This is a genomic window from Streptomyces bicolor (assembly GCF_000719285.1).
Classification (GTDB): domain Bacteria; phylum Actinomycetota; class Actinomycetes; order Streptomycetales; family Streptomycetaceae; genus Streptomyces; species Streptomyces bicolor.
Genome location: NZ_JOFS01000036.1, coordinates 1 through 88,864 on the forward strand (window position 1 = coordinate 1; position 88,864 = coordinate 88,864).

Annotated in this window: 81 protein-coding genes; 34 read left to right on the top strand and 47 right to left on the bottom strand. The window is 72.2% G+C overall.

Annotated elements, in window-relative coordinates; translation table 11 throughout:
- Positions 1-896: MFS transporter (locus IF78_RS0135385; RefSeq protein ID WP_483316151.1), on the bottom strand; the 896-nt coding region annotated here is incomplete at its 3' end.
- A gap of 81 nt (positions 897-977) precedes the next feature.
- Here IF78_RS0135385 and treY point away from each other — a divergent pair.
- The 3 genes from treY (at position 978) to IF78_RS0135400 (ending at position 4,994) form a co-directional block, all read left to right on the top strand.
- Positions 978-3,350: a malto-oligosyltrehalose synthase gene (gene treY / locus IF78_RS0135390; RefSeq protein ID WP_031486872.1), complete on the top strand. Its 2,373-nt coding sequence runs from the start codon at positions 978-980 to the stop codon at positions 3,348-3,350.
- Between the two features lie 46 nt (positions 3,351-3,396).
- Entirely contained in the window at positions 3,397-3,561 is a 165-nt protein-coding gene (locus IF78_RS48655) for a hypothetical protein (protein ID WP_158751582.1), read from the top strand.
- Between the two features lie 182 nt (positions 3,562-3,743).
- Entirely contained in the window at positions 3,744-4,994 is a 1,251-nt protein-coding gene (locus IF78_RS0135400) for a M14 family zinc carboxypeptidase (protein ID WP_031486873.1), read from the top strand.
- A gap of 155 nt (positions 4,995-5,149) precedes the next feature.
- Here IF78_RS0135400 and IF78_RS0135405 read toward each other — a convergent pair whose 3' ends face one another.
- The 3 genes from IF78_RS0135405 to IF78_RS0135415 form a co-directional block, all read right to left on the bottom strand.
- A complete protein-coding gene (locus tag IF78_RS0135405; protein ID WP_031486874.1) occupies positions 5,150-5,668 on the bottom strand; it encodes an SSI family serine proteinase inhibitor in 519 nt (172 codons plus the stop codon).
- Positions 5,665-7,035: a M14 family zinc carboxypeptidase gene (locus IF78_RS0135410; protein WP_031486875.1), complete on the bottom strand. Its 1,371-nt coding sequence runs from the start codon at positions 7,033-7,035 to the stop codon at positions 5,665-5,667. Before IF78_RS0135410 ends, IF78_RS0135405 begins: the two co-directional genes overlap by 4 nt.
- Positions 7,036-7,172: 137 nt before the next feature.
- The gene (locus IF78_RS0135415) at positions 7,173-7,724 is read right to left on the bottom strand and encodes an FHA domain-containing protein (protein ID WP_031486876.1); all 552 of its coding nucleotides are present in this window, start codon (positions 7,722-7,724) and stop codon (positions 7,173-7,175) included.
- 186 nt (positions 7,725-7,910) lie between these two features.
- On the opposite strand from IF78_RS0135415, the gene treZ reads away from it, so the two are divergent.
- A complete protein-coding gene (treZ, locus tag IF78_RS0135420; protein ID WP_031486877.1) occupies positions 7,911-9,656 on the top strand; it encodes a malto-oligosyltrehalose trehalohydrolase in 1,746 nt (581 codons plus the stop codon).
- Between the two features lie 55 nt (positions 9,657-9,711).
- Here treZ and IF78_RS0135425 read toward each other — a convergent pair whose 3' ends face one another.
- From IF78_RS0135425 to IF78_RS0135445, 5 genes are all read right to left on the bottom strand, one after another.
- Positions 9,712-10,662, bottom strand: a complete 951-nt coding sequence (locus IF78_RS0135425; RefSeq protein WP_031486878.1) for an aminoglycoside phosphotransferase family protein — start codon at positions 10,660-10,662, stop codon at positions 9,712-9,714.
- Positions 10,663-10,723: 61 nt separating this feature from the next.
- A complete protein-coding gene (locus tag IF78_RS0135430) occupies positions 10,724-11,851 on the bottom strand; it encodes an aminopeptidase P family protein (protein WP_031486879.1) in 1,128 nt (375 codons plus the stop codon).
- A 120-nt stretch (positions 11,852-11,971) separates the two neighbouring features.
- The gene (locus IF78_RS0135435) at positions 11,972-12,592 is read right to left on the bottom strand and encodes a LysE family translocator (protein WP_031486880.1); all 621 of its coding nucleotides are present in this window, start codon (positions 12,590-12,592) and stop codon (positions 11,972-11,974) included.
- A gap of 71 nt (positions 12,593-12,663) precedes the next feature.
- A complete protein-coding gene (locus tag IF78_RS0135440) occupies positions 12,664-13,263 on the bottom strand; it encodes a PDZ domain-containing protein (RefSeq protein WP_078662703.1) in 600 nt (199 codons plus the stop codon).
- A gap of 161 nt (positions 13,264-13,424) precedes the next feature.
- On the bottom strand, positions 13,425-14,291 hold the full coding sequence (locus tag IF78_RS0135445; protein ID WP_037642007.1) for a LysR family transcriptional regulator: 867 nt from the start codon (positions 14,289-14,291) through the stop codon (positions 13,425-13,427).
- A 94-nt stretch (positions 14,292-14,385) separates the two neighbouring features.
- Between IF78_RS0135445 and IF78_RS0135450 the strand changes: the two genes are divergently transcribed.
- A complete protein-coding gene (locus IF78_RS0135450; protein WP_031486883.1) occupies positions 14,386-15,120 on the top strand; it encodes a CTP synthase C-terminal region-related (seleno)protein in 735 nt (244 codons plus the stop codon).
- Positions 15,121-15,157: 37 nt separating this feature from the next.
- Here the strand turns inward: IF78_RS0135450 and IF78_RS50705 are convergent, their stop codons facing one another.
- Positions 15,158-15,601, bottom strand: a complete 444-nt coding sequence (locus tag IF78_RS50705; protein ID WP_324617298.1) for a multicopper oxidase domain-containing protein — start codon at positions 15,599-15,601, stop codon at positions 15,158-15,160.
- Here IF78_RS50705 and IF78_RS0135460 point away from each other — a divergent pair.
- Positions 15,600-17,126 carry a hypothetical protein gene (locus IF78_RS0135460; RefSeq protein ID WP_031486885.1) on the top strand — a complete coding sequence of 509 codons (1,527 nt, stop codon included), beginning with the start codon at positions 15,600-15,602 and terminating at the stop codon, positions 17,124-17,126. The two genes, IF78_RS50705 and IF78_RS0135460, sit on opposite strands and share 2 nt — an antisense overlap.
- Here the strand turns inward: IF78_RS0135460 and cyc2 are convergent.
- Positions 17,119-19,278, bottom strand: a complete 2,160-nt coding sequence (gene cyc2 / locus IF78_RS0135465) for a germacradienol/geosmin synthase Cyc2 (protein WP_031486886.1) — start codon at positions 19,276-19,278, stop codon at positions 17,119-17,121. The two genes, IF78_RS0135460 and cyc2, sit on opposite strands and share 8 nt — an antisense overlap.
- 178 nt (positions 19,279-19,456) lie before the next feature.
- Here cyc2 and IF78_RS0135470 point away from each other — a divergent pair, with 178 nt between their 5' ends.
- A complete protein-coding gene (locus IF78_RS0135470) occupies positions 19,457-20,740 on the top strand; it encodes an endonuclease/exonuclease/phosphatase family protein (RefSeq protein WP_199921452.1) in 1,284 nt (427 codons plus the stop codon).
- Positions 20,741-20,800: 60 nt separating this feature from the next.
- On the opposite strand, the gene IF78_RS0135475 is transcribed toward IF78_RS0135470, so the two are convergent.
- From IF78_RS0135475 to IF78_RS0135490, 4 genes are all read right to left on the bottom strand, one after another.
- On the bottom strand, positions 20,801-21,550 hold the full coding sequence (locus IF78_RS0135475) for an ABC transporter ATP-binding protein (protein ID WP_031486888.1): 750 nt from the start codon (positions 21,548-21,550) through the stop codon (positions 20,801-20,803).
- A 66-nt stretch (positions 21,551-21,616) separates the two neighbouring features.
- Positions 21,617-22,450 (bottom strand): ABC transporter permease, encoded by an 834-nt coding sequence (locus tag IF78_RS0135480; RefSeq protein WP_107050079.1) that lies wholly within the window; start codon positions 22,448-22,450, stop codon positions 21,617-21,619.
- Positions 22,451-22,770: 320 nt separating this feature from the next.
- Positions 22,771-23,550: an ABC transporter permease gene (locus tag IF78_RS0135485; RefSeq protein WP_031486890.1), complete on the bottom strand. Its 780-nt coding sequence runs from the start codon at positions 23,548-23,550 to the stop codon at positions 22,771-22,773.
- Positions 23,551-23,557: 7 nt separating this feature from the next.
- A complete protein-coding gene (locus IF78_RS0135490) occupies positions 23,558-24,472 on the bottom strand; it encodes an ABC transporter substrate-binding protein (RefSeq protein ID WP_031486891.1) in 915 nt (304 codons plus the stop codon).
- Between the two features lie 191 nt (positions 24,473-24,663).
- Here IF78_RS0135490 and IF78_RS0135495 point away from each other — a divergent pair, with 191 nt between their 5' ends.
- Positions 24,664-25,935, top strand: a complete 1,272-nt coding sequence (locus IF78_RS0135495) for a cytochrome P450 (protein ID WP_031486892.1) — start codon at positions 24,664-24,666, stop codon at positions 25,933-25,935.
- Between the two features lie 14 nt (positions 25,936-25,949).
- On the opposite strand, the gene IF78_RS0135500 is transcribed toward IF78_RS0135495, so the two are convergent.
- The 3 genes from IF78_RS0135500 to IF78_RS0135510 form a co-directional block, all read right to left on the bottom strand.
- Complete coding sequence (locus tag IF78_RS0135500) at positions 25,950-27,140, bottom strand: damage-control phosphatase ARMT1 family protein (RefSeq protein WP_031486893.1); 1,191 nt, start codon at positions 27,138-27,140, stop codon at positions 25,950-25,952.
- Positions 27,141-27,162: 22 nt separating this feature from the next.
- The gene (locus IF78_RS0135505) at positions 27,163-27,810 is read right to left on the bottom strand and encodes a ScbR family autoregulator-binding transcription factor (protein WP_031486894.1); all 648 of its coding nucleotides are present in this window, start codon (positions 27,808-27,810) and stop codon (positions 27,163-27,165) included.
- A gap of 76 nt (positions 27,811-27,886) precedes the next feature.
- Positions 27,887-28,831 (bottom strand): ScbA/BarX family gamma-butyrolactone biosynthesis protein, encoded by a 945-nt coding sequence (locus tag IF78_RS0135510; protein ID WP_031486895.1) that lies wholly within the window; start codon positions 28,829-28,831, stop codon positions 27,887-27,889.
- Positions 28,832-29,101: 270 nt separating this feature from the next.
- Between IF78_RS0135510 and IF78_RS0135515 the strand changes: the two genes are divergently transcribed.
- Complete coding sequence (locus IF78_RS0135515; RefSeq protein ID WP_031486896.1) at positions 29,102-29,779, top strand: ScbR family autoregulator-binding transcription factor; 678 nt, start codon at positions 29,102-29,104, stop codon at positions 29,777-29,779.
- 147 nt (positions 29,780-29,926) lie between these two features.
- Here the strand turns inward: IF78_RS0135515 and IF78_RS0135520 are convergent, their stop codons facing one another.
- Positions 29,927-31,732 (bottom strand): S8 family peptidase, encoded by a 1,806-nt coding sequence (locus IF78_RS0135520; RefSeq protein WP_031486897.1) that lies wholly within the window; start codon positions 31,730-31,732, stop codon positions 29,927-29,929.
- 406 nt (positions 31,733-32,138) lie between these two features.
- Between IF78_RS0135520 and IF78_RS0135525 the strand changes: the two genes are divergently transcribed.
- Complete coding sequence (locus tag IF78_RS0135525) at positions 32,139-33,065, top strand: lytic polysaccharide monooxygenase (RefSeq protein WP_031486898.1); 927 nt, start codon at positions 32,139-32,141, stop codon at positions 33,063-33,065.
- An 18-nt stretch (positions 33,066-33,083) separates the two neighbouring features.
- Here the strand turns inward: IF78_RS0135525 and IF78_RS0135530 are convergent, their stop codons facing one another.
- A complete protein-coding gene (locus IF78_RS0135530) occupies positions 33,084-33,737 on the bottom strand; it encodes a hypothetical protein (protein WP_031486899.1) in 654 nt (217 codons plus the stop codon).
- A gap of 614 nt (positions 33,738-34,351) precedes the next feature.
- On the opposite strand from IF78_RS0135530, the gene IF78_RS0135535 reads away from it, so the two are divergent.
- The 9 genes from IF78_RS0135535 (at position 34,352) to IF78_RS0135575 (ending at position 43,707) form a co-directional block, all read left to right on the top strand.
- The gene (locus tag IF78_RS0135535) at positions 34,352-35,011 is read left to right on the top strand and encodes a DUF6230 family protein (protein ID WP_031486900.1); all 660 of its coding nucleotides are present in this window, start codon (positions 34,352-34,354) and stop codon (positions 35,009-35,011) included.
- The gene (locus tag IF78_RS0135540) at positions 35,011-35,421 is read left to right on the top strand and encodes a DUF6114 domain-containing protein (protein ID WP_107050080.1); all 411 of its coding nucleotides are present in this window, start codon (positions 35,011-35,013) and stop codon (positions 35,419-35,421) included. The genes IF78_RS0135535 and IF78_RS0135540 overlap by 1 nt, the downstream gene beginning before the upstream one ends.
- A 383-nt stretch (positions 35,422-35,804) precedes the next feature.
- Complete coding sequence (locus IF78_RS0135545; protein ID WP_031486902.1) at positions 35,805-36,608, top strand: SAM-dependent methyltransferase; 804 nt, start codon at positions 35,805-35,807, stop codon at positions 36,606-36,608.
- Between the two features lie 243 nt (positions 36,609-36,851).
- On the top strand, positions 36,852-37,850 hold the full coding sequence (locus IF78_RS0135550) for a substrate-binding domain-containing protein (protein ID WP_031486903.1): 999 nt from the start codon (positions 36,852-36,854) through the stop codon (positions 37,848-37,850).
- Between the two features lie 222 nt (positions 37,851-38,072).
- Positions 38,073-40,799, top strand: a complete 2,727-nt coding sequence (locus IF78_RS0135555) for a sensor histidine kinase (RefSeq protein WP_031498617.1) — start codon at positions 38,073-38,075, stop codon at positions 40,797-40,799.
- Between the two features lie 11 nt (positions 40,800-40,810).
- Positions 40,811-41,230, top strand: coding sequence for a roadblock/LC7 domain-containing protein (locus IF78_RS0135560; protein ID WP_031498619.1), 420 nt, complete (start codon positions 40,811-40,813; stop codon positions 41,228-41,230).
- Positions 41,211-41,591 carry a DUF742 domain-containing protein gene (locus tag IF78_RS0135565; RefSeq protein ID WP_199921453.1) on the top strand — a complete coding sequence of 127 codons (381 nt, stop codon included), beginning with the start codon at positions 41,211-41,213 and terminating at the stop codon, positions 41,589-41,591. The genes IF78_RS0135560 and IF78_RS0135565 overlap by 20 nt, the downstream gene beginning before the upstream one ends.
- On the top strand, positions 41,578-42,162 hold the full coding sequence (locus tag IF78_RS0135570) for a GTP-binding protein (RefSeq protein WP_031486906.1): 585 nt from the start codon (positions 41,578-41,580) through the stop codon (positions 42,160-42,162). Before IF78_RS0135565 ends, IF78_RS0135570 begins: the two co-directional genes overlap by 14 nt.
- A gap of 165 nt (positions 42,163-42,327) precedes the next feature.
- Complete coding sequence (locus IF78_RS0135575; RefSeq protein WP_031486907.1) at positions 42,328-43,707, top strand: glycoside hydrolase family 43 protein; 1,380 nt, start codon at positions 42,328-42,330, stop codon at positions 43,705-43,707.
- Between the two features lie 55 nt (positions 43,708-43,762).
- On the opposite strand, the gene IF78_RS0135580 is transcribed toward IF78_RS0135575, so the two are convergent.
- A complete protein-coding gene (locus IF78_RS0135580) occupies positions 43,763-44,716 on the bottom strand; it encodes an ABC transporter substrate-binding protein (RefSeq protein ID WP_031486908.1) in 954 nt (317 codons plus the stop codon).
- A 305-nt stretch (positions 44,717-45,021) separates the two neighbouring features.
- Here IF78_RS0135580 and IF78_RS0135585 point away from each other — a divergent pair, with 305 nt between their 5' ends.
- The 4 genes from IF78_RS0135585 to IF78_RS0135600 are packed head-to-tail and all read left to right on the top strand — an operon-like array spanning position 45,022 to position 49,429.
- A complete protein-coding gene (locus tag IF78_RS0135585) occupies positions 45,022-47,910 on the top strand; it encodes a sensor histidine kinase (protein ID WP_031486909.1) in 2,889 nt (962 codons plus the stop codon).
- Complete coding sequence (locus IF78_RS0135590; protein WP_031486910.1) at positions 47,907-48,383, top strand: roadblock/LC7 domain-containing protein; 477 nt, start codon at positions 47,907-47,909, stop codon at positions 48,381-48,383. Before IF78_RS0135585 ends, IF78_RS0135590 begins: the two co-directional genes overlap by 4 nt.
- Before the next feature lie 34 nt (positions 48,384-48,417).
- Positions 48,418-48,843: a DUF742 domain-containing protein gene (locus IF78_RS0135595; protein ID WP_031486911.1), complete on the top strand. Its 426-nt coding sequence runs from the start codon at positions 48,418-48,420 to the stop codon at positions 48,841-48,843.
- Positions 48,830-49,429, top strand: coding sequence for a GTP-binding protein (locus tag IF78_RS0135600; RefSeq protein ID WP_031486912.1), 600 nt, complete (start codon positions 48,830-48,832; stop codon positions 49,427-49,429). The genes IF78_RS0135595 and IF78_RS0135600 overlap by 14 nt, the downstream gene beginning before the upstream one ends.
- A gap of 27 nt (positions 49,430-49,456) precedes the next feature.
- Here IF78_RS0135600 and IF78_RS0135605 read toward each other — a convergent pair whose 3' ends face one another.
- The 6 genes from IF78_RS0135605 to IF78_RS0135630 all read right to left on the bottom strand — a co-directional run bounded on the left by IF78_RS0135605 (position 49,457) and on the right by IF78_RS0135630 (position 54,371).
- Positions 49,457-50,125 carry an ABC transporter permease gene (locus IF78_RS0135605; RefSeq protein WP_031486913.1) on the bottom strand — a complete coding sequence of 223 codons (669 nt, stop codon included), beginning with the start codon at positions 50,123-50,125 and terminating at the stop codon, positions 49,457-49,459.
- Positions 50,122-50,808: an ABC transporter permease gene (locus IF78_RS0135610; RefSeq protein WP_031486914.1), complete on the bottom strand. Its 687-nt coding sequence runs from the start codon at positions 50,806-50,808 to the stop codon at positions 50,122-50,124. Before IF78_RS0135610 ends, IF78_RS0135605 begins: the two co-directional genes overlap by 4 nt.
- Positions 50,805-51,950: an ABC transporter ATP-binding protein gene (locus tag IF78_RS0135615; RefSeq protein WP_078662704.1), complete on the bottom strand. Its 1,146-nt coding sequence runs from the start codon at positions 51,948-51,950 to the stop codon at positions 50,805-50,807. The genes IF78_RS0135610 and IF78_RS0135615 overlap by 4 nt, the downstream gene beginning before the upstream one ends.
- 182 nt (positions 51,951-52,132) lie before the next feature.
- Positions 52,133-53,029, bottom strand: a complete 897-nt coding sequence (locus IF78_RS0135620) for a class I SAM-dependent methyltransferase (RefSeq protein WP_324617299.1) — start codon at positions 53,027-53,029, stop codon at positions 52,133-52,135.
- Positions 53,026-53,637: a TIGR04282 family arsenosugar biosynthesis glycosyltransferase gene (locus IF78_RS0135625; protein WP_031486917.1), complete on the bottom strand. Its 612-nt coding sequence runs from the start codon at positions 53,635-53,637 to the stop codon at positions 53,026-53,028. Before IF78_RS0135625 ends, IF78_RS0135620 begins: the two co-directional genes overlap by 4 nt.
- On the bottom strand, positions 53,634-54,371 hold the full coding sequence (locus IF78_RS0135630; RefSeq protein ID WP_078662705.1) for a glycosyltransferase family 2 protein: 738 nt from the start codon (positions 54,369-54,371) through the stop codon (positions 53,634-53,636). Before IF78_RS0135630 ends, IF78_RS0135625 begins: the two co-directional genes overlap by 4 nt.
- A gap of 103 nt (positions 54,372-54,474) precedes the next feature.
- Between IF78_RS0135630 and IF78_RS0135635 the strand changes: the two genes are divergently transcribed.
- Both IF78_RS0135635 and IF78_RS0135640 read left to right on the top strand, forming a co-directional pair.
- Positions 54,475-55,209 (top strand): response regulator transcription factor, encoded by a 735-nt coding sequence (locus IF78_RS0135635; RefSeq protein ID WP_031486919.1) that lies wholly within the window; start codon positions 54,475-54,477, stop codon positions 55,207-55,209.
- Between the two features lie 2 nt (positions 55,210-55,211).
- Positions 55,212-56,324 (top strand): sensor histidine kinase, encoded by a 1,113-nt coding sequence (locus IF78_RS0135640; RefSeq protein ID WP_031486920.1) that lies wholly within the window; start codon positions 55,212-55,214, stop codon positions 56,322-56,324.
- 29 nt (positions 56,325-56,353) lie between these two features.
- Here IF78_RS0135640 and IF78_RS0135645 read toward each other — a convergent pair whose 3' ends face one another.
- Genes IF78_RS0135645 through IF78_RS0135655 form a run of 3 tightly spaced genes read right to left on the bottom strand, consistent with a single transcriptional unit; the run spans position 56,354 to position 59,558 of the window.
- Positions 56,354-57,364 carry an NAD-dependent epimerase/dehydratase family protein gene (locus IF78_RS0135645; protein ID WP_031486921.1) on the bottom strand — a complete coding sequence of 337 codons (1,011 nt, stop codon included), beginning with the start codon at positions 57,362-57,364 and terminating at the stop codon, positions 56,354-56,356.
- 53 nt (positions 57,365-57,417) lie between these two features.
- Positions 57,418-58,872, bottom strand: coding sequence for a sensor histidine kinase (locus IF78_RS0135650; protein ID WP_031486922.1), 1,455 nt, complete (start codon positions 58,870-58,872; stop codon positions 57,418-57,420).
- Positions 58,869-59,558 (bottom strand): response regulator transcription factor, encoded by a 690-nt coding sequence (locus IF78_RS0135655; protein ID WP_031486923.1) that lies wholly within the window; start codon positions 59,556-59,558, stop codon positions 58,869-58,871. The genes IF78_RS0135650 and IF78_RS0135655 overlap by 4 nt, the downstream gene beginning before the upstream one ends.
- 151 nt (positions 59,559-59,709) lie before the next feature.
- On the opposite strand from IF78_RS0135655, the gene IF78_RS0135660 reads away from it, so the two are divergent.
- From IF78_RS0135660 to IF78_RS0135670, 3 genes are read left to right on the top strand one after another with little or no spacing between them, the layout of a single operon-like run.
- Positions 59,710-61,047, top strand: a complete 1,338-nt coding sequence (locus IF78_RS0135660) for a ferredoxin reductase family protein (protein WP_199921454.1) — start codon at positions 59,710-59,712, stop codon at positions 61,045-61,047.
- A 19-nt stretch (positions 61,048-61,066) separates the two neighbouring features.
- Positions 61,067-61,786, top strand: coding sequence for an FMN-binding protein (locus tag IF78_RS0135665; protein WP_031486925.1), 720 nt, complete (start codon positions 61,067-61,069; stop codon positions 61,784-61,786).
- Positions 61,787-61,791: 5 nt separating this feature from the next.
- Positions 61,792-62,532, top strand: a complete 741-nt coding sequence (locus IF78_RS0135670; RefSeq protein WP_031486926.1) for an FAD:protein FMN transferase — start codon at positions 61,792-61,794, stop codon at positions 62,530-62,532.
- A gap of 7 nt (positions 62,533-62,539) precedes the next feature.
- On the opposite strand, the gene IF78_RS0135675 is transcribed toward IF78_RS0135670, so the two are convergent.
- From IF78_RS0135675 to IF78_RS0135685, 3 genes are all read right to left on the bottom strand, one after another.
- Positions 62,540-63,430, bottom strand: coding sequence for a hypothetical protein (locus tag IF78_RS0135675; RefSeq protein ID WP_158751584.1), 891 nt, complete (start codon positions 63,428-63,430; stop codon positions 62,540-62,542).
- Positions 63,427-63,804 (bottom strand): hypothetical protein, encoded by a 378-nt coding sequence (locus IF78_RS0135680; protein WP_234439940.1) that lies wholly within the window; start codon positions 63,802-63,804, stop codon positions 63,427-63,429. The genes IF78_RS0135675 and IF78_RS0135680 overlap by 4 nt, the downstream gene beginning before the upstream one ends.
- A 212-nt stretch (positions 63,805-64,016) precedes the next feature.
- A complete protein-coding gene (locus IF78_RS0135685; protein ID WP_031486929.1) occupies positions 64,017-65,576 on the bottom strand; it encodes an SMI1/KNR4 family protein in 1,560 nt (519 codons plus the stop codon).
- A gap of 269 nt (positions 65,577-65,845) precedes the next feature.
- Here IF78_RS0135685 and IF78_RS0135690 point away from each other — a divergent pair, with 269 nt between their 5' ends.
- Positions 65,846-66,043 (top strand): hypothetical protein, encoded by a 198-nt coding sequence (locus IF78_RS0135690; protein WP_031486930.1) that lies wholly within the window; start codon positions 65,846-65,848, stop codon positions 66,041-66,043.
- A 27-nt stretch (positions 66,044-66,070) separates the two neighbouring features.
- Here the strand turns inward: IF78_RS0135690 and IF78_RS49245 are convergent, their stop codons facing one another.
- Together IF78_RS49245 and IF78_RS0135700 are read right to left on the bottom strand one after the other, a co-directional pair.
- Positions 66,071-66,529, bottom strand: a complete 459-nt coding sequence (locus tag IF78_RS49245; protein ID WP_037642002.1) for a hypothetical protein — start codon at positions 66,527-66,529, stop codon at positions 66,071-66,073.
- The gene (locus tag IF78_RS0135700; protein WP_031486932.1) at positions 66,529-67,758 is read right to left on the bottom strand and encodes a molybdopterin-dependent oxidoreductase; all 1,230 of its coding nucleotides are present in this window, start codon (positions 67,756-67,758) and stop codon (positions 66,529-66,531) included. Before IF78_RS0135700 ends, IF78_RS49245 begins: the two co-directional genes overlap by 1 nt.
- A gap of 114 nt (positions 67,759-67,872) precedes the next feature.
- Here IF78_RS0135700 and IF78_RS0135705 point away from each other — a divergent pair, with 114 nt between their 5' ends.
- Both IF78_RS0135705 and IF78_RS0135710 read left to right on the top strand, forming a co-directional pair.
- A complete protein-coding gene (locus IF78_RS0135705) occupies positions 67,873-69,237 on the top strand; it encodes a hypothetical protein (RefSeq protein WP_107050082.1) in 1,365 nt (454 codons plus the stop codon).
- A gap of 63 nt (positions 69,238-69,300) precedes the next feature.
- Positions 69,301-70,008: a DUF2470 domain-containing protein gene (locus IF78_RS0135710; protein ID WP_031486934.1), complete on the top strand. Its 708-nt coding sequence runs from the start codon at positions 69,301-69,303 to the stop codon at positions 70,006-70,008.
- Positions 70,009-70,104: 96 nt separating this feature from the next.
- Here IF78_RS0135710 and IF78_RS0135715 read toward each other — a convergent pair whose 3' ends face one another.
- From IF78_RS0135715 to IF78_RS0135760, 10 genes are read right to left on the bottom strand one after another with little or no spacing between them, the layout of a single operon-like run.
- Entirely contained in the window at positions 70,105-71,655 is a 1,551-nt protein-coding gene (locus IF78_RS0135715; RefSeq protein ID WP_031486935.1) for an ABC transporter ATP-binding protein, read from the bottom strand.
- A 44-nt stretch (positions 71,656-71,699) separates the two neighbouring features.
- Entirely contained in the window at positions 71,700-72,509 is an 810-nt protein-coding gene (locus tag IF78_RS0135720) for an ABC transporter permease (protein ID WP_031486936.1), read from the bottom strand.
- Positions 72,506-73,459 (bottom strand): ABC transporter permease, encoded by a 954-nt coding sequence (locus IF78_RS0135725; RefSeq protein WP_031486937.1) that lies wholly within the window; start codon positions 73,457-73,459, stop codon positions 72,506-72,508. The genes IF78_RS0135720 and IF78_RS0135725 overlap by 4 nt, the downstream gene beginning before the upstream one ends.
- Entirely contained in the window at positions 73,456-75,021 is a 1,566-nt protein-coding gene (locus IF78_RS0135730; RefSeq protein WP_031486938.1) for an ABC transporter substrate-binding protein, read from the bottom strand. Before IF78_RS0135730 ends, IF78_RS0135725 begins: the two co-directional genes overlap by 4 nt.
- A gap of 15 nt (positions 75,022-75,036) precedes the next feature.
- A complete protein-coding gene (locus IF78_RS0135735) occupies positions 75,037-75,819 on the bottom strand; it encodes a class I SAM-dependent DNA methyltransferase (protein WP_031486939.1) in 783 nt (260 codons plus the stop codon).
- The gene (locus IF78_RS0135740) at positions 75,816-77,027 is read right to left on the bottom strand and encodes an MFS transporter (protein WP_031486940.1); all 1,212 of its coding nucleotides are present in this window, start codon (positions 77,025-77,027) and stop codon (positions 75,816-75,818) included. Before IF78_RS0135740 ends, IF78_RS0135735 begins: the two co-directional genes overlap by 4 nt.
- Positions 77,011-78,048: a dipeptide epimerase gene (locus IF78_RS0135745; protein WP_031486941.1), complete on the bottom strand. Its 1,038-nt coding sequence runs from the start codon at positions 78,046-78,048 to the stop codon at positions 77,011-77,013. The genes IF78_RS0135740 and IF78_RS0135745 overlap by 17 nt, the downstream gene beginning before the upstream one ends.
- Entirely contained in the window at positions 78,045-79,124 is a 1,080-nt protein-coding gene (locus IF78_RS0135750; protein WP_031486942.1) for a PLP-dependent cysteine synthase family protein, read from the bottom strand. Before IF78_RS0135750 ends, IF78_RS0135745 begins: the two co-directional genes overlap by 4 nt.
- Positions 79,121-79,972 (bottom strand): hypothetical protein, encoded by an 852-nt coding sequence (locus IF78_RS0135755; protein WP_031486943.1) that lies wholly within the window; start codon positions 79,970-79,972, stop codon positions 79,121-79,123. Before IF78_RS0135755 ends, IF78_RS0135750 begins: the two co-directional genes overlap by 4 nt.
- A complete protein-coding gene (locus tag IF78_RS0135760) occupies positions 79,969-81,225 on the bottom strand; it encodes an ATP-grasp domain-containing protein (protein WP_031486944.1) in 1,257 nt (418 codons plus the stop codon). Before IF78_RS0135760 ends, IF78_RS0135755 begins: the two co-directional genes overlap by 4 nt.
- A 147-nt stretch (positions 81,226-81,372) precedes the next feature.
- On the opposite strand from IF78_RS0135760, the gene IF78_RS0135765 reads away from it, so the two are divergent.
- Positions 81,373-82,863 carry an alpha/beta hydrolase gene (locus IF78_RS0135765; RefSeq protein WP_031486945.1) on the top strand — a complete coding sequence of 497 codons (1,491 nt, stop codon included), beginning with the start codon at positions 81,373-81,375 and terminating at the stop codon, positions 82,861-82,863.
- Positions 82,864-83,051: 188 nt separating this feature from the next.
- Here IF78_RS0135765 and IF78_RS0135770 read toward each other — a convergent pair whose 3' ends face one another.
- Positions 83,052-85,937: a SpoIIE family protein phosphatase gene (locus IF78_RS0135770; RefSeq protein WP_031487015.1), complete on the bottom strand. Its 2,886-nt coding sequence runs from the start codon at positions 85,935-85,937 to the stop codon at positions 83,052-83,054.
- A 169-nt stretch (positions 85,938-86,106) separates the two neighbouring features.
- Between IF78_RS0135770 and IF78_RS0135775 the strand changes: the two genes are divergently transcribed.
- Together IF78_RS0135775 and IF78_RS0135780 are read left to right on the top strand one after the other, a co-directional pair.
- Complete coding sequence (locus IF78_RS0135775; protein ID WP_031487016.1) at positions 86,107-87,147, top strand: alpha/beta hydrolase family protein; 1,041 nt, start codon at positions 86,107-86,109, stop codon at positions 87,145-87,147.
- Positions 87,148-87,268: 121 nt separating this feature from the next.
- The gene (locus IF78_RS0135780) at positions 87,269-88,012 is read left to right on the top strand and encodes a DUF4142 domain-containing protein (protein WP_031487017.1); all 744 of its coding nucleotides are present in this window, start codon (positions 87,269-87,271) and stop codon (positions 88,010-88,012) included.
- Between the two features lie 81 nt (positions 88,013-88,093).
- Here IF78_RS0135780 and IF78_RS0135785 read toward each other — a convergent pair whose 3' ends face one another.
- Positions 88,094-88,675 (bottom strand): Rv1733c family protein, encoded by a 582-nt coding sequence (locus IF78_RS0135785; RefSeq protein WP_031487018.1) that lies wholly within the window; start codon positions 88,673-88,675, stop codon positions 88,094-88,096.
- Positions 88,676-88,864 lie beyond the last annotated feature (189 nt).

Below are 88,864 nucleotides of genomic sequence, written 5' to 3' on the forward strand. Positions count from 1 at the left end.
ACGGTGCTGGTGCGTCGCGTCGGGGGCGTCGGGACGGCACCGTGTCGTCGCGTCGGGGACGTCGGGACGGCACCGGCTCGTCGTCCCGTCGGCGTAGCGGCGAGGCCGTTTCGTCGTCTCGCGTCCGTCCGCACGGACCAGAACCGTCGTTCCGCCGACGTGCCGGCGCCCCCGGGCCGTGTCGCCACCGCCGTCCGATGCAGCCCGAAGCCACTGCCGCACAGGGCGACCAGCAGCGCGGCACCCTCCAGGGCGTATCCCGGATGCGCCGTCACCGCCGCCAGGCCGACCAGGGCCGGCCCCAGGACGAAGGAGATCTCGTCCAGGGTGCTCTCGAAGGAGAGCGCGGCGCTCACAGTGCTCTCCGGAGCACGGGCACGGCGGGCGAGAGCGACGAGCCGTGCGCGGGCCATGGGCCCGATCTGGGGCACCGTCGCTCCGGCCGCCGTCCCCAGCACGGCGAGCGCCGCCGTCGGGAGCCGCATGAGCGCCCCGGCGACCAGTGCGGCGATCGCGACGGCGTTGGCGAGGGAGAAGGCGAGCACGACCGTGCGCTGGCCGTGCCGGTCGGCCAGTCGGCCCACCAGCGGGCCGCAGGCCACCTGCCCGACGGCGAGCGCGCCGCCGGTCAGTCCCGCGGCCGCCAGGGAACCGCTCGTCCGCGCGACCAGGAGCACGCTGCCGAACTGGACGGTGGCGGTCGGCAGGCGCGCCAGGAAGGACATGACCGGCAGCGACGGGCCGGTCAGGCCGATCACCTGACGGTAGGTCTCCAGAGTGCCGCGCCGCCCGACCCTCCCGATCTTGCTCGCCTTGCCCGTCCGGCCCGCCTTCCCTGTCCTGCCCGTCTCCCCGGTCTGCTTACCGGTCTGTTCCGTCTTCCCCGTCGTTCGCATCGCTCGAAGCTAGGCACGCGCGCGGGCCCACGTGGAGGGGACGATGACACGAAGCGCGGCAGGGCGGGTACGTAGCTTTCCATGACACCTGAGCGACCTGACCCGACGGTGCCGACCGCCACCTACCGGCTGCAGTTGCAGCCCGCGTTCCCGTTCGGGGCCGCCGCGGCGGCCGTGCCGTATCTGGCGTCTCTCGGCGTCTCGCATCTGCACCTGTCCCCCGTCCTGGAGGCGGTGCCGGGGTCGGGGCACGGCTATGACGTCGTGGACCACGCGCGCGTGCGCGAGGAATTGGGCGGCGAGGAGGGGCTGCGCGCGCTGGCACGCACCGCGCGCGAGCACGGCCTGGGCCTGGTCGTGGACATCGTGCCGAACCACATGGCCATGGCCCCGCGCCACAACCGCGCCCTGTGGGGGGTGCTGCGCGAGGGCCCCAAGTCGCCGTACGCGCGGTGGTTCGACATCGACTGGGAGGCGCAGGGCGGCCAGGTTCTGCTGCCGGTCCTCGGGGGCCCGCTGGGCGAGGAGCTGGGCCGCCTGGAGGTCGACGGCGACGTCCTGCGCTACTACGACCACGTGTTCCCGCTGCGCGAGGGCACCGAGGAGCTGCCGCTGCCGCAGCTCCTGGACGCGCAGTGGTACCGGCCGGTGTGGTGGCGGCTGGCCCGTACGGAGCTCAACTACCGGCGGTTCTTCAGCATCTCGGAGCTGATCGGGGTGCGGGTGGAGGACCCGGAGGTGTTCGAGGCCACACACGCCAAGATCCTCCAGCTGCTCCACGAGGGCGTGATCGACGGCCTGCGCGTCGACCATCCCGACGGCCTGGCCGACCCCGACGGCTATCTCCAGCGCCTGCATGAGGCGACCCGCGGACGCTGGACGGTCGTGGAGAAGATCCTGTCGGACGGGGAGCACCTGCCGGCGTCCTGGCCCGTCGCGGGCACCACCGGCTACGACGCTCTGCGGCACGTGGACGGTCTCTTCACCGACCCGGCGGGCTTCGGGGAACTCCTGGGCCAGTACCGGAGGTTCGCGGCCCCGCAGACGGACCGCGGCGGCGACTGGGAGGCGACCGTGCGGCGGGCGGCGTACAAGGTGCTCACGCACGAGCTGGCCACGGAGATCGACCGGCTGACGCGGGTGGCGAACCGCGTGTGCGCGACGTCCACGCAGCCCGCGCTGCGCGACCGCGCGCCCTGGGCGCTGCGCACCGCGCTGCAGGAACTCCTCGTCCGGATGGAGGTCTACCGACCGTACGCCTCCGGTGACGCGGCCCGTGTCGTCACCGAGGAGGCCGCCGCGGAGGCGCGGCTCGCCTTCGTCGTGCCCGAGGAGGCCGGTGCGGTCGATGTCGTGCGCGAGCTGGTGCTCGGGCGGGCCGGTGACGGGCCGGAGCACGTGGAGTTCCGGACGCGGTTCGCGCAGACGGCGTCGGCGCTGCGGGCCAAGTCCGTGGAGGACACGGCGTTCTACCGCTATGTGCCGCTGCTGTCGGCGACCGAGGTGGGCGGGAATCCGGGGAACCCGGCGGTATCGCCCGACGAGTTCCACGCGTACTGCGCGCGCGTGCAGCGCGACTGGCCCCTGACCGGGACGGTGGCGTCGACGCACGACACCAAGCGCAGTGCGGACGTACGGGCCGCGCTGGCCGTGCTCACGGAGTGCCCGGAGCGCTGGGCGGACGTCCTGACGGAGGTGACGCGCGACGGTGAGGGCGTGCCGGACGCGCAACTGGCGTGGGCCGCCTGGCAGACGGTGTTCGGGCTGGGCGAGCCGGCCGTGGACCGTGTTCAGGAGGCCCTGCTGAAGCATGTGCGCGAGGCCGGGCTGTTCACGAGCTGGACCGAGCAGGAGCCGCCGTACGAGGAGGCGGTGGCGGCGTTCGTCGCGGCGGGGCCGTGCGGGGCGCCGGGCGAGCGCGTGGCCGCCTTCCGGAGCAGCCTGGACCCGCACATCCGGGCGAACGTGCTGGGCATGGCCCTGACCCAGCTGACCATGCCGGGCGTCCCGGACGTCTACCAGGGCACCGAGGGTGAGTACCGGGCGCTGGTGGACCCGGACAACCGGCGGGCCGTGCGGTTCCCGCACGAGGACCCGGGCGACAAGGGCGCGGTCACCGCGGCAGCGCTGGGGTTGCGCAGGCGCCGCCCCGGTGTGTTCGGCGACTCGGCGTCGTACGCGCCCCTGACCGCCGAGGGCCCGGCGGCCGCCCACTGTGCGGCCTTCGTGCGCTCCGGCGAGGTGGTCACCGCCGTGACCCGGCTGTCGCTGCGACTGGCCCGGGCGGGCGGCTGGCACGACACGCTGCTGCCGCTGCCGCCGGGCCGATGGGCCGATGTGTTCGCCCCGGAGCGGGAGTTCACCGGGCACGCGCGCGTGGAGGAGCTGTTCGAGCGGCTGCCGGTGGCGTTGCTGGAGCGGGTCGGTCCGGAGGAGCGGACGGAGGGGCCGTAGTGCCGGTTCTCCCGGCGCGTACGACGTCACCACGCGCCGGAGCGTCATGCCGACGACCGGCTCGTACCCGCGCGCGCTCCCGGTGCTCGTGCCCGACGGCCGGCGCGTGGTGACGGGCGGCGACGCAGGCCGGCTGTCCGGTTCCGGCGACCCTCCTGGCGGTCGGCGGGCAGTGATCGGCGGGGCGTACGCCTCGTACCGTCACTCCTGAGGCGCGGAGGCCGTCGGCGTGGAGCGGCCGGACGGGCCTCGCACTGCCGCTGTCGCCGACCGCCCCTGGCTGCCGGCGGCAAATGCAACTGGGCGCCCCCTGGAGCCTCCCCGTGAACTCCTTGACACATCAACGAGACCGTGGGGTACTGCGGATTGCGAAGCAGGGCGGACGTGACGGGGGTGAGTCTCCTGCCGGAGCTGCGCTACCCCACCCTTGCCGAACTCGTGCTGTCCGCCCGGGCGCTGGCCGCTCACCGACCCGACCTGTGCTCCCTGAGACAGGTGGGGACCTCCCGGGGCGGCAGACCCCTCCACCTGCTGTCCATCGGCCACGCCCGCCGCGCCGTCCTGGTGGTCGCGGGCGCACACGCCAACGAGCCGACAGGGAGCTCCACGCTCCTCGCGGTCGCCGAACGTGTCCTGCACGAGCGGGACCTACGGGCCGACATCTCCTGGCACTTCCTGCTGTGCGCGGACCCCGACGGGGCGACCCTGCACGTCACCCCGGCGCCCCGCAACCTGTTCGAGTACCACCTCGGCTTCTTCAGGCCCGCGGCCGCTGAGCAGCCGGAGTGGGCACCGGCCGCGCTGCCCCCCGGCCGGCTGCCGCCGGAGACCCGCGCGCTGACCCGGGTCATCGACGAACTGCGCCCCTACCTCCAGGTGACGCTGCACGGAACGGATCTGGGCGGCAGCTGGGTGCAGTTGACGAAGGACGTCCCCGGGCTCGCCGAGCCGTTCGCGAAGTCCGCGGCCGAGCTGCACATCCCGGTGGAGACCGGTGCCTCCGACGCGGCGGGCTGGCCGGCGGCCGGGCCCGGGGTGCATGTGATGCCGGCGCCGGGCGCGGGCGCGGCGTATCCGAGCATGCCGGACGACGCGCGCAACAGCACCTGGTATCACGTGCACCGGTACGGCGGACTGACCGCGGTCGTCGAGGTGCCGATGTGGGCGAGCGACCTGGTGGACGACCCGGCCCCGCATCCGGACCCGGCCGGGGCGATGCGGCGACTGGGATCCCGGCTGCTGCGGGACTCGCTGGAGGTGGAGCGGGTGCTGACCGAGGCGCTGCCCCGCCTGGACGGCGTCGACGGGCCCCTGTTGCGGGCCTCGAAGTGGGCGCTGGAACTCGTGCCGGGGCTGGCCGCCGACTGGACGCACACGCCGCCCGCCGACGACACCAGGGCTTACGTCGGGAGCGTGGACGCTTTCGGGCGCCGGCTTCCGCTGCGGGCGGCGGCCATGCTGCTGCGGGTCCTGCAGGAGACCGACGACCGCGCGGCACCGCGCCTCGAACACCTCGTGGCGACCTGGAGCGATGCCTTCGCCGAACGCTTCCGAGCCCGCTGGGTGCCCTTGGAGCACCAGGTCGAGCACCAGTCCCGCACGGTCGTCGCGGCGGCGCTGCACGCACGCGACCGGGCGATGTGAGACGGACCGGGCGGCGTAGGACGGACCTGCTGACGTGAGACGGACCTCGCGGCCCGCCAGGACGCCCGCGGCCCGCCAGGACGGCGCCACGCGCGCGTGCGGCTGGCCAGCGGCATACGGCGGCCCGAGCGGGCGTCTCGTCTTGAGAAACCGTGTCAGCCGTCCAGTGTGAACAGCGAGCCCGTCCGCGCGGTCAGCGCGCAGGAGTTGGAGAAGGTCTCCCGGTACTCGACGGACCGTCCGCCCCATGTCCCGCGCGCGTGGGCGGTGACCGGCGCGTAGATCATCGGGCAGAAGGTGTTCGTGGGCTGGAGTCGCTGGAGCCGGCTGACGTCGCCGTCCACCTTCTCGAGTTCCGCGCAGGCCTCGACCGCGCGTCCGTGGCCCTGGGGCGGGTCGCAGGAGAGGAGGATGCCGCGGCTGTGCCCGCCCTCGCCGCGCGTGCCGGATGGTCCGCCGTCACCACGCGTGTCGCCGCGCCCGCCGTCGCCGGGGGTGATCGTGAGGAAGAGCCAGCGGGTCGGCCCCGGCTCCAGGAGGGGGTCGTGCGCCGCCGCGGGCGCCGGGATCGCGCCGAGGACGAGGAGGGTGGTGGCGGCCGACAGGCCGACCCGTACGGCCTTCGCCGCGCGGGAGTCTCCGGTGAGGTAGCGCCTCGTGAGGGATTGCGTCATTCCCGATGCATCGGCACGGCGGCCCCGGCATTCCAGCCCGACTCACCCGAACGGGAGCACGCGGGCGCGTACCTGCCGGCGAGTTCGAACGTGGCGAGCACGACCCGCGCCTGGTACTCCACCTGGCGCGCGACCGGTATCCAGCGCGCCCCGCAGCCGTCGCGGTAGTCGTCGCACCACTCGTCCAGGAGGCGGACCAGTTCCGGCAGCACTCCGGCCGGGTCGCGTCCGGCGGCCGTCACGAGCTGGTGCAGCAGACCGGCCGTCCGCAGGGCGAGGCGCCGCCCGGCGATGCGCAGGGCGGCCAGATGGGCGGTGCTGAGCGGCGGGAGGGGGCGGGCGCCGCCGACGTCGGGGAGGTCGGGGTCCCAGGTGTCGGCGAGCCCGGGGCAGACCAGTAAATAGTCGTCCACCGGGGCGAGCAGCCGGGCAGTCTCCGGTCCGGCGGGAAGGTGCGGACGCAGGCGCTCCAGCAACCGCTCCAGGACACGCGCGTCGTGGCGCAGGGTGTGGCTCACCATGCGCAGGACCGTTTCCTCATCGGCGGGCGGAGTGCTGTCCTCCACCGCGGCCACACCCCACATGGGGGCCTCGACGACCGCCGTGACCGTGCCGTACCGGTGCGGATGAAACCACGTCGACTCGACGGCCGCCTCGGTGATCGCGGCGGCCAGATCGCCCCGGCGAGGCCTGGGGATCCGATAGACGGCGGGTCCCAGTTCCGGCCAGTACAGGGTGTCGTAGGGGCCGAGCTCACGCGGTATGCCGAGGCGGGCCGCGGAGTGCGCGACGCGCTGGGCGAGGCCGGGCAGGTCGTGGGTCAGCTCGACGAAGCCGCCGCCGACGTCCACGCCGTGCAGGGAGCACTGCAGGAAGGGCCGCAGTTCGTCCTGGAGGTCGAGCAGGGCGCGGGTCTCCGGCAGTGTGGCGGCGTCGGCGCCGTCGGGCAGCCATTCGGGCTGTTCCAGGAAGCCGGGCCGGAAGAAGTGCCGGAAGTAGCCTTCGAGGGCGTACGGGCCGTGCAGCCAGCCCTCGTTGCGGCGCAGGCCGTCCGGGTCCAGGCACAGCAGCAGGTTCCAGGTGGCGTCTGCGCCCTCGTGCAGGCGAGGGTCGGCGAGTATCCGTTCCGCCAGCCGCAGTACCGTCGCGCCGCCCACCGGTTCGTTGGCGTGCGGGCCGGCCACGACGAGAGCCTGGCGGGTGCCGTGGCCGACGGACAGCAGCCACAGCGGGTTGCCCGCGCGGGACGTCCCCGCGCGGCGCAGTCGGGCGTCGCGGGGACGGCGGGCGACGAGTGCGGCCGCCCGTGCGGCCAGCTCGTCGACGCTCGGGTAGCGGAGGAGTGGCGGCAGGGCACACCTCCACAATGTGGTGCCGTCGGTTCACCTGGTGTGCATGGTGTACGCACAGTCAGTCACGAGTTGACGAGTACGTCAACACCGCAGAGCGCAAAGCGACTTGAGCCAAGCGTCCCGTGAGGCCAGGGCCAGAACCGAGGTTCGCCTCAGTACGCGGCGAGCCGGAACGACATCCGCCCGAAGCCGACCTGGTCGCCCTCACGGACCACGACGGCGCCGATGACGCGTCGGCCGTTGACCGTGGTGCCGTTGGTGGAGCCGAGGTCGCGCAGGACCCATATGCCGCCCTGGTGGCTCAGTTCGGCGTGCACCCGGGAGACGGTCTCGTGGGTCAGCCGCAGCCCGTTGGCGGGGTCGCGGCCTATGCGCAGCGGATGGCCGGACGCGGGGTGGGGCAGCAGCAGCTTGGGCAGCCGCTCGGCCTGCCATGCCCTGCGCAGCCGTACGGTGAAGCCGGAGATCGCCTCGACGGTGCCGAACACCAGACGGGACACACGGCTCTCGACGGGGAGGTCGGCGGTGAGCACCGCGAGCTCGTCCGCGCGGCGGGCGGCGAGGGCGAGTTCCATGCGCCGCACGAACGTGTCGTGCGACAGCCGGCCCATGGCGACGCCGTCACGGAGCACCTGCAGCGCCTTGTCGCGCTCCGCGTCGGAGAGCCGCGCGGGGTACGTGTTGAACTCGAAGGACGACGTCACGGTGCTGATTGTCGGTCAGTGAACCCCCGGTGTCCAGAAAACGCGGAAACGGCGGCCACGCGCGCGTGCCCACCGGGGCCGGTCACGACACCCCGCCGCAAAAGGGAAGATTCAAAAGCGGATTGATCTCGTTTGAAGCACCATGGACGGGCTACATCACGGTGAGCAGACGAAGGGGAACCGTCCGTGCAGTTCGAGGTGTGGGCACCGCAGGCCGACCGAGTGACGCTCCATTGTGACGGCGCCACGCGCGCGTTGAAGCGCGATCCCGATCGCGCGGGATGGTGGTGGGGGGAGGCGGAGGCGCGGGACGGGACGCGGTACGGCTTCGCGCTCGACGACGGCCCCGTGCTGCCCGACCCCCGCTCCCGGCGGCAGCCGGACGGCCCGGACGGGCTGAGCGCGGTCGTCGACCACGAGCGGTACGCGTGGCGCGGCGAATGGGCCGGGCGCCCGCTGCCGGGCGCGGTGCTGTACGAGCTGCACGTGGGCACGTACACGCGCGAGGGCACGCTGGACGCGGCCGCCGGGCGGCTTGAGCATCTCGCCGAACTGGGGGTCACCCACGTCCAGTTGATGCCCCTGAATCCCTTCCCCGGGCGGCACGGCTGGGGCTACGAGGGGGTCTCGCTGTGGGCCGTGCACGAGCCGTACGGCGGCCCTGAGGCGCTGAAACGCTTCGTCGACCGGGCGCACGAACTGGGCCTGGGCGTGGTCCTCGACGTCGTGCACAACCACTTCGGCCCGTCCGGCAACTACCTGCCCGCCTTCGGGCCTTATCTCACGGACACGCACCACACCCCCTGGGGTTCCGCCGTCAATCTGGACGCGCCCGGGTCGGACGAGGTACGCGCGTATCTCGTGGAGAGCTCGCTGGCCTGGCTGCGGGACTACCGGATCGACGGGCTGCGCCTGGACGCGGTGCACGCGCTGGTGGACACGCGCGCGTGCCACTTCCTGGAGGAGCTGTCGACGGCCGTCGACGCCCTCTCCGCCGACCTGGGCCGGCCGCTGTACCTGATCGCGGAGTCCGACCTGAACGACCCTCGGCTCATCACCGCGCGCGAGGCGGGCGGTCTCGGTCTGCACGCCCAGTGGAACGACGACTTCCACCACACCCTGCACACCGCGCTGACCGGCGAGTCCCAGGGCTACTACGCCGACTTCGCCCGCGCCGGCATGGCGGGCCTCGCCAAGACCCTCACCGGCGGCTACTTCCACGACGGCACGTACTCGAGCTTCCGGGGCCGGCGCCACGGGCGCCCCCTGGACCGCACGCGTGTGGCGGCGCACCGCCTCCTCGGCTACGTCCAGACCCACGACCAGGTCGGCAACCGCGCCCAGGGCGACCGGCTCGCGGCCTCCCTCTCCCCCGGTCTGCTGGCCTGCGCGGCCACGCTGACGCTGACCGCGCCGTTCACGCCGATGCTGTTCATGGGCGAGGAGTGGGCGGCGGGCACCCCCTGGCAGTTCTTCACCGACCACACCGACCCGGAGCTCGCCGACGCCGTACGGCGGGGCAGGCGGCGGGAGTTCGCGGCGCACGGCTGGGCGGAGGAGGACGTGCCCGACCCGCAGGACCCGGCGACCCGCGACCGCTCCTGCCTCGACTGGTCCGAGCCGGAGAGTGAACCCCACGCGCGCGTGCTGGCCTGGTACCGCCGTCTCATCGCCCTGCGCCACGAGCAGCCCGACCTGACGGATCCCGACCTCGCCGACACCAAGGTGGCCTACGACGAGCAGGGGCGATGGCTCGCCTTCCGCCGCGGCGACGTACGCGTGGCCGTCAACCTCGCCAAGGAACCGGCGGCGATCCCGCTGGGGCCGCGCCAGGCCGACGTACTGGCCGCGTGGGAGCCCGTGGAGGCGCCCGGCGCGGACGGGGTGCTGCAGGTTCCCGGGGAGTCGGGCGTGGTGCTGCTGCAGAGGTGACGAGGGCTGTCGGACGCGGTGAGGGACGGGGACTGCCAGGCGGGGTTCGGGGCTGTCAGAGCTCCTCGGCCCCGTCCTCCTCGTCCTCCCTGAGCTCCGTCACCCGCTCCAGCAGAATCGCCTCCCACGCGTGGCGAAGCCGAACCCTCAGCAAGGGCAGTGGCGTCTCGCCCTTGCCGTCGAGGCGTTCCGCGAGGTGGACGACCGAGTCGCAGCGGGCGAGCCAGAGGCCGCGCAGGCAGGGGCGGGCGCCGTAGCCGGCGAGGGTGGCGGCGCGGACGGCGGCCGGGGAGCCGACGGCGAGGGCGAGGCCGGCGATGTCCTCGGCGGGGTCGCCGACGACGGTGTCGGCCCAGCCGAGGACTCCGCGCACCCGCCCGTCGGAGCTGACGACGAGGTGGTCGCCGGTGAGGGCATGGTGGACGAGGACCGAGGTGCCGGGCTGGGCCGCGAGTTGCACGGCGGCGGGCTGGGTGAGCTGGCGCAGGCGGGCGGCGTCGAACTCGTCGGCGGCGGCGAGGCGCCCGGCGGCGCGTTCGGCGGACCGGCGCAGGGCCTCCAGGGAGCGCGGGGCTGCGCGCGGCACGCCGAGCGTCTCGGCCTGCCGCACCGGGACCTCGCGCAGGCCCGTGAGCAGGCCGGCCAGGTCCGCCTCGCCGACCGCCGACACATCGTGCTGCGCACCCGACCCGCCGGGCACCTTGGTGTCGAGGGTGTAGGTCAGCCCGGGCGCCCACTCGCCGTACGCGACGCTCGTCGGGAGCGCGACCGGGACGTGCGGGCGGACGAGGTCGCGCAGGCGCAGTTCGCGGCGCTGGCGGACGGCGGCCTCACGGCCGGGGGCCAGGCGCAGCACATGGCGCGTGCCGACCCACCAGGTGGCGGGTTCGGCGCCCGCTGAGGCGGGCCGGACGTCGGGGCCGGCCGAGTCGGCCACGCTGTCCTTGAGCAGGGAACGGACCAGTCGGCGGACGGTGTCCGCGGTGGGTGTCGGTGCCTGGGTCATGGTCGCGCCGTTGTCGCTCGGGGGTCTACGGGGGCTCCTTGCTCCGGGATCGGTCGCCGGGTCAGTCCACTATGACCATCTCGCGGGTGGTGTCGTTGAGGCGCCGGCCGCCGTCCTCGGTGACCGTCACGATGTCCTCGATGCGCACTCCGAAGCGGCCCGGCAGGTAGACGCCGGGCTCCACGGAGAAGCACATGCCGGGCACCAGGGGCTGCTCCTCGCCCTCGATCATGTACGGCGGCTCGTGCGTGGTGACGCCGATGCCGTGCCCGGTGCGGTGGATGAAGTGCTCGCCGTACCCGGCGTCCTCGATGACCGCGCGGGCGGCCCGGTCGACGTCCTGGCAGGCGGCTCCGGGCCGTACCGCGCCGAAGCCCGCCTCCTGGGCCTCGCGCACCAGGTCGTGGACCCGGCGCTCCTCCTCGGTGGGTTCGCCGACGTGGACGGTGCGGGAGGTGTCGGAGCCGTAGCCGTCCTTCAGACCGCCGAAGTCGAGGACGACCATGTCGCCGCGTTCGATCACCCGGTCGCCGGCCTCGTGGTGCGGGTTGGCGCCGTTGGGGCCGGAGGCGACGATGACGAAGTCGACCTGGGCGTGGCCGAAGCGCCGCAGCAGGTGGGCGAGGTCGGCGGCGACCTCGGACTCGCGTCGGCCGCCGAAGGGAACCTTCCGGATCTCCTCGAACGTTGCGTCTGCGGCCGCTCCCGCGGCCGCCAACAGCTCCAGCTCTGCCGCGTCCTTGACGGCCCGCAGCATCGGCAGGGCGTCGGTGAGGGAGGCGTACGAGGTGCCGGGGAGTGTCCTCTGGAGCGCCAGCAGGTGCATCGCCCAGGCGTTGTCGCTGATGCCGAACCGGCCGCCCGTGTCCAGGAGGGCGGCGGTGGCGGCGTAGGGGTCCTGGCCGTCGGTCCAGTCGCGCAGGGTCAGGCCGGGCGCGCCGACCGCCTTCGCGGCGTCGGGGGCCTCCAGGGCGGGGACGACGAGGACGGGGTCCCGGCCGGGGGTGAGGACCAGCAGGGTGAGCCGCTCGGTCTCGGCGGGGGGCGTGTAGCCGGTGAGCCAGGCCAGGTCGGGGCCTGGTGCCACCAGGAGCCCGGCCAGCCCGGCGTCCGCGGCGGTCCGCGCGGCACGTGCCATACGGGCTTTGTAGTCGTCGGCGGTGAAGGGCGCGGGTGCGGTGCCGGTCATCCGGGCCTCCCTGGGCGCGTGAAAGGACTACGGGCAGCATCCTGCCCGTACGGAGGGGGCGGCGCGAGCCGGTCGGCGGGGCTTTCGGACGACTCGCCGGGAGGCGGACCGGGCATGGCGTCAGCCGTCCAGTGCCATACGGGCGCCGAGGAGCAGCAGCACGCCGCCGGAGACCTGTTCCAGGCGCCGGCGCATGCCCGCGCGGGACAGCACGGCCTTCATCCGGCCGACGAACCACACGTACAGGCCGTAGTAGCCGACCTCGTAGACGGCCCACAGCGCGGCGAGGCCGACCATGGTCGGCAGGTGCGGGGCGCCCTCCGGCACGAACTGCGGCAGGAAGGACATGGCGAAGACGGCCGCCTTGGGGTTGGCGAGATTGAGCAGCAGCCCGCCGCGGTAGGAGGCCCAGCCGCTCTTCGGGGCGCCCTGCCACGCGATGTCTTCCGCCCCCTTGGCCCGGCGCGCCGCGCGCAGCGCCTGGACGCCGAAGCCGACGAGCACCACCGCGCCGACGATCCGCATCACGTCGTACGCCACCTCGGAGGCCGTCAGCAGCGCGGTCAGGCCGAACGCGGCGACGACGCCCCAGACGAAGACGCCGGTCTCGTTGCCGAGGACGGTCAGGAACCCGGAGCGCCTGCTCTGCAGGGACTGCTTGATGATGAGCACGGTGCTGGGCCCGGGCGAGGCGGCGACGAGGGTACAGGCCCCCAGGAAGGCGATGAGGGTGGTCGGCATGGGGTCATCGTGGCCCTGTCGGCGGGACGTGGCGAGTGGTTTTCGCGTACCCGCCCAGGTGTGCGGGGCGGTCAGGTGACGACGCCCGGGACCACCGTCAGCTGCTGGTAGCCGCCGCTGCGGTGGCGCACTGTCAGGACGGCCTGGTGGCCCGGGCGGGCCCCGGCCACGGCTCTCGCCAGGTCGGCGGCCGAGTCGACACGGGTCTTGTCGAACGCGAGGACGACGTCGCCCCGGACCAGGCCCGCCGCATATCCGGGGCCGGGCACGTGGACGCCGACGATCAGGGCACCCGGCTTCTCGGCGTCCACGGCCTCCACGCCGAGGGTCGCGACGGCGGCGGGAGTCGGCGAGGGCGCCGGCGCCTGGGACCCGGTGGCCGAGGGACCGGGTCGTGGGGAGGTGGCCGGGCTTCCGGGGGCGCTCGGCCCCGCCTGGTGCCGCAGCTCGGCGAGTCGGCTCATGGCGATCACCGTGGCCCCCATCGTGCCGAGCCCGACCCCGGACAGGACCAGGACCAGCCCGGCCAGCAGTGCGAGCAGCAGGGTCGTGAGCCGTCGGCCGCGTCGAGGGGGCGCGGCGTGCGGGCGCCGCGCGCCGGGGCCCGCACCGGCGCCGTCGCCGGGCCCCTGACCAGGCATGGGCTTGGGTCGCAACGCAGTCTGTTCCATCGGATCGCCTCCGCCTGGTGACTACCCTGCGCACCGGCGCACAACGAGCCACGATCGAGTGAGACTGACCAGTGGTCAACAGCGGGAAGCCATAGGCGTCACGACGGAAACGGGACGTCAGGGAGGGTGGCGGGAAGGGTGCGGAGGGCCGGGCCCGTGTCTCACGTCCGTTCGGTCAGCGCCTCCGCGACCGCAGCCGCGGCTCCCCCGAGCGGCCCCGCGTACACCAGTTCCGTCCGGTGCACGACACGTGGCTCCGTGACGGGTACGGCGACCGTGCCGGGCACGCCGGTGGCCGCCGGGCGTGGCAGCAGGGTCAGGCCGTGACCTGCCGCGGCCAGGGCGGTGAGGGCGCGGACGTCGGTGCCCTCGATGCGCAGGGCGGGTCGGAAGCCGTGGCCTCCGTTGGCGGCCCGGAGGTGGGCGAGCGGCAGGCCCGCGTCGGGGGCGTCCAGCCAGCGGGCGTCGGTCAGGTCGCCGAGGCGCACCCCGGGGCGCCGGGCGAGCGGGTGGGTGTCGGGCAGGAGGACGCAGACCGGTTCCTCCGCCACGCCGTACGTGGTCAGCGGTGCCACGTCCGGCAGTCGCAGCGGGTCGCTGGGGGCGGCCAGGCCGTCCACCAGGCCGAGGTCGGCCGTACCGGTGGCGACGGCCGCCGGGATCTCGTCGCGGGGCAGGACGCGCAGGGTCACCCCGGAGGCCGGGAGCGCGGCGAGGATGCGTGGTCCGAGCGCGGTCGACGAGGCAGCGAGGATCAGCCCGTGAGCGGGTGCGGCCGCCATCCGTACGACATCCGCTCGGGCAGCCTCCAGGCGGAGCAACAGGGGGCCCGCGTGCTCCAGGAGCCGTTCGCCGGCCGCCGTGGGCGCGACGGGGCGGCGGCTGAGCAGCGGGGCGCCGAGGTCCTGTTCGAGCGCGGCGATGTGCTGGGACACCGCCGACTGGGTGTAGCCCAGCTCGCGAGCGGCCTCGGAGAACGAGGCGAGGCGGGCGACGGTGACGTAGGTGCGCAGCAGATGCGGGTCCATGGGCGACAGCATCCCGCACCTCATCAGCTCTGCTTATCGAGTGTGCAGAAATCATCGTTGGACGTGAACTCGGGGCCGCGCCGAGGATGAGCCCATGACGAACACCGCCGCCCGGACGGCCAGGCTCGCCCTGGTCGGGGACCGCTCCCCCAACGTCGCCTCGCACACGCGTGTGCCCCTCGTGCTGGACGCCCTCGCCCAACGCGACCGGCTCGTCCTCGACGCCTACTGGATCCCGTCGCAGGACGCGGCGGCCGACGGCGCAGTGCGCGGCTTCGACGCCGTGTGGGTGCTGCCGGGCAGCCCGTACCGCAGCGAGGCGGGTGTGCTGGCCGCGATCCGCACCGCGCGCGAGGAGGGCATCCCGTACCTCGGCACGTGCGGCGGCTTCCAGCACGCGCTCCTCGAGTACGCCCGCGACGTGTGCGGGCTGACCCGCGTCGCCCACGCCGAGAACGACCCCGACGCCGACGACTTCCTCATCGAACCCCTGGCCTGCTCGCTGGTCGGCCATGAGGCGGTGGTGCGGATCGAGCCCGGCTCGCTCGCCCAGTCGGTGATCGGCTCGGAGCGGACCGTCGAACGGTACTTCTGCGCCTACGGCCCGTCCCGACACCTCGACACCCTCCGCGCGCACGGACTGCGCTTCTCCGGGCACGACGAGGACGGCCACGTCCGGATCGCCGAACTGCCCGGCCACCCCTTCTTCCTGGCCTCGCTCTTCCAGCCGGAGCTGTCCGGCGACGGCTCGCGCCCGCATCCGATGGTCCGGGCGCTGGCGCGAGCCGCGGTCGAGCACGCGGCAGGGAAGGCCACCACGCGCGCGTGACGTGCGGTCCGCACGGGACGCGTCACGCGCGCGTACGTCAGCCCGTGTGGCCCTCCCCGTGGCCGCCGTGCCCGCCACCGTGGTCGAACTTCAGCGCCTCCGCGGGCATGACGACGAAGGGCCGCATCATGCCCATGTCCTCGTGCTCGAGGAGGTGGCAGTGGCACATGAACCGGCCGTAGGCGCCGTCGAACTTCCCCATCAGGCGCAGCATCTGGTCGCCGGGTACCTGCAGCTCGCCGTTGTCGAGCGGCCTCTTCTCCCTGTCGGGCTCCGTGTCGCTGTCCGTGAACCTCTCGATGATGTCGGTCAAGGTCGAACACCCCCGTGTGTTCTCGTTGTCTGTTCCCCTCACCCCAGAAGACTCGCCGCGCACCGCCGAAGTTCCGGGAACATCCCGTTCCGTACGAAAAGTTTCGGAGACGGATCCGGAGGCCGGAGGAAGTCCGTTGTCAGTGCTGACTGTTACGTTCTGTGACATGACCGATCACGCGCTGCGTCTGCTCCGACAGCAACCCCGCCTGGCCGAGCTGGCGGCCTTTCCCTTCAACTTCGACCTGGGCCGAGCGGCTCACGGCCATGTCGAGGAGGTCCGACTGGCTTCGGGCGGCCCACTGGAGACAGTGGCGGGTGACGACACGGGCGGTACGTATTTCGTGTGCGCGGACGGCTCGATGCTGTACGCCGACTCGGAGGGCGGCGCCGGGATCATCGGGTCCAGTGTCGACGAGGCGCTGGAGATCATGATCGGGCTGCCGGGCTGGCACGACTACACGCGCCTTTCGCCGGACGCCGGCGAGGAGCGGATCCTCGCGTGCGTCGCGGAGACCGAGGAGGAGATGCGCGAGTACCACGGCATCGACGAGGAGCGGGCGGAACTGCGCGCCGCGCTGGGCTTCCCGGACCGTACCGCGGTCGAGCTGGTGGGGATGCTGCATGCCGCACTGCTGCGTACCGAGCCGGACTTCGTGCTGCTCAACGCCGACGAGGGGTGCGCCTACGAGCTGATCGGCCCGCCCGACCCTCCGCTGTGGGAGCCGGTGCTCGCGGCGGGGCGAGCGGACCTCGGCCTGCTGCGGGCGGGCGACCGCGCGGCATGGGACGCGGTGGCAGACGATCCCGTACGACGTCGACTCGCCCTGCGAGCCGCGCAGTTCAGCCGCGCCGAGGGTGATCTGGAGCTGTTGCGGCATCTGCTGCGGCACGAGGCGAAGTCCTCGATGACGGACGAACTGCGGCTCGCCGCCGTGCTGGTGGGGCTGCGCGGAGACACCGGGGACCTGCCGCTGCTGCACGAGGTGCGGGAGACGACCTACGACACCTGGTGCGGGCTCGGCGGCATGCCCGAACCCGGGGCGAGCTCGGACGCGTTGCGGGAGTGGGCGAAGGAGCTCGACGGGTCGCAGTTCGGTACGGATCCCGCGGACGAACCGGTGGGCAGATGGACCGACCTGGCCCGCGACCAGGGGATGACCGAGCTCGCCCGGGTCGCGCTGATCCGCAGTCTCGACGAGATCGTCATGGATCAGAGCAGACTCCGTCGGCCCGACGCGCCGCAGAGGTTGACCACTGCCCCGCTGCGTGCGCTGGCGCACGACTTCGAAGGGCTCGGCGACCGCATACAGGCACTGCGCGCCCAGCGCCTGTACGCCGCGTTGCGGGAGGGGGCATGGGACCGGGTGGTGGCCCGCCTCGACCAGGCCCGCCTGGAGCGTGCGGTCGGCCAACTGCCGGAGGCGGTACGGACCTTGGCATCCCTGCGCGAAACCCTCGCGGCCTCCGAGGACGACTCCCTGCGTAACTGGCGGTGCGGGAGCCTCGGGCGCTTCATGGCCAAAGAGCACTACAGGCTGACCCGCGCCCTGGCCGACGCGGGTCAACCGGAGGAGGCCCGCACACTCCTCACGGCCGCCGACGCGATACTCGGCGAGCTCCCGGAGAACGCCGCGAAGACCGTACGGGAACTCGCCGAGGGGGCAGTGGCGCGGGTGCGGGAGGTCAGCTGAGGACGGGCACCGCCGGCGGGCGGTCCGGCAGGAAGCCGTGGGCGCGGCGGGCCAGGTATTCGGCCTTGTAGCGGTCGACGGTCCGGTGCCAGTGCAGGATGCCCGCCAACCAGTTCTGGAGGTCGGTGACGTAGTTTCCCATGATCTCCCGAGCCTCGCCCGAGAGCCCGAAGTCCTCGTAGACGACGGGCAGTTCGTGGGCGGCCACATGCTCGAACTGCTGCATGCGCTGGGTCATCAGGTCGTGGACGACCTCCAGTGCGGTGGGGTAGTCGATGCCGAAGAAGTTCTGCACGACGAGGATCGCGTTGTGGATCTCGCCCTCGTACTCGATCTCCTTCTGGTACGAGAAGACGTCGTTGATCAGGCAGGCGTAGTCGATGGCGGCGTTCTCCAGCGAGCGGACGGGTCCGCTGCGGTACACCTCCGGTGGGACGGCGGGGCCGTGGCCCATCCGGCACAGGCTCAGGGTGAGGTCGGAGCCGAAGGTGGCGCGGCGCATCTCCAGGTAGTCGACGGGGTCGGGGATGCGGTTCTGGAGCTGGTTGGACAGTTCCCACACCCAGCTCTCGGTCATGACGTCCACCGAGTCCTTCAGGGTGCGCCGCTCGTCAGGTGTCATCTCCGCGGTCGTACGCGCCCAGAGGTCGATCAGGCCGCGTTCCATGCCGTTGACGGGGAGGAGCACCGGTTCGCCGTCGAGGGGCATGCAGTCCGAGAGACGTCGGGTGGTGAGCCGCGCGGCGGCCAGGTCGCGGCGCTGGCCGAAGACCAGGGGGTAGTAGTCGTCGCCGTAGGTGCCCCAGGCGAGCCACTGGGCGCTGAGTTCGAGGGCTTGCGGTGTGGCGTCCGGGTCGAGGCCCGCCGAGCACAGCATGAGGTCGTAGGCGGCTAGCTTGTCCTCGTCCCAGACGCCCTCCTGGAGCATGCCCATCCGGTGCATCCATTCCGTCAGACGGGGTCGCGCCTCGTTCAGATGCGGGCTGAGCTCCACCTGGAAGGGCATGTGGAAGTCGGGCAGCCGCGACGGGCCGACCTTCTGGAACGGCACGTGTGTGTAGGCGCGCAGGCGCTCGGCACCGGCCGCCGCGAGCAGTGCGCCGACGTCGGCCGCGGAGGTGCCGGGACCGGTCAGGCCCCGCCAGGCCGCGGTGGGCTGGGCTCGCGCGTTCATGTACCGGCTGGAGCGCATGTGCCACTCATGGCCACCGGACTGCCAGTCCTGCAGCCCCTGGGTGTACGCCGCGACCGCGGCGACCTCCTGCGGTGTGAGGCCGTTCTCCAGCGCCACAGCGGGGACTTCGGTGAGGGCGGTGTGCTCGAACTGGTGGAGCCGGGAGGTGAGAACGTCGTTGACGGTGTCGGCGGCCTCCTGGGTGGTGCAGCTGAAGAACCTCTCCAACACCAGGACACCGTTGCTGAGTTCGCCCTCGTCCTCGACCTCGCGCTGGTAGGAGAACAGGTCGTTGCGCAGGTGCACGGCGTCGGAGAACGTCTCCATCAGGACCCTGAGCGGCCGGGACTCCGCGACGGACGCGGGCACTTCTGCCGTCGCGTACTCCACCAGCCCCGACGACCAGGGAGCGCCGCCCACCTTGCGGCGCATCTCGATGTACTCGACGGGGTTGGCGACGCGGCCCTCGTTGATGTTGGACAGCTCCCACAGGGACTCGTTGAGGAGGTGCTCGGTGGCGAGCGCGAAACGGCGACGCCAGTCGACGGACATCGCGGGCACCGTACGTGTCCACAGGTCGGCGAGCCCCGCCTCGACCGGGTTCTGCGGCTCGGGCATCGGGGTCGACGGGTCCATCGGCATGAACAGCGGGAGCCGGTCCAGATAGGCCTTGCCGCCGACGCGGTCCTGGGTGCGCTTGAAGGTCTCCAGGAAGTGGTCGTCGAAGAAGAAGACCCACACGTACCAGTCGGTGATGAGGGAGAGGGCGTCGGCGTCGCACTCGGGGTGGGTGTAGGCGCAGAGCAGGCCGTAGTCGTGCGCGTCCAGGTCGGCCTGCTCCCAGATCCCGGACCCCTCCAGCATGCCCATTTCGCGCGCCCACTCGGTCGAATGGGCGCGCGCCTCGTCGACGTGGGGGTTCAGCCGCGCGGGATACGGCATGTAGAAGTGCGGGAGTTCGAAGGGCTGCTGCGTCATGGCCCGGCCCTACCCCTGGGCCCCAACCGGCATCCGCCGCGCGGGACATGATCACACCATCGCGTGAATCACGGGTGAATCCGGGAGTTCTCGGCGGGCCTTGCGGCGTTCATCTCTACGCGCGCAGACTTTTCGAGCTTCATGTGTCCCCCTGTGTCCCTCCCGCACCGGAGTCGCGATGAACCACACCGGATCCCCCGCCCACCACACCGGATCCCCCGCCCACCACACCCGATCCCTCTCCCGCCGCACCGCGCTGGCCTCCCTCGCGGGGGCGGCGCTGGCCACGACCGCGGCGTTCCCGGCCTCGGCGACCGAGCGGCACGGCCGCCGGTCCGTCCGGTTCGCCACCTTCAACGCCTCCCTGAACCGCTCCACCCAGGGCGGCCTGGTCACCGACCTGTCCACGCCGGACAACGCCCAGGCACGCAACGCCGCCGAGACCATCCAGCGGGTCGACCCGGACGTCCTGCTGATCAACGAGTTCGACTACGACGAGCAGGGCAGAGCGGTCCGCCTGTTCCTGCGCAACTACCTGTCCGTCGGCCACAACGGGGCGAAGCCGGTCCGCTACCGGTACCACTTCACCGCCCCGGTGAACACGGGCGTCGCCACCGGCCTGGACCTCGACGGCAAGAACGGCGCGGTCACGACGCCCGGTTCGGACGCGTACGGGCAGGACGCCTACGGCTATGGCTGGTTCCCGGGGCAGTACGGCATGGTCGTCCTGTCGAAGTACCCGATCGACCGGCACGCGGTGCGCACCTTCCAGCGCTTCCTGTGGAAGGACATGCCCGGCCACATCATGCCCCCCGGGTACTACAGCGACGAGGCCACGGCGATCCTGCGGCTGTCGTCGAAGAGCCACTGGGATGTGCCGGTGCGCATCGGGGACTCCACCGTGCACTTCCTGGTCTCGCACCCGACGCCGCCCACCTTCGACGGCACCGAGGACCGCAACGGACGGCGCAATCACGACGAGATCCGGCTCTGGGCCGACTACATCGGCGGGCGCCGGCGCAGCTCCTACCTCTACGACGACAAGGGCGTGTGCGGCGGGCTGCGGCCCGGGGCGCGGTTCGTGATCGCCGGCGACAACAACGCCGATCCCTACGACGGCGACAGCTACGACCACGCCATACGCCAGCTGCTCGACCACCCCGCGGTGAACCTCCCGGCCACCCCTCCGTCCAGCGCGGGCGGCGTGGAGGCCGCGAGGCTCCAGGGCGGCGCCAACGCCTCGCACACCGGCAACCCGGCGTACGACACCTCCGACTTCGGCGACACCGCTCCCGGGAACCTGCGCGTCGACTACGTCCTGCCGTCCAAGGGCCTGATACCGGGCGCGAACGGCGTCTTCTGGCCGACGTCCGACGACCCGCTCTACCGCCTGGTGGGGGACGGGAAGACGGTGCCGACGTCCGATCACCGGCTGGTGTGGCAGGACGTGCGCGTGGGCTGAGCGGTGGGGCAGCGGCGCCCCCGCCAAAAGACGACCAGTGCTATCTGGTGCGTACCGCTGCTATCTGTTGCGTACCGCCCGCCCCACCTCCGACCTCAACGCGACGAACTCCGCCAGGCCCCGGGTCGTGATCTGGTCCCGGGTGCCGGGGAGTTCGACCGGGAGGTCCAGGACGACCTTGGAGCCTGGCCCCGGGGAGAGGACGACGACCCGGTCGCCCAGGTACACGCTCTCGTCGATGTCGTGGGTGACGAAGACGATCGTCGCGCCGTCCGTGCGGTGGACCTCTAGGAGCAGGTCCTCCAGGTCCTCGCGGGTCTGGGCGTCGAGGGAGCCGAAGGGTTCGTCCATGAGGAGGAGGGAGGGCCGGCACACCAGGGCGCGGGCGATCGCCACACGTTGCTGCATACCGCCCGAGAGCTGCCAGGGGTGGCGGCGGGCGGTGTCGGTGAGACCGACGCGGGCCAGGATGCGGTCGGCCTCGGCCCGGCGCTCCGCTCTCGGCAGGCCCCTGCGGCGCAGCGGCAGCGCCACGTTCTCGCGGACCGTGAGCCAGGGGTAGAGGGAGCGGGCGTAGTCCTGGAAGACCACGGCGAGGTTGTCGGGGACGCCACGTACGGGGGTGCCGTCCAGCGTGATCGTGCCGTCGTACGCCGGCAGCAGGCCCGCGACGGTGCGCAGCAGCGTGGACTTGCCGCAGCCGGACGGGCCCACGACGCACAGGAGTTGGCCGTCCGGCACGGTGAGGGTGAGGTCGTGCAGTACCTGATGGTCGCCGTAGTGCTGGCCGACCGTGTCTAGGCGGAGCATGGCTGTCCCTGGGCGGAGGTGGTGGGGGCATGACGGAGATGGCGGAGATGGTGGGGGGCGTACGGGTCATACGGTCGTGGTCCTCCCTCGGCCGACGAGCCGTTTCTCGACGGTCAGCAGACCGGTGTTGAGGAGGTAGCCGAGGGCGCCGAGGAGGACCAGTGCCGCCCAGACGGTGAGCAGGTCGGAGCGGGACTGGGCGTCGGTGAGCGTGAAGCCTATGCCGTTCGCGGTGCCGGGCAGCAGCTCCGAGAACACCATGAGGATGAGGGAGAGCGAGAGGCTGAGGCGGAGGCCGGCGAAGATGCGGGGCAGTGCGGAGGGCAGGATGAGGAAGCGGAGCCGTTCGGCCGGGGTGAGGTGGAGGACGGCGGCGACCTCGAGGCGGAGCGGGTCGGTGTCGCGGGCGCCTTCCGCGGTGTTGATCAGCACCGGCCAGACGGCGCTGAAGACGATCGACGCGATCTGCATCGGCGTACCGAAGTCGAAGATCACGACGAAGAGGGGGACCAGGGCGGGCGGCGGTACGGCACGGGCGAACTGCAGAACAGGGTTGCAGAGGGCGTACGCACGCCGTGAGCGGCCGACCGCGACGCCAAGTGCGATCCCGGCGACGGCGGCGAGCGCGAACCCGGCGGCCATCCGGCCGAGGCTGGGCAGCACGTCGGCGACGGCGGCCTCGGTGAGGAAGACATGCCGGACCGGGCCCGAGAACCACAGGTCGCGCACATGCCGTGCGATCTCGGCGGGCGGCGGGAAGTAGACGCTCCCGTGCGCCCGGGCGGCCAACTGCCAGACGGCCACGGCAAGCGCGAGGACGGTCCAGCGCAGGAGGGCGTGGCGTACGGAGGCGGAGGCGAGGGGGCGGCGTAGAAGCGACGGGACGAAGGAGGGGCGCACGGCTTCCGACGTTCGGCCGGGAGAACCGGAGGGCTCGGAGGACCCGGAGCGCTCGGAAAGACCAACGTGTTCGGCCGGTCCAGCGGATCCGGCCAGTCCGTCAGAGCCGGCGGATCCGGATGCGGCGCCGCGGGGCCGCTTCATTCAGGACTCCTCACCGCGCGCCGCGGGGAGCTGAGGATGGGAGCGGTACGCCTCGGTGCGGAACCTGGCAGTGCACCGAACGAAACGCACTTTCGCCACCCCGTCCACCCCGCACCGAACGCCACGCGCCCACGCCCCACGGCCCACCCTCCACCGAACACCACGAGCCCACCCCGTCACCCCACACCCCGCCGCCCCGGCGTCCAGGGAAACAACCGCCGCTCCCCCCACACCAGCACCCCGTTGATGACCAGCCCCAGAACACCCGCCCAGACAACCCCGGCCAGCACATCCCGTGTCCCGTCCGTCGCCAGCCCCGCCTGGGCGATGAAGATGCCGAGTCCCTCGCCGAAGCCGGAGAGGATTTCCGTGGCGACGGCCAGGATGAGGGCGACGGCGGCCGAGATGCGGATGCCGGCGGCGATGAAGGGGGCCGTGCCCGGCAGTTCGACGCGGAGGAGGACGGAGAGGCGGCCGAAGCCGAAGGCGCGGAGGGTGTCCTTGGCGAGGGGGTCGGTCTCGCCGAGGCCGTAGACGGTGTTGAAGAGGATCGGCCAGATGGACGCGTACGTCACCAGCGCGACCTTGGTCTCGGTCCCCGACCCGAGGAGCAGGGAGACCAGCGGGATCAGCGCGACGGACGGCAGCGGCCGCAGGAACTCCACGATCGCCCGCACCGCGGCGTCGACGACCGGCACGCTCCCGAGCACCAGGCCGACCGGGACGGCGATGGCGCACGCCAGGGCGAGACCGAGCGCCCAGGCGCGCAAGGTCACGGCGATGCCGTCCAGGAACACGGCGTCGCCCGCCAACTCCACGGCACGGGCGAGGACTTCGGACGCGGGCGGCAGATAGCTGCGCCGCACCACCCCCGCACGCGAGACGGCCTCGCAGGCACCGAACGCCAGCAGGGCGCCGAAGGCGCCGAGCAGCAAGCGCTCCTGACGGTCCTTCACGTCAACGTCACTTGACCATCAGCGTCGCCGGATCGACCGGCTTCTTCAGCATCCCCTGCTTCTCCATGAGATCGGCCAGCCGCTTGAGCTGCGCGGCGTCCATCGTGGGCGGGAAGACGGGCAGATCGATCGACTCGGCCTGCTTCTCGGTCACCTTGGTGTACGTGGGCAGGGTGTCGCGCACGACGGACGGGTCCTCCTCGGCGATCCGCACGGCCGCCTTGATGGCCCGCTGGAACGCGGCCAGCGTATTGGTGTTCCCGTCGACGTACTCGCCGGTGCTGATGTATCCGCTGAGGGGAATGGCCTCCACGGGCGCGGACGAGCCGTCGACGAGGACCCTGGCGTTCAACTCGTCCTGGATGGAGCTGTCGTAGGGCTCGACCGCGTGCACGGCGTCAACCTGCCCCTTGTCCAGGGCGGCGCCCATCTGCGGGAAGGGAATCGCCCGGTAGACGGGACGGCCGACGCCCTGTTTCGCGAGGATCTCGTCGAAGGTGAGCGACTGGACGTTGTTGAGGGTGTTGACGGCGAGCTTCTTGCCCTCCAGGTCGGCGACGGTCTTGATGTCCGAGTCGTCGGGGACGAGGACCTCCATCATGCGCGGCGCGGCCCTGATCGCCTCGGCGACGATCCGGATGTCGAGGGTGCCCTTCTCATAGGCCTGCAGATAGGTCACGTAGTTCGCGCTCGCGACCATGTCGATCTGCCCCTTGGCCAGGGCCGGCAGCGCCTGGAGGCTCTGCTGGACCTGCTGGATGCGGACGTCGAGGCCCTCCTTCTCGAACAGGCCACGGTCCCGGGCGATGTAGAGGGCGGCGCAGTCGATCAGCGGGAGGGCGGCCACGGTGACGGTCTCCCGCCCCTCGGCCCCGGACGAGGAGTCCCCGCCGTCGCCGCAGGCCGTGACGGCCACCAGCATGAAAGTGGCCGCGGCAGCCGCCGCTGTCCGCGTTCCCGAGCGCAATTGACGTAACGGCATGTCGACATGACTACCAAGAATTTGACATGATCACCACACGGGGCAGGTGAATGGTGAACAGCGACAGCCGGCACACCAAGCCGGACTGCGGCCATCTGTCGGTCTTCACCGATATACGCCACCTTGGTCACATGACCTCCTTTGTCCACCACGCGCCCCCCGTCCCGGACGTCTTCGACCCCCGCCAGTACGCCACCGGCGTCCCGTACGACGCCTATCGCGTCCTGCGCGACCACCACCCCGTGGCCCGGCAGGACGAGCCGGAGGTGCTGGGCTGGCCCGCCGGGCCGGGGTTCTGGGCGGTGACCCGGCACGCGGACGTGGTGCGGGTGCTCAAGGACTCGGCGACGTACTCCTCGTACATCGGCGCGACCCAGATCCGCGACCCGGAGCCGGAGGACCTCCCGTTCATCCGCCGCATGATGCTCAACCAGGATCCGCCGGGCCACGGGCGCCTGAGACGGCTGGTCAGCCGGGCCTTCACCCCCGGACGCATCGACCGGTTCACCAAGGTCGCCGAGCACCGCGCCCGGACGCTCCTCGCCCGCGCCCTGGACGAGGCCCGCGCCTCGGACGGCACCGTCGACCTGGTCACCGCCGTCACCGACGACTACGCCCTGCTCAACCTCGCCGACCTGCTCGGCGTGCCGGAGGCCGACCGCAGACTGCTGCTGCACTGGACGCAGCGCGTGATCGGTTACCAGGATCCGGACGAGGCCGGTCCACAGGTACGGGACTCGGCGGGCAAGCCGGTCAACCCCCGGTCGCCCGCGATGCTGCGGGACATGTTCGGGTATGCCCAGCAACTGGCGGCGCACAAGCGGCGGTATCCCGACGACGACGTCATGACCACGCTCGCCCACGATGCCGAACTCTCCCGGGCCGAACTGGAGATGTTCTTCTTCCTGCTCACCGTCGCGGGCAACGACACCGTCCGCAGCGCGGCGCCCGGCGGCCTGCTCACCCTCGCCGAGCACCCGGAGGCATATGAGCGCCTGGGCCGCGACGGACAGGTCCAACTCCCCGCAGCGGTCGACGAGTTGCTCCGCTGGCACCCACCCGTCCTCACCTTCCGCCGCACCGCCGCGCAGGACACCGAGCTGGCCGGCCGTCGCATCCGAGCGGGCGAGAAGGTGGTCGTCTTCCACGCCTCCGCGAACCGCGACGAACGCGTCTTCGCCGACGCGGACCGGCTGGACCTGTCCCGCACCCCGAACCCGCACGTCTCCTTCGGCGACGGCCCTCATGTCTGCCTGGGCGCGCACTTCGCGAGACTTCAGCTGCGGGTGCTCTACCGGGAGACGCTGCGGGCACTGCCCCTGCTACGGACGGCTGGACCCTCGAAGCGGTTGGTGTCGAACTTCATCAACGGACTCAAGTCGCTGCCCGCGCAGATCACTTGAGTTCGGACGGTTCTTCACGGCCGCACCTGGATCAGCGCATGCTTCCCACCGATCCGCCACTTGTGAGGACCCTCCGCCTCGCCCAGTGCCGCCTCGGTGCGGGCGTCCAGCCCGGTGATCACGTCGGACTTCAATGTGCGCAGGGCCGCGACCGGCCCGGGGAAATGCGCGGTGACCTCGGCGAACGGCGTGGTCGGCGGCCAGCGTCGGTCGCCGACCAGGCGGCGGTAGTTGAGGTCGCCCTTGACGATCGTGAGGGTGGCCGCGGCCAGCTCCTCGCGGAGGTCGGCGGGCATCTCCGCGTACGGCAGCGGGGCGCCGGAGAAGGGGTGCGCGCGGACGGTGAGGCGGCCTTCGGTCATCGCCGACCAGAGCGTGTGTCCGTACGTCGCGGCCGCGCCCGGAGCCGTCGTCAACCGGCGCAGGGCGTCGAGTACGTCGGCGTGCGTGGCGTCGGAGACGTAGTAGGGGTACGGCTTGACGTGGAGGACGGCTCGCGCGACGCGCCCCTGGGTGAGGAGGTGGGCGATGAGGAGCAGGTCGGGGACGAGTTCGCGGCCCGCGTTGTCGGCGATCAGGCAGACAGTGGCCGAGCCCGTGAGCGGGAGCAGAGACCACAGGGTCTCGCTGTCGTCGGCCACCAGGGGCGGGGTGTCCGAGGAGGCCTCCTCGTGCCCGGCCGACAGCCGGAAGCCGAGGTCGGCACGGTTGCCCCACAGGGAGCCGTGCAGCAGCGCCCGGTCCCGCTCGTCGGCGGGCAGGTCCGCGAGGGTGTCGAGGGCGGCCAGTTCCTCGTCCGTCTCCGGGGCGTCGAGTTCGGCCAGCTTGGAGGGGCGGAAGGGGTCGATGCCCTGCCAGGGGCCGGGAGCGAAGTAGCCGACGGCTTCGAGGAGTTGACGGTAGAAGTAGCTCTCCGACCACAGCCACGGCACGTCGAACCAGGACCGGCCCGTGTACGCCTCGGCGCCCCACGCCGTCCAGCGGTCCCGGTCGTGCGCGTCGGCGGGGAGCGGTTCGATCACGCCCTTGGTGCAGTTCGCGAGGAGCGCGTCCAGCGCGCGGTGCCGCTCGGGGCCGTACGGGAAGGACTCCCGTACCTGCCGGATGATCGCGGGATGCCGTTCGGCGAGCACGCTGTGCGGGAACGAGCCGGGTTCGTCGCCGAGGAGCACGGGCACGCGCGGGGTGTCGGACCTGTCGGGCATGCGGCTCACCGTATCGCGGGCGTCATACGGCTCTGATCTCCCGCTCCAGCTGTGTCGCGAGGGCGAGATAGCGGGCGCGGCGGGGTACCGGTACGAGGCCCCGGATCATCAGGTGCCACATCTCGGCCACCCTGCGGGGCTGACGTGCGACGGGTTCGAGGGAGCGGGCGACGACGCGGGTGCCGACGAAGAAGCAGACGAGGGAGTGGGCCGCGGCCTCGACGTCCACGTCCGGGTGGATGTCGGCCTCCTTGGCGGCGCCGTGGAGTTTGCGGGTGGCGATGTCCAGCAGTTCCTGGAACGGGTGCCGCAGGGGCGGCCGTATCACCGCTCCGCCGGTGGCCAGGCGCAGGCCGGCTCGGGGTATCGGGCCCTCGACGGCCAGGCGCGTGATGCCGAACGTCGTGCGCATCAGCGCCTCCAGGCAGGAGAGGCCCCGGGCGTCCATCTCGCTCGCCACCTGGCGGGAGGCCTTGGACTGGAGCTCCATGATGGCCTGGGCGAGATCCTCCTTCGCCGCGAAGTGGAAGTACAGGGCGCCCTTGGTCACTTGGGCGTGCTCGACGATGTCGCTGAGGCTGGTCGATTCATAGCCGTGGCGGTCGAACAGTTCGGCGGCGGCTGTGAGGATCGTGGTGCGGGTCTGTTCGGCGCGTAACTGCCTCACCATCGGCTGGACTCTCCTGGGCTGAAAAAGAACGGGTGATGCCGTTTGTTTCTTACTCTCCGTACAAGATAGCTCACCCCTACTCGGTTGCCACCGCACACTCGAAGACCGTCGACTCCCCCTGCTGCCCCACGACTTGCACGTCGGTGCCGCGGAAGGGGCCCGCGCCCTCCCTGTCGACCGCCTTTACCCAGGTGGGCAGGTCGAGTTCGGCGTACTGGTGGAAGACGATGTGGAACGAGACGGGGGTTCGGCGGCCGTCGCGACTGCGGGCCCGTACGGCCTGGCGGACGGCCTCCAGCAGCAGCATGCCGGGCACATGATCGAGGGGATGGTCGAAGAAAACAGCATGCGCGGTATCGACTCGCAGCCGCCAGCGGTCGGCATGGCCGGTCGGGGCGAGGACGACGTCCGCGGGCAGGGCGCGGCCCACCGCCGCGGGCGGCAGACCGGGCGGCACGGGAAGTGGGGACACGGTGGCCGCGGTACGGCCGCCGCGAAGCCGGCGGTAGACGGCGTCGCTGGTCCAGGTGGCGGCTATGCGCGCGGTCGCGACCCGCTCGCTGCCTATCCGTACGTCCGCCTCGTAGCGGAAGCCGGCCGGGCGGCCGCCGCGGCGGTCGACGTCGGAGACGGTGATGTGGATCGTGGGTTCGGCCGGTACGGTGCCGACGGCCAGATGCTCGGGGCGGGTGGTGATCCGCATCTCCTTGAGCACGAACTTGTGGTCCAGAGGGACCTGGTAGGCGGTGTGCGCGAGGAGTGTGCCGGCCTGGCGGACGGTTTCCGCGACGAGCAGGGGCTCGTACGCCGTCCGGTCCGGCGACACGTGTAACTGGTGAGCGCGCGGCCACTGGGCGAAGACGGTGAAGCGGTCCGTGTCCGTGCTGGTCCCACCGGTGAGCAGCGTTTCGGCCACCGAGGCTCGATGAACGAGCTGGCGGGGTACGGTGGCGGTCAGGCCTTCCGGCACCGCCAAGGTCTCGGCGAGCGGGTGCGTGGCGAGTTGCCGCGGATGAGGCATGTCCCCTCCTTGGGTCCCCCGTGTGCGTTGACAGACGGCGAGGTTCCCGTGCCGCGAGCGTTAGAGTACGAGGCGACCGGTTTGTTTTCAATGCGGCCTCGGGTCACCCGGCCGCGCCCGAATCCGCTCCGGCGCACGCCGGGCGCGCAGGTCAACTCGGTACAGCGAGTTGAGAGCTCGGGGGCGCGGAGGCCCGAGGGGCTGAGCACGGCCGGGATCTCGGCACCGGCTCGCGCCCCCGAGGCGACGGAGAAAGACGGAGGGGCGGAAATGGCGAGGCAGGAGCGCGCCATCAGGACGCGGAGAGTGATCCTGGAGGCCGCCGGCGCGGTCTTCGACGAGCATGGGTACACCGCGACCACCATCTCGATGGTCCTGGAACGGGCCGATGTCACCAAGGGCGCCCTGTATTTCCACTTCCCGTCCAAGGAATCCCTGGCCCAGGCCGTGCTGGACGAGCAGGTGTCGCTCGGCGCGGTGCCGCCGCAGGCTTGCAAGCTGCAGGAACTGGTCGACATGACCTTCGTGTTCGGGCAGCGGCTGCTCAGCAACTCGCTGCTCAAGGGCAGCGTGCGGCTGGCGGTGGACCAGAGCGCGCCGCGCGGCGTCGACCACGCGGGGCCGTTCCGGCAGTGGGTGGAGCATCTGGTGGTGGTGCTGGAACAGGCCCGTGACCAGGGCGAGTTGCTGCCCACGGTGCAGCCCAGGCAGACCGTGGAGCTGCTGGTCGGGGCGTTCGCGGGCATCCAGCTGATGTCCCGTGCGCTGACCGACCGGGGCGATCTGGCGGAGCGGATCTCGGTGCTGTGGGGCCACCTCCTGCCGAGCATCGCGCTGCCCGGCCTGCTGACCGGCATCGACCGGCGGCCCGACCGGGGGGTCCGCGTGCTGGCCGCTCTCGACACGGCGGACGTCGAGCAGGTCGCCATGGATGTGTCCGCACGCTGAGTACACGACACCGACCGGAGTGATGGTTTCCGTCACTCCGGTCGGTGTCCGCAACGATGTACGGCGGGCCCGCCGATGCCCCATCCGCATCGGCCGGCCCGCCCGCTTGTGATACGCGCCCGTTCAGGGCCCGTGCTCAGTGTTCGCTCAGAAGGTCAGCTTCCAGCTGTTGATCCTGCCCGTGTCCTGGGCCGCCGTGTCCTGGACGCGCAGCTTCCAGGTGCCGTTGGCGGCCTCGCTGGAGGCGTTCACCGTGTAGGTGGTGCTGACGTTGTCCGCGGAGTCCGAGGAGCTGGCGGACTTCAGGCGGTACGTCGAACCGTCCGGGGCCACCAGGTCGATGACCAGGTCACCGCGGTAGGTGTGGGTGATGTCCACGCCGACCTGGAGGGCCGAGGGGGCGTTGCCGCTGCGGCCGCTGACGGCGATGGAGGACTCGACGGCGGAGCCGTTGTCCGGGATGGAGACCGCGCCGGAGCTGGTGAAGGTGGTGCCCCCCGTGGAGCCGCCGGAGCTGCCGCTCACCGCCTGCACCGTCTTGGCCGCGTCCGCCAGGCCCGCACCGCAGCCACCCGAGCAAGTGCCGGGGAGAGCACGCGAGTTGGTCTTGATCGCGGACTCGATCTGGGCCGGGGTCAGCGCCGGGGCGGCCGACTTCATCAGCGCGGCCAGGCCCGCGACGTGCGGGGCGGCCATGCTGGTGCCCTGGTAGTAGTCGTAGTTCTCGGAGGACGGGCCCTGCGTGCCGGAGTTCAGCGTGGACAGGATGCCGCTGGACGTCACCGAGTTGGTCTCGCCACCCGGGGCCGCGATGTCGACGACCGAGCCGAAGTTGGAGTAGTAGGAGCGGTTCCCCTGGCGGTCGGTGGCGGCCACGCTGATGACGTTGTTGCAGCTGGCCGGCGAGTAGTTGGCGGCGTTGGCGTTGCTGTTGCCCGCCGCGACGACGACCGTGGTGCCGCGGTTCACGGCGGCGTTGATGGCGCTCTGGGTCGCGGTGGAGCACGCACCGCCGCCGCCCAGGCTCATGTTGATGACCTTGGCGACGTTGGTGTTCGCCGGGACACCGGAGACCGTGCCGCCGGACGCCCAGGTGATCGCGTCGATGATGTCGGAGTCGTAGCCGCCGCACTTGCCGAGCACCCGCAGCGGGGAGACCTTCGCGCCGTACGCGATGCCGGCGACGCCCTTGCTGTTGTTGGTGACGGCGGCGATGGTGCCCGCGACGTGGGTGCCGTGCCAGGAGGAGGTGGAGCCCGGGTCGCCCGCCTGGCACTCGTTGGCCGCGGTCCAGTCACCCGGGTCGGCCGGGCTGCTGTCACGGCCGTTGCCGTCGCCCGCCACCGCGGTGTCGGAGATGAAGTCGTAGCCCGCGACGATGTTGGCACCGAGGTCGGAGTGGGAGACGTAACCGGTGTCGATGACAGCGACGGTCACCCCGCTGCCGGTGGCGACGTCCCAGGCACCCGGCACGTTCATGCCCGCGGTGGTCTCGAAGAGGTCCCACTGCTTGGCGTACTCGGTGTCGTTGGGGGTGGCCAGCGGCTTGTTCAGCCGGTCCGGTACGATGTAGGCGACCTGCGGGTCCTCCCGGTACTCGGCGACCACGTCGGCGACGTCCGCCTTGGTGAGGTTCTCGCCCAGGTCGACGAGGGCGGCGCCGGAGCCGAGGCGGCGCTGGAAGTCGAGGTCCTCGCCGGCCTCCTTGCCCTTGGCGGCGGCGTCGGACTCGGCGGCCTTGTTCGACTTGGCCTCGGCGGCGCCGGACTTGTAGCCGACGATGAGGCGCTCGGCCGGGGCGCCGGGTGCGGCCTCGGTCTGAGCGGTGGGGACAGCGGCTTCCCGGGGAGCGGGTTCCTGGGCCACGGCGACGGTGGTGGCGGCCGTGAACAGGGCGGCGGAGACCGCGGCGACGGATATCAGCTTCCGTCTGGTGGATGCGGAGGTACGCAAGGGCTTTGCCTTTCGTGCCGGCCGTACTCCGGGCAGCGCGGAGCGGCGGTCGATTCGCTTCGTCCTCGAAGCGGAGGGGGGTACGCCGGAAGGGCGGGGGCAATGCAGCAAAGGCAGGTGGGGCAGTGCGGCAAGTGCGGGGCGCGCGGTGGCCGGCCTGGCGCGGGCGTCGACCCGTTCGGGGTTACCTGTGGGTCGGCTGTGGTCGAACGATAGGCAAAGAAAAGGTCATCGGGATACAGGGGAAACCCTCGATCCGGCCGGAAACCCACCCTCTACGTCGGACGGTTGACCGGTATTGACGGGCTCTGCCCGGTTCGTCGCGCAGTGAACGCGCCGGACCGGATTCCCGTACTGCACAAGGACCGTTCCCGCGCCGGCCGAGGAGACGTTCCGGATGCCCCGGATGCCCTGGATGAGATCGCACCGCACCGCCCTCGCGGCCACCGCCGTCACGCCGTTGCTGCTCACGGTGTGGGCGGCGGGCCCCGCTCACGCGCACGGCGCGCCGACGGATCCGGTCAGCCGGGTGTACGCCTGCTCCCCCGACGGCGGCAGCGCTTCCCGGTCGGCGGCGTGTGAGGCGGCGGTCGCGTCGAACGGCGCGCCCTTCACGGCCTGGGACAACCTGCGGATCGCGAACGTGAACGGCCGGGACCGGCAGATCGTCCCCGACGGACAGCTGTGCAGCGGCGGACTGCCCGCCTACCGGGGGCTCGACCTCGCCCGCGCCGACTGGCCGTCCACCCGGCTGACCCCGGGGACCGCCCTCACCATGCGGTACGTCTCGACCATCCCGCACACCGGCACGTTCCGGCTCTACCTCACCAAGCCCGGCTATGACCCGACGAAACCGCTCACCTGGTCCGACCTCCCGGAGCGGCCGTTCGCGGAGGTGAAGGACCCGGCACTGACGGACGGGGCGTACCGGATCAGCGCGAAGCTGCCGTCCGACCGGTCCGGGCGGCATGTGCTGTACACGGTCTGGCAGAACAGCAGCACCCCGGACACGTACTACTCGTGCTCGGACGTGGTGTTCCCGGAGCGGGCGACTGCCGCCCCCGCGCCGACGACCGAGCCTCGTGCGACCGCCTCCCGGGCGGCCTCGTCCGAGGCACCCTCCTCCCCGTCGACCTCCGCGCCGACGACGCCCTCCTCCCCCGCGGCCACGACCACGCGCCCCCGGAACAGCTCCGGGCCCGACACCACGCCGGTGGCCTCCACCCGTGACTCCGGTTCGAGTCCCTCGGCGCCCGTGCTGGCGGGCGGCGCCGCCGCGGTGCTGGTGCTCACCGGGGGCGCCGCCCTGGCGCTGCGGTCGCGCCGGAGGTGAACTCCGGCCAGCCAGGCGTCAGTTGACGTACACGGCCTCGCCGCTGCCGGTCACCGGGGCGTACTTGGCGGTGAAGTAGCCGTTGGCGAAGCAAAGGGAGGAGCCGGAGACCTTGGTGAACTGGGCACTGGCGAAGTTGATGCTGTTGTCGTCGTTGCTCGCCGTGCCGGACAGGCTGGGGGCCTGGTAGACGCAGTTGATGCTGCCCAGCAGGGTGCGCAGCACGACCGTCGTCTGGATGGTGGAGCCCGCGGCCGGGGTGACGGTGACGGTGCCGTCGGAGGCCACGGCGGCGCTGTACGGCAGGTTGTTGACCGTGATGCTGGTGACGCCGAGCACGCCGACCACGTTGGTGGTGCAGCTGGCGGCGTCGAAGGTGTGCGCGGTGACCGACTCCGTCGCGGTCCCGGGCGCGCCGGGGTTGTCGGTCACGGTCGCGGTGAACTGCGACGACGTGCAGGAGATGCCGCTCGTACCGGTCGCGCTGGAGTAGAACGTGGCGGCGGTGCCGCTCGCCAGCGGAGCGGTGAGGACCTCGCCGGCCGCGACCGCCGTACCGCCGACGGAGCCGGTGGTGAGAACGGTGCCGTCGGCCGCGGACGCGGGGACCGCCGTGGGGAGGGTGAGGGCGGCGACGGCCCCGGCGAGGGTGAGGAGGGTGCGTGCACGCATGCGGGTGTACCTCGTCTTTCGTTGCGGGGGTGTGCCCTGAGGGTCTTAGGGCTCAGGGGGTTCAGGGGGGTTCAGGGGGTGGGGGTGCGCGAGTCCGTGTGCGCCGTTGCCGGTCCGTGACGCCTTCTCCGTACGACACGGACCGGCAACGGCAGGGGCGGCCGGCACGGACCGAGGGGGGAAGCGACCGTGACGGCGTGTGGAGTGGTCTCACGGAAAGGAAATGTGAAGGACATCAGGTCCGGGAACGCGGGCAGCGGCCGCGCGGCGGCGGATCCGGCGCCACGGATCCAGGGGGGAGCCAGGGAGAGTTGTAGACCTGAGGGTCAGTCAACGTCAAGACGTTGTAAGCGAGTTGATGTTCATGACTGAACTTTTTCGGGGCCCCTGGAAGCGCTTGACTCACAGGTGACCCACAACCAACACCCTTTTTTCACAACCATCTTGACCCTCGACTGTAACCATGGGTAACTTCCCGGCTGGCTACTGCGGAGTACGAGAAAGCCCTTGCGCCCGCCGGGAGTTGCGAGGAGTCGTGCGCCGCAGGCGCTGTCCGCGCCAGGACAACGTGCCACTGACGCCCTACCCGCACTTTCATGCACCTGGGAGCAGTTATGGCCTCGTCCTCGGACGTCACCTCGTCCTCCGACAACACACCAGAGAACCCGGAAAGCGGTTCCACGAGACGCGGACGCGTCCGGGCGCGCCGGGTCGCCGTGATGGCGGTGCCGGCCACCCTGGTCGCCGGCACCCTCGCGGTCCTCACCGCCGAGGGCGCGCTGGGCGTGCAGTTCGCCATCTCCGGCATGCCCTTCACGGTCACGGCGACCGAGCTCAACGGCACCGGATTCGAGCAGTTCGGCGGCCTCGACCACATGGCGCCGGGCAGCCCCAACGAGGGTGACACCGGCGGCCAGGTGCTGGTCGTCACGTCCGCGATCAAGAACGCGACGCTCACGAAGCTGTGCCAGAGCGTCGACCTCGGCGGCACGAACCTGCTCATCACCGCGGGCGCCGGGAAGGACAAGGTGACCGCGACCGATCTGACCACCGACTCGACCGAGCTGTCGGGCGACGCGGCGTTCGGCAACATCGAGATCGGCAACGACGCGAGCACCTTGACCAAGGCCGGTGTGAAGGGACCGATCGGTGTCTTCAGCCAGCAGGCGGACACCGTGTTCATCAAGGACCTGCGGCAGACCAACTACGCGACGACCGCCGGTGTGTTCAAGCTTCCGGGTCTGAAGCTCCGCTTCAGCAGCTCGGGTTGCTGATGAGCGAGCGACAGGGGTTCCGGCCGGCCTTCCGTCGTTGGCGGGCCGACCGGCCGTTCTGGGGCGGGGCCCTGCTGGCGCTGGGCGGGGCGTGGATCCTGCTCACGATGAAGGCGTCGCTGAAGGTCGTCCTGCAGGTCGGCATGCAGGGGCTGGCGGGGTATCTGCTGCCGGCGCTGATGGTGGTGCTGGGGTTGCTGGTGCTTTTCAACCCGGCGCAGCGGCTCTTCTACTCGATCACCGGGGTCCTGGTTTCGCTGGGGACCTGGCTCACGTCGAACCTGGGTGGGTTCTTCGTCGGGTTGTTGCTGGGTGTGGTGGGGAGTTGTCTCGCGTTCGGGTGGCTGCCGGACCAGGAGCCTCGGCGCAGTCGGCGAGAGCGGAGGAAGGAAGCGGCAACAGCGCCGTAGGGGCAGGTTTTGGGCCGGAAGCCAGCGGAAGGGCGGAGAGTCGAAGCCAGTAGGGGGAGAAGAGCGAGGAAGTCCCTCCCCCGGCGCTCTCCCCGGTGCAGCCCTCTTCCGCCGGCCGCGCCCTCCCTGTCCGCGGCTTTCTCGCCGCCGCCCTCCCTCGTCCCGCTCGTTCCCGCTGCCGGCCCTCCGCTGTCTTCGCCCTGCTCTCTCCCGTCAGCTCGCCCGTCCCGGCGGCGCGCCGGCGCAAGGAGGGGCGAGAAGCGCGAGGAGCGGGCGCGGAGGGGGCTGGTCGGGCCCACGCGGCGGAGCCGCACATCGATACAGCCCCGCGCCCCTTCGGCTGGCAGGATGCCGGCCAACTGACCAATGCTGTTGGAGGTTTCATGTCCACCGATCGCATCGACACCGAAACCGCCCACTCCGCCCGCATCTACGACTACATCATCGGCGGGAAGGACCATTACCCCGCCGATCGAGAAGCCGGCGACGCCATGGTCCGTGAATGGCCCGCGCTGCCCGTGCACATGCGGGCCAACCGGGACTTCATGAACCGGGCCGTGCGGTATCTCGCCGCCGAGGCCGGGATACGGCAGTTCCTCGACATCGGGACCGGGATTCCGACCTCGCCCAACATCCATGAGATCGCCCAGTCCGTGGCGCCCGGGTCGCGGGTCGTCTACGTCGACAACGATCCGCTCGTGCTCACGCTGTCCCAAGGGCTGATGTCCGGCACGCCCGAGGGACGGACGGCGTACGTGCAGGCCGACATGCTCGATCCGGCGGCCATCCTCGACTCGCCCGCCTTCCGGGAGACCCTCGATCTCGCCGAGCCCGTCGCGCTCACCGTCATCGCGATCGTGCACTTCCTGCTGGACGAGCACGATGCCGTGGGGATCGTACGGCGGCTGCTCGAACCGCTGCCCGCGGGGAGTTGCCTCGCGATGTCCATCGGCACGGCCGAGTTCGCGCCGGACGAGGTCGGCCGGGTCGCCCGGGAGTACGCGGCGCGGGGTATGCCGATGCGGCTGCGCACCCTCGACGAGGCCGGGGAATTCTTCACCGGTCTGGACCTCGTCGAGCCGGGCATCGTCCAGGTCCACAAGTGGCGCCCGGACGGCAGAGGCACCGAGGTGATCCGGGACGAGGACATCGCGATGTACGGGGCGGTGGCGCGCAAGCCGAGTTGACCCGGTTCGCGACCGCAAGCGGTGGGGGGTGGGCCGGAGCCCGGCCTGCCCTCCGGCCAGCGGTTCATCACGATGTGGGAGCAACGATTCACGCCATGTGGTTGCGCACTTGACTACCGGCGGTCACACGCGATTGGCTCCGCCTCAGCGAGAGTTCACAGGTCGGCGCACTCCCCCTCCCGGCACCGGCCGGCCTCTCGTTCGTTCCTCCGGCTCGGCCGCACAGCGAGGTGCCGCACCCTCATGAAGACCCCACCCCCCTCCTCCCGTTCCGCTCGCCTCGCGACCCTCACGGCCGCCGCCTGTCTGCTGCTGGCCGGCTGCTCCGCCGTCGGCGGGACCGACGACGAGTCGGGCGCGAACGCGGCGGCGGGCACCGCACGCATGAAGGTCGCCCTCATCGCCCACGGCGGCGAGGGCGACGCCTTCTGGGAGCTGGTACGCAAGGGCGCCCAGGCCGCGGCCGCCAAGGACGGCATCGATCTGACCTACGCGAGCGACTCGGACCCGACGCGGCAGGCCGATTTGATGCGGGACGCCATCCGGCGGAAGGTCGACGGCATCGCCGTGACGCTCGCCAAGCCGTCGGCGATGACGAGTCCGGTGACCGAGGCCCGGAGGGCCGGCATACCCGTCGTCGGTCTCAACTCCGGTATAGACGACTGGCAGTCCGCGGGGCTGCTGGGCTACTTCGGCCAGGACGAGAGCGTCACCGGCCGGGCCGTGGGCGGCAAGCTCGACGATCTGAAGGCCGAGCACACGCTGTGCGTCATCCACGAGCGCGGCAATGTCGCCCTGGAGGCACGCTGTGCCGGCGTGAAGAAGGCGTTCGGCGGCGAGACCGAGAACCTCTATGTCGACGGCAGCGACATGGACGCGGTGACCGCCACCGTCGCGGCCCGCCTGACGCAGGACCCGAGCATCGACGAAGTGGTCACGCTGGGCGCGCAGTACGCGCTGGCCGCGGTGAAGTCGACCGATGAGGCGCGCAGCAAGGCCCGGGTCGCGACCTTCGATCTGAACGAGGACCTGGTCAAGGCGGTCCAGGACGGCGACGTCCAGTTCGCGGTGGACCAGCAGCCGTACCTGCAGGGCTATCTCGCCGTCGACTCCCTCTGGCTGTACCGGACCAACGGCAACACCCTCGGCGGTGGCGAGGCCCCCGTGCTGACCGGGCCGGCGTTCGTCACCAAGGCGAACGTCGCCGCGGTCGCGAAGTTCGCGGCCAATGGGACCCGCTGACCGGACACTTCCGCCGCTGGTGTCGTCAAAGATTCGGTCAGGCGTGACACGTACGTCCACATGTACGGATAACATCCTGCGAACCCCCTGTGACGCATCGGACACGCGCTCACCCCCCTGCGCCGTCCACGTTCCGCTTGTCCCTCCCCTTGCGCACGTCCCCCATCCGCATGTCCCCCGCGTCGACCGCCCCCGCCCTTCGCTGATCGCCCTAGGACGACAATGTCTCCACGGACAGGTCCCCGGCGCCGCCTCGGCTCCATACGTCTCTCGCTGATCCTCCTCGCGCTGGTGCCCAGCGTCACGCTCGCCGCCGTCTGGAGCGTGACGACGATCCAGATGTTCTCGGAGGGGCTACGGCTGCGCTCGCAGACCGGGCTGAGCAAGTCGACGGGGGCCATGGGTACCGACGCGACGCTCGCCCTGCAGAAGGAGCGCGGTCTGTCGGCCGCGCTGCTGGCCGGTCAGAGCGGCGCCCGGACCGCCCTCGACGAGCAGCGGCAGCGGACCGACGCGGCGATCGCGAAGCTGGTCGGCCGGTCGGAGGCGTTCGCCGACGCCCCGTACCGCATCGGCGACCGGATGTACTCCGTCATCGCGGGGGTCGGAAGCCTCGAGTACTACCGGGACCAGGTCGACGACCTCACCGACATCTCCCCGCAGCAGGCACTCGACCAGTACACCTCGATCATCGACGACCAGATCAACGCCTTCCGCGAACTCTCCCAGGTCGACGACGGGAACCTCACCTCGCAGGCCGCCCCACTCGTCATGCTCGAGCAGGCGGCGGAGCTGGTGTCCCAGGAGGACGCGCTGCTCACCCTGGCGTGGCCGTCCGGGAAGCTCGAGGGGGAGGCACGGGCCCGGTTCACGGAACTGGTCAACGCGCGCCGATGGCTCCTCAAGGACCAGATAATCCCCTCCCTGAGCGGCAGTGTGAAGACCCAGACCGAGCGGATTCTCCAAGGGCCGGCGTGGCAGGCCCTGGAGGTCATCGAGAACGAGGTGCTCACGGCGCGCACAACGGGCCGCGGTGAGAACCTCGCCACCGTCCTGCCCGACGCGCGGAAGCAGTGGACCGGCGCGATCGACACACTCTCCGGCCAGTACACCGCTCTGATCCAGGAGCAGACCCGGGCCCTGCTCGACCGAACCGGCGACAAGGCGCGGTCACTGCTCATCCAGGCCGGCTCACTGAGCGTCGGCGGCCTCGTCGCCGTACTGGTGTGCGCCGTGATGTCCTGGCGCATCACCCGCTCCCTGTCCCGGCGGCTGCGCGGTCTGCGCATGGCCACGCTCAGCCTGGCAGAGGAGCGGCTGCCGGATGTGGTCGCCCGACTCGACCGCGGTGAGAAGGTCGACGTGGAGTCCGCCACCCCGCCGCTGGACTACGGCCACGACGAACTCGGCCAGGTCGCCAAGGCGTTCAACACCGCGCAGCGCACGGCCGTGCACACCGCCGTCGAACTCGCCGACATCCGGCGCGGCTTCCAGAAGATCATCCTCGGCATCGCCCGGCAGAGCCAGAACCTGGTCAACCTCCAGCTCACCAAGCTGGACGCGCTGGAGCGCGCGCACCAGGACCCCGAGGTGCTCAAGGGCCTGTACGAACTGGACTCCACCGCCAGCCAGTTGCGCCGCTACGAGGAGAACCTCGTCATCATCAGCGGGGAACGGCCGGGCCGCAGCTGGAGCGAGCCGGTCGCACTGATCGACATCCTGCGCAGCGCGGTCGGCGAGGTCGCCGAGTACCAGCGGGTGGAGGTGCACACCGAGGAGGAGGTGCATCTGGCGCCGCCCGCGGTGGCGGACGTCATCCATCTGCTCGCCGAGCTCATCGAGAACGCCACGCTGTACTCCCCGGCACCCGCGCCGGTCACGGTTCGGGCCGCGATGGTGGCCAAGGGCCTGGCCGTGGAGGTCGAGGACCGCGGTCTCGGCATGCCGGAGGAGGACTACGACTCCTTCAACGCCCAGTTGGCCGAGCCCCCGCAGTTCGATGTGGTGGCGCTCGCCGACGACCTGCGGCTCGGCATGTTCGTGATCGGCCGGCTGGCCCGGCGGCACGGCATCGCGGTCACGCTGCGCTCCTCGCCGTACGGCGGCACGACGGCGATCGTGCTGATCCCGCACGACGTCGTCGTACGGGACCTGCCGGCCCCGGACCGGGAGGAGGCGGAGCACACCGCTGCCGCCGAACCGGAGGAGCCCGTACGGGAGTCCCGCCCCGTCGTTCCGGCCCGCACCGCACCCGCCCCGGTCCCCGCACGCGGCGAAGGCCTCTCCCCGCTCCCCCGCCGCGTACCGCAGACCAGCCTGGCCGCCGAACTCCGGGAGGAGGCCGCGCCCGCCGAAGAGGACGGCCACGCCGACGAGTTCACCGCGGAACGCGCCGCCGCCTCCCTCGCCTGCTTCCAGCGGGGCACGCTCCAGGCCCGCGACGACACCGGCGACGGGGTCCCGGACGCCTCCACATCCGCCGACCACGAAGGCCCCGCCTCCACCGACCACCAGGACCCCGCCGTCCTCGCCGCGTTCCAGAGGGGCACCCCCCAGGCCCACGAAGACACCCGCGACGGGTCCCCGGACGCCTCCACATCCGCCGACCACGAAGGCCGCCCCGCCTCCACCGACCACCAGGACCCCGCCGTCCTCGCCGCGTTCCAGAGGGGCACCCTCCAAGCCCGCGACAACACCGGCGACGAGGTCCCGGACGCCTCCGGCACCGGCGAGGTCACGGACGCTTCCGAGGCCCACGGCCTGCGGAGCCCCTCCGCTTCCGAGACCCGCGACCTGCGGAGCCCCGCCGCTTCCGAGGCTCCGGATGTGCGGATCCCCGCCGCTCGGCGGGCGCGTGACGACGCGGCGCGCGAGGAGCCGCCCGCGGCCGACCCCGCCCCGTCCGCCGCCTCCCCCACGTCCTCCACCCCGCCCGCCGACCGCTCATGAAGGACATAGCCATGACACGCCCCACCCCCGCCACGGACACCCAGCTCGACCAGTTGCTCACCGGACTCGTGGAGCGGGTCGCCGACGTCAACCATGCCGTCGTCCTTTCCGAGGACGGGCTGGTGGTCAGCAAGTCCATCGGGTTCCTGCGCGACGACGCCGAGCGGCTGGCGGCGACCGCGTCCGGCCTGATGAGCCTCAGCAAGGGCGTGAGCATGGACTTCCGGGGCGGCCCGGTGCGCCAGGCGCTGATCGAGATGGCCAACAGCTATCTGATCCTGACGTCCGCCGGGCCGGGCGCCCACCTCGTCGTGCTCACCAACCAGGGCGCGGACGTCGGTGTGGTGGCGTACCAGATGAACATGCTGGTGAAGAAGATCGGCGAGCATCTGTCGGCGGCACCGCGGGCCCATGCCGGCCCTGGCGCGTGAGGTGGGCGGAGACGATACGGCGGGTCGGCTGGTACGGCTGTTCACGCTGACCGGCGGCCGAACGCGGCCCAGCCGCACCGACTTCACGCTCATCACGACGGTGACGGCGGTGGACCCGCCGCCGGAGCGCGCACCGCGGCCGCAGCCCGAGCAGGCGCGGATCCTGCGGCGCTGCGCCCGGCCGATCGCGGTCGCGGAGCTCGCGGCCCATCTCGACCTCCCGGTGAGCGTGGTCGCCATCATGCTCTGCGATCTGCTGGAAGCGGGCCTGATCACCGTGCACCCGCCGCACCCCGTCACCCCCCGCACCCCGGACCTGGACCTGCTGCAGAAAGTGAGGGACGGCCTTGGCCGGCTCTGAGACCACCGTGGAGGCGGTCGCGCCGCCCGACACGGTCAAGATCCTCATCGCCGGCGGCTTCGGTGTCGGCAAGACCACGATGGTCGGGTCGGTCAGCGAGATCGCACCGTTGCGCACCGAGGAGCCCCTGACCGTGGCGGGCTTGGGTATCGACGACCTCAACGGCATCGAGGAGAAGCAGGCCACCACCGTGGCCCTGGACTTCGGCCGGATCACCATCAGCCGCGAGCTGGTGCTGTATCTCTTCGGTACGCCCGGGCAGCAGCGGTTCTGGTTCATGTGGAACGACCTGGCGATCGGCGCGCTGGGGGCGGTGGTCCTGGTGGACGTCCGCCGGCCCGAGTCCAGCTTCGCGGCGATCGACTTCTTCGAGCGCCGGGGCATCCCCTTCGTCGTCGGCGTCAACGGCTTCCACGGCGAACACCCCTATCCCGCCGAGGACATCCGGGACGCCCTCGCGCTCCCGGCGGACGTACGGGTGCTGTTGTGCGACGCTCGGGAACGCGAGTCGTGCCGGGACGTGCTGATCGCTCTGGTCGACCAGTTGATAGTGGCGGCGAAGACGGCGTAGCCGTTCACATCGAACGCACAGTTGGCTGGCGGGAATCCGCCAAGGATGACCGGGTGATTGACGCGCCACCTGCCCTCTCCTAGCTTCTGGTCGATTAGTCGAACTCTGTTCGACATATCGACCAGAAGGCAGGATGGAAATCCCCCGCACCCCCTGGAGAGCCGCATGACCCACCCCTCCCGCAGACACTTCCTCGGCATGGCGGCGACCGTCCCGCTCGCCGCGACCGGTGCCCTGGCCCTCGACGCGGGAACCGCCCACGCCGCCGACTCGGCGTACGCGATGGTCTACTTCACCGAGTCCAACACCATGCTGGAGGCGAACTACAACCTCCATCTCGCCGTCAGTACCGACGGCCTGCGGTGGACGCCGCTCAACCAGAACAACCCCGTCGCCACCCCCACCCTCGGCGCCGGCGGCCTGCGCGATCCGTTCCTGCTGCGCAAGCAGGACGGCACGTTCGTCGTCCTCGCCACCGACCTCAGCGGCACGGACTGGACCCGCAACAGCGTCTACATCCACGTCTGGGACTCCACCGACCTGCGCACCTTCACCGGCTACCGTCTGCTGAAGCTGCACGACATGACCAACACCCACAGCTGGGCCCCCGAGGCCTACTGGGACGCCGCACGCGGCCAGTACGGCATCCTCTACTCGTCGGTGAACAGCAGCGGCCACAACGTCATCATGGTCAGCTACACGACCGACTTCCGTACGACGACCAGCCCCCAGGTCTTCTTCGACCCCGGGTACGACGTCATCGACGGCAACCTCACCATCGGCGTGAACGGCGTCAACTACCTGTACTTCAAGAGGAACGGCACCCTGGTCGGCGCCCGCTCGACGACCCTGAACCCCGGCAGCTTCACCCCGTTCAGCACCGCGGTCGCGCACGGCGGCACCGAGGCCCCGACGGTGGTGAAGTCCCTGACCGGCAACACCTGGTACCTGTGGGGTGACACCTACACGCCGAACGGCGTCTTCTACGCCTGGCAGAGCAGCGACCTCGCCTCAGGCACCTGGACGGCCGTGGACCAGAAGCTCTACACCCAGCCGCTCAACTCCAAGCACTGCGGCATCCACCCGATCACGTCGACCGAGTACAGCAACCTCATCGCCAGATGGGGCGCCCCCGCCTGGAACCGGCTCAAGTCGTACAACTACCCGGCCCGTTACGTCCGGCACAGCGGATTCGTGGGCCGGATGGACGAGTACCCCTTCGACCCGTTCCCCGACTCGCAGTGGAAGCTCGTGCCGGGCCTCGCCGACTCCGCCGGAGTATCGCTGCAGTCGGTCAACTACCCGACCCGTTACCTGCGGCACTACAACTACGCCCTGCGCCTGGACGAGAACGACGGCACGTCGACGTTCGCCGGGGACGCGACCTTCTACCGGACGGCCGGGCTCGCCGACGCCTCCTGGACGTCGTTCCGCTCGTACAACAACCCCACGCGCTACATCAGGCACGCGAACTACGCCCTGCGCATCGACCCGGTCTCCACGACCGCCGAGCGCCAGGACGCCACCTTCCACGTCGGCTACTGAGCAGGCCGACGGCGGGGTTGCGGCGATACCGCAGCCCCGCCGGACAGGCCGTCGGTCAGCCCAGGCCGGCCGACTTCAGCCAGGCCTTGGCCACGTCGAGCGGGTCCTTGCTCTCCAACTGGACCTGGGCGTCCAGGTCGAGGAGCGTCTTGGTGTCCAGCTTGGCCGAGACCGCGTTGAGCGCGTCGACGCCCTCCTGGGAGAGGCCGCTCTTGTAGACCAGCGGGGTCACGTTGGCGAAGCCGAAGAGGTTCTTCGGGTCCTGCAGGACGACGAAGCCCTCCTTGGTGATGGTCGGGTCCGTGGTGAAGATGTCCGCCGCCTGCACGGTGTTCTTCGCCAGCGCCGCCTGGGTCAGCGGGCCGCCCGCGTCCAGCGCCTTGAAGGACTTGAACTCCAGGCCGTACTCGGACTCCAGGCCCTTCAGGCCCTGCTGCCGGGTCTGGAACTCGGGCGAGCCGCCGATCACCAGCTCCGGAGCGATGTCCTTGAGGTCCTCGAGGCTGGACTCGGCCGTCAGCTTGTACTTCTTCGCCGTCTCCGCGTTGACGCTGACCGAGTCCTTGTCCTCGGCCGGCGAGGACTCCAGCAGCGTCAGCTTGGCGTCCAGCTTGCTCTTCACCGCGGCGTTCACGGCGTCGGCCGACTTCTGCTCCGCCTTCGGGTCGAGGTAGGCGAGCAGCGAGCCGTTGTACTCCGGCAGGACGGTGATGGAGCCGTTCTTGAGCAGGCCGTAGGTGGTCTCCCGGCTGCCGATGTTGGGCTTGTAGGTGACCTTGATGCCCTTGGCCTTGAGAGCCTCGCCGTAGATGTCGGCGAGCAGGATGCTCTCGGCGAAGTTGTTGGAGCCGACGACGACGGTGTCGCCGCTCGCGCCGTCCTCGGCGAGCGGGTCGGACTTGTCGGAGGAGGAACATCCCGCCAGCAGCGCCACGGCGGCGGCGAGCGCGACGGCGGCCGCGCCGGGACGGTTCCTGAGGGACCTGCTGCGTGAGGCGGTGAAAGTCACGATTCCCGTTCCGGATTCAGTGGGTTGGGAGAGCTCTTCCACTGATCCAATCCAGCCGGTTCTCGGTCAGTCAAGAGCGGTCAGGTCACCGATTGGCCTCAAAAAACGGAAGGTAACGGGCAGTTGCGCTTCGATGTGAAGACGGGACGCTTGGGGTGCAGGGGGCCGTAATGGATTCTTGACGTACAGTTCCGATCACGGTGATCAAGGGGCGGTACTGTCCCACGGACAGAGCCGATCCATACTCGAACAACTGCGGTCACGTGAGACTTCGCGCACCGTGTGACGCCCACGAAGGAGGCAGGGTGGCCACTGACGAAGTGGGCGTGCCTCGTCCGCGTCGGCCACGCGGCTCCGCCGTCCGCTGGCCCTTCCGGCGCAAGCTCAACCTTCTCGTCGGTGTGCCGCTGACCGTGGTCGCGGCCCTCCTCGCCTACCTCATCGCCGACCAGACCGCGCAGTCGCGCGACGCGGCGGACGCCGCCCGGCTGGTCCGGGAGAGCGCCGAGGTCGCCACGCTGGTCGACCGGCTGGCCGCCGAGCACCAGCAGGCCGTCCTGCTCTCCGTGCGGCACGAGGCCACCGAGGGCGGCGCGCCCTCGTCCACCGCCTATCGCATCGCCCAGTCCGGGGTGAACGCCCAGGTCGACCGGGTGCGCGAGGCGTTCGGGGACCGGCTGCCGGAGACCGAGGCGCAGGCGCTGCGGGGCGTCGAGGGCCTGAGCAGCCTGCGGGACACCGTCGAGCGGCAGTATCTGCCCGCCGAGAACATCGACCCCGCCTACACCCACGCCACGCAGGCGCTGATCGACGGCCTGGCGCTGGACCGCAACCCCGATCTCGCGACCACCTTCACCGGCAACCTGCTCGACTCGCTGCTGCGCGCGGGCGCCGCGCACAGCGCCTTCGAGACCGGCGTGTTCTCCGCGTCGACCGGTGACTCCAACGCGCTCCTCGAGTTCATCGGCGCGATCGGCTCCTACGACGAGTACACCCACCAGGCCGACCGGTTCGCCCGGTTCGCCACCGAGGCGCAGGCCGCCCAGCTCTCCGGGATCAAGTACACCGCCGCCCAGACCGTCATCAGCCGGCAGTTCGCCGAGCTGCAGATCGACCCCGGCTCGGTGCAGGGCGGCTCGCCCGCCGAGATCCGCGAGTCGCTCGAGGAGGCGCTCGACTCCTACTCCGCCTACCGGGACCAGGCCAGGACCCGGCTGGCGATCACCACGTCGCTCATCGGCCAGATCGCCGACCGGGCGGACGACGCCTCCGAGGAGGCCGCGTGGAACGCGGTCCTGCTGCTCGGGCTGGCGCTGCTCGGCCTCGCCGTGTGGCTGGTCCTCGCGATGCTGGTCCGCCGCTCCGTGGTCCGGCCGGTGCAGGCCCTCACGGGTGCCGCCCGGCAGGTCGCCGACGTCGCCGAGCGCGAGCTGGCCCGGGTGGCCGACGACGACGCCGAGGACGACGGTCCGCCCCGGCTCAGCGCGATCCCGGTCACGGCACGCGACGAGATCGGCGAACTCGCCGAGGTGTTCAACCAGGTGCAGCAGACGGCGGTCGCGCTGCTGGAGCGGCAGGTCCTCAGCCGGCGCAACGTCGCCGAGATGTTCGGCAACGTGGGCCGCAGGGTCAGCAACCTGACGACCCGCCAGCTGGCTCTGATCGACGCGGTGGAGCGCGGCGAGACCGACCCCGCGCTTCTGGAACGCCTCTACTCCATCGACCACATCGCGGTACGCCTGCGCCGCAACGCCGACAGTCTGATGCTGCTCGCCGGCATCCACGAGGCGGACCTGGACGCCGGTCCCACCGCGCTCACCAATGTCGTACGCGCCTCACTCGGCCAGATCGAGGGCTACCAGCGGGTGGAGCTGCGCGCGCGGACCGAGGCCATGGTGGAGCCGGAGGTCATCGGCGACCTCACGCTGATGGTGGCCGAACTCCTGGAGAACGCCGTGTCGTTCTCGCCGGAGGGCCGCCCGGTCGAGGTGTCCGTGGCGAACGGCGAGCACGGCGGCGCGGTGATCGTCGTAGCCGACCACGGCCTCGGCATGAGCCCCGAGCGCCTCGACGAGGAGAACGCCCGCCTGATCCGCCGCGAGCGACTCGACCTGGTGCCGACGAAGGTCCTGGGCCTGTTCGTGGTCGGCACGCTGGCCCGCCGCTGGGAGATCACGGTCACCCTGTCCCGTACACCGGGCGGCGGTGTGACGGCCGAGGTGACCGTACCGCCGTCGCTGCTGGTGACGGGGAGCACTACGGGGGCCACGGCCTTGGCCGCGCTGGCGGCGGTGGCCGGCGGAGCGGGCTCGGGCTCGGGCTCGGGCTCCCAGACGATCCTCCCCGACGCAACGGACCCCGACGTCTCCGACGACTCCGCCGGGACGCTGTCGGCCTCCGCCACCGGGCCCCGGCCCTCGGTCTCCGCGCAGGCGGATGCCGCGCACCGGGACGCCGTACGGCCGGACGCCGATGCGGACGGCGATGGGCTGCGGCCGCTGCCCCGCCGGGTCTCGCGGCGGGGAGCCACCTCGGCCGGTACGGCGCGCTCGACCGCGCCTGCGGACAGGAGCACGGCGCCGCCCTCCGGGGCCGTGCCGGACGACGCGCCGTCCATTCCCGAGGCCCGCGCCGAGCAGTTCCCCGCGGCCGGCCGGCCGCAGGCCGAGGACAGCGGCGCGGCGCCCGCCGACCACGCCCGGGCCGACCAGCCCGACCCCTCGCCACGAGCCAGAGCCGACCAGCACACCTCGGCTCACGTGGCCGTGGCGGACGAGCACCCCTCCCCCGCCACGGACCGGACAGATCAACCACCCACCCCCGTCGGAGCCCGGAGCCCGCGCACGCCCGCCCCTTCAGCGCCCGCCCCTGACGCGGCATCAACGGGCCGTTCGGCATCCGGTGAAGACCCCGCCGCCGGTCGCCCCCTGCGTCGCCGCGTCCGGGGCGCGACCCTGCGTACGCCGGGCGGCTCCTCCGCCCAGCAGGCCGTGCCGCGACAGGGCGTGCGGGCCGTGGACGCGGAAGCCGTGCGGGCGGCGATCGAGGAGTTCGAGGCTGCCGTGGAACGCGCGCACCGTGACAGCCGGCACGGCGGCGATCGAGCGGGCACCGGAGCACCCTCCGCCCCGGCCGCACCCCCAACCCCCCATACGCAGGACCAGAACGACCCCCCGGAAGGAGCGGAGCAGTGAGCACGTCGACAGGTGGCACCCCGGCGGGAGGCACCACGCCGGCCGAACTGCAGGCCGCCGCAGCCGACTTCACATGGCTGCTGAATCGCTTCGCGACCGAGACGGCCGGCGTCGTGGACGCCATCGCCGTCTCGTCCGACGGACTCCTCATCGCCGTGTCCGAACTGCGGGAGCAGGCCGACTCCGAGCGGCTCGCCGCGATCGTCTCCGGCATCACCAGCCTGGCCGCCGGCGCGTCCGGCAACTACGGCCTCGGCGGTCTCAACAAGGTCATCATCGACCTGGAGGGCGGCCACGTCCTGGTCTCCGCGATCGGCAGCGGCGCCGTGCTCGGCGTCGTCACCGACAAGGAGGCCAAGCTGGGCAACATCGCCTACGAGATGACCGTGTTCGCCAACCGCGCCGGCGCCGCCCTCAGCCCGCAGCTCGTGCTGGAGCTGAAGAACAACGTCGGCGCCGCGTCGGGCCGCTGACCGGGCCGACCCGGTCGAGAAGGACGGACAACCCATGGCGGACGGCACCCCACCGCCGGACCCGAGCGGCCCGGACGCGGTCGGCCCCGCCTCCGCCGTACGGCCGTTCCTGGTCACCGCGGGCCGGGTGGCGGCCGGCGGTGACGGCCCGTCGATGCCCGTCGAGACCCAGGTGGTGGCCACCGCCGAGGGGCTCGACGCGCTCGACCGGCTCGCCTTCGAACGGCACGACATCGTCGCCGTGTGCCGGCTGCCGCAGTCCATCGCGGAGATCGCGGCCCGGCTGCGGCTGCACCTGAACGTGGTGCGCGTCCTCGCCGAGGATCTGCGCGCCGCGGGGCATTTGACGGTGCACGTGCCCGACTCCGGCGTCGTCCACGACGCTTCCGTCCTGCGCAGGGTCATCGAGGGCCTGCGCGCCGTCCCCGACTCACGAGGGGTACTCAGTGACACCGACTGAACCGGCCACCGTCCCAGCCGCGCGGTCGGCCGCCGTACGACCGCCGCTGCCGGTGAAGATGGTGATATCGGGCGGCTTCGGCGTGGGCAAGACCACCACGGTCGGCTCGATATCCGAGATCGAGCCGCTGACCACCGAGGCCGCCATCACGGAGGTCGCGGCGGGTGTGGACGACCTCACCCACACCCCGCGCAAGACCACGACCACCGTGGCCATGGACTTCGGCTGCCTCACCATCGACCCCACGCTGAAGCTGTATCTGTTCGGCACGCCCGGTCAGGAGCGGTTCGGCTTCATGTGGGACGACATCGTCGAGGGCGCGGTCGGCGGGCTCGTCATCGTCGACACCCGCCGCCTGGACGACTGCTACGCCGCCGTCGACTACTTCGAGCACAAGGGCATCCCCTTCGCGGTCGCCGTCAACGCCTTCGACGGCAGGGTCGAGCACACCCTGGAGGAGGTCCGCTGGGCCCTCGACGTCACCGACGGCGTCCCGGTCCTGGTCTTCGACGCCCGCGAGCGGGGCTCGGTACGGGACGCCCTGCTCGTCGTACTGGAACTGGCCCTGGCCCGCACGGAGGGCTGACGCGCCCAGGGCCCAGGGTTCGTCCCGCTAGCCGCGCCTGCGCACCCCCGGCGACACCGTGATCCGTCCCACCGCCCAGAACACCGCGAGCGTGGTCAGAGCCATGGCGGCCACCAGCGTGGCGCCGCCCACGACCTTCTCGTAGTCGCGCTGGTAGAGGCCGTCGATGATGTAACGGCCGAGGCCGCCGAAGCTGACGTACGCGGCGATGGTGGCCGTCGAGACGATCTGGATGGCCGCCGAGCGCAGTCCGCTGAAGATCAGCGGGAGGGCCATGGGCAGTTCGACCCGGAACAGGACCCCGGCCTCGCCCATGCCCATGCCGCGGGCCGCGTCCACCGGTGCGGGGTCGACGGAGCGCATCGCCTCGTACGTGGTGACGAGGATGGGCGGGACGGCGAGCACCACCAGCGGGATCATCACGGGCGCCATGCCCAGGCCGAGCAGGATGAACATCAGCACCATCAGGCCGAAGCTGGGCAGCGCCCGGGCGGAGGTGGCGATGAGGGCGAGCGTGTTGCCGCCGCGCCCGGTGTGACCCGTGAGCAGGCCGACCGGCAGTCCTACGGCGGCGGCGATGGCGAGCGCCATCAGCGTGTACTGGACATGCTCGGCGACCCGCGTCGGGATGCCGTCGTAGCCCTGCCAGTGGGCGCTGTCGTTGAAGAAGGCGCTGATGAAGTTGAGTACGTTCACCGGGCGGCCTCCTTGGCGACGAGCGTCCGTGAGCCCTTGCGGGTGCCGCGGGGCATCCAGGGCGTCAGCAGGACACGCAGAACGATCAGCAGGGCGTCAACGAGGATGGCGAGGACGGCCGTGCCCAGCACCGAGAGCCACACCAGGCGGGGCTGGTCGTACTTCAGGCCGGCGTCGAGCATGTTGCCGAGGGCGCCCTCGTTGCCGATCAGCATGCCGACGCTGACGAGGGAGATGCTCGACACGGACGCCACCCGCAGTCCGGCGAGGATCGCGGGCGCGGCGATGGGCAACTGCACCTGGAGATACCGTCGTACGGGCCCGAGGCCCATGGCGGTGGCCGCGGCCAGGGTCTCCTGCGGCACCGACCGCACACCGTCCACGATGGCGGGGACCAGTACGACCAGGCTGTAGACGGCCAACGGGATCATCACCGTGAGCTCACTCAGGCCGGTGTAGTCGATGAGGATGACGAAGAACGCGAGTGACGGAATGGCGTAGAGCACGGTCGTCACCCACATCACCGGCGGGTACAGCCACCGGAAGCGGACGCACAGCTGTGCCACGGGCAGTGCCACGAGCAGCCCGGCGAGCACCGGGAGCAGTGCTTCGCGCAGGTGCAGTCCCACCAGGCCGAAGTAGCTGTGCTCCAGGTAGCTGGGCATGTCGAAGAGCTCGTTCATGGCGCGACCTTCTGGGCCGTGGCCGTGCCGTCGGCGCTGCGCTCCGCGTGCGCTCCGCGGATGGCCTCGCCGATGGTCACCTGCGAGACCACTCCGGCGGCGCGCCCCTCGGTGTCCACGGCGACGGCCCATCCGGTGGGCGAGAGCACGGCACAGTCGAGGGCGGCCCGCAGTGAGTCCGTACCGGGCACGAACGGCCGCCCGTAGGGCAGCAGTCGATCCGTCTCGATCTCCCCGGCGGTGAGATCCCCCGGCTCGCTCCAGCCGAGGGGCTTGCCGTCCGGGTCGGTGACGAGGAGGTAGGGGACGTCGCCCGAGCCCGCGGCGGCGATCCGCTCGGCGGTGGCGTCGATGGCGACGATCGGCTCCGTCAGCAGCTCCAGGCCCGCCGAGGGGAAGAACGACAGCCGCCGGATGCCGCGGTCGGCGCCGAGGAAGTCCTCCACGAACTCGTCGGCGGGGTGGGAGAGCAACTCGGCCGGCGGGGCGAACTGGGCGAGGTGGCCGCCGGTGCGCATCACGGCGACCATCGTGCCGAGCTTGACGGCCTCGTCGATGTCATGGGTGACGAAGACGATGGTCTTGCCCAACTCGTCCTGGATGCGCAGGAGTTCGTCCTGCAGTCCCTTGCGCACCACGGGGTCGACGGCCGAGAACGGCTCGTCCATCAGCAGCACCGGCGGATCCGCCGCGAGCGCCCGCGCCACGCCGACGCGCTGCTGCTGGCCGCCGGACAGCTGGTACGGGTACCGCTTGGCGAGCGCCCCGTCGAGCCCGACCCGCTCCATCAACTCCCGTGCCCGGGCCCGGGACTTCTCCTTGCTCCAGCCGAGCAGGCGGGGCACGGTGGCGATGTTGTCGAGGATCGTGCGGTGCTGGAAGAGACCGGCGTTCTGGATGACGTAACCCATGGACCGGCGCAGGGTGTTGACGGGCTGCTGCCGGATGTCCACGCCGTCGAGGAGGATGGCGCCCTCGCTGGGCTCGACCATCCGGTTGATCATCCGCAGCGTTGTCGTCTTTCCGCAGCCAGACGGCCCCACGAGCACGGTGATCGAGCGATCGGGTATCTCCAGCGACAGCCGGTCGACCGCCACCGTGCCGTCCGGGTACCGCTTGGTGACTGAATCTATCCGTATCAAAACGCCGAATACCCTTCGGGTTTGGCAGAGGTTGCCCGCTTTCGACCACGGGCCCCGGCAGTTGAAGCTCGAGTCTAGACCGCTTGTATTGCGGGATCTTTGCTGTGACCTGCCTGAGAGTCCGCTGATGCTCACCCTCCCTTCAGAACGGCCACAGGTACCGCACAGCAGCGGCCCGATCGTCACCGCCTGGACGCCTCCGACGTCGGCTGAGGGCTGCGCAGGGCGGCGAAGGAACGACCGCCCGCCGTCCACCGGTCGACGGCACTCCAGCCGGCGCGCTCAGCGTGCCGCAGCAGGGCGGGCGTGCCGAGCCGGGCCCAGGGGAAGGGGGCTCCGGGGGCGCCACGGGCGTCGGTGACATGGACCTGGACCCGCTCGTCGAGGTCCAGGTCCGGCACCGTCTCGGCGATCAACAGGCCGCCGCGAGCCAGAAGTTGCACCATCCGGTCGAGCAGGGCCGCGGGGTCGCCGCCGATGCCGACGTTGCCGTCCATGAGGAGGGCGGTGCCCCAGCGGCCCTCGCCGGGGAGCGGGTCGAAGACGGACCGGCGCAACGCCGGGCCACCGAGCCGTACGGTGCGTGCGACGGCGGCCTCGCTGACGTCGATGCCGAGCACCTGGCGCCCCTGCCGCGCCAGCGCCGCCACCATCCTCCCGGGTCCGCAACCGACGTCCAGCACCGCGCCCTCACACCGCCGCAGCACCTCCAGATCCGCCGCGTCGACCGCCGCGCACCACCGCTCCACGTCCAACGGCAGCAGCCAGCCGTCGGCACGGCGCAGGAAGAGGGGGCCCTGGCCGGTGCGGAGGGCGTGCGCGTAGGGGTCGGCGGACCAGGTTCGGTCGGGCGTGGGGTGGGTGGACGAGGATCGGGGGCCGGGGGTGAACGGGCCGAGTGTGCGGGTGCCGGCGTCGGCCGGGACCAGTGGCGGTGCGTCGTCGGTGCCGGGACCCGCCGCGGGCTGTCGTGCCGGGCCGTCGGTCGTGGTGTCCTGGCAGGGGCCGACCCCGGTCGGCCCCGCCTGTCGCGCGATCCACGCCGCCGTGGCCTCCCGTACCTCCCGCAGCCCGCTCATCGGCCCGCCGCCGGAGACAGCCGCGCCAGCGCCTCGGCGAAGCGGCCGCCCGGCGCCGCCTCGGCGACCAGGTCGGCGTCGTATGCGGTGTCGACGTCCCGCAGGCGGGGCAGGTCGCGCACGCGCAGATCCGCGAGCCGGGCCCGCTGTACGGCGCCTGTGTGCGGTGTCGACATCGGCACGCCCCGCAGCCGTGACGGGTCCGGCGCGGCCAGGCCCAGGGCCCAGAAGCCGCCGTCCTCGGCGGGGCCGAAGTACGCGTCGCAGTCCGCCCAGTCCACGGTCAGCAGCTCCGGCGTCACCTGCGGGGTGTCCATGCCGATGAGCAGGGCCGGGCCGGTGCAGCCCGCGAAGGCGTCGGCCAGCCGTTCGTCGAGACCGCCCGCGCACTGCCGTACGACGTCGAAGCCGGGCGGCAGCCAGGGGCCCGGCGTCCCGTCCAGGACCAGCACCCGGCGCCGGGCGGGCGTCCGCGCCACGGCGTCGAGGGTGTCGGCGAGTGCCGCTTCCGCGAGCACGGCGGCCTCGTCGGGCGTGAAGGGCGGGGTGAGTCTGGTCTTCACCCGGCCCGGGCGTGGCTCCTTGGCGATGACGAGGAGCGTGGTCACGGGCGGGCCCCTTCCCGGACGTTCCCGCCGACCGGTTCCTCGGCCAGCACCCGGTTCATGTCCCGCACCGCCTGCCAGGTGCCGCGCCACGTCCCGGTCACCTTCGAGGCACCCGTGCGCGGGCGGTACGGCACGTCGAACTCGGCGATCCGCCAGCCCGCGTCGGCGGCGCGCACCACCATCTGGAGGGGGTAGCCGCTGCGCCGGTCCGTCAGGCCGAGGGCGAGCAGGGGCGCGCGGCGGGCGGCGCGCAGGGGGCCCAGGTCGTGCAGGCACAGGCCGGTTCGGCGCCGGAGGAGGCGGGCCAGGGCGAGGTTGGCCGCGCGGGCGTGCGGCGGCCAGGCGCCGCGTCGCTGGGGGCGGCGCCGGCCGAGGACGAGGTCGGCCTCGTCGGCCACCAGGCGCCGTACGAAAGGCACCAGGTCGCCCGGGTCGAGCGAGGCGTCGCAGTCGCAGAAGCACACGATGTCCGCCGTGGCCGCGCTCAGGCCCGCGTGGCAGGCGGCGCCGAAGCCGCGCCGCGCCTCTCGTACGACGGTCGCGCCGAGGGCGTGCGCGATGTCCGCCGAGCCGTCGGTGGAGCCGTTGTCCACGACGAGCGCCCGCCAGCCGGGCGGGATCCGGTCCAGGACCCAGGGCAGCGCCTCGGCCTCGTCGAGGCAGGGAAGCACGACGTCCACGGACGCCGGGTGCGGGTCACTCGCTCGTGGGGATGAGGTCGTCACGGCATTCACCCTACGAGCGAGAATCGGGCATATCGGACTGCGGCTCCTTACGAAACAAGGACGTCGGAGCCGGACGGCGACACACGCGCGCGTGGGGTGCGAGGCTGGCGGCATGGAGCAGCAACAGCCGAACGCGCAGGCCGGGGCCCGGGTCCTCGTCGTGGACGACGACCCGACCGTCGCCGAGGTCGTCTCCGGGTACCTGGACCGCGCCGGTTACGTCGTGGACCACGCCGGCGACGGCCCCGACGCCCTCGCCCGGGCCGCCGCGCACTGGCCCGACCTCGTCGTCCTGGATCTGATGCTGCCCGGCATGGACGGCCTGGAGGTGTGCCGGCGGATGCGCGGCCGGGGACCCGTGCCGGTCATCATGCTCACCGCGCGCGGCGACGAGGACGACCGGATCCTCGGTCTCGAGGTGGGCGCCGACGACTACGTGACCAAGCCCTTCAGTCCCCGCGAACTCGTCCTGCGCGTCGAGTCGGTGCTGCGCCGCGCCCGCCCGGGCCACGCCCAGCCGCGGGACGTACTGCACGCGGCGGGTCTCTCGGTCGACCCGGCGGCCCGTCGCGCCCTCAAGGACGGCGCCGAACTCGCCCTCACCATCCGCGAGTTCGACCTCCTCACGTTCTTCCTGCGCCACCCGGGCCGGGTCTACAGCCGCGAGGACCTGATGCGCGAGGTGTGGGGCTGGGACTTCGGCGACCTGTCGACCGTCACCGTCCACATCCGCCGGCTGCGCGGCAAGGTCGAGGACGATCCGGCCAGGCCCCGGCTCATCCAGACCGTGTGGGGTGTCGGCTACCGCTTCGACACCACCGGCTCCGCTTCCGAAGGGGAGGCGTGACCGTGCGCGACACCCTCCTGATCGCCCTCTTCGCCTTCCTCGGCGCCGCGGCCGCCGGAGTGCTCGGCGCCTGTGTGCTCCGGCTGATCCGGCGCCGCTCGCTCATCGCGCATCTCGCCGTGGTCGCGGGCGTCGGCGTGCTGGCCATGCTCGCGGGCACGCTCGCCGTCGCGCAGGCGATGTTCCTGTCCAGGCACGACCTCACCGTCGTCACGACCGTCGTCGCCATGGCGGCCGTCGTCTCCCTGGCCACCGCGGTGCTGCTCGGCCGCTGGGTCGCCGCCCGCAGTCACGCCCTGGCCCTGGCCGCCCGCTCCTTCGGCGACGGCGGCGACTTCACCTCGCCGGACGGCCCCGCCACCGCCGAACTCGCCGCGCTCAGCCGCGAGTTGGAGGCGACCAGTGCGAAACTCGCCGAGTCCCGCGAGCGTGAGCGGGCCCTGGAGTCCTCCCGGCGCGAGCTCGTCGCCTGGATCTCCCACGACCTGCGCACCCCGCTGGCCGGCCTGCGCGCGATGGCGGAGGCCCTGGAGGACGGAGTGGCCGCCGACCCCGACCGCTACCTGAAGCAGATCCGGATGGAGGTCGAGCGCCTCAACGGCATGGTGGGCGACCTGTTCGAGCTGTCCCGCATCCACGCGGGGACGCTGGCGCTGAGCCCGAGCCGGATCTCCCTGTACGACCTCGTCGGCGACGCGCTCGCGGGCGCGGACCCGCTGGCGCGCGAGTGCGGGGTACGGCTGGTCGGCGGGCGGGTGGAACCCGTTCCGGTCGAGGTGGACGGCAAGGAAATGAGCCGGGTGCTGGGCAATCTGCTGGTCAACGCCATCCGCCGGACACCGGCCGACGGTACGGTCGCCGTCGCCGCCGAGCGCTCGCCCGAGGGCGTCGTGCTGTCCGTGACCGACGGCTGCGGCGGCATTCCCGAGGAGGACCTGCCGCGCGTGTTCGACACGGGCTGGCGCGGTACGCATGCCCGTACGCCCCCGGCCGGGGCCGGTCTGGGTCTCGCCATCGTGCGGGGCATCGTGGAGGCACACGACGGGCTGGCCACGGTACGCAACGTCCCCGGTGGCTGCCGTTTCGAGGTGGTGCTGCCCACCGCCGCTTCCTGAAGGCGGGCAGCACCACCGGTCATGGGCGGTCACGCACCCCGCAGGCCGGCTTCCGCGAACTCCCGCATCCCCTCCGCGAACCCCACCTGCGCCTTCCACCCCAGCCGAGCCCGCAGCCGCGACGAGTCCGCCGTGATGTGCCGTACGTCGCCCAGGCGGTACTCCCCGGTCACGACGGGCTCGGGGCCGCCGTGGGCCGCCGCGAGCGCGTGTGCCATCTCGCCGACGGTGTGCGGGTCGCCGCTGCCGGTGTTGTACGCCGTGAGGGCGCCCTCGGGCAGCGCCGCCGAACTCGCCTCCAGGGCGACCACGTTGGCGGCGGACACGTCCCGTACATGGACGAAGTCCCGCCGCTGGCGGCCGTCCTCGAAGACCCGCGGTGCCTCGGCGCGTGCGAGTGCCGAGCGGAAGAAGGAGGCGACCCCGGCGTAGGGGGTGTCGCGGGGCATGCGGGGCCCGTAGACGTTGTGGTAGCGCAGCGACACCGCCGTTCCGCCCGTGGCCCGCGCCCATGCCGCCGCCAGGTGTTCCTGGGCGAGCTTCGTCGTCGCGTACACGTTGCGCGGATCGACCGGGGCGTCCTCTGCGACCAGGCCCGGGGCGAGGTCGGCACCGCACACCGGGCAGGGCGGCTCGAACCGGCCCGCGTCCAGGTCGGCGACGGCACGGGGGCCCGGCCGCACCACGCCGTGCCGGGCGCACTCGTACCGTCCCTCCCCGTACACCACCATCGACCCGGCCAGCACCAGCCGCCGTACGCCCGCGTCGGCCATGGCGGTGAGCAGCACGGCCGTACCGAGGTCGTTGCGCGAGACGTACTCCGGGGCGTCCTGGAAGCCGGCGCCGAGGCCGACCATCGCCGCCTGGTGGCACACGGCGTCGACGCCGGTCAGGGCTCGGCGGACGGCGTCGGGATCGCGTACGTCCTGCTCGGGGTCGGCACGGACGTCGTACACGACGGGCTCGTGACCACGCTCCGCGAGCGCCTCGACGACATGGGACCCGATGAACCCGGCACCGCCGGTGACCAGTACGCGCATGGGCCGACGCTAAGGCGAGGACCCGCGCCCGTGTCCGCTCCACGCCCGCCATGTCACGGGTTCGTAAGAGCTTCGTCCGCCAGCGGAACCGTCACCGTGAACACCGTCGCCCCGGGCTCGCTGGTCAGGTCGATCCTGCCGCCGTGCGCCCGCACGAGTGACTGCGCGACCGCCAGCCCCAGCCCGCTGCCGCCCCGGTCCCGGCTGCGGGCCTTGTCGACGCGGTAGAAGCGGTCGAAGACCCGTTCCCGGTCGGCGGGCGGGATGCCGGGGCCGGCGTCGGCTATGCGGACCTGGGCCGTGTCGTTCGCCATCGACACCGCGACGGACACCGGCGTCCCGGCCGGGGTGTGCATCGCCGCGTTGGTGAGGAGGTTGTCCAGGACCTGGCGGATGCGCTGGGGGTCCAGGCGCAGCTTCAGGGAGCCGGGGCCGGGAGCGACCGTCAGCGGGTGGTCGGCGTGGGTGACCAGGAAGGCGTCGGCGGCCTGCTCGACCAGCTCCACCAGGTCCGCCTCCTGCGGCCGCAGCGGCGTCTCCACCTCGGCTGCGTCCAAGCGGGCGAGCAGCAGCAGGTCGTCCAGCAGGAATCCCATGCGGGCGGCCTCGGCGCGCAGGCGGGCCAGGTGCTTGTCGCGTTCCTCGGGGGCGTTGGCGGCCGCGTACTGGAACAGGTCGGCGTAGCCCCGTACCGACATCAGCGGCGTACGCAGCTCGTGCGAGGCGTCCGCCACGAAGCGGCGCAGGCGCTGCTCCGCCTCCGCCCGCACCACGAGCGAGTCGTCGATGTGCTCCAGCATCCTGTTGAACGCGGTGCGCAGCTCCTCGACCTCGGGCCCGCCGCCGCGCCCGCCATGCCGTACCGGCAGCCGCCCCGTGTCCGTCAGGTCGTGCGAGGTGATGTCGTGGGCGGTGTGCGCCATGTCGCTGAGCGGCTGCAGGCCGCGGCGCAGCATGCTCCGCCCGAACACCACGAGGGCCAGCAGCGCGAGCCCGAACGTGACCACCTGGATGGTGATCAGCTGGCCCACGGTGTCCTCGATCTCGTCCATGGGCGCGGCGCTGACCAGCACCACGCCGGGCTCGACCTCGCAGGCGCGCAGCCGGTAGTCGCCCTTGCCCTTGAGGTGCCCGGTGCGCACGACCTCCGTGGCCGCGGTGGTCTGCGCCCGGGCCAGGGCGGTGAAGTCGTCGACGTCGTCCGGCAGGTCGGCGGGGTCCTCGGGCCTGCGGAGCACGGCCTTGCCGTCGGACACGTCGTACACGGCGTAGAACCAGCTGTAGTACTTCTTGCCGGTGAGCGTGCCGTAGTCCGCGATGCTCTTGGACTGGGCGATCTGGCCCTGCGCCAGCTGGGTGTCGAGCTGGGCGGACAGATAGTCCCGCATGTACGTCGTCAGGGCCGTGCCGACGACGCCGAACACCACCAGCGACAGCACGCCGAGTCCCAGCGCCAACCGGGTCCCGAGCCGCATCCCGCGATACGCCCGCCGCAGCCGCCCGATCACTCGGCCGCCTGCCGGATCACGTACCCGAAGCCGCGCACCGTGTGGATCAGCGGTGCGCCGGTGTCGTCGAGCTTGCGGCGCAGTCGGCTGACGACCAGCTCGACCACGTTGGAGCGGCCGCCGAAGCCGTACTCCCACACGTGGTCGAGGATCTGCGCCTTGGTGAGGACGGTCGGTGACTTGCGCATCAGGTAGCGCAGCACCTCGTACTCGGTGGGCGTGAGGGTGAGCAGCTTGTCGCCGCGGCGCACCTCGCGGGTGTCCTCGTCCATCGTGAGGTCCGCCACCCGAAGGATGGAACGCTGGAAGCCGGGGCCGGAGCTGCGGCGCAGCACCGTCCGCAGCCGGGCCATCAGCTCCTCCACCGCGAACGGTTTGACCAGGTAGTCGTCACCGCCCCGGGTCAGGCCGGCCACCCGGTCGGCGACCCCGTCGCGGGCGGTGAGGAACACCACGGGCACCATGGTCCCCGCTGCGCGCAGCCGGTCCAGGACGCCGAAGCCGTCGACGTCGGGCAGCATGAGATCCAGCACCACGATGTCCGGATGGAACTCGGCGGCCAGCCGCAGCGCCTCCTCACCGGAGTTCGCGGTGACCGCCGCCCAGCCCTCGTAGCGGGCGACCGTCGCGACGAGATCGGCGATGGGCGGGTCGTCGTCGACGACCAGCAGGCGTACTTTCTCCACCCGTTCATAGTGCGGCACCCGGCGGCGGTCCTCGGGGGCGGGTGGGCGGCCGCGACCACATCGATAAACACTTGAAAGAACAACGACAGCTTTTCGACAGCACCCTCCGGACAAGCTCGGAAGCCACAGACGAGATCAAGGAGCTGTCGCCGTGACGACCGTCCAATCGCCCCCTGCGCCCCCCACGGCGATACGCCCCAGGGTGGTCGCCCGCACGGGTCTGTACGCCGTGCTGGCCGCGAACCTGGCCGTGGTCCTCTACTTCTTCTTCGCCGCCGGCTTCGCCTCGAACACGCTCATCGTGCTCGGCCGGCTGACCGGCCTGTTCGGCGCGCTGCTCATGGCGTTCCAGCTGGTGCTGGTGGCCCGGCTGCCGTGGCTGGACCGCCGGATCGGCATGGACCGCCTGACCTCCTGGCACCGCTGGACCGGCTTCAGCGTCCTGTGGGCCCTGCTCGCGCACGCCGTCTTCATCACCTTCGGCTACGCGGAGGCCTCCTCGCTGGACCCGGTGAACCAGCTGATCGACCTGGCCGAGACGGTCGAGGGCGTGCTGCGCGCCGTCGTCGCGCTGGGGATCATCATCGTGATCGGCGTGGTGTCGGCCCGGTTCGCGCGGCGCAAGCTGGCGTACGAGACGTGGCACTTCATCCACCTGTACACCTACGTCGCGGTGGTCCTGGCGTTCACGCACCAGGTCGCGGTCGGTACGTCCTTCACCTCGTCGTCCGCCGCCACGGCGTACTGGTACGCGGTGTGGGGCGTCGCGCTCGGCTCCGTCCTCGTGGGCCGGCTGGTGCTGCCGCTGTGGCGGAACTGGCGCCACCAGTTCCGTGTCTCGGCGGTCGTCCCCGAGTCCGACAACGTGGTCTCCGTCTACATCACCGGCCGTGACCTGGACAAGCTGCCCGCGCGGGCCGGCCAGTTCTTCCTGTGGCGGTTCCTGACGAAGGACCGCTGGTGGCAGGCCAACCCCTTCTCCCTGTCGGCCGCGCCCGACGGCCGCACACTGCGGCTCACCGCCAAGGCGGCCGGTGACGGCTCGGCGGCCCTGCGGCACATGAAGGTCGGCACCCGTGTCTTCGCCGAGGGCCCCTACGGCGCCTTCACCGCGCTGCACCGCACCCGGCCGGAGGCCGTGCTCATCGCCGGCGGCGTCGGCGTCACCCCGATCCGGGCGCTGCTGGAGGAGCTGCACGGGCACGCGGTCGTGATCTACCGCGTCGCCTCGGACCGGGACGCGGTCCTGTACGGCGAACTGGTGGAACTGGCCCACGCCAAGGGCGCCGAGCTGCACCTGGTGAGCGGCCCGGTCACGCCGGACAAGCTGGCCCCGGCCGAGCTGCGGCGGCTCGTTCCGGACATCACGGACCGGGACGTGTTCCTGTGCGGACCGCCGCCCATGATGAACGCGGTGATCGGCAGCCTGCGCGAGCTGGGCGTGCCCAAGCAGCAGGTCCACTTCGAGCGTTTCAGCCTGGCCGGCTGACAAGGACGAGGAAGAAACAGTGAAGCGAGCGATACCCGTCCTGGTCCTCAGCATCGCGGGCCTGGTCCCGGTCTGGATGTACGAGCCGTCCCTCGGCACGGCGAGTTCGGGGACCGCCGCCCCGGCCTCGACGCCCTCGGCGTCCTCGTCCGCCGCGTCGGGCTCGGGCGGCACGGTCGTCAAGGGCTCGACCATCCAGACCGACAAGGGCCCGGTGCAAGTCGAGGTGACCTTCGCGGGCACGAAGATCACGGCTGTGAAGATGCTCCAGCAGCCGAACCACCCGCAGACGACGGCTGCGGTCCCGAAGCTGATCGCTGAGACGCTGGAAGCGCAGAGCGCCGACATCGACACGGTGTCCGGCGCCACGATCACCAGCGACGGCTACAGGGAGTCCCTCCAGGCCGCCATCGACGCGAACGCGGAGTCGGCGTCCTCGTCCGCCGCCTCGCCCTCGCCCTCGGAGTCCGCCGCCGCGCAGTCGCAGACGGTCGACGGCTCCACGGTCACCACCGACAAGGGCCCGGTGCAGGTCCAGGTGACCTTCGAGGGCGACGAGATCGCGTCGGTGAAGATGCTCCAGCAGCCGAACCACCCGCAGACGACGGCCGCCGTGCCGAAGCTGATCGCGCAGACGCTGGAAGCGCAGAGCGCCGACATCGACACGGTGTCCGGCGCCACGATCACCAGCGACGGCTACAAGGAGTCCCTCCAGGCCGCCATCGACGCGAAGGGCTGATGATCATGCACCGAGTCGAACACGTCATGGGGTTCCCGGTCTCGCTGCGGGTCGACGACGCGCACGTCGGCGAGGAGACCGCGGACGCCGTGTTCGCGTGGCTGCGCGAGGTCGACGCCCGGTTCAGCCCGTTCAAGCCGGACAGCGAGGTCTGCCGGCTGGACCGGGGTGAGATCGAGCGCGGCGACGTCAGCGCGGACCTCGACGAGGTGCTGGGGCTGTGCGAGGAGTACCGGGTCGCCACGGGCGGCGCCTTCGACGTACGGCTGCCGGGACGCGGGCTCGATCCGTGCGCGGTGGTGAAGGGCTGGTCCGTGCAGCGGGCGGCCGAGCTGCTGAAGGCGGCGGGCGCGCGGCGCTTCGTGCTCAACGCCGGGGGCGACGTGGTCGCCTCCGGCGGGCCCTGGCGGGTGGGGGTACGGCACCCCGAGCAGGCCGACAAGGTGTGTGTGGTGGCCGAGCTCACCGACGGGGCGATCGCGACGTCCGCGCGCTACGAGCGCGGCGACCACATCGTCGACGGCCGCACGGGGCTGCCGGCGACGGGCCTGCTGTCCCTCACGGTCGTGGCGTCCTCGCTCACCCTGGCGGACACCTTGGCGACCGCCGCGTTCGCGATGGGCGCGGAGGGCGTCGCGTGGGCCGCCGCGCGGGAGGGCTGCGAGGTGTTCGCGGTGGACGCCGAGCGGCGGGTCCTCCGCACGGAGGGCTTTCCGGTGGCGACGGCGCCGGCGCGGGCGGCGTGACGTCGGCTCAACCGACGCCCTTCGGCGGGGCGACGGCCCCCTCGTAGGTCCCCGAGGTCCGCTCGGTCACCTCCTGCTCGTACCGGATGCGCTGCCCGTCGTACGGGATGAGGAAGGTGCACTCGAAGGTGTGCGCGGTGATCCGGTACGTCGAGGCGTCGAGCACGAGCGACTCCTCGACGCCCGCCACGGTGATCCCGCTCTCGGGGGCGGCGACGCCGGCCGCGCGCAACTGCCGCAGCGTCGGGGCGAGTTCACGCAGTGCCTCCTGTACGACGGCTTGGTCCCGTACGCCGGTCAGCGGGGCGGTCGTCGTACGGACGCGCAGTTCGACCTGGCCGTCCTCCGGCGTGAGTAGGGTGACGTCGTCGCCGTATGCCCGGAACGCGTCGAGCGCGGTGAGGGGGTCTTCCACCTTGTCCGCGAAGTCCGGGTCGGTCAGGGGCCCCTGTTCCCAGTCGGCCGTGCCCTTCTTGACGTGAGCCGTCCCGTCGGCGACGTAGATCTCCTCGGGCTTGCTCACGCCCTTGCTGACGGTGGTGCCCGTGGAGTGCAGTGCCCACGGGTCGCCGGTGGTCCGGCGGACGGTGGCGGTGTAGGTCGCGGTGTTCTCCTCGCCCCGCAGGACCAGGCCCTCGCGGCCCTTCACGGCGAACGTCCACGCCTTCTGCCCGGCCATCGTCCGCTCGGCGCGGGCGAGGAACTCGGTGGCGGTGCGGGGCTCGGGCTGGGCGGGGGCGGCCTGTGAGGTCCGGGCGGTGGGCTGTTCGGACTCGACGGGCTTCCCCTCGTCCGTCAAGTCCGAACAGCCGGTCAACACGGCCGCGAGGAGCACCGCCAGTGCGGCAGCGGGCCTTGTCCTGCGATGTCCCATGCGCTCTCTCTTGCGGTTGCTCATGCGACGGCTCTTCTGGCCCGGCCGTGCAGCGTCAGATAGAAGGTCTGGAGGGATTCGCCCGGTCCGCCGAGTTCGAAGCGGTTGCGGACCTTGCCGAGCGGGTTCCAGACCCGGCCGTCCGGCATCCGCACGCCGACCGGCTGGCCGAAGTAGGCGCGCTGGTCGGCGTCGAAGTCGACCCACGCCGCACCCGCGCGGCGCACGAGCACCTCACCCACGTACGCGCCGAGCCCGAACAGCGCCTCCCGCACCTGCTCGTGCTCCGCCCCGCCCTTGCGCAGCCCGTCGATCAGGAAGTCCACGACGCGCAGGCTGGCCACGGAGTAGTCCAGCGGCAGCCGGTTGCGGGCGGTGACGCGGCTGACGAACGTCATGGCGCACGAGCGCATGTCTCCGGCGCCCCGGACACGTCCGTTGCCTGGGCTCATGGGACCCCCGCACCTTCGCTCGGTCAGTCGGAAGACCAGCTTCTGGTCCTCCCGACTGATCAAGCGGATGCTGCCTCAGGAACATCACGGGTCACGGGTGTGTCGATTCACACACACCGAATTCACTGCGGGGGTACAACCTTCTGGATCTTCGCCCGTCAGCGGCCGGTGACACGGACGGCGTTCTCCGTGCCGTCGAGTCCGAGGCGTGCCGCCCAGGCGAGGGCTTCGTCGAAGGTGGCGTCAGCGTCGGCCAGGCGGGCCGCGGTGAGGGCGGGCGGCACCTTGGCCTCGTCCAGCAAGGCGTTCCACTGGCGGGCGGTGAGGGAGAGGTAGCGGAGGTCCGGAAGGTCGGCCAGGACGGCGAGGTTGGGGACCTGGGCTCCCGAGAGGTCGATGCCCCGCAGGTGGGGGACGGTGCGCAGGGGAGTGATGTCGGCCGGGGCGGTGGTGGTCAGGTCGAGGGAGGTGAGGTGGGGGTGGGCTTCGAGTGGGGTCAGGTCGCCCTCGGCGACGGTGACGCGCAGGGATTCGACGGGCAGCTCGCGCACGGGTGTCAGATCGGCGGTGGTCGCGCGGTTGAGGTGCAGGCGGCGGAGGTTGGGGGCGGTGGTGAGCGGGGCGAGGTCGACGAGGCCGGTGACGTCGTTGATGTGGATCGCCTGGAGGGTGGGCGGGACCTCGTCGGGGACGTCGCCGCCGACGATCTGCTGGGGGACGGGGTCGCGCTCGGGTTCGAGCAGGAAGATGTGGTCCTCGTCCCTCTCGTAGGCGCCCTGGTCGAGGAGTTCCAGGTAGTGGCCGAGGAGGGAGGTGACCGAGTCGGCGACGTAGTGGGGCCCCTCGTCGTAGTCGCGGCCCGTCTCGATGATCTGGCCGGGGTGGCCGTCGCGGGCCGGAGCCATGTCGACGGCCAGGAAGTTGCCGTCCTCGCCGGTGCCGAAACGCAACCAGCCGGGGTGGCCTCCACAGCGGCGGACGGTGTCGGTGGGGGTGGTGTCGAATACCACGGCCTGCCACTCCAGGTCCCAGCCGTACCAGGGTCGTTCGCCCGAAGCCCACTCGGTGGACTCGGCGACCATGCTCTGCAGCGACAGCCATGCGTTGCCCTGGAACAGGTGCCGATTCCGGTAGCCGATGCCGTCGCCGTCGGCGATCAGGTACAGCGCCCGCAGGTCGGCGGGCAGACGGTGGCCCAGGCGGCGTTCGGCCTCCTCGATCGCGGCGGCGGTGGCGGGCGGGGGCAGCTCCTCGGGGTGTCCCAGGATCGCGGCACGCCGGTCGAGATAGGTACGGAAGCGGGCCGCGGCCAACTCGGGGTCGCCCGTCGGCTCGGCGGTGCCGGGCTCCTGACGGCTGCCGGGCTGGGGCAGCCGGTAGTCGGGGTCCAGGACCACCTGGAAGCCGCCGCCCGTCCCGGTCACCCGTCTGATGGCGTCGCCGAAGGCGACGAGCCGGTACTCACCGGACGGCCGGCACCGGATCTCCAGGCTGACGGGCTCCCAGCCCCGGTCCTCGCGCAGCCTCTCCGCCAGCGCCATGAGTTCCTGGTAGGGATTGGGCAGGCCCGTGTGCCGGCTCTCCCCCAGCCGGCTGTAGCCACCGGTCACCCCGGTACCGCCCCGGCCTGCCCGGCCGTGCAGCACCGCGTGCGTCCAGCCGTTCGGGGCCTTGGCGACGATCGCCTCGACTATCGGCCGTACCGCCTGCTCCACCATGCTCTGCTCCCGTGCTGTCGATGTTGCCGGGCATCATGGCAGCGCCCACCGACATCGGCCCCCCACGAGTACCGCGGGCGAGGGAGCCGGGGCCGGGCGTGGCAGTAGGTTACGACCGTGATCGAATACGACGCCGACGTCGAGCGGACACTGAGCGGCCCGCCGAGCAAGCTCGCGTTCCGTGCTCTGTGCGCCGCTGTCGCCCGTCCGGGCAGCCCCCCCGCCTCCGGGAGAGCCTGGCGGCAGCGGACGCCACACGCCCTGAACTGGTGGCGTTTCTCAAGCACCTCGACATGGAGGAGGACGAGGACGACGATGACGGCGACGGGCCGGGCGAACCCACCGACTGCGACTTCCGCCCCGACCGTGCCGCACGCCACGCCGAGCTCATCGCCGAGGCCCGGGACTTCGCCCGCCGCATGAGCGAGGGCGACATCGGCCGGCCGCCTCCGGCTTCCCCGGCATGAGCCGGATCACCCCTCGCATGAGCCGGATCACCCTTTCCCCCCACCCCCGGCCCGCCACCGGCTGAGCACGACCCACACCGCCGAGCCCCCGAAGAGCACGGCCGTGATCAGCAGCCAGCGGGCCGGGAAGCCGTCCGCTGACAGGCCCGTGCCGGCGGCGTAGCGGTCCGCCACCCGGCCGGTGATGAGGGGAAACCACACCAGCAGGAGCAGCAGGGACAACGCGGCGGGGACGCGGACGTACGACACCCACCGCCGAGTTCCGGCCGCCTCGAACCCTCGCAGCAGCGCACGGTCGGCCGCACCGTACAGCGGTACCAGGACCAGGTCGTGGAGGACCGCCGCGCCCACGAACCACAGCACGACCTCGAACCAGTCCCCCTCCAGCAGCCGCACCCCGGCATAGCCGGTGAGGGCGAACGAGGAGATGAGAAGGAGGAGTTGGAGGGGGCTGCCGAGGGGGATCCGGATCCCGGGTCGTCGCATCACAGGTCTCCGAACGTCAACCGCGCCACCCATTTCGTGTTCAGCACCCCGGGCGCCGCCGGCACGATCACCCGCGCCGGGTAGCCGTGGTCGGGGGTCAGGTCCTCGCCGTTGACGAACAGGGCGAGCAGGGAGCGGGAGTCGGCGACCTGGTTGGCGCGCAGCGCGGACCGGCGGAAGGCGCCGCGCCGCTGGAGCGACTCCACGAAGACGTCGGGCGGGTCCTCGGCGTAACCGACCAGCGCCGCCAGGTCCCGCAACCGCACCCCCCGCCACCACTGGTCCGACGTCGACCAGCCCTCCACGCAGGCGATGGGCAGCGCCGCGCTGCGCAGGGGCAGGTCGAGCAGGTCGGCGCGGCTGAGGCGGACCCTCCGTCCGTCCCGTCCCTCGACCACCAGCCGCCACGCCTCCGCACTCGTCTCGGACTCGCGGATCCCGGCGTACGCGGCCGTCTTGTTGATCTGAAAGCCGCCCGGCCCGCTGCCCGGTTCGGCGCCGCCGTGCGGGGCGAGCAGGGCGGTGCGGCGCAGGGCGCCGTCGAAGTTCTGGCCGACGGTCGTGACGAACAGCAGCAGCGAGCCGCCGCCGACGAACCAGAGGGCGCCGCGTCGGGAGACGGTCGGTTCGGCGGGATCGGCAGGGACCAGCCCGCTCCTCTCCTCCCGGAGTTGGCGGAGGTTGCGCAGCGTCATGGGCAGTTTCAGCGCCACGTGCGCCACGAACGCGGCGAAGAACACCCATGCCCCGTAGAAGTGCAGGGTGTAGAAGGAGCCGGGGAAGATGTAGTCGAGCTGGACGTTGAGCACGCCCGTCACGAACTCGAACAGTGCGCCGCCCACCAGGAGCAGCAGCGAGATCCGCTCCAGCGCGTGCGCGAGCGACCGGGCCGGCGGCAGGGTGAAGAGCCTCGGTACCACCGACCACAGCTTGGCCAGCAGCACCGGGATCAGCGTGATGCCGAGCGTGACGTGGACACCCTGGTTGAGGCGGTACAGCCAGTGCGGGTCGGTGGGCCAGGGGAAGAGGTAGAAGCCCAGGATCCCCTTGTCGGGGGTCTGGTCGTTCACCGGCGACAGGTTCGGGTTGTAGGCGGCGTAGGACACCAGCCCCGTCACGAACAGCACCGTGATCCCGCCGAGCAGCACGACGCCGAGCCACGAGGTCAGCCACGGGCCGCGCAACGGGCTGCGCCAGAAGGAGGGGGAGAAGGGAGAAGACCTTGGCATGGGGCGACCGTAGGCCGAGGCGGAGCCGGAGTAGCCGTCGCGAACCATGACGAATCCCTGACGTCCCCGCCCGTCACGCGTCCGGCGGACGCCAGCCGTCCTAGCGTCGGAGACGTGACCCGCGATCTCCTGCCCGAGGCCCGCCCCGGCGCACGACCCGACGCCCGTCGAAGCCTCCGCCGCGATCTGTTCGCCGCCTCGGCCGCAGCCCTCCTCCTCGCCGTCGCCGCGCTGGTCGGCACCGCGATCGAGCACCGTGACGGCACCCTCTTCGTCAACTGGCCGCCGCTGCTGGCCGACTGGGGACCGCACACCGGTCCCGGCACCCCGGCCGCGATCGCCGTCGCGGTGGCGGTCGTGGTGTACGGCCCGTCCGTGGCGGCCCGGCTGTCCTGGCGCGGGCTGCTCCTCGCCGTGTGGATGGCGGGTACGGCCTGGACCTGGTCGCTCGCGCTCATCGACGGCTGGCAGCGCGGCGTCGCCCGCCGGCTGACCACACGGTACGAGTATCTGCAGGTCATCGACCGCTTCCAGGACATCCCCGAGACGCTGCGGGACTTCACTCAGCACATCCTGGTCGGCCCACCGGACCACTGGCCCGCGCACATCGCCGGGCATCCCCCGGCGGCCACCCTCACCTTCGTCTACCTGGACCGCGTCGGACTGGGCGGCGGCGCGTGGGCCGGGGTCTGGTGCATCACGGTCGGGACGACCGCCGCCCTCGGCATCCTCGTCACCGTCCGCACCCTCGCCGACGAGAAGCTCGCCCGCCGCGCCGCGCCGTTCCTGGTGCTGGTGCCGGGCGCGGTGTGGATGGGCACCTCCGCGGACGGCTACTTCGCTGCGGTCGCGGCCTGGGCGGTGGCGCTGCTCGCGCTCGCGGTGACGGGGCACCGGCCGCGCTGGACCGGCCTGGCCTCCGGCCTGCTGTTCGGCCTGACGGTGTATCTGTCGTACGGCCTGACGCTCTTCGTCGTGCTCGCCGCGGCCGTCCTGTGGCTCGGCTCCGAACGCACCCGGCCCATCCCTTTCGCGCTGGCGGGATTCGCGGTGGTGCCGGTCGTGTTCACGGCGTTGGGCTTCTACTGGTGGGAGGGCTACGACCTGCTGGTCACCCGCTACGACCAAGGCGCCGGCGGCATCCGGCCGCAGGCCTACTGGGTGTGGGCCAACCTCGCCTGTCAGGTGCTGGTGGTGGGCCTGGCGACGGCGGCGGGGCTGCGGCGCACCGGGGTCGTGCTTCTGTGCAAGGAACGTACGGCCGCCTTCCGTCTCGGTGTACTCGTGCTCGGTGCGCTGGTCTCGATGCTCGTCGCCGACCTGTCCGGGATGAGCAAGGCGGAGACGGAGCGGATCTGGCTGCCGTTCGCGCTGTGGCTGCTGCCCGCGTGCGCGTTCCTGACGGGGGCGCGGGCCTGGCTCGCGGCACAGGCGGTGCTCGCGCTGCTCGTCAATCACCTTTTGCTGACGGGTTGGTGACCACAAGAGGTCGGAATAGGTTAGGCTTACCTAACTTGAACCCCGCGGGCTCGAAAGGTTCCCATGTCTGCTGCCACCTGCTCCGAGCCGACGCCCGCCGAGCGCGCCCGCTCGGTGCTCGCGGCGGCGGGCTCGCTCACCGTCACCACGCACGGCCATCGCGTCGAACTGATCGGCCTGCACACCGTCGACGCCGCCGCCCGGCTGCTGCTGCACAACCCGCCGGACGCCCACCTCGGCGCCGAACCCGCCATGGCCCCGCACGGCGATCTGGCCGCCCTGGTGGAGTTCACCGACATCGCCCCCGTCGCCGTACGGGAACGAGTGCGGGCCCGGCTGACGCTGGGCGGCTCGCTCACCGCCCTCGGCCCGAAGGCCCTGGTGTTCAACGCGGCCAGGGCCGTGCTCACGGAGGACGACCTGACGACCGTCGTCGGCCTGGACGAACTGGCCCTCGCCTCCCCCGATCCTCTGGCCACCCATGAGGCGGAGATGCTGGCCCGGATGGACGCCGCCCACGCCGACACCGTGGCCCCGCTCGCCCGCCTGCTCCCGCCCCGGCTGCAGCTCGGCGCGACCGGGGTACGTCCGCTGCGGCTCGACCGGCACGGCCTGGTGCTCCGCGTGGAGACACCGGACGGCCACCGCGACGCACGCCTGCCCTTCGCCACGCCGGCCACCCACCCGGGAGACGCGGTGCGCCAGATCCACCTCCTGCTCGCGCGGGCCACCGCCCGCCCGCGCCGCCGACGCCTGCCGACCAGGTCGTAGAGAGTCGTAGAGGCACGAGCGCACCCCGAGCCGCCGACCTCCGGGCCGATCGCCGAGGCTTTCCCGTCTCCTCAGCGATCGTGCCCGGGGGTCGGCTCATGTCCGGGTCCCCGCCTCCAGCCGCTCCGTCGTCTCCATCAGGGAGACCGTGAACGGATGCCGAGGATCCGTCAGGACCCGCCGCACCGGGCCCTGTTCGACCAGTTCGCCCGCGTCCAGTACGGCGATGCGGTGAGCCAGGCGCGCGGTGTCCAGGTCGTGGGTGATGAGGACCAGGGACAGCTCCTTCTCGCCCTCGCCGACCAGGCCCGCGAGGACGTCGAGGATGCCGCGCCGGGTGACCGTGTCCAGGCCTGAGGTGACCTCGTCGCAGATCAGCACCCTGGGGCGGGCCAGCAGGGCGCGGGCGAGGGCGGCGCGCTGGAGTTCGCCTCCGGAGAGTTCGCCGGGCAGGCGGTGGGCCAGCTCCGCCGGCAGGCCGAGACCGGTCAGGGTGGTCGACGCCTCGGCCGTCGCCTCGCGTTCATCGATGCCTCGCAGCCGCACCGCCGTCCGGGCCACCTGGTGCAGAACGGGACGGTGCTCGTCGAAGGCCGCGCGGGCGTCCTGGAAGACATACTGCACGGCGGCGAGCTGGGCGCGGCTGCGGTGGCGCAGGCTGCGCGGGAGCGGTGTGCCGTCGAGCAGGATCTCGCCGTCGTGGTCGCGGTGCAGGCCCGCCAGGCAGCGGGCGAGCGTGGTCTTGCCGCTGCCCGAACGGCCGACCACAGCCAGGCATTCGCCGGGGTGGAGAGCGAGGCGCGGGGCGTGGAGGGCGGTGGTCCGGCGGTCGTGCACCGCCGTCAAGTTCCGCACCTCCAGGACGGGTTGGCCTGCCTTCGGGTGCCGCCCGTCCTTCACCGCCGCGCGCTGTTGGTCGAGCAGGCGGCGGGTCCACTCGTGACGCGGTGCCGTCCACAGCCGCTTTGCCGGGCCCGACTCCACGACCCGGCCAGCGCGCATGACGAGAACCTCGTCGGCGAGCGCGCGCACGACGTCCAGGTCGTGGCTGAGCAGCACGATCGCGATGCCGCGTGCCGCCACCGCCGCGAGCTGCGCGACGACCCGGCTCTTGGTCAACGCGTCCTGGCCGGTGGTGGGTTCGTCGGCGACGATCACACGGGCACCGAGGAGCAGGGCCTGGGCGAGGACGACGCGTTGCTGCTGGCCGCCGGAGAGCTGGTGCGGGTAGCGGCGCAACAGGTCTTCGGAGTCCGGGAGTTGGGCGTCCGACAGGGCCCGCAGGACCAGCGCCCGGGCTGCCTTGCGGCGTTCGGCGCGGGGCAGGTGGCGGACCTGGGGTCGGGCGAGGTCGTCGAGGAGGGCGCTGACCCTGCGGGCCGGGTTGAGGACGGCGGCGGGGTGCTGGGGGACGTAGCCCACCGGGCCGTCGCCGGTCCGCCGTACCTCGCCCGTGACTCGGGCGCCGGGCGGGTACTCGTCCAGCAGGGCGAGACCGGTGGTGGTCTTGCCGCTGCCGGAGGCGCCTACGAGGGCGGTCACCTTTCCGGGCAGTACCCGCAGGCGCACGCCGTCGACGATCGCGTGGCCGTCGATCTCGACGCGCAGGTCGCGGATCTCGGCGACCGGGTCCGTCACTTCGCTCACGGGCGGCGGCCCTTCTTCACTCACGGGCGGCGGCCCTGTGTCACTCACGGGCGGCGCCCCTTCTTCCTGATCGGCTTCTTCTCCAGCGCGGCGTCGAAGAGCAGGTTGGTGCCCATCGTCAGCGCCACGATCAGCAGCGCGGGCACCACCACGGCCCAGGGCTGCACGAACAGGCCCGTCCGGTTGCGGTCGACCATGACCGCCCAGTCGGCGGCGTCCGGGGCGACGCCGACCCCGAGGAACGCGGCCGTCGACACCAGGTAGAGCACGCCGGTCAGCCGGATGCCGGCGTCGGCGGCGAGGGTGCGCAGCGCCGACCTGCCGACGTAGCCGACGGCGATCCGCCACCAGCTCTCCCCCTGCATGCGCAGCGCCTCGACGGCGGGACGCGCGGCCGCCTCCCCTGCGGCCGCCCGGACGATCCGGGCCGCGTCGGGCACGTTCACCAGCGCCACGAGCAGGGCGAGCCCGGCGGCACCCGGCGAGAGCATGGAGGCCACCAGCAGGATCAGCAGCAGCGACGGCACGGCGAGCAGCACGTCCAGCGGCCGCATCAGCAGCTCCTCCAGCCACCGCAGACGGGTGAGGGCGCTCATGAGCGCGACCGGCACGGCGACGAGATAGGCGAGCGCGGTCGCGGCCAGCGCGGTGACGACGACCGTACGGCCGCCCAGCAGGACCTGCTGCCAGACATCCCGGCCCACGAAGTCGGTGCCGAGCCAGTGGCCGCCACCGAGGGTGAAGGAGACGCCCCGGGCCCCCGGGTCACCCGCGAACAGCGGCCCGGCCAGGGCGAGTACGAGGGGGACGGCGACCATCGCCAGGCCGAGCGCGAAGCGGCGGTGCGTCGTCATGCGGCCACCCCCGCCCGAGGCGTGAGCCGGTGGGCCACCAGATCGGCGCCGAGGTTGAGTACGACCGCCAGCACCCCGAACACCACGGCCAGCCCCTGCACCACCGGCACGTCACGTTCGGCGACGGCGTTGAGGAGGACCGTGCCCAGGCCCGGGATCACGAAGAGGGCCTCCACGACGATCACCCCGCACAGCAACCAGTCGACGGTGCGGGCGAGTTGCTGCACGGCCGGGGCGAGGGCGTTCGGCAGCGCGTGGGCGTAGCGGACGCGGGCGCCCGGGACGCCGTAGCGGCGGGCGTGGGCGGCGTAGGGGGAGGCGAGGGCGTCGACCATGCCGGCCCGCACCAGGCGGGACAGGGAGCACACCGGCCTGGAGAGCAGGACCAGCACCGGCAGGACCAGTGCCGCCGGATGGGCGAGCAGGTCGGTGCCGTAGCCGAGAGCCGTCGGCGGCAGCCAGGCCAGCTTCAGCGCGAGGACGAGCACCAGCAGGACCCCGAGGGCGAACTCGGGGACCGCGTACACGGCCAGCGTCACCGAGCTGACCAGCCGGTCGACGAGCCGCCCCTCGTGGCGGGCGGCGAGCACGCCGAGGCCGAAGCCGAGCGGGACGAGGAGCGCCAGCGTGAGCGTGGCCAGCAGCAGGGTCGGGCCGAAGCCGTCGACGATGTACTGGGTGACCGGGCGGCCGGAGGTCAGCGAGGTGCCGAAGTCGCCGTGCAGCAGGCCGAACGCCCAGTCGGCCAGCCGCTCGTACGCCGGCCGGTCCAGGTCCATCGCCTCGCGGATCGCGGCGATGCGGGCGGGGTCCGGCTGGTCGCCGGCCAGGGCCACCGCCGCGTCGCCCGGCAGGGCCTCGGTGAGCGCGAAGACCAGCAGCACGACGGCGATGGTCTGCGCGACACCGAGGAGCAGGCGCCGGGCGACGAAGGAGCGAAGTCCGCTCACGCGAGCCACACCTTGTCGAAGCGCGCCCAGTCGAGGGTGTTGGCGGGTGCCTTGGTCTCCACTCCCTTCACCGTGCGGGCCGTTCCGATGATCCAGTCGGCGAAGCCCCAGATGAGGAAGCCGCCCTCGGCGTACAGGCGGCGCTGCATGCGCTCGTAGACGGCGGCCCGTTCCGTCTTGTCGCGGGTCGCCTGCGCCTGCTGGTAGAGGGCGTCGAAGTCCTTGTGCTGCCACTTGGTGGCGTTGGTGGTGGAGTCGGTGAGCAGGCGCTGGGAGAGGTGGGCCTCGATGGGCATGGCACCGGAGCGGTAGCAGGACAGGGTGCCGTTGTCGAGGATGTCGCTCCAGTAGGAGTCCTTGCTGCCCATCTTCACGTCGATCGTGACGCCCGCCTTGGCGGCCTGGTCGCGGAAGATGCCGGCGGCCTCGGTGAACCCGGCCGCGACGGCCGAGGTGTCCAGGGTGACCTTCAGCTTCTCGGCGCCGGCCTTCTTCAGCAGGGATCGGGCCTTGTCGAGGTCCTGCGCGCGCTGCGGCAGGTCGGCGGCGTAGTACTCGTAGCCCTTGCCGAACAGGTCGTTGCCGACCTCGCCCGCGCCGGACAGCGCGCCGTCGACGAGTTCCTGCCGGTCGGCGATCAGGAAGAAGGCCTCGCGGACCCGCTTGTCGTCGAAGGGCGCCCGGTCGGTCTTCATGCAGAACGCCTGCATGGCGCTGTTGCGCAGCCGCACGATGTCGATCTGGCCCTTGCCCTCGTGGGCGCGGGCGGTGGTCGGGTTGAGTTCGTGGGCGTACTCGACCTGGCCGCCGAGGAGCGCGTTGACGCGGGCGGACTCCTCGTTGGCGACGACGAACTCGATCTCGTCGAGCAGCGGCGCGCCGTCCCAGTGGTCGTCGTAGCGGCGGAAGACGGCGGAGCGGCCGGGAGCGAAGGAGACGAACCGGAAGGGGCCGGAGCCGATGGGCTTCTTGTCGAACTCGGTGGCGTTCTCCGGGACGATGTACGCGCCGAACGCGGCGAGGACGTTGGGGAATTCGGCGGTGGGCCGCTTGAGGACGAACTCGATCGACCGCTCGCCGGTGGCCCGGCTGGCGTCGAGGTCGATGGGTTCCAGGGAGGCCTTCGCGCGGAACGCCTGCTTGGGGTCGGCGATACGGCGGTAGCTGTAGAGGACGTCCTTGGCGGTGACCGGCTTCCCGTCGTGGAAGGTGGCCTGACGCAGCGTCACCTGCCAGCGGTTCAAGGTCTTGTTGGACTCCCACTTCTCGGCGAGGCGGGGCTGGGCGGAGAGGTCGGCGCCGTAGTCGGCGAGCTTGTCGAAGAGGGCCTTGGCGCGGGCGACGTCGGCGAAGAGGTTGGCCAGGTGCGGGTCGAGAGTCTCGCTCGCGCCGCCTCCGGCGAAGGCGGCGCGCAGCCGGCCGCCGCGCTTCGGGGTGCCGGAGCCACCGGCCGTGCTGTCGTCCGTGCCGCCTCCGCAGCCGACGAGGGCGAGGGCGGCGGCGCCCGAGGTGGCGGCGAGGAAGCCGCGGCGACGCAGGCCGGGGAAGCGTTCGTCGTTCATGAAGGGCCCTTCGTGTCAGATGGTGTGCAGGCGCGCGACGACGTGGAGCCGGTCCGCGTCGGTGGTGGTGCCGGGCAACTCGCCCTCCCGCCAAGGCGGTTCGGTACGCGGCCCCGGCCCGTCGTGCAGTTCGAGCACCTCGAAGCCGTGCGCGGCGAGGAAGTGCCGCAGCTCGTGCGGGAACAGCAGCCGCCAGGCGGAGCGCTGTTCGACGGGCGGTGTTCCGTCGTCGGTCGTCCAGACGCGGGTACGGCGGAGAAGTTGCGCCGTGCGGTCGACGGTCAGCGTGGTGGTCGACCGGTAGGCGGTGCCCTGCCAGGTGAAGGCGTTGACGGACGGGGTGTCGAGGAGGTCCGTACGGCCGAGGAAGTAGGCCCCGTTGCGCATCTCCGCGACCAGCAGCCCGCCCGGCGCCAGGGCGTTGCGGCAGGAGGCGAGGAAGCCGTCGAGCTGGTCGTTGGTGTGGCAGTACAGCAGGGAGCTGTCCAGGCAGACGACGGCGTCGAAGACGCCCAGGTCGAACCCGTGCAGGTCGGCGTGGACGTACGAGGGGCCGGGGTGCCGGGAACGGGCGTACGACAGCATCGCCTCGGAGAGGTCGGCGCCGATCACCTGGCGGCCGACGGAGTGCAGGTGGGCCGCGTCGCGGCCGGTGCCGCAGCCCATGTCCAGGACGCGCGGCCCCGCGTCGTACCGGCGCAGACAGTCCTCCGCCCAGCGTCCGGCGAGCCGGTCGGTGTCGGGGAAGCGGGCCTCGTAGAGGGCGGGGTGGTCGGTGAGGAGGTTGCCGTCGCTCATGCGCGACTCCCCGCGGTGACCTCGGCGGCCTCGGCGACCCGGGGCAGCGCCCCGCGCCGGTGCAGCCACGCCACACCGCCCGCCGACGCCAGTCCGACGACGGCGCAGCAGAGCCAGGGCAGGCTCTCCCCGGTGTCCATGGCCCAGCCGACGACCGCGTTGCCGACGGCGGCGGCGATGCCGGAGACGACGTAGAAGATCCCGAAGTACGTGCCGGTCAGCTCGGGGCGGCCGAAGCCGGGGATCAGCTCCATCACGAACGGCGAGGCGATCATGATGCCGAGGTAGAGCAGCAGGGCACTGAACAGGACGAGCGGTCCGCCGAGCAGGGGTGGCAGGAAGGCCAGCCCCATCACGGCGAGCCCCGCGGCGATCCACCTCGGCCTGGGGCCACGGGACTTGAGGGAGCGTGTGATGCGCAGCTGGAGCGCCAGGTTGGCCACCGTACCGATCAGGAAGACCAGTCCCGCCGCCCCGTCCCAGCCGGTGGCCTCGCGGGCCCCGTCGGGCAGCAGCAGATACAGCTGGTTCTCGAGGGTGAACATGCCGACCATGGCGAGCGCGAAGACCAGGAAGGCCCGGTTGGCGAGCACCTCGCGCCAGTCCCCGAGGACACCGCTGTTGCCGCTCGGCTCGACCTTCCGGGCGGGCAGCACGAGCGCCTGCGCCACGGTGAGCACCGCGAAGATGCCGGCGGCGGTCAGCGCGGACGTACGGAAGTCGACGAGGAGGAGGGCGCTGCCCAGCAGCGGTCCGATGAGTGCCCCGGTGGTCGCGAAGACGTTGAACAGCGCGAACGCCTCCGCCTTCCGCTCCCCCACCTCCTGCGCGAGATACGCCCGCACCGCCGGGTTGAACAGCGCCCCCGCGAGCCCGCTGAGCACGGACGCGGCGAGCAGCACCGGCAGCCCGTCGCCCAGCGCGAACAGCGCGAACCCGACGGTCCGCAGGGCGCACCCGGCGATGATGACGCCGCGCGCGCCGAGCCGGTCCGACGCCGAGCCGCCGATGATGAACAGCCCCTGCTGGCTGAGGTTGCGCACACCGAGGACGATCCCGACGACCGCCGCCGACATGCCCAGGTTCTCGCCGAGGTGGGTGGCGAGGTAGGGGATGAGGAGGTAGAAGCCGGTGTTGACGCCGAGCTGGTTGACCAGCAGGAGCTGGACGGCGACGGGGAAGCCGCGCATCTCACGCCACGTCCGCATGCGCCGTCACCTCCTCGACTCCCAGCCCGGGGAGGTCACTTGTGCGTACGGTGCCGTCCGCGCCGCCGATGCCCGTCCACGGGTCGTGTGCGAGCAGCAGATGCCCGTCCAGGTCGGCCCAGCGGGCGCGGTCGGCCAGGTGGACGGCGGGCGCGAGGCCGAGGCTGCTGGCGGTGAGACAGCCGAGCATCAGCTCCGTCCCGCTGCCCTGGATCAACTCGGCGATCCGCAGGGCCGCTCGGACTCCCCCGCACTTGGCGAGCTTGACGTTGACGCCGTGGACGCGCCCGGCCAGCCGCCGTACGTCGTCCACGCTCACCGCGTCCTCGTCGGCGATGACAGGCAGCGGCGACCTCTCGGCGAGGGCGCCCAGCGCGTCCGGGTCACCGGGCGGCACGGGCTGTTCGACGGCCTCGACCCCGAGTTCGGCGAACCGGGGCAGCAACCGTTCGGCCTCCGCCACGCTCCAGGCCCCGTTCGGGTCCAGCAGCAGCCGCACCCGGGGAGCCGCGTCCCGGATGACCCGTACGCGTTCCACGTCGTCCTCGGAGTCGGGCGACCCGGCCTTCACCTTGACGATCTCGAATCCGCTCGCGGCGAGGCGCCGGGCCTCGGCGGCCGCGTGCGTGAGCGAGGTGATGCCGATGGTGCGCGCGGTGGCGACGCCGAACGGCTCCGGAGCACCCAGCAGACGGTGGACGGGCACACCGTCCCGTTTGCCGACGAGGTCCAGCAGCGCGGATTCGACGGCGGCGGTGACGGCGGGCGGTACGGCACGCGACGGCAGGGCCTCAAGGGCGCTCTCCGGATCGGCGAACCGTTCCAGAGCGACCGCCGAGATCAGCCGTACGACAGTGTCGACGTCCAGCCCGTAGTACACGCTGCTGACGGCCTCGCCGTAACCGGTCACCCCGTCGTGCTCGAGGCCCAGCCACACGGCATCGCGCGCGGACATGGTGGATCGGGAGATGCGCAACGGCTCGGCGAGTTCGAGCCGTACGGTGCGCAGACGGACCTTCACTGTGTCCTTCCGGGAGAGAGCGGATCGGTGACCCGGGCGCACCGCACCCACCCGCTCGCCTCGGCGGCGTACGGATGCGGTATCTCCACGGGCCGGGTGGCCGCGCCGGCCGGGTCGAGGCCGTGGGCGGCGAGGAAGTCGTCGTCGTAGACGGTGCCGAGGTAGCGGTGCGGCCCGTCGGGGAACACGGTGGCGACGACCGCGCCCGGGTGCACGCGGGCCGCCCAGGCGGCGACCCGTGCGACGGCCCCCGTGCTCCAGCCGCCGCTGACGAAGCAGCCCCGGGCGAGCCTGCGGCAGCTGTCCACGGCCTCGGCGGGGCCGATCCAGTGGACCTCGTCGAAGGCGTCGTAGGCGACGTTGCGCGGGTGGATGCTGCTGCCGAGGCCACGCATGAGGCGGGGCCGGGCGGGCTGGCCGAAGATGGTGGAGCCGGTGGCGTCGACGCCGATGAGCCGCAGCGCGGGCCAGTGCCGGCGCAACGGGGCGATGACGCCGGCGCTGTGACCACCGGTGCCGACGCTGCACACCAGGATGTCCACGTGGTCGAGCTGGGCGCCGAGTTCGGCGGCGAGGGATGCGTAACCGGCCGTGTTGTCGGGGTTGTTGTACTGGTCGGGCCAGTAGGCGCCGGGCAGTTCCGCGAGCAGCTGCCGCAGCCGGGCGAGGCGGGCCGCCTGCCAGCCGCCCTGCGGCGCCGGACGGTCGACGAGCTCCAGGCGGACGCCGTGCGCTCGCAGCAACTGCCGCATGGACGGCTCCAGTTCGCTGTCGCCGACCAGCACGACGGGGTGGCCGAGCGCCTGCCCGGCGAAGGCGAGCCCGATGCCGAGTGTTCCGGAGGTGGACTCCACCACCGGGGCGCCGGGCCGCAGCTCACCACGCTCGCGTGCACCGAGCAGCATCGACACTGCGGCCCGCGCCTTCATTCCGCCCGCCGCGAGCCCTTCGAGCTTGGCCCAGAAACCGGGTTGGGGGCAGGGCAGTTCGATGGTGACGCGGACGACGGGGGTACGGCCGAGCAGGGCGAGCAGCTCCGGGCGCGCGGCGGGCGGGCGTACGGCGGTCGCGGTCATCGCGCACCCCCGGCGAACGAGCCTCGGTAGCGGTGGACGACGCCGGGCCCGCCGTCGAGCCAGAAGAAGGGGTACGGCTCCGCGCACACCGCGCTCACGCCGTGTCCGAGGAGGCGGGGCAGCACCGCGCTGCCGGTCTGCGCGAACATCACCATCTGCTTGCCGTGCCGCAACGCGTGCTCCCGCAGCGACTCGAAGCTGCCGTTGCCCAGGGTCATCCCGGACACGAGCAGCCCGTCACAGCGCCCGGCGGCGGCGAGCGCGTCGGCGACGACCGGCTCACCCCACTCGGTCACTCCCCCCTTGAGGTCGCACGGGACATAACCGAGTCCTCGCGAACGCAGCGCTTCCAGAAGCGAGTTGACGACTCCGACCACCAGCACGGTCGCGCCGGCCGGCAGATCGAGCAGCTCGACCACGGCCCTGGCGCGGACCCGGGACTTCTCCAGCGAGGACCCGGCGGGCAGCGGGACGGGGCGCGCTCCGTTGGCGGGGGTGTGCGGGGTGGCGTGCATCAGGTAGGCGTCGAGGGCGGCCACGCGGACGGGCAGCAGCGGATGGTCGAGGAGCCGTGCCACGTCGGCGCCGACACAGTCGTCGAGCGCGCTGTCGGGAAGCTCCCCGGGCTCCACCGCACAGGACCCGACGGCCTCATGGAGGCGCAGGCTGAGGACCTCGTTGCGGTAGCCGGTGCCGCGCCCGTCGTGCCGTACGGCCTGCCGGGTGGTGAAGGCGACCGCGATGCGCTGTGCGCGCGGGTCCGGGCCGAGTGCGCCTTCGCGGACGCGGGCGACGAGTTCGTCGTACGTCCGACAGGGCGCCGCCGGCGAGGCGCTGAGGGCGGTCATCGGATCACCAGCCCCGCCCGCAGCCCGGTCAGCAGGGCCTCGACGCGGTCGCGGGCGCCGGGACCGTCGGGGTCGCCTGCCATGACGTGGCCGAGGTACTCGTTGTTGCTGCCCGCCGCCTTGACGGCCTTGCCGGGCTCGGCGAGCTGTACCTCCAACGCACCTTGCCGCTCGGCGGCTTGCCGCCCGTCGAGCGCCTCCAGCGTGCCCGTGCGATCCGGGACGAGGAAGCCGATGGCGGCGCTGCGCAGTCCGGTGTCGGTGCGCCTGAGGTCGGGCTCGCGGCCGAGGGCGACGTCCACGAAGGCGGCGGCGAGGTCGATGCCGGTGACATGGCGGACGAGCTCGGTGATGCGGTTGCCGGCGGGCCGGGGGTTGACCTCGACCACGCACGGCCCCTCGGAGGTCAGCTTGATCTCGGTGTGCGCCACGACCCCGTCCGTGAGCCCGAGCGCCTTGAGCGCGCCGAGCGCGGTCTGCTCGGCGGCGTCGAGGTCGGCGGGCGGCAGGTCCGCGGGGAACATGTGGCCGGTCTCGATGAAGGCGGGCGCTCCGCCGATGCTCTTGTCGGTGACGCCGACCAGGTGCACCGCGCCGCCGTGCGACACGGTCTCCACGCTCACCTCGGGGCCGTCGAGCAGCTCCTCGAGGAGGACGGCGGGCGTGCGCCGCTGCCCCCGGGCGTTGACGGGGAAGTCGGCCAGCGCGCGGAAGACCTCCGCGAGTTGGACCTCGTCGTCCACGCGCCGCACATACATGCCGGCGCACAGGTCGACCGGCTTGGCGACGAGCGGGTAGCCGATCTCCCGGGCTGCCCGCGCGAGGCCGGCCCACTCCTCGTGCACGGCGAAGCGCGGTCCGGGCAGGCCCGCGTCGGCGAGGACGCGGCGGGTGGCGTCCTTGCGGCAGGCGTTCTCCACCGCCTCGGGGCCGGGGCCGGGGAGCCCGAGGTGGCCGGCGATCCGGGCCACCGTCGGCAGGTAGTAGTCGCAGGAGGTGATCACCCCGTCGAAGCCCAGGACCGAGTGCAGCCGCGCCACTTCGGGCAGCAGGGCGTCGAGGTCATTGGTCTCGGCGGTGATCACATTGCGGGCGCCGAGCAGTGGATGCGCCGTCCCCTCGGGCGCCGAGCGCAGGTAGTGGTGCAGGTCCCGGGTGAGGAAGGTGAACTCGTGTCCGCTCTCCCGGATCGCGCGTGGCAGCAGTCTGCTCATCGACCCGACCCAGCTCTCTACCACCAGCAGATGAGCCACAACTCCCCTTTTCGTGCCGTGAGTTCAGACGTCAAGGCAGCCCGGTGCACCCCTCGGCCGGAGGGGTGTCGGACTTGACGCGCACACGTTATCGATAATCATTTTCATTTGCCACTCCGTTCCTACCGACCGCCCCGGAGCGACCTCTTGTCCTTCCCGCCCCGCCCCACGGCCCTGCTCTGCGCCCTCGTGGCCACGGCAGCCCTGCTCCCCTCCGCCACCGCCACCGCCGCCCGGCCGACGGCCTCCCTCACCTTCGGCGCCTGCCCGGACTCCGTGCCGAGGCCGCCCGCCCCGGACCGCGTGGAGTGCGGGCGCCTCACCGTCCCGCTCGACTGGCAGCATCCCTCCGGCCCGCGCATCGAGATCGCCGTCTCCCGCGTCGCCGCCTCCGGCACCCCGGGCGAGCGCCGCGGCGTCCTGCTGGTGAACCCGGGCGGCCCCGGCGGCTCCGGGCTTCCCTACGCGGTGACCAAGCGCGCCAAACTCCCCGCGAGCGTGCGGCGTTCGTACGACGTCATAGGCTTCGACCCGCGCGGCGTGGGCCGCAGCACCCCCGTGGACTGCGGCCCGATGGGCGGCCTGTTCACCGCTCCGGGCGCGGACCCGGTACCGGCGACCCCGCGCGCGGAGCGGACGTACCTCACATCACTGCGCCGCCTGGCCGACGACTGCGCGACGGGCGCGGGCACGGACGTGCTGCCGTACCTGTCCACCGAACAGACGGCACACGACATGGACGCGATCCGCACCGCGCTGGGCGAGCCGCGGACGAACTTCCTCGGTGTCTCGTACGGCAGCTATCTGGGCGCGGCCTACGCGGCCCGCTTCCCCCACCGCGTCGGCCGCATGGTGCTGGACAGCGTGGTCGGCCCCTGGGACTGGTACGCCTTCGACGTCGTCCAGAGCCGTGCGCTGCTGCGCGCCCGCGACACGTTCTTCGCGTGGACGGCCGCGCACGCGGAGCGCTTCGGGCTGGGCGACGGCACGGATGCCGTACGGCGGTCCTATCTGCGGGTACGCCAGGGGCTCGCGGCCCGCCCGGTCAACGGCTTCGGCCCGGCGGAGTTCGACCGCGCCGTCTACCGGGCCCTGGGCCGTACCGAGCGCTGGACGGGCCTGGCCGACGGACTGCGCACGTATCTGACCGACGGCAGCCCCGACGGCCTGCGCCCCGCGTCCGCCTTCGACAGCCCGGAAGCCCGCAACTACGAGGCGGCCAACCGGATCGTGAAGTGCGCGGACGGACCGGGTCCGACGCCGCGCGAGATCCTGGCGGACATCCGCCGCACCCGGCGTCTCGACCCGCAGCCGGTCCTGACCGGCATGGAGGCGCCGGCCTGCGCCTACTGGCACCACCGCCCCGACCGCCGTACGCCACTGGGCAGTCCGGCCGCCCCGCCGGTCCTGCTGGTCGCATCCGCGCACGACCCGGTGACGCCGGTCGAGGGGGCGCGGCGACTGCGGGAGGTGCTGCCCGGTTCCCGGCTGGTGGTGCTCGAGGACGACTACTCGCACGGGGTGTTCGCGAGCCGGGGGAATATGTGCGTGGACGGTGCGGTGGGGGCCTATCTGGTCGACGGGGTGGTGCCGAGGGGGGATGTTCGGTGCGCCGGGCCAGGGCTGCCGTCTGCGTAGCCTGCGGGCAGTCGTGCCTCCCCCTGAGCGTGGGGGCGCGTGCGATCGCAAGGCGCCGGAGCGCCCTCGATGGGGGTGCCCCCGCGCGAGCCGAGCGAAGCTCGGTTCGAGCGTGGGGGAGGAGCTCTAAAGGGACTGGGAGGTAGCCCCATGGGCGGCACGGGTGGGCGCACTTGCTGAGAGCGCAGTCACGGCAAGGGCTGTTCCGTCCAGATGACCTTGCCGTCCGGTGCGTACCGCGTCCCCCACCGCTCGGTCAGCTGCGCGACGAGGAACAGGCCGCGGCCGCCCTCGTCCTCGGTGCGGGCGCGGCGCAGGCGCGGTGAGGTGCTGCTGCCGTCGGAGACCTCGCAGATCAGGGCGCGGTCGCGCAGGAGACGGAGCTGGAGGGGGCCGGTGGCGTGACGGATGGCGTTGGTGACCAGTTCGCTGGCGATCAGTTCGGTGGTGAAGGCGAGTTCGTCGAGGTGCCAGGCGGCGAGCCGCTCGGTGACCGCCACGCGTGCGCGGGAGACGACCGCCGGGTCGCTGGGCAGGTCCCACCGGGCCACCCGGTCGGCACCCAGGGCGTGAGTGCGGGCGACGAGCAGGGCGACGTCGTCGCCGGGGCGGGCCGGGAGCAGGGCGTCGAGGACGGCCTCGCAGGTCTCCTCCGGCGGACGGCCGACGCAGCCCAGCACGGCGCGCAGCTTGTCCAGTCCGGCGTCGATGTCGCGATGCCGGTCCTCGATCAAGCCGTCGGTGTAGAGCACGAGTTGGCTGCCCTCGGCCAGCTCCAGCTCGACCGTCTCGAAGGGCATACCGCCCAGACCGAGGGGCGGGCCGGAGGGCAGGTCGAGGAACTCGACCATGCCGTCGGGCGAGACGACCGCGGGCAGGGGGTGCCCGGCGCGGGTGAGGGTGCAGTGCCGGGACACCGGGTCGTAGACGGCGTACAGACAGGTGGCGCCGACGATTCCGGAGTCGGGGGCGCTCTCCGCGGCCCAGCCCTCGCCTCGGTCGAGCCGGCCGACCAGGTCGTCGAGGTGGGTGAGGACGTCGTCGGGCGGCAGGTCCAGGGAGCAGAAGTTGTGGACGGCGGTGCGCAGTCGGCCCATCGTGGCGGCGGCGTGCAGGCCGTGCCCGACCACGTCGCCCACGACCAGCGCCACCCTGGCGCCGGACAGCGGGATGACGTCGAACCAGTCGCCGCCGACGCCGGCCTGCGCGGGCAGATAGCGGTAGGCGACCTCGACGGCGCTCTGCTCGGGGCGGCCCCTGGGCAGCATGCTGCGCTGCAGGGTCAGGGCGGTGTTGTGCTCGCGGGTGTAGCGGCGGGCGTTGTCGATGCAGATCGCCGCGCGGCCGACCAGCTCCTGGGCGAGGGAGAGGTCGTCGTCCTCGAAGGGGGCGGGCCGCAGAGAACGGTAGAAGCTGGCCACGCCGAGGGTCGTGCCCCGCGCCCGCAGGGGCACGGTGATCAGCGAGTGGATGCCGGCCGCGAGCACCCGCTCCAGCCGCTCCGGGTCCTGCGCGATCCAGCCGCCCGCCTCGGACAGGACGGGTTCCAGCACGGACTGCCTGGTCTCCAGGGAGCAGGCCTGCGGCGTGGACGGGACGTACTCGACGAGATCGCCGACCTGGTACAGGTTGTGCGGGTCCTTGCGCACGGCCCGGATGGCCACCCGCCGCAACGGGGTCCGGCCGCCGAGCACGTCCGGCTCCTCGCCGCGCAGCACGGAGTCGGGCAGGTCCACCGCGACGAAGTCGGCGAACCGGGGGACGGTCACCTCGGCGAGTTCCTCCGCGGTGCGGGTCACGTCGAGAGTGGTGCCGATACGGACGCTCGCGTCGTGCAGCAGCTCCAGCCGCCGCCGCGCGAGCACGGCCAGCCGCCCGACGCCGGGCTCGCCCACGAGGAGCAGCCAGCCGTCGGCGCCGGCACCGTCCGGGTCGGGCTCGGGGAGGGTGGCGGGCCGGGGTGGGGGTTCGAGGGTGGGTGCGGAGCCGTAGCCGCCGGAGGTGACGTCCGGTGCCGGAGGGGTGGGCGGCGGGAGGGCCGAGGTGGGCGGCTGGGATACGACCGTGTGCGGCCCGGTATGCGCCACCGACCCGAACGCGCCCTGGGTGACATCCAGTCCCTGTCCCCCCACCGACGCCGACCGTACGTGCCTCAGGCGCGGCCCGCCCAGCACCCGCACCTCCACCGCGACCCCGCTCTCCCCCGCCGCTCCCCGCACCTGCCGGCGCCACAGGGTGGCGGTCCGGCCGCTGGGCAGGGTGATCTCGTCGAGGGTGCGGTGCGGGGCGGCGAGGAGTTCCTCGGCCTTCTCGCGCAGTGCCGCCAGATCTGTCCGGGCGAGGGCGCCGACGCCCAGGCCGGGCGGCGGCCATGCGGGCTGCTGCGGCCAGCCCCCCGCATGGCCGTCGGCCCGCCGGTAGGCGGCGAGGAGCGCGCGTTCGCGCTGGGTGGCCTGCTCCAGCAGCCGGGCCTCGATGTTCCGGGCGGCTTCGCGGACCATGCGCACCATCGCCGGGTCGCCCTGGTCGCGCAGGCAGGTGAGATCGAGGACGGCCTCGATGCGCCCACTGAGCGGGTCCCGGACGGGCGCCCCCGCACAGGCGAAGGGCTGCAGGCAGTCGGCGAAGTGCTCGCGGCCGGCGACGTAGACGGGGCCGCGCACGGCGAGCGCGGTGCCGACGCCGTTGGTGCCCACGACCGCCTCCGAGGCGTCGAACCCGGGCGCGAACCGCACCTCGTCGAGGCGCTCGGACAGCCGTCGGCCACCGTCGAGCCGCTGGACCATGCGCCCTTGCCCGTCGCAGAGCGCGATCGTCATGCCCACATCGGCGAGGGAGGCGGAAAGCTCCTTCAGGACCGGGTCGACGGCGCGCAGCAGCCGGTCGTCCAGCGCCACGTCCGCGGTGTAGCGGACCACCAGCCGGTGCGGTTCGAGCCCGGCGGAGCGGCATCGCTTCCAGGAGTCGAGCACGGGGTCCCTGACGTCCGACTCGACCAGTGAGCCGGCGAGGAAACGTTCGTGGGCATCGACGAGCCCGCCGATGTCGTCCCAGGCGACGGACAACGGGATCACTTCCCTCACCTGAGGCCGTCCCGGTCGCGCGCGCCGCCACTCGGCCCACGGCCCGGTGGGCTTCTTCAGGCGCTCTCACCCTAGCCCCGATGTGACGCGGCTCACAACGGGTCACCCCGGCCTCGCGGAGCGGGAGCGCCTGCCGACCGAGCGCCGGATACTTGACGTCATGCGCTTACTGCGAGGCGCCTCGTGTCTCGCCGCCGGGCTCGCGCTGGTGGCCGCCGTGGGCTGCACCGGCAGCGAGGTCGAGGGCACCCCGCGCACCCAGACCCCGTCGACGTCACCCCCGGCCGGGAGCGAAACCCCCGCCGCGGCACCCTCGCCCTCCCCCGCCCCCGCCGACCCGGTCTCCCTCCCGGCCCTGATCCAGCGCGAGCACCGGGGTTCCGACCTCCGCCTCGGCGCCGTTCGCCTGCGCACCGACGCCTACACGCAGTACGCCGTCACGTACCGCGCGAACGGCCTGACGATCTCGGGGATCCTGAACGTCCCACGCGGCGAGGGCCCGTTCCCGGCGCTGGTCCTGGCGCACGGCTACATCGACCCGGACGTCTACACGACCGGCCGCGGCATGCCCCGGGAGCAGGACCTCCTCGCCCGCAACGGCTACGTCGTCCTGCACACCGACTACCGCAACCACGCGGGCTCCGACGACGACCCCGACAACGACGTGAACCTGCGGCTCGGCTACACCGAGGACGTCATCGCCGCCGTCCTCGCGCTGCGTTCCGCTGCCCGGCCGGACGTCGACGACGAGCGGATCGGCCTGCTGGGGCGGTCCATGGGCGGCGGGGTCGTGTACAACACGCTGGTCGTGGCGCCGGGGCTGGTCGACGCCGCCGTCGTCTTCGCGCCGGTCAGCTCGCGCCCGCAGGAGAACATCGACCGTTTCCAGCGGCCCGAGGACGATCCGGTCGTCGAGGAGATCGAGGCCGCGCACGGCACGCCCGAGGAGAACCCGGAGTTCTGGCGGCAGGTCTCGCCGGTCACCTACGTCGACCGGGTCACCGAACCCCTGCTGATCCACCACGGCACCGCCGACGACACCTGCCCGCTGGCCTGGACCCGGGCGACCGTCGCCGCATTCGAGGCGGCGGGCAAGGACGTGGAGTTGCGGACGTACGCGGGCGAGGGGCACACGTTCGGGCCCCGGTGGCCGGACTCGATGGACGCGACCATGGCCTTCTTCGCACGCCATCTGCGCTGATCGGCGGCCGGTGTGAGGGACGACGCACAGCGGATCGCAAGTTTTTTCCCGCGGCGGTGATTGTTTCGCGGGTTCCGTCCGTACCTCCTGGAGTACCGAGTCATTCACCTCTGGAGGCACGATGCCCATCTCGCGCCGCATGGTAGGCACCGTCTTCGTGGGCGGCGCCCTCGTCCTGACGCTCTCCGCCCTCGCCTACCCCGCCATGGTCGGCGTGGAGACCACCTCCACCTCGCAGGACCGCATCATCGCCAACACCCAGTACGGTCCGCTGACCGAAGCCGACCGGGACTTCGTGGTCAAGGTCCGCGCGGCGGGCCTGTGGGAGCACCCGCTGGGGCTGATCGCGATGCAGAAGGGCACGACCCCGGCCATGAAGGAGGCCGGCGAGCACCTGGTCGTCGGGCACGGTCGACTCGACGCCACCTGCCGCAAGATCGCGCCCGAACTGGGCATCACCCTGCCCAACCAGGCGAGCCCGCAGCAGCAGCAGTTCGTGGCGACGGCGGACTCCAAGACCGGCCAGGAGTTCGACGCCACGGCCACCGCCATCATGCGGGTGACCCACGGTCAGATCTTCCCGGTGGTCGCCAAGATCCGGGCCAACACGCAGAACACGCTGGTCCGCCAGCTGGCCGACCAGGCGAACGACACGGTGCTGGACCATATGACGGTCCTGGAGAAGACGGGCCTGGTGAACTTCGACGCGAACAACTTCCAGCAGACCACGCCGCCGAAGCTCCCCAAGGACCAGACCACCCCGCCCCCTCCGCAGCCGGGAACACCGGTCCTCGTCCTCAACATCCCGAAGGAGCTGGAGGACCTCAACACCGCGTCCCCGGCCCCGAGCCCGTCGGCCGGCTGACGGCACGGCGAGGCAAGGCACGCAGCGATACGGCCCCGGCGCCACGGATCGGCTCGGCTCACCCGGGGGTCGGGTGCCGTATCAGCCCGTCTTCCGCCCCCACGGCGTGTCCATCCGCTCCCACTCCGCGGCCCACTGCTCCATCCGACGCCGCTCCAGACCCAGCCGTACCATCCAGGAGCAGCCGAGCACGACGCCGCCGGCCGCCCCGGCGGCCAGGACGCCTCCGGCGATCGAGTGCAGCAGGATCTCGGTCTCGGACAGCGGTTCGTTGACGACGGCGCCGTTGCGGTCCGTCCACACCTCGACCTTGCTGCCCGCCTCCGCGTTGGGCGGAACCCGTGCCTCGTCGGTGCGGGTCGTGCCGTCGGGGTCGGTCCAGCGGACGGTGCCCCACACGAGATGGTCGGTGGTGACCCGCGAGGCCCCCGGGTCCTCCGTGTCCTTCACCAGTACGGCCGTCACCCGCTGGCTCTGGGCCCGCATGTCCTGAGCGGACCGGGTGACCGCGTCCGCCGCCACCAGCCCCGCGAACAGGGCGCCGACCAGCGCGAACACCCATGCGCACAGCACGACCCAGGCCTCGACGAGGTCACTGCGCCGCCTCAGCGGGCTGCGCCGCCACCGCCACAGCCGCACCCTCGGGCACTCCGACGCAGCCATGCCGACACCCCCTTTGGCACCGACGGCACATACATCCAGTGTGCGCCCCCTGCGGCAGGGTGCCTACTGCGCCTGAGCGCCGACCACCTGCTAGGTCCTGTCGTCAAATTCCCGTCGTCCGCCCGAAGGGCGGGCCCGGCGGCGTCTGGTGCGTGCGATCGCAAGGCGCCGGAGCGCCCTCGATGGGGG

What these genes read in the sequence shown, in the direction of transcription:
- treY (WP_031486872.1), top strand. Translation starts at nt 978, where the DNA reads ATGACACCTGAGCGACCTGACCCGACGGTGCCGACCGCCACCTACCGG.
- IF78_RS48655 (WP_158751582.1), top strand. Translation starts at nt 3,397, where the DNA reads ATGCCGACGACCGGCTCGTACCCGCGCGCGCTCCCGGTGCTCGTGCCC.
- IF78_RS0135405 (WP_031486874.1), bottom strand. Translation starts at nt 5,668, where the DNA reads ATGACGCAATCCCTCACGAGGCGCTACCTCACCGGAGACTCCCGCGCG.
- IF78_RS0135425 (WP_031486878.1), bottom strand. Translation starts at nt 10,662, where the DNA reads ATGACCCAGGCACCGACACCCACCGCGGACACCGTCCGCCGACTGGTC.
- IF78_RS0135430 (WP_031486879.1), bottom strand. Translation starts at nt 11,851, where the DNA reads ATGACCGGCACCGCACCCGCGCCCTTCACCGCCGACGACTACAAAGCC.
- IF78_RS0135435 (WP_031486880.1), bottom strand. Translation starts at nt 12,592, where the DNA reads ATGCCGACCACCCTCATCGCCTTCCTGGGGGCCTGTACCCTCGTCGCC.
- IF78_RS0135440 (WP_078662703.1), bottom strand. Translation starts at nt 13,263, where the DNA reads ATGGAACAGACTGCGTTGCGACCCAAGCCCATGCCTGGTCAGGGGCCC.
- IF78_RS0135445 (WP_037642007.1), bottom strand. Translation starts at nt 14,291, where the DNA reads ATGGACCCGCATCTGCTGCGCACCTACGTCACCGTCGCCCGCCTCGCC.
- IF78_RS0135450 (WP_031486883.1), top strand. Translation starts at nt 14,386, where the DNA reads ATGACGAACACCGCCGCCCGGACGGCCAGGCTCGCCCTGGTCGGGGAC.
- IF78_RS0135460 (WP_031486885.1), top strand. Translation starts at nt 15,600, where the DNA reads ATGACCGATCACGCGCTGCGTCTGCTCCGACAGCAACCCCGCCTGGCC.
- IF78_RS50705 (WP_324617298.1), bottom strand. Translation starts at nt 15,601, where the DNA reads ATGTCACAGAACGTAACAGTCAGCACTGACAACGGACTTCCTCCGGCC.
- cyc2 (WP_031486886.1), bottom strand. Translation starts at nt 19,278, where the DNA reads ATGACGCAGCAGCCCTTCGAACTCCCGCACTTCTACATGCCGTATCCC.
- IF78_RS0135470 (WP_199921452.1), top strand. Translation starts at nt 19,457, where the DNA reads ATGAACCACACCGGATCCCCCGCCCACCACACCGGATCCCCCGCCCAC.
- IF78_RS0135475 (WP_031486888.1), bottom strand. Translation starts at nt 21,550, where the DNA reads ATGCTCCGCCTAGACACGGTCGGCCAGCACTACGGCGACCATCAGGTA.
- IF78_RS0135490 (WP_031486891.1), bottom strand. Translation starts at nt 24,472, where the DNA reads ATGCTGGTGGCCGTCACGGCCTGCGGCGACGGCGGGGACTCCTCGTCC.
- IF78_RS0135495 (WP_031486892.1), top strand. Translation starts at nt 24,664, where the DNA reads ATGACCTCCTTTGTCCACCACGCGCCCCCCGTCCCGGACGTCTTCGAC.
- IF78_RS0135500 (WP_031486893.1), bottom strand. Translation starts at nt 27,140, where the DNA reads ATGCCCGACAGGTCCGACACCCCGCGCGTGCCCGTGCTCCTCGGCGAC.
- IF78_RS0135505 (WP_031486894.1), bottom strand. Translation starts at nt 27,810, where the DNA reads ATGGTGAGGCAGTTACGCGCCGAACAGACCCGCACCACGATCCTCACA.
- IF78_RS0135510 (WP_031486895.1), bottom strand. Translation starts at nt 28,831, where the DNA reads ATGCCTCATCCGCGGCAACTCGCCACGCACCCGCTCGCCGAGACCTTG.
- IF78_RS0135515 (WP_031486896.1), top strand. Translation starts at nt 29,102, where the DNA reads ATGGCGAGGCAGGAGCGCGCCATCAGGACGCGGAGAGTGATCCTGGAG.
- IF78_RS0135525 (WP_031486898.1), top strand. Translation starts at nt 32,139, where the DNA reads ATGCCCTGGATGAGATCGCACCGCACCGCCCTCGCGGCCACCGCCGTC.
- IF78_RS0135530 (WP_031486899.1), bottom strand. Translation starts at nt 33,737, where the DNA reads ATGCGTGCACGCACCCTCCTCACCCTCGCCGGGGCCGTCGCCGCCCTC.
- IF78_RS0135535 (WP_031486900.1), top strand. Translation starts at nt 34,352, where the DNA reads ATGGCCTCGTCCTCGGACGTCACCTCGTCCTCCGACAACACACCAGAG.
- IF78_RS0135540 (WP_107050080.1), top strand. Translation starts at nt 35,011, where the DNA reads ATGAGCGAGCGACAGGGGTTCCGGCCGGCCTTCCGTCGTTGGCGGGCC.
- IF78_RS0135545 (WP_031486902.1), top strand. Translation starts at nt 35,805, where the DNA reads ATGTCCACCGATCGCATCGACACCGAAACCGCCCACTCCGCCCGCATC.
- IF78_RS0135550 (WP_031486903.1), top strand. Translation starts at nt 36,852, where the DNA reads ATGAAGACCCCACCCCCCTCCTCCCGTTCCGCTCGCCTCGCGACCCTC.
- IF78_RS0135555 (WP_031498617.1), top strand. Translation starts at nt 38,073, where the DNA reads ATGTCTCCACGGACAGGTCCCCGGCGCCGCCTCGGCTCCATACGTCTC.
- IF78_RS0135560 (WP_031498619.1), top strand. Translation starts at nt 40,811, where the DNA reads ATGACACGCCCCACCCCCGCCACGGACACCCAGCTCGACCAGTTGCTC.
- IF78_RS0135565 (WP_199921453.1), top strand. Translation starts at nt 41,211, where the DNA reads ATGCCGGCCCTGGCGCGTGAGGTGGGCGGAGACGATACGGCGGGTCGG.
- IF78_RS0135575 (WP_031486907.1), top strand. Translation starts at nt 42,328, where the DNA reads ATGACCCACCCCTCCCGCAGACACTTCCTCGGCATGGCGGCGACCGTC.
- IF78_RS0135595 (WP_031486911.1), top strand. Translation starts at nt 48,418, where the DNA reads ATGGCGGACGGCACCCCACCGCCGGACCCGAGCGGCCCGGACGCGGTC.
- IF78_RS0135610 (WP_031486914.1), bottom strand. Translation starts at nt 50,808, where the DNA reads ATGAACGAGCTCTTCGACATGCCCAGCTACCTGGAGCACAGCTACTTC.
- IF78_RS0135620 (WP_324617299.1), bottom strand. Translation starts at nt 53,029, where the DNA reads ATGAGCGGGCTGCGGGAGGTACGGGAGGCCACGGCGGCGTGGATCGCG.
- IF78_RS0135635 (WP_031486919.1), top strand. Translation starts at nt 54,475, where the DNA reads ATGGAGCAGCAACAGCCGAACGCGCAGGCCGGGGCCCGGGTCCTCGTC.
- IF78_RS0135645 (WP_031486921.1), bottom strand. Translation starts at nt 57,364, where the DNA reads ATGCGCGTACTGGTCACCGGCGGTGCCGGGTTCATCGGGTCCCATGTC.
- IF78_RS0135670 (WP_031486926.1), top strand. Translation starts at nt 61,792, where the DNA reads ATGCACCGAGTCGAACACGTCATGGGGTTCCCGGTCTCGCTGCGGGTC.
- IF78_RS0135675 (WP_158751584.1), bottom strand. Translation starts at nt 63,430, where the DNA reads ATGAGCAACCGCAAGAGAGAGCGCATGGGACATCGCAGGACAAGGCCC.
- IF78_RS0135680 (WP_234439940.1), bottom strand. Translation starts at nt 63,804, where the DNA reads ATGACGTTCGTCAGCCGCGTCACCGCCCGCAACCGGCTGCCGCTGGAC.
- IF78_RS0135685 (WP_031486929.1), bottom strand. Translation starts at nt 65,576, where the DNA reads ATGGTGGAGCAGGCGGTACGGCCGATAGTCGAGGCGATCGTCGCCAAG.
- IF78_RS49245 (WP_037642002.1), bottom strand. Translation starts at nt 66,529, where the DNA reads ATGCGACGACCCGGGATCCGGATCCCCCTCGGCAGCCCCCTCCAACTC.
- IF78_RS0135700 (WP_031486932.1), bottom strand. Translation starts at nt 67,758, where the DNA reads ATGCCAAGGTCTTCTCCCTTCTCCCCCTCCTTCTGGCGCAGCCCGTTG.
- IF78_RS0135710 (WP_031486934.1), top strand. Translation starts at nt 69,301, where the DNA reads ATGTCTGCTGCCACCTGCTCCGAGCCGACGCCCGCCGAGCGCGCCCGC.
- IF78_RS0135720 (WP_031486936.1), bottom strand. Translation starts at nt 72,509, where the DNA reads ATGACGACGCACCGCCGCTTCGCGCTCGGCCTGGCGATGGTCGCCGTC.
- IF78_RS0135730 (WP_031486938.1), bottom strand. Translation starts at nt 75,021, where the DNA reads ATGAACGACGAACGCTTCCCCGGCCTGCGTCGCCGCGGCTTCCTCGCC.
- IF78_RS0135735 (WP_031486939.1), bottom strand. Translation starts at nt 75,819, where the DNA reads ATGAGCGACGGCAACCTCCTCACCGACCACCCCGCCCTCTACGAGGCC.
- IF78_RS0135740 (WP_031486940.1), bottom strand. Translation starts at nt 77,027, where the DNA reads ATGCGGACGTGGCGTGAGATGCGCGGCTTCCCCGTCGCCGTCCAGCTC.
- IF78_RS0135750 (WP_031486942.1), bottom strand. Translation starts at nt 79,124, where the DNA reads ATGACCGCGACCGCCGTACGCCCGCCCGCCGCGCGCCCGGAGCTGCTC.
- IF78_RS0135755 (WP_031486943.1), bottom strand. Translation starts at nt 79,972, where the DNA reads ATGACCGCCCTCAGCGCCTCGCCGGCGGCGCCCTGTCGGACGTACGAC.
- IF78_RS0135775 (WP_031487016.1), top strand. Translation starts at nt 86,107, where the DNA reads ATGCGCTTACTGCGAGGCGCCTCGTGTCTCGCCGCCGGGCTCGCGCTG.
- IF78_RS0135780 (WP_031487017.1), top strand. Translation starts at nt 87,269, where the DNA reads ATGCCCATCTCGCGCCGCATGGTAGGCACCGTCTTCGTGGGCGGCGCC.
- IF78_RS0135785 (WP_031487018.1), bottom strand. Translation starts at nt 88,675, where the DNA reads ATGGCTGCGTCGGAGTGCCCGAGGGTGCGGCTGTGGCGGTGGCGGCGC.